This window comes from Arthrobacter sp. 001422645, from assembly GCF_059816125.1.
In genome coordinates this window covers 1-115343 of sequence record NZ_JCBANT010000007.1, presented here as the reverse complement: position 1 = coordinate 115343, position 115343 = coordinate 1, and the positions used below count along the sequence as shown (strand labels likewise).

At 67.9% G+C, this 115343-nt stretch carries 99 protein-coding genes, 3 tRNA genes, 1 pseudogene and 1 riboswitch (1 of these 104 running past the window's edge); of the genes and pseudogenes, 56 read left to right on the top strand and 47 right to left on the bottom strand.

Features of this window, described 5'->3' with window-relative positions:
• A protein-coding gene (locus AC6EUH_RS09570; RefSeq protein ID WP_499738478.1) for a RecQ family ATP-dependent DNA helicase crosses the window boundary here: on the bottom strand, positions 1–1270 show its 5' portion. Its footprint begins 920 nt before the window's first position; 1270 of the gene's 2190 nt are visible here — the first part of the coding sequence; the start codon lies at positions 1268–1270; its stop codon lies beyond the left edge, outside the window.
• Between the two features lie 150 nt (positions 1271–1420).
• On the opposite strand from AC6EUH_RS09570, the gene AC6EUH_RS09565 reads away from it, so the two are divergent.
• The 4 genes from AC6EUH_RS09565 to AC6EUH_RS09550 all read left to right on the top strand — a co-directional run bounded on the left by AC6EUH_RS09565 (position 1421) and on the right by AC6EUH_RS09550 (position 5195).
• Positions 1421–2839 (top strand): phosphomannomutase/phosphoglucomutase, encoded by a 1419-nt coding sequence (locus AC6EUH_RS09565; RefSeq protein WP_499738477.1) that lies wholly within the window; start codon positions 1421–1423, stop codon positions 2837–2839.
• A gap of 133 nt (positions 2840–2972) precedes the next feature.
• Positions 2973–3374, top strand: coding sequence for a hypothetical protein (locus AC6EUH_RS09560; RefSeq protein ID WP_156367532.1), 402 nt, complete (start codon positions 2973–2975; stop codon positions 3372–3374).
• A 20-nt stretch (positions 3375–3394) separates the two neighbouring features.
• Positions 3395–3844 carry an RrF2 family transcriptional regulator gene (locus AC6EUH_RS09555; protein WP_499738476.1) on the top strand — a complete coding sequence of 150 codons (450 nt, stop codon included), beginning with the start codon at positions 3395–3397 and terminating at the stop codon, positions 3842–3844.
• 190 nt (positions 3845–4034) lie between these two features.
• Positions 4035–5195, top strand: coding sequence for a globin domain-containing protein (locus AC6EUH_RS09550; protein WP_056427296.1), 1161 nt, complete (start codon positions 4035–4037; stop codon positions 5193–5195).
• A 117-nt stretch (positions 5196–5312) separates the two neighbouring features.
• Here AC6EUH_RS09550 and AC6EUH_RS09545 read toward each other — a convergent pair whose 3' ends face one another.
• Complete coding sequence (locus tag AC6EUH_RS09545) at positions 5313–6698, bottom strand: FAD-binding oxidoreductase (protein WP_056427299.1); 1386 nt, start codon at positions 6696–6698, stop codon at positions 5313–5315.
• A 258-nt stretch (positions 6699–6956) separates the two neighbouring features.
• Positions 6957–8789 (bottom strand): phosphoenolpyruvate carboxykinase (GTP), encoded by a 1833-nt coding sequence (locus AC6EUH_RS09540; RefSeq protein WP_499738475.1) that lies wholly within the window; start codon positions 8787–8789, stop codon positions 6957–6959.
• A gap of 275 nt (positions 8790–9064) precedes the next feature.
• On the opposite strand from AC6EUH_RS09540, the gene AC6EUH_RS09535 reads away from it, so the two are divergent.
• Positions 9065–9138 (top strand) — tRNA-Arg (locus AC6EUH_RS09535).
• A gap of 149 nt (positions 9139–9287) precedes the next feature.
• On the opposite strand, the gene AC6EUH_RS09530 is transcribed toward AC6EUH_RS09535, so the two are convergent.
• Positions 9288–10067, bottom strand: coding sequence for a FadR/GntR family transcriptional regulator (locus tag AC6EUH_RS09530; protein WP_082492600.1), 780 nt, complete (start codon positions 10065–10067; stop codon positions 9288–9290).
• Between the two features lie 108 nt (positions 10068–10175).
• Between AC6EUH_RS09530 and AC6EUH_RS09525 the strand changes: the two genes are divergently transcribed.
• From AC6EUH_RS09525 to AC6EUH_RS09510, 4 genes are all read left to right on the top strand, one after another.
• A complete protein-coding gene (locus AC6EUH_RS09525; RefSeq protein ID WP_499738474.1) occupies positions 10176–11633 on the top strand; it encodes a dihydrolipoyl dehydrogenase family protein in 1458 nt (485 codons plus the stop codon).
• Between the two features lie 103 nt (positions 11634–11736).
• Entirely contained in the window at positions 11737–12444 is a 708-nt protein-coding gene (locus AC6EUH_RS09520; RefSeq protein ID WP_499738473.1) for an ABC transporter ATP-binding protein, read from the top strand.
• Positions 12441–14489, top strand: coding sequence for a YhgE/Pip family protein (locus AC6EUH_RS09515; RefSeq protein ID WP_499738472.1), 2049 nt, complete (start codon positions 12441–12443; stop codon positions 14487–14489). The genes AC6EUH_RS09520 and AC6EUH_RS09515 overlap by 4 nt, the downstream gene beginning before the upstream one ends.
• A complete protein-coding gene (locus tag AC6EUH_RS09510) occupies positions 14486–15181 on the top strand; it encodes a TetR/AcrR family transcriptional regulator (protein WP_235500147.1) in 696 nt (231 codons plus the stop codon). Before AC6EUH_RS09515 ends, AC6EUH_RS09510 begins: the two co-directional genes overlap by 4 nt.
• A 594-nt stretch (positions 15182–15775) precedes the next feature.
• On the opposite strand, the gene AC6EUH_RS09505 is transcribed toward AC6EUH_RS09510, so the two are convergent.
• From AC6EUH_RS09505 to AC6EUH_RS09485, 5 genes are all read right to left on the bottom strand, one after another.
• Positions 15776–16828 (bottom strand): EamA family transporter, encoded by a 1053-nt coding sequence (locus AC6EUH_RS09505; protein WP_499738471.1) that lies wholly within the window; start codon positions 16826–16828, stop codon positions 15776–15778.
• Positions 16829–16907: 79 nt separating this feature from the next.
• Positions 16908–17486: a hypothetical protein gene (locus AC6EUH_RS09500; RefSeq protein ID WP_499738470.1), complete on the bottom strand. Its 579-nt coding sequence runs from the start codon at positions 17484–17486 to the stop codon at positions 16908–16910.
• A 152-nt stretch (positions 17487–17638) separates the two neighbouring features.
• The gene (locus tag AC6EUH_RS09495) at positions 17639–18166 is read right to left on the bottom strand and encodes a SixA phosphatase family protein (RefSeq protein ID WP_056427316.1); all 528 of its coding nucleotides are present in this window, start codon (positions 18164–18166) and stop codon (positions 17639–17641) included.
• Positions 18167–18221: 55 nt separating this feature from the next.
• On the bottom strand, positions 18222–18425 hold the full coding sequence (locus AC6EUH_RS09490; protein WP_024366200.1) for a dodecin family protein: 204 nt from the start codon (positions 18423–18425) through the stop codon (positions 18222–18224).
• 365 nt (positions 18426–18790) lie between these two features.
• Positions 18791–19654, bottom strand: coding sequence for a winged helix-turn-helix domain-containing protein (locus tag AC6EUH_RS09485; protein WP_056427319.1), 864 nt, complete (start codon positions 19652–19654; stop codon positions 18791–18793).
• 624 nt (positions 19655–20278) lie between these two features.
• Between AC6EUH_RS09485 and AC6EUH_RS09480 the strand changes: the two genes are divergently transcribed.
• From AC6EUH_RS09480 to AC6EUH_RS09470, 3 genes are all read left to right on the top strand, one after another.
• Entirely contained in the window at positions 20279–21019 is a 741-nt protein-coding gene (locus AC6EUH_RS09480) for a response regulator transcription factor (protein ID WP_056427321.1), read from the top strand.
• A gap of 3 nt (positions 21020–21022) precedes the next feature.
• Positions 21023–22612 (top strand): sensor histidine kinase, encoded by a 1590-nt coding sequence (locus AC6EUH_RS09475; protein WP_499738469.1) that lies wholly within the window; start codon positions 21023–21025, stop codon positions 22610–22612.
• A gap of 143 nt (positions 22613–22755) precedes the next feature.
• Positions 22756–22914: riboswitch (cyclic di-AMP (ydaO/yuaA leader) on the top strand.
• 1 nt (position 22915) lies between these two features.
• Entirely contained in the window at positions 22916–23689 is a 774-nt protein-coding gene (locus AC6EUH_RS09470) for an aggregation-promoting factor C-terminal-like domain-containing protein (protein ID WP_499738468.1), read from the top strand.
• An 18-nt stretch (positions 23690–23707) separates the two neighbouring features.
• Here AC6EUH_RS09470 and AC6EUH_RS09465 read toward each other — a convergent pair whose 3' ends face one another.
• From AC6EUH_RS09465 to AC6EUH_RS09455, 3 genes are all read right to left on the bottom strand, one after another.
• On the bottom strand, positions 23708–24085 hold the full coding sequence (locus tag AC6EUH_RS09465) for a VOC family protein (protein WP_056427329.1): 378 nt from the start codon (positions 24083–24085) through the stop codon (positions 23708–23710).
• A gap of 92 nt (positions 24086–24177) precedes the next feature.
• The gene (gene upp, locus AC6EUH_RS09460) at positions 24178–24813 is read right to left on the bottom strand and encodes a uracil phosphoribosyltransferase (protein ID WP_056427332.1); all 636 of its coding nucleotides are present in this window, start codon (positions 24811–24813) and stop codon (positions 24178–24180) included.
• Between the two features lie 12 nt (positions 24814–24825).
• Positions 24826–25668: a phosphatase PAP2 family protein gene (locus tag AC6EUH_RS09455; RefSeq protein WP_056427335.1), complete on the bottom strand. Its 843-nt coding sequence runs from the start codon at positions 25666–25668 to the stop codon at positions 24826–24828.
• An 85-nt stretch (positions 25669–25753) separates the two neighbouring features.
• Here AC6EUH_RS09455 and AC6EUH_RS09450 point away from each other — a divergent pair, with 85 nt between their 5' ends.
• On the top strand, positions 25754–26257 hold the full coding sequence (locus tag AC6EUH_RS09450; RefSeq protein WP_056427339.1) for a nucleoside deaminase: 504 nt from the start codon (positions 25754–25756) through the stop codon (positions 26255–26257).
• A 47-nt stretch (positions 26258–26304) separates the two neighbouring features.
• On the opposite strand, the gene AC6EUH_RS09445 is transcribed toward AC6EUH_RS09450, so the two are convergent.
• The 4 genes from AC6EUH_RS09445 to AC6EUH_RS09430 are packed head-to-tail and all read right to left on the bottom strand — an operon-like array spanning position 26305 to position 30294.
• Positions 26305–27561, bottom strand: a complete 1257-nt coding sequence (locus tag AC6EUH_RS09445) for a DNA glycosylase AlkZ-like family protein (protein WP_499738467.1) — start codon at positions 27559–27561, stop codon at positions 26305–26307.
• A 4-nt stretch (positions 27562–27565) separates the two neighbouring features.
• Complete coding sequence (locus AC6EUH_RS09440; protein WP_499738466.1) at positions 27566–28834, bottom strand: glycosyltransferase; 1269 nt, start codon at positions 28832–28834, stop codon at positions 27566–27568.
• 7 nt (positions 28835–28841) lie between these two features.
• A complete protein-coding gene (locus AC6EUH_RS09435; protein WP_499738465.1) occupies positions 28842–29240 on the bottom strand; it encodes a 6-pyruvoyl trahydropterin synthase family protein in 399 nt (132 codons plus the stop codon).
• A gap of 4 nt (positions 29241–29244) precedes the next feature.
• Positions 29245–30294 (bottom strand): zinc-dependent alcohol dehydrogenase, encoded by a 1050-nt coding sequence (locus tag AC6EUH_RS09430; protein ID WP_499738464.1) that lies wholly within the window; start codon positions 30292–30294, stop codon positions 29245–29247.
• Positions 30295–30489: 195 nt separating this feature from the next.
• Here AC6EUH_RS09430 and AC6EUH_RS09425 point away from each other — a divergent pair.
• Positions 30490–30579, top strand: a tRNA-Ser gene (locus tag AC6EUH_RS09425).
• A gap of 118 nt (positions 30580–30697) precedes the next feature.
• Here the strand turns inward: AC6EUH_RS09425 and AC6EUH_RS09420 are convergent.
• The 3 genes from AC6EUH_RS09420 to AC6EUH_RS09410 form a co-directional block, all read right to left on the bottom strand.
• Positions 30698–31474, bottom strand: a complete 777-nt coding sequence (locus AC6EUH_RS09420) for a type 1 glutamine amidotransferase domain-containing protein (RefSeq protein WP_499738463.1) — start codon at positions 31472–31474, stop codon at positions 30698–30700.
• Positions 31475–32189: 715 nt separating this feature from the next.
• Complete coding sequence (locus tag AC6EUH_RS09415) at positions 32190–32918, bottom strand: GmrSD restriction endonuclease domain-containing protein (protein ID WP_235500153.1); 729 nt, start codon at positions 32916–32918, stop codon at positions 32190–32192.
• Positions 32919–33160: 242 nt separating this feature from the next.
• A complete protein-coding gene (locus tag AC6EUH_RS09410; protein ID WP_056427442.1) occupies positions 33161–33364 on the bottom strand; it encodes a hypothetical protein in 204 nt (67 codons plus the stop codon).
• 95 nt (positions 33365–33459) lie between these two features.
• Between AC6EUH_RS09410 and AC6EUH_RS09405 the strand changes: the two genes are divergently transcribed.
• The 7 genes from AC6EUH_RS09405 (at position 33460) to AC6EUH_RS09375 (ending at position 45829) form a co-directional block, all read left to right on the top strand.
• Positions 33460–34278 carry a pyruvate, water dikinase regulatory protein gene (locus AC6EUH_RS09405; RefSeq protein ID WP_499738462.1) on the top strand — a complete coding sequence of 273 codons (819 nt, stop codon included), beginning with the start codon at positions 33460–33462 and terminating at the stop codon, positions 34276–34278.
• A 149-nt stretch (positions 34279–34427) separates the two neighbouring features.
• Positions 34428–36821, top strand: a complete 2394-nt coding sequence (ppsA, locus tag AC6EUH_RS09400; RefSeq protein ID WP_499738461.1) for a phosphoenolpyruvate synthase — start codon at positions 34428–34430, stop codon at positions 36819–36821.
• Positions 36822–37372: 551 nt separating this feature from the next.
• Positions 37373–38014, top strand: a complete 642-nt coding sequence (locus AC6EUH_RS09395) for a hypothetical protein (RefSeq protein WP_499738460.1) — start codon at positions 37373–37375, stop codon at positions 38012–38014.
• A gap of 139 nt (positions 38015–38153) precedes the next feature.
• Positions 38154–38939 (top strand): YcnI family copper-binding membrane protein, encoded by a 786-nt coding sequence (locus tag AC6EUH_RS09390; protein ID WP_499738459.1) that lies wholly within the window; start codon positions 38154–38156, stop codon positions 38937–38939.
• Positions 38940–39040: 101 nt separating this feature from the next.
• Positions 39041–39703: a DUF4232 domain-containing protein gene (locus AC6EUH_RS09385; protein WP_499738458.1), complete on the top strand. Its 663-nt coding sequence runs from the start codon at positions 39041–39043 to the stop codon at positions 39701–39703.
• 158 nt (positions 39704–39861) lie between these two features.
• Positions 39862–44973 carry an Lhr family helicase gene (locus tag AC6EUH_RS09380; protein WP_499738457.1) on the top strand — a complete coding sequence of 1704 codons (5112 nt, stop codon included), beginning with the start codon at positions 39862–39864 and terminating at the stop codon, positions 44971–44973.
• Complete coding sequence (locus tag AC6EUH_RS09375) at positions 44966–45829, top strand: DNA-formamidopyrimidine glycosylase family protein (RefSeq protein WP_499738456.1); 864 nt, start codon at positions 44966–44968, stop codon at positions 45827–45829. Before AC6EUH_RS09380 ends, AC6EUH_RS09375 begins: the two co-directional genes overlap by 8 nt.
• Positions 45830–45883: 54 nt before the next feature.
• On the opposite strand, the gene yczE is transcribed toward AC6EUH_RS09375, so the two are convergent.
• On the bottom strand, positions 45884–46516 hold the full coding sequence (gene yczE, locus AC6EUH_RS09370; protein WP_499738455.1) for a membrane protein YczE: 633 nt from the start codon (positions 46514–46516) through the stop codon (positions 45884–45886).
• Positions 46517–46577: 61 nt separating this feature from the next.
• Here yczE and yczR point away from each other — a divergent pair, with 61 nt between their 5' ends.
• Positions 46578–48083, top strand: a complete 1506-nt coding sequence (gene yczR, locus AC6EUH_RS09365) for a MocR-like transcription factor YczR (RefSeq protein ID WP_499738454.1) — start codon at positions 46578–46580, stop codon at positions 48081–48083.
• 243 nt (positions 48084–48326) lie between these two features.
• Here yczR and AC6EUH_RS09360 read toward each other — a convergent pair whose 3' ends face one another.
• Together AC6EUH_RS09360 and AC6EUH_RS09355 are read right to left on the bottom strand one after the other, a co-directional pair.
• Complete coding sequence (locus AC6EUH_RS09360; RefSeq protein WP_056427468.1) at positions 48327–49019, bottom strand: SRPBCC family protein; 693 nt, start codon at positions 49017–49019, stop codon at positions 48327–48329.
• Entirely contained in the window at positions 49012–49668 is a 657-nt protein-coding gene (locus tag AC6EUH_RS09355; RefSeq protein WP_499738453.1) for an ArsR/SmtB family transcription factor, read from the bottom strand. The genes AC6EUH_RS09360 and AC6EUH_RS09355 overlap by 8 nt, the downstream gene beginning before the upstream one ends.
• Before the next feature lie 162 nt (positions 49669–49830).
• Between AC6EUH_RS09355 and AC6EUH_RS09350 the strand changes: the two genes are divergently transcribed.
• Both AC6EUH_RS09350 and AC6EUH_RS09345 read left to right on the top strand, forming a co-directional pair.
• On the top strand, positions 49831–50817 hold the full coding sequence (locus AC6EUH_RS09350) for an RluA family pseudouridine synthase (protein WP_056427474.1): 987 nt from the start codon (positions 49831–49833) through the stop codon (positions 50815–50817).
• Between the two features lie 86 nt (positions 50818–50903).
• Positions 50904–51530, top strand: coding sequence for a DedA family protein (locus AC6EUH_RS09345; protein WP_499738452.1), 627 nt, complete (start codon positions 50904–50906; stop codon positions 51528–51530).
• A gap of 25 nt (positions 51531–51555) precedes the next feature.
• Here the strand turns inward: AC6EUH_RS09345 and AC6EUH_RS09340 are convergent, their stop codons facing one another.
• The 3 genes from AC6EUH_RS09340 to AC6EUH_RS09330 form a co-directional block, all read right to left on the bottom strand.
• Positions 51556–51861 carry a hypothetical protein gene (locus tag AC6EUH_RS09340; RefSeq protein ID WP_056427477.1) on the bottom strand — a complete coding sequence of 102 codons (306 nt, stop codon included), beginning with the start codon at positions 51859–51861 and terminating at the stop codon, positions 51556–51558.
• A gap of 41 nt (positions 51862–51902) precedes the next feature.
• Entirely contained in the window at positions 51903–54719 is a 2817-nt protein-coding gene (gene ppc, locus AC6EUH_RS09335) for a phosphoenolpyruvate carboxylase (RefSeq protein WP_056427480.1), read from the bottom strand.
• A 156-nt stretch (positions 54720–54875) separates the two neighbouring features.
• Positions 54876–55556, bottom strand: a complete 681-nt coding sequence (locus tag AC6EUH_RS09330) for an NADPH-dependent F420 reductase (RefSeq protein WP_499738451.1) — start codon at positions 55554–55556, stop codon at positions 54876–54878.
• Positions 55557–55734: 178 nt separating this feature from the next.
• Between AC6EUH_RS09330 and AC6EUH_RS09325 the strand changes: the two genes are divergently transcribed.
• The 5 genes from AC6EUH_RS09325 to AC6EUH_RS09305 all read left to right on the top strand — a co-directional run bounded on the left by AC6EUH_RS09325 (position 55735) and on the right by AC6EUH_RS09305 (position 60332).
• Positions 55735–56751 (top strand): aldo/keto reductase, encoded by a 1017-nt coding sequence (locus AC6EUH_RS09325; RefSeq protein WP_499738450.1) that lies wholly within the window; start codon positions 55735–55737, stop codon positions 56749–56751.
• On the top strand, positions 56748–57341 hold the full coding sequence (locus AC6EUH_RS09320; RefSeq protein ID WP_499738449.1) for a TetR/AcrR family transcriptional regulator: 594 nt from the start codon (positions 56748–56750) through the stop codon (positions 57339–57341). Before AC6EUH_RS09325 ends, AC6EUH_RS09320 begins: the two co-directional genes overlap by 4 nt.
• A 49-nt stretch (positions 57342–57390) precedes the next feature.
• Positions 57391–58014: a TetR/AcrR family transcriptional regulator gene (locus tag AC6EUH_RS09315; RefSeq protein ID WP_499738448.1), complete on the top strand. Its 624-nt coding sequence runs from the start codon at positions 57391–57393 to the stop codon at positions 58012–58014.
• Between the two features lie 188 nt (positions 58015–58202).
• Positions 58203–59402 carry an endonuclease gene (locus tag AC6EUH_RS09310; RefSeq protein WP_499738447.1) on the top strand — a complete coding sequence of 400 codons (1200 nt, stop codon included), beginning with the start codon at positions 58203–58205 and terminating at the stop codon, positions 59400–59402.
• Positions 59403–59498: 96 nt separating this feature from the next.
• Entirely contained in the window at positions 59499–60332 is an 834-nt protein-coding gene (locus tag AC6EUH_RS09305; RefSeq protein WP_499738446.1) for a DUF1684 domain-containing protein, read from the top strand.
• Between the two features lie 33 nt (positions 60333–60365).
• On the opposite strand, the gene AC6EUH_RS09300 is transcribed toward AC6EUH_RS09305, so the two are convergent.
• Positions 60366–61586: an acyl-CoA dehydrogenase family protein gene (locus AC6EUH_RS09300; RefSeq protein ID WP_499738502.1), complete on the bottom strand. Its 1221-nt coding sequence runs from the start codon at positions 61584–61586 to the stop codon at positions 60366–60368.
• Positions 61586–62419: an SDR family NAD(P)-dependent oxidoreductase gene (locus AC6EUH_RS09295; protein ID WP_499738445.1), complete on the bottom strand. Its 834-nt coding sequence runs from the start codon at positions 62417–62419 to the stop codon at positions 61586–61588. Before AC6EUH_RS09295 ends, AC6EUH_RS09300 begins: the two co-directional genes overlap by 1 nt.
• Positions 62420–62591: 172 nt before the next feature.
• Between AC6EUH_RS09295 and AC6EUH_RS09290 the strand changes: the two genes are divergently transcribed.
• The 5 genes from AC6EUH_RS09290 to AC6EUH_RS09270 all read left to right on the top strand — a co-directional run bounded on the left by AC6EUH_RS09290 (position 62592) and on the right by AC6EUH_RS09270 (position 69918).
• Complete coding sequence (locus AC6EUH_RS09290) at positions 62592–63890, top strand: glycoside hydrolase family 76 protein (RefSeq protein ID WP_499738444.1); 1299 nt, start codon at positions 62592–62594, stop codon at positions 63888–63890.
• A gap of 166 nt (positions 63891–64056) precedes the next feature.
• The gene (locus AC6EUH_RS09285) at positions 64057–65112 is read left to right on the top strand and encodes an iron ABC transporter substrate-binding protein (RefSeq protein WP_056427504.1); all 1056 of its coding nucleotides are present in this window, start codon (positions 64057–64059) and stop codon (positions 65110–65112) included.
• A gap of 4 nt (positions 65113–65116) precedes the next feature.
• Entirely contained in the window at positions 65117–66709 is a 1593-nt protein-coding gene (locus AC6EUH_RS09280) for an ABC transporter permease (protein ID WP_499738443.1), read from the top strand.
• Positions 66706–67881, top strand: a complete 1176-nt coding sequence (locus tag AC6EUH_RS09275; RefSeq protein WP_200913004.1) for an ABC transporter ATP-binding protein — start codon at positions 66706–66708, stop codon at positions 67879–67881. The genes AC6EUH_RS09280 and AC6EUH_RS09275 overlap by 4 nt, the downstream gene beginning before the upstream one ends.
• Positions 67882–68010: 129 nt before the next feature.
• The gene (locus tag AC6EUH_RS09270) at positions 68011–69918 is read left to right on the top strand and encodes a glycogen debranching N-terminal domain-containing protein (protein ID WP_499738442.1); all 1908 of its coding nucleotides are present in this window, start codon (positions 68011–68013) and stop codon (positions 69916–69918) included.
• Positions 69919–69959: 41 nt separating this feature from the next.
• Here the strand turns inward: AC6EUH_RS09270 and AC6EUH_RS09265 are convergent, their stop codons facing one another.
• The gene (locus AC6EUH_RS09265) at positions 69960–70559 is read right to left on the bottom strand and encodes a YdeI/OmpD-associated family protein (protein WP_499738441.1); all 600 of its coding nucleotides are present in this window, start codon (positions 70557–70559) and stop codon (positions 69960–69962) included.
• A gap of 93 nt (positions 70560–70652) precedes the next feature.
• Between AC6EUH_RS09265 and AC6EUH_RS09260 the strand changes: the two genes are divergently transcribed.
• Positions 70653–71444, top strand: a complete 792-nt coding sequence (locus AC6EUH_RS09260) for a VOC family protein (RefSeq protein WP_499738440.1) — start codon at positions 70653–70655, stop codon at positions 71442–71444.
• Positions 71445–71490: 46 nt separating this feature from the next.
• Here AC6EUH_RS09260 and AC6EUH_RS09255 read toward each other — a convergent pair whose 3' ends face one another.
• Genes AC6EUH_RS09255 through AC6EUH_RS09235 form a run of 5 tightly spaced genes read right to left on the bottom strand, consistent with a single transcriptional unit; the run spans position 71491 to position 78960 of the window.
• Entirely contained in the window at positions 71491–72753 is a 1263-nt protein-coding gene (locus tag AC6EUH_RS09255; protein WP_499738439.1) for a M20 family metallo-hydrolase, read from the bottom strand.
• Positions 72754–72762: 9 nt separating this feature from the next.
• Complete coding sequence (locus AC6EUH_RS09250; RefSeq protein ID WP_056427521.1) at positions 72763–74529, bottom strand: amidohydrolase; 1767 nt, start codon at positions 74527–74529, stop codon at positions 72763–72765.
• Between the two features lie 19 nt (positions 74530–74548).
• Positions 74549–75976, bottom strand: coding sequence for a gamma-aminobutyraldehyde dehydrogenase (locus AC6EUH_RS09245; RefSeq protein ID WP_056427524.1), 1428 nt, complete (start codon positions 75974–75976; stop codon positions 74549–74551).
• Between the two features lie 12 nt (positions 75977–75988).
• Positions 75989–77626, bottom strand: a complete 1638-nt coding sequence (locus tag AC6EUH_RS09240) for a thiamine pyrophosphate-dependent enzyme (RefSeq protein ID WP_499738438.1) — start codon at positions 77624–77626, stop codon at positions 75989–75991.
• Positions 77623–78960 (bottom strand): MFS transporter, encoded by a 1338-nt coding sequence (locus AC6EUH_RS09235; protein ID WP_499738437.1) that lies wholly within the window; start codon positions 78958–78960, stop codon positions 77623–77625. The genes AC6EUH_RS09240 and AC6EUH_RS09235 overlap by 4 nt, the downstream gene beginning before the upstream one ends.
• A 195-nt stretch (positions 78961–79155) precedes the next feature.
• Here AC6EUH_RS09235 and AC6EUH_RS09230 point away from each other — a divergent pair, with 195 nt between their 5' ends.
• The 10 genes from AC6EUH_RS09230 (at position 79156) to AC6EUH_RS09185 (ending at position 87599) form a co-directional block, all read left to right on the top strand.
• The gene (locus AC6EUH_RS09230; RefSeq protein WP_499738436.1) at positions 79156–80340 is read left to right on the top strand and encodes a PucR family transcriptional regulator; all 1185 of its coding nucleotides are present in this window, start codon (positions 79156–79158) and stop codon (positions 80338–80340) included.
• 132 nt (positions 80341–80472) lie between these two features.
• On the top strand, positions 80473–81834 hold the full coding sequence (locus AC6EUH_RS09225; protein WP_056427536.1) for an MFS transporter: 1362 nt from the start codon (positions 80473–80475) through the stop codon (positions 81832–81834).
• The gene (locus AC6EUH_RS09220) at positions 81831–82301 is read left to right on the top strand and encodes a RidA family protein (RefSeq protein ID WP_499738435.1); all 471 of its coding nucleotides are present in this window, start codon (positions 81831–81833) and stop codon (positions 82299–82301) included. Before AC6EUH_RS09225 ends, AC6EUH_RS09220 begins: the two co-directional genes overlap by 4 nt.
• Entirely contained in the window at positions 82298–82960 is a 663-nt protein-coding gene (locus AC6EUH_RS09215) for an RraA family protein (RefSeq protein ID WP_499738434.1), read from the top strand. The genes AC6EUH_RS09220 and AC6EUH_RS09215 overlap by 4 nt, the downstream gene beginning before the upstream one ends.
• Positions 82961–83003: 43 nt before the next feature.
• The gene (locus tag AC6EUH_RS09210) at positions 83004–83543 is read left to right on the top strand and encodes an NUDIX hydrolase family protein (protein WP_056427539.1); all 540 of its coding nucleotides are present in this window, start codon (positions 83004–83006) and stop codon (positions 83541–83543) included.
• Positions 83544–83637: 94 nt separating this feature from the next.
• Positions 83638–84705 (top strand): DUF6707 family protein, encoded by a 1068-nt coding sequence (locus AC6EUH_RS09205; RefSeq protein WP_056427542.1) that lies wholly within the window; start codon positions 83638–83640, stop codon positions 84703–84705.
• A 48-nt stretch (positions 84706–84753) separates the two neighbouring features.
• Positions 84754–85479, top strand: a complete 726-nt coding sequence (locus AC6EUH_RS09200; RefSeq protein ID WP_056427545.1) for an SRPBCC family protein — start codon at positions 84754–84756, stop codon at positions 85477–85479.
• A gap of 33 nt (positions 85480–85512) precedes the next feature.
• Entirely contained in the window at positions 85513–86811 is a 1299-nt protein-coding gene (gene tgt, locus AC6EUH_RS09195; RefSeq protein ID WP_056427549.1) for a tRNA guanosine(34) transglycosylase Tgt, read from the top strand.
• Positions 86812–86899: 88 nt separating this feature from the next.
• Positions 86900–87256, top strand: coding sequence for a hypothetical protein (locus AC6EUH_RS09190; RefSeq protein WP_499738433.1), 357 nt, complete (start codon positions 86900–86902; stop codon positions 87254–87256).
• Positions 87257–87308: 52 nt separating this feature from the next.
• Complete coding sequence (locus AC6EUH_RS09185; RefSeq protein WP_499738432.1) at positions 87309–87599, top strand: putative endonuclease domain-containing protein; 291 nt, start codon at positions 87309–87311, stop codon at positions 87597–87599.
• Between the two features lie 59 nt (positions 87600–87658).
• Here AC6EUH_RS09185 and AC6EUH_RS09180 read toward each other — a convergent pair whose 3' ends face one another.
• Positions 87659–88354, bottom strand: coding sequence for a queuosine precursor transporter (locus AC6EUH_RS09180; RefSeq protein ID WP_499738431.1), 696 nt, complete (start codon positions 88352–88354; stop codon positions 87659–87661).
• Positions 88355–88587: 233 nt separating this feature from the next.
• Here AC6EUH_RS09180 and AC6EUH_RS09175 point away from each other — a divergent pair, with 233 nt between their 5' ends.
• Both AC6EUH_RS09175 and AC6EUH_RS09170 read left to right on the top strand, forming a co-directional pair.
• Positions 88588–89436 carry an ABC transporter ATP-binding protein gene (locus AC6EUH_RS09175; RefSeq protein ID WP_056427557.1) on the top strand — a complete coding sequence of 283 codons (849 nt, stop codon included), beginning with the start codon at positions 88588–88590 and terminating at the stop codon, positions 89434–89436.
• Complete coding sequence (locus AC6EUH_RS09170; RefSeq protein ID WP_499738430.1) at positions 89436–90218, top strand: ABC transporter permease; 783 nt, start codon at positions 89436–89438, stop codon at positions 90216–90218. Before AC6EUH_RS09175 ends, AC6EUH_RS09170 begins: the two co-directional genes overlap by 1 nt.
• A 166-nt stretch (positions 90219–90384) precedes the next feature.
• Here the strand turns inward: AC6EUH_RS09170 and AC6EUH_RS09165 are convergent, their stop codons facing one another.
• On the bottom strand, positions 90385–91797 hold the full coding sequence (locus tag AC6EUH_RS09165) for an MFS transporter (RefSeq protein WP_499738429.1): 1413 nt from the start codon (positions 91795–91797) through the stop codon (positions 90385–90387).
• A 142-nt stretch (positions 91798–91939) separates the two neighbouring features.
• Between AC6EUH_RS09165 and AC6EUH_RS09160 the strand changes: the two genes are divergently transcribed.
• Positions 91940–92821 carry a hydroxymethylpyrimidine/phosphomethylpyrimidine kinase gene (locus AC6EUH_RS09160; protein ID WP_056427563.1) on the top strand — a complete coding sequence of 294 codons (882 nt, stop codon included), beginning with the start codon at positions 91940–91942 and terminating at the stop codon, positions 92819–92821.
• A gap of 157 nt (positions 92822–92978) precedes the next feature.
• Here AC6EUH_RS09160 and AC6EUH_RS09155 read toward each other — a convergent pair whose 3' ends face one another.
• From AC6EUH_RS09155 to AC6EUH_RS09145, 3 genes are all read right to left on the bottom strand, one after another.
• A complete protein-coding gene (locus AC6EUH_RS09155; protein ID WP_499738428.1) occupies positions 92979–94253 on the bottom strand; it encodes a serpin family protein in 1275 nt (424 codons plus the stop codon).
• 149 nt (positions 94254–94402) lie between these two features.
• Positions 94403–96151: a pyruvate dehydrogenase gene (locus AC6EUH_RS09150; RefSeq protein WP_499738427.1), complete on the bottom strand. Its 1749-nt coding sequence runs from the start codon at positions 96149–96151 to the stop codon at positions 94403–94405.
• Between the two features lie 695 nt (positions 96152–96846).
• Positions 96847–98358 (bottom strand): helix-turn-helix domain-containing protein, encoded by a 1512-nt coding sequence (locus AC6EUH_RS09145; RefSeq protein WP_499738426.1) that lies wholly within the window; start codon positions 98356–98358, stop codon positions 96847–96849.
• A 142-nt stretch (positions 98359–98500) separates the two neighbouring features.
• Here AC6EUH_RS09145 and aceA point away from each other — a divergent pair, with 142 nt between their 5' ends.
• Both aceA and aceB read left to right on the top strand, forming a co-directional pair.
• Positions 98501–99832: an isocitrate lyase gene (gene aceA, locus AC6EUH_RS09140; RefSeq protein ID WP_056427574.1), complete on the top strand. Its 1332-nt coding sequence runs from the start codon at positions 98501–98503 to the stop codon at positions 99830–99832.
• 105 nt (positions 99833–99937) lie between these two features.
• Entirely contained in the window at positions 99938–101602 is a 1665-nt protein-coding gene (aceB, locus tag AC6EUH_RS09135) for a malate synthase A (RefSeq protein ID WP_499738425.1), read from the top strand.
• A gap of 217 nt (positions 101603–101819) precedes the next feature.
• On the opposite strand, the gene AC6EUH_RS09130 is transcribed toward aceB, so the two are convergent.
• Entirely contained in the window at positions 101820–103013 is a 1194-nt protein-coding gene (locus AC6EUH_RS09130) for an MFS transporter (protein ID WP_056427580.1), read from the bottom strand.
• A 110-nt stretch (positions 103014–103123) separates the two neighbouring features.
• A pseudogene (locus tag AC6EUH_RS09125) lies at positions 103124–103273 on the bottom strand (sugar kinase); the annotation flags it as partial.
• A gap of 243 nt (positions 103274–103516) precedes the next feature.
• Here AC6EUH_RS09125 and AC6EUH_RS09120 point away from each other — a divergent pair.
• The 3 genes from AC6EUH_RS09120 (at position 103517) to AC6EUH_RS09110 (ending at position 105617) form a co-directional block, all read left to right on the top strand.
• Complete coding sequence (locus tag AC6EUH_RS09120; protein WP_499738424.1) at positions 103517–104053, top strand: GNAT family N-acetyltransferase; 537 nt, start codon at positions 103517–103519, stop codon at positions 104051–104053.
• Between the two features lie 55 nt (positions 104054–104108).
• Positions 104109–104840 (top strand): DsbA family oxidoreductase, encoded by a 732-nt coding sequence (locus tag AC6EUH_RS09115; protein WP_056427587.1) that lies wholly within the window; start codon positions 104109–104111, stop codon positions 104838–104840.
• Between the two features lie 138 nt (positions 104841–104978).
• Complete coding sequence (locus AC6EUH_RS09110) at positions 104979–105617, top strand: TetR/AcrR family transcriptional regulator (protein ID WP_499738423.1); 639 nt, start codon at positions 104979–104981, stop codon at positions 105615–105617.
• A 56-nt stretch (positions 105618–105673) separates the two neighbouring features.
• Here AC6EUH_RS09110 and AC6EUH_RS09105 read toward each other — a convergent pair whose 3' ends face one another.
• Both AC6EUH_RS09105 and AC6EUH_RS09100 read right to left on the bottom strand, forming a co-directional pair.
• On the bottom strand, positions 105674–106351 hold the full coding sequence (locus AC6EUH_RS09105) for a LytR C-terminal domain-containing protein (protein WP_056427593.1): 678 nt from the start codon (positions 106349–106351) through the stop codon (positions 105674–105676).
• The gene (locus tag AC6EUH_RS09100) at positions 106344–106643 is read right to left on the bottom strand and encodes a type II toxin-antitoxin system VapB family antitoxin (protein WP_120954228.1); all 300 of its coding nucleotides are present in this window, start codon (positions 106641–106643) and stop codon (positions 106344–106346) included. Before AC6EUH_RS09100 ends, AC6EUH_RS09105 begins: the two co-directional genes overlap by 8 nt.
• A 179-nt stretch (positions 106644–106822) precedes the next feature.
• On the opposite strand from AC6EUH_RS09100, the gene AC6EUH_RS09095 reads away from it, so the two are divergent.
• Together AC6EUH_RS09095 and AC6EUH_RS09090 are read left to right on the top strand one after the other, a co-directional pair.
• Positions 106823–107737: a hypothetical protein gene (locus AC6EUH_RS09095; RefSeq protein WP_056427600.1), complete on the top strand. Its 915-nt coding sequence runs from the start codon at positions 106823–106825 to the stop codon at positions 107735–107737.
• Positions 107738–107791: 54 nt separating this feature from the next.
• Positions 107792–109426, top strand: coding sequence for a stealth family protein (locus AC6EUH_RS09090; protein ID WP_056427602.1), 1635 nt, complete (start codon positions 107792–107794; stop codon positions 109424–109426).
• 23 nt (positions 109427–109449) lie between these two features.
• Here the strand turns inward: AC6EUH_RS09090 and AC6EUH_RS09085 are convergent, their stop codons facing one another.
• From AC6EUH_RS09085 to AC6EUH_RS09070, 4 genes are all read right to left on the bottom strand, one after another.
• Positions 109450–110391, bottom strand: a complete 942-nt coding sequence (locus tag AC6EUH_RS09085; protein WP_499738422.1) for a phosphodiesterase — start codon at positions 110389–110391, stop codon at positions 109450–109452.
• Between the two features lie 196 nt (positions 110392–110587).
• Positions 110588–111799, bottom strand: a complete 1212-nt coding sequence (fdhA, locus tag AC6EUH_RS09080) for a formaldehyde dehydrogenase, glutathione-independent (protein ID WP_056427608.1) — start codon at positions 111797–111799, stop codon at positions 110588–110590.
• A 224-nt stretch (positions 111800–112023) separates the two neighbouring features.
• Positions 112024–112509 (bottom strand): glutathione peroxidase, encoded by a 486-nt coding sequence (locus AC6EUH_RS09075; RefSeq protein WP_499738421.1) that lies wholly within the window; start codon positions 112507–112509, stop codon positions 112024–112026.
• Positions 112510–112620: 111 nt separating this feature from the next.
• Positions 112621–114036, bottom strand: a complete 1416-nt coding sequence (locus tag AC6EUH_RS09070) for a M23 family metallopeptidase (RefSeq protein WP_499738420.1) — start codon at positions 114034–114036, stop codon at positions 112621–112623.
• A 180-nt stretch (positions 114037–114216) separates the two neighbouring features.
• Between AC6EUH_RS09070 and AC6EUH_RS09065 the strand changes: the two genes are divergently transcribed.
• A complete protein-coding gene (locus AC6EUH_RS09065; RefSeq protein WP_499738419.1) occupies positions 114217–115200 on the top strand; it encodes an oxygenase MpaB family protein in 984 nt (327 codons plus the stop codon).
• On the opposite strand, the gene AC6EUH_RS09060 is transcribed toward AC6EUH_RS09065, so the two are convergent.
• Positions 115165–115249 (bottom strand) — tRNA-Ser (locus tag AC6EUH_RS09060). The genes AC6EUH_RS09065 and AC6EUH_RS09060 overlap by 36 nt on opposite strands.
• Positions 115250–115343 lie beyond the last annotated feature (94 nt).

Here is a 115343-nt window from a genome sequence, read left to right as displayed (position 1 = left end):
GCACCTTCAGGAGCAGCTCCAGCGGCGTCCGCCGCAAGTCCACGCGCGCCTCCAAAGCGACCGTGGACACGGCCGTTCCCGCGTCGGCGAGGGCGGTCAGCACGGCACCGGCCTTTTCCTCCGAGGGCATGGACGCGGTGGCAAAGTACTGCCAGATGTCGCGGTCCTCGGACCCGGGCAGCAGGAGCACGTCGGCGTTGGCGGCGCCACGGCCGGCACGGCCGACCTGTTGGTAGTAGGCCACCGGGGATGACGGCGCCCCGAGGTGCACCACGAACCCGAGGTCCGGCTTGTCGAAGCCCATGCCGAGGGCGGATGTGGCGACGAGGGCCTTGACCTGGTTGTCCTTGAGAAGCTGTTCCGCCCGTTCCCGGTCCGCGGGGTCGGTGCGTCCGGTGTAGGCAAGCACCTCGTGGCCAGCCTCGGCCAGGAGCCGTGCGGTGTCCTCGGCCGCGGAGACCGTAAGGGTGTAAATGATTCCGCTGCCGGGCAGATCTTTCAGGTGCGTGAGCAGCCAGCCGAGCCGGTCGCGGGAGTCCGGCAGGCTCAGCACGCCCAGCCGGAGGGACTCACGGCCCAGGGCGCCGCGGATGGTCAGCACTCCGGCGCCGAGCTGCTCCTCGATGTCGTGGACCACCCGGGAGTTGGCGGTGGCTGTGGTGGCCAGGACCGGGACGGAGTCCGGCAGCTGGGTGATGAGGTCCGCGATGCGCCGGTAGTCGGGGCGGAAATCGTGGCCCCAGTCGGAGATGCAGTGGGCCTCATCGATGACCAGCAGCCCGGTGCGGCGGATCAGCTCGGGCAGCTGGTTCTCGCGGAAGGAGGGGTTGGTGAGCCGCTCCGGCGAGACCAGCAGGACATCGACCTCGTCTGCTGCGAGCTGTTCGCGGACGGTGTCCCAGTCCAGCTGGTTGGCGGAGTTGATGGCCACCGCCCGGACCCCGGCCCGCGCCGCGGCGGCCACCTGGTCACGCATGAGGGCCAGCAGCGGGGACACGATCAGGGTGGGCCCGGCACCGCGCCGCCGCAGGAGCAGGGACGAGACAAAGTACACGGCCGACTTTCCCCAGCCGGTGCGCTGCACCACGAGGGCCCGCCGGCCGCCGTCGACCAGCGCCTCAATCGCCTCAAACTGGCCGTCGTGGAACTCCGCGGCCGGATGCCCCACCAGCTCGCGCAGGACTTCCTGGGCCTGCTCCCGGGTCCCCGGCACGCCGTCGGATGCGGCGGGGGAAGCGGACAGGACTGCAGCGTTCTGGTTATTGGCCATTGCTTCAGTATCCCAGCCCCCTCCGACAGCCACGAAGCGAAGGGCACCGCTATGTGGACCATCACAGCGGATCCGGCGGCGGTCCGGCGGCAGGAGCGCACCGTCAGCGCTCCTCGACAGCCAGATTCGGCTTCCCCGTAAGATAGACGGGTGACTATCGACCAGACCAGGACTTTTGACCTCTCCGCCTCCTTCAAGGCCTACGACGTGCGCGGCATTGTGGGCGAATCCATCACCGCGGAAATCGTCGAAGCGGTGGGCGCGGCATTCGTCGACGTCCTGCAGCTGGAGGGCAAAACGGTGCTGGTCGGCGGCGACATGCGCCCGTCCTCCCCCGAGTTCAGCAAGGCCTTCGCCAACGGTGCCGCCGGGCGTGGAGCCAACGTCCAGCTGCTCGACCTCATCTCCACCGACGAGCTCTACTACGCCTGCGGGTCGCTGAATGCAGCCGGAGCCACCTTCACCGCGAGCCACAACCCCGCCGAGTACAACGGCATCAAGATGGCCAAGGCCGGCGCCGAGCCGATCTCCTCCGAATCCGGGCTCAAGGAAATCCAGGCCCGCGCCGAGGAATACCTCAATGCCGGGTCCATCCCCGCTGCCCCCACCCGCGGCCTCATCGGCGTCCACGACGTCCTGAAGGGCTACTCCGAATACCTCCGCAGCCTCGTGGATCTCCGCGGCACCCGCCCGCTCAAGGTAGTAGTGGACGCCGGCAACGGCATGGCCGGCCTCACCACTCCGGCAGTCCTGGGTGATGCCCTGCTGCCCAAGCTTCCCCTTGAGATCATTCCGCTGTACTTCGAGCTCGACGGGTCCTTCCCGAACCACCCCGCCAACCCGCTGGAGCCGGAAAACCTGCGCGACCTGCAGGCCGCCGTCGTCGAGCACGGTGCAGATATCGGGCTGGCGTTTGACGGCGATGCCGACCGCTGCTTCGTCATCGACGAGAAGGGCGAACCCGTCTCCCCGTCCGCGATCACAGGCATGGTGGCCCGCCGCGAGATTGCCCGTGCCCAGGGCCTTGGCGAGGCGACCCCCACCGTCATCCACAACCTGCTGACCTCCCGCGCTGTCCCCGAACTGGTGGAAAGCCACGGCGGCCGGGCCGTGCGCACCCGTGTGGGCCACTCGTTCATCAAGGCGGTGATGGCCGCCGAGGGCGCTATCTTCGGCGGCGAGCACTCCGCGCACTTCTACTTCCGCGATTTCTGGAATGCTGACACGGGTATGCTCGCCGCGATGCACGTCCTGGCCGCCCTGGGCGAGCAGGACGGTCCGCTGTCCGAGCTGGGCCGCGAATACGAGCCGTACCTGTCCTCGGGTGAAATCAACTCCGAAATCGAGGACAAGGCGGCCGCCGTGGAGCGCGTCCGGCATGACTTCCACACGGAGGACGTCGAGGTGGACTACCTCGACGGCAGCACTTTCATCGCCACCGACGGCAGCTACTGGTTCAACCTGCGCCCCTCCAACACCGAGCCGTTCCTCCGCCTGAACGTCGAGGCCACGGACCTGCCCACGATGGAGCGCGTCCGCGACCGCGTCCTGGCACTGGTCCGGGGCTAGGCCCGTGTCGGAACTGCCGGCGGAGGCCGCAACCGAGAACCCTGCTAAGGCTGCTGAGACTGCAGAGACTACTGAGACTGCTGGGTCTTGGCGCAGCAGCGTCCCGGAGGCCAGCGCTACTGACCTAGAGAATCTGCTCGGCACCGGTGTCGGTGCCGCCCAGGAGCAGCTGGAGCGCAACGGCGGGTTCCTGCCGTTCGCCCTCGTCGTCGAGAATGACGGCGAGGTCCGGCTGGTGGCCGTCACCCCCGCCGACGCGGCCGAGGGCGCTGATGCGGACTTTGACGCGGATTCTATGATCAGCGACCTCACGGAACTGCTGCGCCAGCACCGGGACGAGTTCCGCGCCGCCGCCATCGTGTGTGACATCACCCTCTTGGAGGAAGCCTCCGACGCCATCCACGTGGCCGCCGAACACCGGGACGGCTCCCTGTTTGCCGCTGTCCTGCCGTACGCAGCGAACCCCGCGACCCGCGAGCTGGAATTCGGGGAGCTCTCCGCGGATACCAACGAGCCCGGCGTTTGGGTGGACTAGACCGGCCGTAAACTGGTGCCATGAAGATCAATGCCTTCGCGGACGTGAGCCTGCGCGCCATGATGGTGCTCGCAGCCGCGCCCGACGGCGGCCTCCTCACCACCCAGAGCATCGCCGACGCCGTGGCGACGCCGTACAACCACGTCAGTAAGGCGATGGCGAAGCTGCGTGAGCTGGGCATGATCGACGTCGAGCGCGGCCGGCACGGCGGCTCCCGGCTCAGCAGCGCCGGGCGGGTCGCCACCGTCGGGCAGCTCCTGCGCCAGCTGGACACCCGCACGGACCCCGCCGACTGCGTCGGCGCCGGCGGGACCTGTCCGCTCATCACCGAATGCCGCCTCCGCGGAGCCCTTGCCCGCGCCCGCGAGGCCTTCTACAGCGAACTGGACAATATCGTCGTCGCGTCCCTGCCGACCGCCCGGCAAATGGCGCCGGTGTTCCAGGCGATCGGCCTGCGCCCCGGACTCTGATCCGGAACCCTGCCGGGCCCAGGCCCGGCCGGGCGACCCGCAAAATCACCACCCGCCACGCCCGGGAAACACCTCGATTTGAAGATGTTTTCTACGCCATGTAGAACTGAGGTATAAATACTTGTATTTGAAATGCATGTATTTTCGTCGGCCCAGGTGCAGACCCCGGGCCACTATCTCAGGAGTCACTATGCTCTCGGACAAGTCCTTCCCCGTCATCGAGGCCACCCTCCCGCTGGTCGGATCTCGGATCGGTGAGATCACCCCCAAGTTCTACGCCCGCCTCTTCGCCGCGCACCCGGAACTTCTGGACGGGCTCTTCAGCCGCTCCAACCAGCGCAACGGCAACCAGCAGCAGGCACTGGCCGGAAGCATCGCCGCTTTCGCCACCCACCTGGTGAACAACCCCGGCACACTGCCGGAGACGGTGCTCGCCCGCATCGCCCACCGCCACGCCTCCCTTGGCATCACCGAACCGCAGTACCAGGTGGTCTATGAGCACCTGTTCGCCGCCATCGCGGAGGATCTGGCCGAGGTCATCACCCCGGAAATCGCCGAGGCCTGGACCGAGGTCTACTGGCTGATGGCCGACGCACTGATCAAGCTCGAAAAGGGCCTCTACGCCGCCCAGGCCAACAGCACGATGTGGAGCCCGTGGCGGGTCGCCGCCAAGACGGCCGCCGGCACCGGTTCCGTGACCTTCACCCTGGAACCGGCCGACGACACCCCCATCACCCCCGCTCTCCCGGGCCAGTACGTCAGTGTGAAGGTCACCCTTCCGGACGGACTGCGCCAGGTCCGCCAGTACTCGCTGTCCGGCGAGGCCGGCACCAGCCGCACCTTCACCACCAAGAAGGACGACGGCGGCGAAGTCTCCCCCGTCCTGCACAACAACGTCCAGGTGGGCGACATCCTTGAGATCTCCAACCCCTACGGCGAGATCACCCTCAAGGACGGCGAAGGCCCCGTTGTCCTGGCCTCCGCCGGCATCGGCTGCACGCCGACCGCGTCCATCCTGCGCTCCCTCGCGGACTCCGGCTCGGACCGCCAGGTCCTGGTCCTGCACGCTGAGAGCGATCTGGAGTCCTGGGCGCTGCGCTCCCAGATGACCGACGACGTCGAGCGCCTCGACGGCGCCGACCTCCAGCTCTGGCTCGAGCGGCCGGTCGAGGGAACCAAGGAGGGCTTTATGACCCTGCGCGAAGTGGACCTGCCGGCCAACGCCTCGCTGTACCTCTGCGGCCCGCTGCCCTTTATGAAGAGCATCCGCAACGAGGCCATCAACGCCGGCATCCCGGCCACCAAGATCCACTACGAGGTCTTCGGCCCGGACATCTGGCTCGCCAGCTAAGGTCCCGGCGCGGCCGGTGGGCAGATCAGGAAGCACAAGGCACGACGGCGGCCCCGCACCTTTCGCGAGGCGCGGGGCCGCCGTCGTGGTTAATCCGGCAAAGCGGCCCGGCACGGCTCAACTCGCGGGAGGCGCCCCGGTGATCGCGTGGCCGAAGCGCAGTAGGTTGTCCGGGTCGTAGCTGGTCTTCGCGGCCCTCATCCGCTCGTAGACAGCGGGCGACCACGCCCTCGCCCGGTCAGCCTCATCGCCAGGCTCGCCATGGAAGTTGACCAGCGTGTAACCCGTCGAGTGGGGAGCCATCTCAGCCAGGACGCCGCGGATGGATGCGGCGACTTCCTCGGCAACCGGTGGCATCTTGAACCCGAGCAGGAAGAGCATGAACGCCGAGTCCCGCCCGGACACGGCGTTCGGCAGCACCCCGGCGCGGGCCAATGCTCCACCCAGCGGCCGGATTTCTACGAGCAGCAGAGGACAGTCGGAGCCTTCGCCGGTGAGCTGCAGCAGGTCCGCGAGAGTCTCCTCGCCGAGATCCTGTAGGAGCGCCCCACCGGCCATGAAAGGCAGCGGATCCGCCGGATCCATGTGGATCTGGTCAACGTCGAGATAGTTCATGGGCCCGGCCGTATCCATCAAGGGGGTCGAGACGGCGCGCATCGGGGCCAGCAGCGCGTCGCCGGCATCCCGGTTCCCCATCAGGGCGAAGCGGAGGTGCACCACAAACTGGCCCCGCAGCGGCGCGGGGACGAACTCCATCTCCGGAAGCCGCAGCAGCGAGATCGAGGGTGAGGCGTGATCCGGCAGCGTGGGCAGCCACTCCCGGAAGGCAGCCAGGATGAGTGCCGCATCGGCGCCCGGATAGATGATGCCGCCGCCGTAGAACTCACCCAGCGGAAAGAGGCTGAACTCGAGTTCGGTGACGATCCCGAAGTTGCCCTTGCCACCGAGCATCAACGCGAACAGCTCGGCCTCGGCCTCGGCGTCGATCCGGCGCAGCGCGCCATCGGCGGTCACGACCTCCATGCTGCGGACATGGTCCGCCGCAAAGCCGTGGGCGCGCCCCAGCACCGGAAGCCCGCCGCCAACCGTGTAGCCGACGACGCCGACGTCGGTACTTGAACCGTGCAGTCCGACCAGCCCGAGCGGCACGCTGGCTTCCAGGACGCTGCGCCACTTCACGCCGGCCCCGACGCGTGCGGTGCGTTCAACCGGATCGATCTGCAGCGCCTGCAGGCGCCGCGTGTTGATGAGCAGGCCGCCGGTCACCACCGAGTCGGCGCCGTGCCCGGTGGACTGGACCGCCACCGGGAGCCTGCGTTCTGCCGCCCATTTCACCCCGGCAGCGACATCCTGTGCGTTCTGGGCCCCGAGGACGACGTCGGGCCGGTGGACTGTTGCGGCGTTGAACGCGAACGTCTCGGCCGCGAATTCGGGGCTGTCCGGCAACGCGACAGTGCCACTGACGGCAGTGGACAGGGCCTGGATGTCGTCGGTGACAAGCATGATGCGCTCCTGAGGTCTCGCGGTTTGCGAGCAGGTCGGGGGCGCGGCGGCGCACGTGTGGCTGGTCCCCAGCACCCGCTCCAGTCCGCGGACGGCCCGGCTGATGAATGCGCTTGAGCCTAGGGCGCCGACTTTGGGGTCGTCTAGGGACCTAAGTCCCCTGCGGCCGGCTCGCCAGGAAAAGTCTCGTCGGTTGCACGACGGCGGCCCCGCACCTTTCGCAAGGTGCGGGGCCGCCGTCGTGCTGTCAGCTGGCTGCTACTGGGCTGCCAGGCGTTCCTTCAGGCCGTCGAGCTCGGAGCGCAGGGCCGCCGGGAGCGAGTCGCCGAACTGGGCGTACCACTCCTCGATGGACGCCAATTCGGCCGCCCACTCCTCGCGGTCCACGCGGACGGCATCCTCCACGTGGGAGTGCGTCAGGTCCAGACCGGTGAGGTCCAGCGAGCCGGGCGCTGGCACGTAGCCGATGGGGGTCTCGACGGCGTCCGCCTTGCCCTCGATGCGCTCGATAGCCCACTTGAGGACGCGTGCGTTGTCACCGAATCCGGGCCACGCGAAGCCGCCGTCGGCGGTGCGGCGGAACCAGTTGACCAGGAAGATCTTGGGCAGGCGGTCCTGGTTGGCCTTGGCGGAGAGATTGACCCAGTGGTTCAGGTAGTCGCCCGCGTCGTAGCCGATGAACGGCAGCATGGCCATCGGGTCCCGCCGCAGCACGCCCACCTGGCCGGCTGCAGCCGCTGTGGTCTCGGAGGACAGCGTGGAGCCCATGAACACGCCGTTGGACCACGTGCGGGACTGGGTCACCAGCGGGATGGTGGTCTTCCGGCGGCCGCCGAACAGGATCGCGGAGAGCTCAACGCCGTCCGGGCTGAAGTACTCCTCGGCCAGCATGTCGATCTGGGAGATCGGTGTGCAGAACCGGGAGTTCGGGTGGGCAGCAGGCTGGTCCGAGTCGGGCGTCCAGGAGTTGCCCTGCCAGTCGGTCAGGTGCGCGGGAGTCTCTTCGGTCATGCCCTCCCACCACACACCGCCGTCGTCCGTGAGGGCCACGTTGGTGAAGATGCTGTGGCCCTTGGCAATGGCGCGCATGGCGTTGGGGTTGGTGCCCCAGCCGGTGCCCGGGGCGACACCGAACAGGCCGGCCTCCGGGTTGGTGGCACGCAGCTCGCCTTCCTTGCCGATCCGCATCCAGGTGATGTCGTCACCGAGGGTTTCGACCTTCCAGCCCTCGATGGTCGGATCCAGCAGGGCGAGGTTGGTCTTGCCGCAGGCGGAGGGGAAGGCCGCGGAGACGTAGTAGTTCTTCTTCTCCGGCGAGGTCAGCTTGAGGATGAGCATGTGCTCGGCAAGCCAGCCTTCGTCGCGGGCCATGACGGAGGCGATGCGCAGGGCGTAGCATTTCTTGCCCAGCAGGGCGTTGCCGCCGTAGCCGGAACCGAAGGACCAGATGGAGCGCTCTTCGGGGAAGTGCACGATCCACTTGTCCGGGTTGCAGGGCCAGGCGACGTCGGCCTGGCCGGGGGCCAGCGGTGCGCCGAGGGAGTGCAGGGCGGGGACGAAGAAAGCGTTCGTGGCGGTGATCTTGTCCAGGACTTCGGTGCCGATCGTGGCCATGATGCGCATGGAGGCGACCACGTAGGCGCTGTCCGTGATCTCCACGCCGAACTTGGGATCCTCGGCGTCGAGGTGGCCCATGACGAACGGGATGACGTACATGGTGCGGCCGCGCATGGAGCCGCTGAAAAGTCCGCGCAGCTTCTCCTTCATCTCCGCCGGGGCCATCCAGTTGTTGGTGAAGCCTGCATCGCGTTCGTTTTCGGAGCAGATGTAGGTCTGCTCCTCGACGCGGGCCACATCGGCGGGGTCGGAGAATGCCGCGAAAGATTTGGGGAACAGCTTCTCGTTCAGGCGGGTCAGCGTGCCCGCGGCGACGAGCTCGTCCGTGAGCCGGGTGTTCTCGTCCTCGGAGCCGTCTACCCAGTGGATCCGGTCCGGCTGGGTCAGTTCGGCTACCTCTTCAACCCATGCCAGCAGGCCGGCATGTGTGGTGGGTGCCTTTTCAAGCAACGGCAGTCGCGCCAGATCTCCCATTACGGTTCCCTTCCTCGGGTTCAGTGGTGTTTCCTAAATGTAGGGCTAGATCACCCCCCGAAATCGGGGCGAGATGTCAGACGTCCGGGCGCCGGGAAATCGAAAACCGCGGAAATCCAAGGAATACCCGCCACGAAAAGGCGACAATTTGTGACTAAGGTCACGTAGACCGGTCTAGTAGTCCAGATTACACCCGTTTCGATTTGTATCTGCGGCCCCACCTCGCGTAAAGTAATTCGAGGTTCGGGGAGCGAGAAGTTCCAAGAACTGAGAATGCGCCCATAGCTCAGCTGGATAGAGCGTCTGTCTACGGAACAGAAGGTCAGGGGTTCGAATCCCTTTGGGCGCACAGAGAAAAAGATCCGCACCGGTCCGCCGGTGCGGATCTTTTGTTTTCCGGCTCGATCCGGAAAACCGCGGCGGTTTCGGACAAGCGCGTGCCGGATCCAGGCCGCGTCGGTCGCAAACCGTAGCGAAACCCGGGCAGCGGCTCGGTGCCTACTCCCCCGCGGCAGCCGCGATCCGGCCGCGGATGCCGTCAAAGTGGCTACTGAGCCGCTGGGCCGCGAGGACCTTGTCTCCGGCCGCGACGGCCTCATAGATTCCCCGGTGGAGGGCTGCCGCCGGGAGACCGGGCCCTTCGTCTCCGGCCAGCTCCATCTGAAGCCGCCGGTAGACGCCCCGGAAGACGCCCAGCAGGCTGACGAGCAGATCGTTGTTGAGCGGCTCGAACAGCCTGCGGTGAAACTCGGCGTCAGCCTCGAGGAAGCTCTCCCCCGAACCAGCCAATGCTTCCATCCGGAGCACGGATTCCTCGACGGCCAGCAAGCCCTCCGGGGTCATCAGGTCCATGGCGCCTGCAATCAGCCCGGACTCCAGCGCCTGCCGCACCTCCACGAGCTGCAAGGCCTCCTGTCCGTGATGCCGCAGCGATAGCCGGCCACGGAAGGTAAGCCCGTCCGCCAGGGCATCAAAATTGCTGGGTGCCACGAACATGCCGAAGCCATGACGGATCTCAATCACGCCCAGGGCCTGGAGGACCTTCAAGGATTCCCTCAGGGTGTTCCGGCCGACGCCCAGCTCAGCGGATAGTTCATGCTCAGTCGGCAGCGCGTCCCCGGCTTCCAGCCCGCGCTCCAGGATGAGTTCCATGATGTCGGCCTGCAGGGCCTTCAGCCGGGCCTGCGCGCTGAACCTCGCCGGTGGCAGGGATCGGCCGACAGCCGCGCCCGCGCTGCCCGCGGCAGGTCCGCCTGCGGGCAAAATCCCTGGCGCCATCGCCTTCCCCTCCCCCAAAAGATGATCCCAACAGTAGCGGTGGTCCCACGTCCTGCAAAGGGTCGGCGCGGACGTTCACGGTCATGGCTCCGGGCGTAGGCTTTTGCCATGACGGAACAGTTTGAGCGGGAATTCGATGTCATTGTGATCGGCGCCGGCGCCGTGGGCGAGAACGTGGCGGACCGCGTAGTGCGGGGCGGACTCACCGCAGTGCTCATCGAAGCGGAACTGGTGGGCGGCGAATGCTCCTACTGGGCCTGTATGCCGTCGAAGGCGCTGCTGCGTCCCGGCACCGCACTCCACGGCGCCCAGACTGTCCCCGGCGCCGAAGAAGCTGTCACCCGCACCCTGGATGCGGCCGCCGTCCTGAAGCGCCGCGACTACTTCACGTCCAACTGGCAGGACGATAGCCAGGTCACGTGGGTCGAAGAAGCCGGGATTGAGTTGATCCGCGGCCACGGCTGGATTACGGACACCCGAATGGTTGAAGTCGCGGGACTGGATGGCAACAGCTACGTCCTCACGGCACGGCACGCCGTGGTGGTGGCCACCGGGTCCGCGCCCACAGTACCGCCGGTCGAGGGTCTGTCCGACGTGGACTACTGGACCACGAGGGAGGCGACGTCCGTCCGCGAGATCCCGGGCCGGCTGGCAGTCCTGGGCGGCGGCGTGGCCGGTACCGAACTCGCCCAGGCGTTCGCCCGGCTCGGCGCATCGGTGACGCTGGTGGCCCGCGGCCGCCTGCTGGGAGCTTTCCCGGAGGAGGCCGCCGCGCTGGTAGCGTCCGGGCTGCGTGCGGACGGCGTGGATCTGCACCTCCAGACCAGCACTAACAGCGTCCGCGAGAATGACGATAACTCCCTCACCCTCGAACTGGAGGGCGGCGCCACAGTGACGGCGGACAGAGTCCTGGTCGCCACTGGCCGGCACCCCGCCCTCGAGGGCCTGGGCCTGGAGAGCATTGGCCTCGCCGCCGCGGAGGGGAAAGAACTCCGGCTCAGCACCGATTCCACCGGCCTCGTCGCGGGCGCCGCCGGGAACGACGTCGACCCGTGGCTGTACGCCGCGGGCGACGCCGCCGGGACGGCCATGCTGACCCATCAGGGGAAGTACGGGGCGCGCGCCACAGGTGACGCCATCGCCGCCCGGGCCAAGGGCGAACTCAGGGGTGGGGCCGCCCGGTGGAGCCGTTACGCCCGGACCGCCGACGACCACGCGGTGCCCAACGTTGTGTTCACCGATCCGGAACTGGCCAATGTGGGCCGGACGGTGCGGCAGGCGGAGCGGGACGGCGTCCGGGCGTCCTCCGTCGAACTGCCCATCCAGGTGGCCGGGTCCTCATTACACGCCGAACGGTACGAGGGCTGGGCCCAGCTGGTGGTCGACGAGGACCGCAACGTGCTGCTGGGCGCCACATTCGCCGGCCCAGACGTTGCTGAGCTGCTGCATGCCGCCACCATCGCCGTCGTCGGCGAAGTGCCGCTGGACCGGCTGTGGCATGCCGTGCCCGCCTACCCCACCATCAGTGAAGTCTGGCTGAAGCTGCTCGAGGAGTACGGGCTCTAAGCAGGCCAACGGACCGGGCCGCGGTCTGATTGATCACACTATTTGAACTGACCGGTCAGTTTAGTTAGCCTTGTTGTAGACATTCATCTGCGAAAGGCTCCCCTTGCTCCTCGTCCAACAGCTCTCCGTGAACGGAAGACGGGACAAGCTGCTGCCCGCCACGTCCCTTCAGGTCCGGCGCGGGGATCTCCTGCTGGTCTCCGGCACCCGCCAGGACCAGCGCACGGCCCTGGCCCTGGCCCTCAGCGGACGCCTCAAATCCTCCGCCGGCCACGTTGAGTGGGACGGGAGGCCGGGGATCAAGACCCTGCGGCAGGCGAGCGCCGTGGTGGACTCCCCCGGTGTGAACGAACCCGAGCAGCACCTCAGCGTCCGTGACTTGGTCACCGAGGACCTGTCCCTGATCCCGCGGCGGCACCGCGGACCGCTGGCCAGCAAGCCCTGGCTCAAGGTCAACCGCTTCGAGGACATCGCCGGGCTCTGGACCGAGCAGCTGCCCGCCGACCGACGGATCCAGCTGCTCACGGCACTCGCACTGGCGAACCCGCAGACGGATCTGCTCGTGGTGGATTCCCCGGATCGCCACGGCGATCCCGGTGACTGGCTGCCGCGGCTGGAGGAGTTGGCATACGACGCCGGCCGGCCCCTCGCCGTCGTCGCCACGGTCATGAGCGTCCCGGCGGGCTGGACCGGCCGGGTGGCGGCGATTGGCAATGCAGCCTCCTGTTCCGACGGTGACCTTCCCCCCGAAGATCTTCCCGCCGGACCCCTTGAAGTATCCACGGCTCCTGTTAGTGAGGACGCCAAGTGACTGTGCTGCGGCTGGCCCGTTCCGAACTCAAACGCATGACCGGCGGCCTGTTGCCCAGGCTCACCATTCTGGCGCTGACCATGGTCCCGCTGCTCTACGGCGCCGTGTACCTCTACGCCAACTGGGATCCCTACGGAAAGCTGAACCAGATCGATGCGGCCCTCGTGGTGGAGGACACCGGCGCCACTTCCGCCGACGGCGCCCGGCTCGAGGCCGGACGGAAGGTCGCCGACAGCCTCGTGGACGGCCACGTCTTCAACTGGCAGACAGTCTCCGACACCGCGGAAGCGGATGAGGGCGTCAGCACGGGCAAGTATGCCTTCGCCTTGAAGATCCCCAAGGATTTCTCGGCAAACCTGGTCTCGCCCGGCAGCTTCGACGCCGCCAACCGGGCCATGCTCAATGTCACCACCAATGACGCGAACAACTATCTGCTGAGCACCATCGTGGACAAGCTCACCACCGCCGTGCACACCACGGTGGCCACCGAGGTCGGCGAGGAAACTGCCAACCAGCTCCTCACCGGTTTCGGGACCATCCACTCCCAGATGCTCAAAGCTTCCGACGGCGCCGGGCAGCTCGCCGACGGGGTGGCCAGTCTCCACGACGGGACGGTCACCCTCCATCAGGGCACCGGCGATCTCAAGAACGGCGCCGCTGATCTGTACAACGGCCAGCTCAAGCTCCGCGACGGCGCGAAGTCCCTCAGCAGCGGGGTCGGGCAGCTCAGCGCGGGTCTGACCCAGCTCGAAGACAAGACGGCCGCGCTGCCCGCCGACACCCGGACGCTGGCGGACGGCGCCGCGCAGGTGGCGGCCGGCAACGCCGCACTCAACACCAAGGTGCAGGGCCTGGCCGGCCAGCTGGCTGCCTCCGATCAGGCTGTCGCCCAGGCACAGCGCAGCCGGGTGGTTGCGTCCAACAGCCGGCTGGTCGCCGCCGGGACCATCACCCCGGCCCAGGCGGACGCGATCCTGGCGGACTTCGACGCAAATGCGGCTCCGCCCGCGTCCGCAGGCCCCGCAGCTGCCCTGAAGTCCGCTGCAGGTCAGATCCAGCAACTGGCGGACGGGTCCGCTGCCGTCAGCGCGGGCGCGGCCCGGCTGGCCGGAGCCACCCCCGCCCTCAGCGGCGCCATCACCCAAGCGTCCACCGGCGCGGACCAGCTGGCCGGCGGAGCCGCCACCCTGGCCGCCGGACAGCAGAGCGCACTCGACGGCGCCGGAAAACTCTCCGACGGCGCGCAAAAACTCGACGAAGGCGCGGCCCGGCTGGAAAACGGTGCGGCTACCGCCTCCGACGGCGCCGGGACGCTCGCAGCTGAACTCGCCAAGGGCGCCGGCCAGGTCCCCAACCCCAATGATGACCAGAAGGACAGCATTGCCAAGGTGATGGCGGACCCGGTGGCCGTCAGCAACGTCTCGCAGGCCAAAGCCGGCTCCTACGGCGCCGGGCTGGCACCGTTCTTCCTCACCCTGGCCCTATGGATCGGAGTCTTTATGCTGATCCAGGCGATGCGGCCCATCACCCAGCGCGCGCTGGCGTCGAACGCCCCGGCGTGGAAGATCGCCGTCGGCGGCTGGCTCCCGTTCCTGGCCGTCTCCGCCGTCCAGGCGAGCCTGCTCACGCTCGTGGTGGACGTGGGGCTGGGGCTCAACCCCGCCCACCCCTGGCTGATGTGGTTCCTTATGCTGGCCGCCGCCATGGCGTTCAGTGCGATCATCCAGGGCGTCGTCGCCCTGCTCGGATCCCCCGGCAAGCTCGTGGTGCTCATCCTCCTGGTGCTGCAGCTGGTCTCCTCCGGCGGAACCTTCCCCTGGCAGACAACGCCCCAGCCGCTCCACGTGGTGCACCAGCTCCTGCCGATGGGGTACGTGGTCAACGGCATGCGGCATCTGGTCTACGGCGCTGACCTCACCGTCATCATGCCCACCATGCTGGGGCTGTTTGGCTACACTTTGCTGGGAACGGCACTGTCCACCCTGGCCGTCCGGAAACACAAATACTGGACCCTGAAGACCCTGAAACCGGAGATCGCCGTATGAGCAGCCGCACGGACAGCACGACGGCGGGCGCCGGAGGCGTGAAGACCGGCGTGAAAACTGCCGTGGAAACTGAGGCTGAGTCGCCGGCGGAAACCGCTAAAAAGCGCCGGCCGGCCCGCACCAACGCGACCAAGCAGAAGCTGTTCGAGGCTTCGATGGAGCTCATCGGCGAGCGCGGCGTGGCAGGAGTGACGGTCGATGAGATCGCGGCGGCCGCCGGGGTCTCCAAGGGCACCGTGTACTACAACTTCGGCAGCAAATCGGACCTGATCGCCCAGCTGCTGCGCCACGGAGTGGATATCCTGCTGGGCCGCCTGCTGAGCGTCAGGGACGATTCCGCGGATCCGCTCGCTGCCATGGACGAAATGATCGGCCAGGCCATGGACTTCATGGACGAGTATCCGTCCTTTGCCCGGCTGTGGGTCAGCGAAAACTGGCGGATCCCCAGCGAGTGGCAGGATACCTTCGCCGAACTCCGCGGACGGCTGCTCGCCGTGATCGGCGCGGCGGTCGATGGTGTGGCGGCCGTCTACCCGGTGGATCCGGCGGTGTCCCGGGGCAGCCTGGAAACCGCAATCTTCGGGGCCTGCTTCGTGGTGGGCCTGGACCGGCAGACTTACAACCCGGAGCGGACCCGCGAGCAAAGTGTCACGGCAATTATGGCCTCCATGCGCGGCTACATCGTGAAGTAGCCCCCGCTCGGGGATGATGATTCACATGGGCCACATGGGTAACAGCGGCAAGATTGCCATCGCTGCGTTTCTTGCCGCTCTGGCGCTCCTGGCGCTGACCGGCATCACACTGCACGAAACCGTCTTCCTGTGGTTTCTGGCGGCCGCCGCGGCGGCTTATGTGGCCTGCGTCGCCGAGGTAGTCATCCGCGGGCGGCACCGGACCCTGGCAGCCAGCGGAATCGGAAGCATCCTGTTCATCGGTTTCGGCATTGCGTTCCTGCGGCAGTGGGGCTTGGCCTTCAACCCTGATCCGGACGCGCTGTCCACCCGTGTGGATGCGGAGCACCCGGATCTCTACTTCTACCTGGCCGCCGCCTTCGGCGCAGCCACGCTGCTCCTGCTGGTCGCCGGAACTGTCCTGCCGGGCCGGGGCAGGCGTCCGCGTACCGCCGGCCCAGCGCCGCGACGGCGCCCGACGCCGGCCGCGAAGCGCCCTGCACAGAGACGCCCAGCCCCCAGGAGCGCACCGTCCCGGACCGCCGCGCCGCGCCCGGCCCCGAGGTCCGCGGCGGGCAGGCAGGTCCAACCGGCCAGGTCCCAGACGGCCGGGTCTCAGTCGGCCCGGGTTCCCGCCCCGCGGGCGGCATCCTCGGGACTCAAGCGGCCAGCGTCCTCCGCCGGAGGGACGTCAACTGCCAAGTCCCCTCCAAAACCTGCAGCGCGGCCCTCGGAACGGACGTCGACCCGCCGCTGATCCAGCGCCCGCCGGTCCCGCCGCCGGCCGGCCATCGCTCGAACATTCCAGGGGCGCAGCACAGCCGTCGCCACCCCGGCGAGCAGCAGGAGCCCGCCGATCACCTCGGCGGGGGTCGGCACCTCGCTCAGGACAAGCCACGCCGTCGTCATCCCGACCACCGGAACCAGCAGCGTGAACGGCACCACGGCTGATGACGGGTAGAGTCCCAGCAGCCGGTTCCAGATTCCGTAGCCCACAAGGGAACCGAAGATGGCCGTGTAGAGGGCGCTCAGCAGAGTGACGGGCTGGACTTCCACCAGGGCCCGCGCCACCGCCGACGGCCCGTCAACCAGCAGGGACAGGCCCAGCAGAGGCAGCGGCACCACGGCCCCCGACCACACCACGAGCCCCAGCCCGGACGCTGCCTTCGCTTTGCGGGCCACGATGTTGCCCGCCGCCCAGGACAACGCCGCGGCGAGCACGATCATCAGCGGCAGCACGGGTGCCACCAGGCTGCGGCCGACGGCCACCACCGCGAGACCGGCCACGCCCAGCACCACGCCGGCGAACTGCCGCCGGCTCGGCCGCTCGCCAAGGAAGCCCGCCGCGAGGAGCACGGTCAGCAGCACCTGCGCCTGCAGGACCAGCGACGCCAGGCCCGCGGGCATGCCCAGTGCCATGGCCAGGTAGAGCAGGCCGAACTGTCCGGCGCTCATCAACAGCCCGACGCCGACAATCGCCTTCCAGCCCACGTCGGGCTTGCGGATGAAGAAGATGCAGGGAACGACCACCAGGATGAACCGCATGGCCACGAACAGCAGCGGCGGCATCTGCGCCCCGTCCGGGTGCAGGCCAAGGTCGATCGCGACGAAATTGACGCCCCAGAGCACGGCGACGAGCAGGGCCAGGGCGGAATGGCGAGGGTTCACACTGCCACTATGCCGGTTTTGGACCTGCTCCGCCGACCAACCGGGCCTGCGTGCCGGGGATTAGCCTGCGGATGAGCGGTCAGAGGTTGCGGGGCTGGTCGCCGCGGGGTTCATCGGTGCGGACCTGCTCGTTACGGGCTTGCTCATCGGGGACCTGGGCATCGGAGGCCGGCTCGGTGTGCGCCGGGCTGCCGGGAACCTGTTCGTCGTCGGGATGGGTGGTCTGCCCGCTGGCTGCAGGGTTCCGGTCGCTGCGGTCGCGGCGGAGCTCCCCGTTGCCTGCGGCGTCCCGGGGCATCTGCTCTCCGTGGGCGGCGCGCTCGGTGGTGACAACATCAGGGTCCAGCTCGTCAGCCTTCCGCAGCTGGTCCTGCACACCGGACCGGACCTGCTCGGCTTCCTGCTGCCGTCCGCGGGCTTCCATCCGCAGCCGCTCGGCATCGACTTCCGCCTGCTTCGCGTCGGCTTCGGCGCGGGCAGCCTGCGCCTCGCGCTCCCTCGCGCCGATCTCCTCGGCCTTGGCCTGTTCACGCATTTCGACTGCTTTGGTGCGGTCCGCTTCCACCTTGCGCTTGCGGCTGACCATGGTCACCGCCGCGATGATCGCGAGCACCACAACGACGCCGATGATGATCCCGATAAGCTGTCCTGAATCCACGATGATTCCGCCTTTTCTCTCGATCGCCATAAGTCCACGAGTAAACAGCATCAGTAAACCGCAGATTCTCCTGCATGACTATGCATCGGGAGATCGCGACGATGCATCGGGAGATCGGAAGGCGCAACCGGCCGTGCCGGAGCGCCGGAGCGCTATTTGCCCCGGGGAACCTTGAAATGCGTGAGCCTCGCGTCCTGACCGTCCAGTTCGGCCCAGGTCTTTTCCGTCTCCATGACGGTGAGTGCGCTGGTGGGGTACCGCGTGGCGGCGTCCATGTAGGCGTCGTGGTCCGAGTCCCGGGAGGCAAGGTGCATGGCGAGGTCCTGCACGCCGGGCATGTGCGAGATCACCATGAGGGTGGTCACGGTATCCGGGACGTGGTTGATGACCTTCAGCATCCGGGACGCCGAGGCCGCATAGAGCCCCTCTTCGAGCTTCGGCGTCGGCGCTTTGTCGCCGAGTTCGTTGCACACCCAAGTGCACGTCTGCCGTGTGCGCAGGGCGCTGGAGCAGAGGATGAAATCGGGGACCATGCCATGTTTCAGCAGCCATTTTCCGGCCTGCGGGGCGTCACGGTGGCCGCGCTCTTCGAGCGGCCGGTCGTGGTCCGCAACCCCGCCGGGCCAGTCCGACTTGGCATGGCGCATGATCACCAGCCGTTTGATGTGATGCGCGCTCATGGCTCAATCCTAGTGCGGCGGTTGGTCCCCGGGCGCGCATCCCGCCAGCGGTCGATCAGTCGTCAAGGACGAAGGTCACTTCCAGCACCACGTGCCAGGCAACCACCGCGCCGTCGCTGATTTCAACCTTCTGTTCCTTCACCCACGCCCCCGTGACATTGCGCAGGGTCTTGTTGGCCCTGTCGACGCCCTCCTTAATGGCGGCATCAAACGAGGTCTTGGAATTCGCGCTCAGGGTAGTAATCCGTGCAACAGACATGTCTTCCTCCCAGTAGTCGTCCCAACGATCCGAGACTACGCCGGACCCAAGGAACGCAACAGAGTCAAACCGCCACCCAACAGCCGCGGAGGCCACTACCCGTCAGCCAGCCCACGAAACCCGCCCGCACTCCAACGCGGCGGCGGTGCGTCGCAAAGGGAATCGGATGACTGCGGCAGGCGACGGACGCGCGACAGCGGCGTTTTGCGTAGTGCCGCATCGCCGACCGAGGAACGAGGGAGGTGTCTAAGGCACGGCAAAATGCCGCCGTCGCGCGCGCGGTGAGGCAGGCTCCGAGGGATCGTGCCGCGAAAGCGAAAGCGCCCGCCCCAGTTAAGGAACGGACGCTTTGCGTGGGCTAGAAGCTAGATCGAGTATTCCGGAGCGGCCCAGACGACAACTTCCGGGTGCTCGTAGAAGCGGTAGCCCTGGCCGCGCACGGTACGCACGGTGTTGGCGAGCCTGCCGAGCTTGGAACGCAGGCGGCGGATGTGGACGTCGATGGTCCGCTCGTTGGGAACCTCTTCGGCGTTCCGCCACAGGCCTTCGAGGAGCTCGTCGCGGCCCACGGTGCGGGTGCCGTTCTCCACCAGGTAGTTGAGGAGCTCAAACTCCTTGAACGTGAGGTTCAGGGATTCGCCGTCGAGCGCCACCTCGCGGCGGGCGAGGTCAATCAGCACACCGGAAGGGCGCGGGTCCTGCGGCTGCTGCAGCCGGGCCGTCTCGGACCGCTGGCGGGCTCCCACGGTGGGGTCACCGAAGGTGGAACGGACGACGTCGAGCGCGGAACCCGGGGCGCTGGCCGGGGCGACGGCGACGGCGGCGTAGCTTTCGGCGCCGGAAACCAGGGTCTGCGCGTAGGCCCGGATCTCCTGGGCCAGCTTGGCGATGGAGGTCCCGGCAGCCTGGGCGGTTTCCTCGTCGATCCCCATGTAGAGCACAAAACCCCGGGCGACATTGTCGGTCGGGACGGGACGGACGGTGGTGCCGTCACCCGGGGCAATCACGGGCGTCGGGGCCGTGGCGGGCGCCGGGGGAACGGCGCGGAGCTGCCCATAGGAGTTGGGGTTGTATCCCTGCGGCGCGTAGCCCGGGGCGGGGTAGCTGTTGCCGGATCCGGCGGGAGCGAGGGACGCCCGGCCGCCAAAGCCCTGGCGGATACCGGAGGCCTGGCCGGCTTTGCTGGCGTTTCGGACGGAGATGTGGACGTATCCGGATGCAACTGACATGGATTGCTTACCTCAATGTGAATGGCCGTCATCGCGGCTCGAATGCTACTTTTCCCCGCAATGAAACTGGGGAGGGACGCCCTACGCTGGGCTGGGGGCGAATGCCTAGAAACCTTTGGGGTGTAAAAGTTAGGCGTGCATTCGACAACAGTGCTTCTCAGTACCGGCGGGTGCGCAGGTCCAAAAAACTGCGGCTGCAGGTGCTGTTGAGTTCTTGTTCACAAATGAAGTGTGCAACGTAACAATGAAAACTTGCAAGTAACAATGGACCCGAAAGTCCACCATATGAGACGAAGCCGGGAATTGTAGCGCAGATCACAATTCTGCCCCGTCGATAAAATAACAGTTGTTTTGTATGACGGGGTCCTTTTGCGGGTCCTGGCCGAAGATTCTTCGGAAGCGATCGCCGCTTCCTCAAAATGATTCACTGTAAGCCAAAACTGCGAAACGGTTCGCCTGCTTAGTTTCGGCTCCCCGCCGTCCCACAGAGTGGTCACCTCGGATTCCGGAAAATCGGGGCCGGGCCTGCGGTTCCGGGGATGTCCAGCTCGCTAGGCTGGGATTCACAGGTGCCGCACAGTATCCCCAAAGCCGCGCCTAACCGGCAGATCGGAGAGTTGTCCCATGGCCACCTCGCACTCCATGACCAACAATCTCCCCCAGCTCTCCCATCCGGATGGCTCCCCCATCCGCGCCCTGGTCGTGGACGATGAACCCAGCCTCTCCGAGCTCATGAGCATGGGCCTGCGCATGGCGGGCTGGTCAGTGGCCGTCGCCGCCGACGGGCCCGAAGCAGTGAAGCTGGCCAAGGAATTCCGCCCCGACGTGCTAGTGCTCGACGTGATGATTCCCGGCTTCGACGGCGTTGAGCTGCTTGGCAGGATCCGCGCCTTCGCGCCGGAGGTGCCGGCCCTGTTCCTGACGGCCAAGGACGACGTCCAGGACCGTATCACCGGGCTGGCCGCGGGCGGGGACGATTACGTGACCAAACCGTTCAGCATGGAGGAAGTGCTGCTGCGGCTGCACCGTCTGGTGCAGCGTTCCGGAGTGGCCGCCATGGATACCGCCGAACTGGTGGTCGGGGACCTCGTCCTGAACATCGACACCAGGGAGGTGCGGCGCGCAGGCGACGAGCTGCACCTCACGGCCACCCAGTTCGAGCTGCTGCGCTACCTCATGGAGAACCCGAAACGCGTGGTGAGCAAAGCCCAAATCCTGGACCGGGTCTGGGACTACGATTTCGGCGGGCAGGCCAACATCGTGGAGCTCTATATCTCCTACCTCCGCAAGAAGGTCGATGCCAGCCACCCGCCTATGATCCACACCGTGCGCGGCGCAGGCTATGTCCTGAAACCGGCGGACTGATCCGTGCCTGAACGCTCCGGCACTGTCCGCCCCACCGGGCTCAACTGGCGTGATCCGTCCACGTGGCACCTGCGCACCCGGCTTGTCCTCGTCGCCATGGCCCTGCTCGTGGCGATCTGCGGAGCGATTGGCATCGTCAGCTACGCCTCGATGGACTTCTTCCTGACCAGGCAGCTCGACAACCAGCTGGCGCAGGCATCCGCCCGTGCCCGCGATTTTGGCCGCGCAGGCGGCCGCGCGGACCCCCTTGAAGCACGTATCGGCACCCTGAACGCCAGGATCGATGACGACTCGGTCCGCAGCGCCGGGTTCCTCGCGGAGGACGGCACCCGCGAGTCGCTCACCGACGACGACGACGAGGTCCTCCTTGAGCTCACCCCGCGGAGCGCGCCGGAGGACCACATGCTGTCCTCCGGCGCGTACCGGCTGGTCGCCGCGGAGGCTCCCGACGGCGACGTGATCGTGACCGGGCTGCCGCTGTCAGAAAAGCAAAACACGCTGGCCTCCCTCGTCTGGACCACGGTGATCGTGTCCGCCGGCGGCCTCGTGGTGATCGGCCTGGCCGGGACGGCGCTGATCCGCCGGACTATGAAGCCGCTCGATCAGCTATCCGAGGTTGCCACGCAAGTCTCGCGCCTCCCGCTCGACGCCGGTGAAGTGGGACTGGCCGTCCGGGTGCCGGCCTCAGCCGCCCATCCGGGAACCGAGGTGGGCAGCGTCGGTCACGCCCTGAATCTGATGCTGGACAACGTCTCGAACGCGCTGGAAGCCCGGCAGGAGACTGAGATGAAGGTCCGCCAGTTCGTGGCGGATGCATCCCACGAGTTGCGCACACCGCTGACCGCCATCCGCGGGTATACCGAGCTGATGCGGATGACCGAACATTTCACGCCCGACGGCGAAAAGTCCCTGGCCCGCGTGCAGAGCCAGTCCGAGCGGATGACCACCCTGGTGGAGGACCTGCTCCTCCTCGCCCGGCTGGATGAGGGCCAGCCGCTCAAAATCAGCGACGTAGACCTCACCCAGCTGGCCGTCGAGACGGTCAGCGACGAGAAAGTGATGGCCCCGGACCGGGTCTGGCAGTTGGAGCTTCCCGAAGAGCCTGTGGTGGTCCGCGGGGACGCGACCCAGCTCCACCAGGTGCTGGCTAATCTCCTCTCCAACGCCCGTAAGCACACGGGCCCGGGCACGACCGTGGCGACCGGGGTGCAGCGCGCGCCCGACGGAAGTGCCGTGGTGACAGTGACGGACAACGGCCCCGGGATCGCCCCCGAATTCGTGGGCCGCGTCTTTGGGCGTTTCACCCGGGCGGACGCCGCCCGCAAGAATCCGGCGGCCGTCACGACGCCGTCACGCACCCGGCAGCCCGTGCCGCACCTGCCGCTCCGCCCGCCGCGGCTGGCGGCCACTTCCTCCGCTGCGGCCGCGACTGCGACCACCGCTTCCGCCGCGTCCGCTGAGGGAACCAGCGGGCTGGGACTGTCGATTGTGCAGTCGATTATTAACGCCCACGGCGGGACTGTGGGCGTGACATCCGTCCCGGGCCGGACGGAGTTCACGGTGCGGCTCCCCGCGCCTACGGCGCAGGCCTGAGCAAGCCACGCAGCGCAAGCCGCCTCACCGCCGTCGTGATTTCCGTTACCCAAATGTGACTTCTCGGCGCAGGTCCTGTACGGTTTTTAGGGTGCGGCCATCACTGGAGCCGCATATCCGGATGCACGCCAAACTCTGCCGCCTCCCGGATACCGCTGGACGAGGCAGAGGCGGGGGACCCAGAGTTCCCGGGCATTTTCTGCATCATGCACCCTTGGGGTGAAGCCGACACGTGAGATTCCGTGCGGCCGGATGTCCTCATCCGAACCCGACAGCTAACTCCGCAGGCGTTGAGAGGCACTCATGACTGACTTCAAGGCACAAACGCGCCGTGACGGCGATGCAAGGAACACCCGCTCCGAGCCGTCGCGTCACCGCGCCGAACCGGCCAAGCCCGCTTCGGCCCTGTCCCGGTTTGCCCGAAACTTCGGCGTCACCGGCCGCCGGACGGCCGTTGTTGCCGCCGCCTGCGCGGTGCTGGTCGGGGTCGGCGCCGCCGGCCAGGCCGCCGAGACATCCGCCCGCCACGCCACCGCGAGCAGCTCCACGAAGGCACCCACCACGGCAAATCCCCTGACGCCGCTCGATTTTGAACGCGTCCGGGCCGATAACCAGGTGCCCACAACCGGCGCTGTGGCGGCCAAGTCCCCCGCGGCAAAGCCCGCCAAGGCCGCGGCACCCGCTCCGAAGGCCGCGCCGAAGCCTGCGCCAAAGCCTGTGAAGAAGCCCGCACCGAAGCCTGTGAAGAAGCCTGCCCCTGTGGCCGTCAATGATCCGGCCGGCGCGCAGGCCTACGCGGCCAGCAAGCTGGGCTCCTATGGCTGGGCCCCCAGCCAGATGCAGTGCCTGCAGAAGCTCTGGACCAAGGAATCGGACTGGAAGACAACTGCAACCAACCCGACCAGCGGAGCCTACGGTGTGGTCCAGTCCCTGCCGGCCGAAAAGATGGCCAGCGCGGGCGCTGATTACCGGACCAACTACCGGACCCAGATCAATTGGGGCCTGACGTACGTCAAGGACCGCTACGGCTCCCCGTGCGAGGCCCTGAACTTCCACTACGCCCACAACTGGTACTAAACACCCGCCCCAGCCGGCTTAGCCGTTCGGGCGGTGGGGAATGTACTGCACAGCCCATTTGTTGCCGTCGGGATCGGCGAAGTAGACAAAGTGACCCCAGTCCTGGACGTCAACGTCGCTGACATCCACGCCGTTGTCCTTGAGCTGCCGGTGGGCGGCCTGAATGTCGCTGACTACCAGCTGCAGGCTTGGGGCAGTGCCGGGCGGGGCATCGGAGAGGCCTTCACCAATCGCGATCGAACACGCGGAGCCCGGCGGGGTCAGCTGGACGAAACGGATGCCGTCCATGGGACGCTCGTCAAAGTCGGGGTTGAAGCCCACCTTGTTGACGTAGAAGTCCTTGGCGCGGTCCACATCGGACACAGGGACAAACACAAGTTCGAGTTTCCAGTCCATGGGGCACAGGCTAGTCCCGGACGGCGGTTTCCGGTAGGGCAACCCCGGGCCCGCGACACCCGCCGCGGGCCGGTTCCACGACCAGAAGCTGGTTACCCGGCCACTCCGTAGAGGCGGTCGCCGGCGTCGCCCAGGCCCGGGACGATGTAGGACTTCTCGTTGAGTTTCTCGTCGATCGAGGCGAGCACAATCGTCACGTTGGCGTCCGCGAGTTCTTCTTCCAGCTTCGCCAGGCCCTCCGGGGCGGCGAGCAGGCAGATGCAGGTGACGTCCGAGGCGCCGCGCTTAAAGAGGAACTTGATGGCCTCGCGCAGTGTGCCGCCGGTGGCGAGCATGGGGTCCAGGACGAAGATCTGACGGTCGGTGAGATCCTCGGGGAGACGCTCGGCATACGTAATGATGTCCAGGGTCTCTTCGTCGCGGGCCATGCCCAGGAAGCCGACCTCGGCGGTGGGGACCAGCTTGGTCATGCCCTCGAGCATGCCGAGCCCGGCCCGCAAAATGGGGACCACCAGCGGGGTGGGTTTGGTGAACGCGGTGCCAATGGTGGTGCTGACCGGCGTCTCGATGGTGACCGGTTCGGTGCGGACTTCGCGGGTGGCCTCGTACGCCAGGAGCGTGACGAGCTCCTCGGTGAGCTGGCGGAAGACCGGGGACGGAGTGTTCTTGTCCCGCAGAACGGTGAGCTTATGGGCGACCAGCGGGTGGTCCACAACGAAAGTGCGCATGGGTCAAAACTATCACCCGGCGGCTGGAGGCCCGCCCGTGGGACCGCGGGCGCCGACGTCGTCCTTGCGCCCCGGAGCGCTGCTGCCGGCGGCGCCGTCGCGCAGGTGGACCTCGTTGTCAAAAGTCGGTGCGGGTCCGGCCTGTTCCCGGTGCCGCAGGACGTGGAAGAGCCGGTGGGCCAGGATCACTATCCCGACCCAGGCCAGTCCCAGCACCCATCCAATGATCACATCGGTCATCCAGTGGTGGCCCAGATAGACCCGGCTCATGCCCATCGCGAAGATGAACACCGCCCCCGCCGCTATGAGGCTGACCCGGGCCAAGGTGCGCTTGATCTGCAGGCAGGCGAGGTACACCACCAGCCCGATCACCACGGTCGTGTTGAGCGTGTGGCCGCTCGGGAAGGATGGCGAGGTTTCGTAGGGGGGCACGGCGTCGGCGTGGTCCGGGCGGGTCCGGCCGATCAGTTTCTTGCCCACGGCAGTCGCTGTCACGGAGACGGCGGCAGCACCGCCGATGAGGATCAGCGGCCGCCAGGTCCGGCCGGCCCAGATGAGCCACGCCGTGAGGATACTGGCCAGGATGGGCATCCCGATCCCGCCGCCGATGTTGGTGAACCCCGTGACAAACGCATCAAGGCCGGGGCTGCGCAGCTGCTCCATCATCCCCAGGGTGGGCTTGTCCAGGTTCGCCAGGCCGGCGTCGTCCACGACGTTGTCATAGACCTCGGCGCTCACCAGCGCCAGGGCCAGCACCACTGCGCCGCCGATGAGCATCGTGATCCACAGCGCCGCGTAGGGCACCACCCATTTGCCCCAACGCTGCGTCAACCAGCTCTCTGTCCCGGTGTTCACGGTTACTCCCGAATGTCGTTGCCGGTATGGTTGCCGGGCAGCCGTGCTGCACAGCTTGCTTAGTGTTCGAAACTATCATTGAGCCATGACTTCCCCCGAGCCGCGGCATGCCGAATGGATGGGCTTGGCCCTCGCCGAGGCGCGTGCCGCGCTGGCGACGGCCGACGTGCCGATCGGCGCCGTCGTCATTGGTCCCGACGGCGCCGTGCTCGGCGCCGGGCGCAACGAGCGGGAAGCGCTCGGGGATCCGACGGCGCACGCTGAGATGGTGGCCATCCGCGCCGCTGCGGCGCGGCTGCGCGAACTCAGTGCCCAGGGCGGCAGCGCAGGTGACGGTTGGCGCCTGGAGGACTGCACCCTGGTGGTGACGCTGGAACCCTGCGCCATGTGTGCCGGGGCCGTGGTGCTGGCCCGGATTCCGCGGGTGGTGTTTGGCGCGTGGGACGAGAAGGCCGGGGCCGCGGGCTCCGTGTTCGATGTCCTCCGCGAGCGCCGGCTCAACCACTGGGTGGAAGTGTATGGCGGGATCCGGGAGCAGGAGTGCGCGACGCTCCTGCGGGATTTCTTTGCCGGGCATCGCGGCACCTGAACCCTGAACCCCTGCCATCGCGTCTTGCCGGCGGTGTTCCCGCCGAGCTATCTGCCGGTGGCGGTACCTGCTGCGGCTGCCGCCAGGCCGTCGATCCGCTTCTGCCGGGTGGCCGGTGAGTCGAGGCTGAAGGCGCGGAAGTCGCCAAGGTCCTCGCGGATCCAGTCCTCGACTTCGGCGATCCGCCTGGTCACAGCGTCAGTCGGCCCGTGGAACAGCCAGGGCACGATCCGTTCCGTGCCCGGATCGTACTGCCACAGCCCGATGATCCGTCCCCGGTCGATGATGGGGTGGTCCGGCAGATCCGCCTGGAGCGCCAGCGAGCCCAGCGCCTTGATGTGCTGGTCCTCGTCGCCCAGCAGTTCGGCGGCGTTGCGCCGCAGCAACGCGAGGGAGTCCGTTCCGGCGAGCAGTTGGATCTGCTCGCCGGCCGGTTCCTCGAACGCGGCGAGTTGTTCGACGTCGTCGGGCAGCATCCACAGCGTCTCCCCGGCGGCGGTGGGAACCTCGACCGCGCCGGCCGCGGCCAGCGCCGCCTTGCTCTGGGCCACCGTAAACGCCGTGAACCACTGCGATTGCTTGAACGTGGCGCCGCCGGTCCAGCCCAGGTAGCGGCGGATCAGCTCGGTGCGGGCTTCGTCGGCGTCGAGCGGACTCGGGGGCAGGTTCCAGAGTCCGTAGGCGTAGCGCTGCTGGTCCAGGCGCCCATTGGCCGGGACCCGGCGGATCCTGCCCTGCGACTGCAGGATGCCGAGGGCCGTGGGCAGCGTGGTGGTGGCACCCTTTTTCTTGCCTTCCTCGCCGAGGTTTCGGACTGATTCGCCGAGTTCGTCCTTGAGCTGGCGGGGGTCCAGCGGGACTGCGGCCTCGGCGAGGGTGTGCAACACCTGCTCCTCCAGCAGCGCGATTTCGCCGCGGTCCACACCGAGCCTGCCGACCACTTTGACGGCGGCCTCGGCGGCGTCCTGTCCGAGCTGCAACGCCCAGGCGAAGTCGTCCCGGCCCAGGACGTAGGTGCAGCCGCGCGCCGTCGGAATTTCCAGGATCCGGTGCGCCAAAACGTCGGCGTCCACCCGTTCGCGGCGGATGCCGGCGCGGGCGAAGAGCGTGAGGTAGGGGTTGGCACCGCCGACGGAGCGCGCCCAGCCGGCCCGGGCGAAGACCTGCTCCGGGGTGCAGCCGGCCAGGGAGCCGTCCAGGCCCTGCTTGTGCCAGGCCCAGGCGCGGAGCCGCTCCCGGGTGAGCGTCCGGGCCGGCGGCGCGTTCGCTGTCAGGGGCTGCGTGGTCAGGGGCTGGGGCGTCATTAGGTCATTGTCCACCCGTGTGGTGCGGCAGGGGAATGTTCCGCCGCCGGATTTCCTCCGGCGCGGTTGCCGGCTGGCCGGCCGGGTGGTCCGGGGTCACGGCTGCCAGCACGGTCCGGGCTGTGGCGTCCCAGCCGGGCAGCCGGTCCCGGGCATCCAGCGCGGCGGCCCGCCAGCGGGTACGGACCCCGGGGTCGGACAGCCAGCGCCGCAGCGCCTCCGCGAGGGGAGCCGGGTCTGTGCCGAGGGCGACGGCGGTGCCCGGCAGGGCTGCTGAATTGTCCGCCGGCGCGGGGGTTGGTGCGTCCGCCGCCGCGGGTGTTGGCGCTGGAGTCGATGCGGGGGTTGGACCGGGTGTGCCGGCCGCGAGGGCTTCCACGGCACCGGTGCCGGCCCGGACCACCACGGGGACACCCCGCGCAATCGACTCCGTGACCACGAGTCCGAAGGTCTCGGCCCGCGAGATGAGCAGGCTGAGGTCCGCCGCGGCCCATTCCGCCTCGAGTTCCCCGCCCCGCAGCTCCCCCGGGATCCGGATGCGGTCCCGCAGGCCCAGCCGGCCAACGGTGTCCCGGAGCCGCGCGGCATAGGCCGGGTCCGCGGCGTCGGAACCTGCCAGCGACGCCGACCACGGCAGGTCCGTCAGTGCTGCCAACGCGGCGAGGAGCAGCGCCTGGTCCTTGTTCGGCAGCAGGGCGGCGACGGCCAGGAAATGCGGCGGCTCAGATCCGGCGGCCAGTGCGGCGGCGTCAGTCCCGGGCAGGGCAACCCGGATGCCGTCCAGCCCGTGCCTGGCCCGGATCCCGGCCGCGGCCGAAGTGCTGGTGCAGATCACCCCGGCCGCCGCCCGCAGCGCCCGGCGTTCCAGCCCGGCTTCGTTCAAGCCGGAGTCGTCCAGCGGCATGTGCAGCAGGATCCAGGCCGGCCGGCCGGCGGCCGCGGCTGCTTCCATCTCGTCGGGCGCTCCGCAGGCGAGGAGCCCGTCAACAAGCGTGACGGCGTGCCCGGCGTCGGAATTCCTGGCGGCGCCAACCGCACTATCTGCGGTTCCGCCGTCGTCGCACAGCAGCGCGGCCAGCCGCTTCCGGTCCGCCGCGCTGCCGACCGGCCAGCCGCCGTCGACCGGGCAAGTCTCCACCTCCACGCCCAGTGCCGCAAGCTCCCGGGCGAGGGCGGCGTTGTAGACGTTGCCGCCGGAGTTGTGGCGCACGTTGCGGGGCACCACGAGCCGGAGCCGGAGGCCGCCGGGCTGGGCCGTCTGCCTGGCCGGCACCGGAGTCCTAGCTGGCTTCGAAGTCGAGCGAGTAGCTGGCCCAGGCGTCGGGGGTTTCGCGCAGGGTGACGTCCAGTCCGGCCAGCTCCTGGCCGTCGGCGCCGGAGCGGATCTTGGCCGCCACGGCGTCGGCCACGTACTGGGCCAGCGCTTCGGTGGTGCTGAGCCTGCCGGCGAAGTCCGGGTGCTCGTCCAGGTTCTTGTAGTTCAGGCCTTCGAGGATCGAATCCAGCACGTCACCTGCCTCGCCGATGTCCAGGACGATCGAGTCCTCGTTGAGGGTCCGGCGGCGGAAGGTCACCTCTGTGACGAAGGTGGCGCCGTGCATGCCCTGGGCGGGGCCGAACGCCGGGCGCGGGAGGCTGTGGGCGATCATGAAGTTGCGGCGGACGGTCAGGCTGAACACGTAGTTACCTCGGGCCTTCTGTTGTGGCGGATTCGGTGGCGGGGTAGTCGATGACGGGGTATTCAATGACATGGCAGAGCGCGTCCAGCGTGCCGTCGGAGAGCTGCTGGACGACGTCGGGCAGCTCGTCGAGGGCGGAGGATCCAGTGAGGAACACGTCGAACCCGGGATCGCTGAGCAGCGAGACGGCGAGCCGGAGCCGGTCGGCGTTGGTGCGGCGGTGGCGGCGGGCCCGGGCCACGACGCCCACCTGGCTGGCGCGGATTGAGAGCCGTCGGGCGTGGAAGTCCTCCCCCAGCGGCACGGTGACCCGGCGGTCGGCGTACCAGGACATTTCGATGACGTCGCCGTCGTCGCCGGCGAGCTGCAGGGCCCGCTCCAGGCCTGCCTCCGAGGCGGAGCAGTGGATGACGATGTCGCAGTCCGGCAGGGCGTCGTCGGGGTGGCTGAACTCGACGCCGAGTGCTTCGGCGAATGACCGCTTGGCGGGGTCGACGTCCACCAGCTGCAGCCGTCCGAGCGGGAAGCCGGCCAGGAGCTTGGCCACCATGCCGCCGACCAGGCCGGCACCGATCACGGCGACGCGGTCGCCCAGGCGGGGCCCGGCCTCCCAGACCCCGTTGATCGCGGTCTCCACGGTGCCGGTCAGCACGGCGCGGCGGGCGGGAACGTCCTCCGGAACCACCGTGAGCGACTCCACCGGGACGACGTAGCGGTCCTGGTGCGGGTACAGGCAGAAGACCTTTTTTCCAAGCCAGTCAGCCGGGCCGTCCTCGACGACGCCGACGGAGAGGTAGCCGAATTTCACCGGGGACGGGAACGAGCCTTCCTGGTTCGGCGCAGCCATTTCCTCCGCCACGCATTCCGGGACGCGGGCGTTGTGAACCACCAGTTCGGTGCCCTTGCTGATCCCGGAGAACAGGGTGCGGACGAGTGCTTCCCCGGGGCCGGGGGCCGGCAGGTGCTCGCGCCGGAGCTCCCCTTTCTCGGGGCCGACGGTCCAATATGCGGTGGCGGTGGTGTGCTGTGGTGGTAGCTGGCCTGAAGTACTCATCTTGCTTATGAATCTAGTCCCCCGCCGCAGGTGCGCGGAAGTGCCGGCGGCCCGGGCGCGCCGCCGGTCGCGGTTTGCTGCGGGCCGCCTGCTGTCCGCGGCGGGCTGCGTTCGCGGGCTTCGGTGGCTGCGTCCGCGGGCCGCGGGGCCGCCGTTTTGTGGATGAGCGCTTTGCTCCGGTACCCTAGTCAGGTTGGTGACGTGTCCGAGCGGCCGAAGGTGCAACACTCGAAATGTTGTTTGGTGTAAAAGCCAACGTGGGTTCAAATCCCACCGTCACCGCCAATGAGAAAGGCCCTGCTTCCCCTGTAAACAAAGGGAAGCAGGGCCTTTTGCTTTTGCCCCGAAAGGGTCCTGCGGTAACGCAGCAGGTCGGCGATGCGTTGGACGGTGTTTGTTGGTGTTAGTGCTCCGCTTCTGCGGCAGCCTTCTTGGCGTTCTTCTCCGCGTCCTTTTCGGCACGCAGAGCCTCCGTCTCGTGCTGTTCCTCAGCTTTTTCCTGGTGGATTACCTGTGCGAAGAGCTTCTCCATCTCCTTGGCCACGCCGGCGGCTGAGGCCGGGTTCTGGCCGGTCACCAGCCGCTCGTCAACCACGACTTTCTCCTCAAAGACGTCAGCGGAGACGTGGGTGGCGCCCTGTTCCTCAAGTCGGTCTGCCAAAAAGAACGGGATGACTTTGTCCTTTCCTGCGGCAACCTCCTCGTCGTTGGTGAAGGCAGCCACCTTCCGGCCCTCGACGAGGCGGAACCCGTTCTCCAATTCCACGTGTATGAGGCCGGCCGGCCCGTGGCAGACCGCGCCCACCAAGCCGCCGGCGTTGTAGACGCTGGCTACGAGGTTCTGCAGGCCCTTGCTGTCCGGGAAGTCCCACATGGTGCCGTGGCCGCCCACGAGGAAGACGGCGTCGTACTGTTCGGGATCGACGACGTCGACGCGGGCAGTGTTGTAGAGGCCGGCGCGGGTGGTCTCGTCCTCCGTGAAGGCGACCTGGATAGGATCTTCTGAGTCCACCTCGTCGCGCGGGGGCTGCCCGCCTTGGATGGACGCGAAGTCGACGATATGCCCGGAATCCTTGAAGACCTTCCACGGATGTGCAGCTTCGGCTACGTTGTAGCCGGTCTTCTCTCCGGTATCGCCGATCTCGGAAACGCTGGTCAGTACCATGAGGATTTTCTTCATGAAGTGTTCCTTTCGTCTAACGTCCACCGTACGCCCAGGCCCGCATGGGGGTTCTGCAGTTTTATTGGATCACCGGTTTCCAGCCATTCCCTCGCAGGCATTGCCACCCTAAGCTTTCAATCCGGGGCAGCTGCCTCTCATCAAAACCGGGGGAAAAATGCCAGGAGCATGGACGTGCGATCACTGCGGTGCCAACACAATCAACCGAAAAGTCGAATCCATATCGTTGGGCGATCGGGCGAAGCAATTTATAACAGTCCCGGCCAAGTGCAGCGACCCCCAGTGCCCCAACAGCACCCGGCTACAGCACGGCTTGGAATGGTGCAGTCCTGCTTAGGTGAGTCCCCTGAAAGGCCGCGCCAGGCCGGAATAGTTCCGCAAGCTGGCTCCATCGTTTTGAGACCATGGAGCCAGCCTTTGCGGAATCCGGCTCGATCGGAACACCGAAATGGTCTCTCCCCAGAAAGATGCCCGGGCCAGATCCCAACGTAAGGGTAAGTGCCCTGGCCTTGACGGGCAATAGCCTTCATTTGACTTGAAAAATTGGCCTTACTGTGGTCATTCCGGGCCGCGCCTTCGAGATTCCCTCAATCTGTGCCCGCTGCCGGGCGAACCAAACCTGAATCCATTCGCTATAAAGAACCCCGTCAGCCATTTGGGCTGACAGGGGTTCTTTGAGTATTCGTCCTTTAGGGTCAGCGTCCTGTCTCGGCCCCTAGGCCCGGGTGACGGTCAGCATGACGTTGGGGCAGGAGTTTGCGTAGCGGATGAGCGCCGCCTTCTCCGCGCTGTCCACGCGGAGGCCCCAGCGGATCTTCACCGCGACCCACTGTCCGATGTAGGCGCAGCGATTCGCCGGCGGCATCCAGGCTTCGGGACCCCTCGCCTGCTTGGACGAGTTCAGTGCAGAGGTCTGGGCACTGAGGGTGCGGGCGTCGCCCATGTCGTTGTAGAAGGCCACGCGCCGCGCCTGGGTCCAGTACCTTGCTCCGGAGCCCCACGCCTCATGGACCGGAACGGTGTGGTCGATCTGGAGCGTCGACGCGGACGTGTGGATTCGGTTGTCCCACGAGGTCACCCAGCGTCCCCTGCTCACCGTGCACCGGCGGCTGGTGGTGTAGGACAGGGCGGCGCGGGCTTCCTGGATCAGGACCTCGTGCCGCGTGTTCTGGCAGTCACGGTTGGTGTCCTTCCAATCGCCGAATTGACGGTCCCGGTCGAACCCCGTGTTGACCTCAGCGGAGACCGCAAGCGCGCGAACGGCGGTGCGCAGGGGCGCCTTGTACACAGTCGCCGCCTCGGCCGGAACCGAAAGACTTGTGAGCAGAAGCCCTGCGACCACACCGGTTACACCGGCCGTCCGCGCCAGGCTAACGAACGGTTTTGCTGACTTCAGTGCCAGCAGCGCCTTGACGCGGACATAGTTGATCTGACGGACCTTCATGATTCCCCCATAAAACTCAAAGAAAGTGGCGCCTCATCCAGGCGCGAAGGTAATAGTGCCACAGCAAAACCAAATCGCCGCGCAATTGAGAGGAAACCCGCTAATTACCGCCTGCGCCGCGCCCCTGGGCGGCATACGGTATTGAAGCGGCAGGAATTCTGCGTGAACTCCGCTGCTTTAAAAAGGGGCTTCTACAGGGCCCCTGCCTGACTTCCGTAATTTGTGGCTGTTTCAGAGGAGCCTCACCCCGCCGGACTCACCACATCCTCCAGCACCGAGCGGTCGAAGAAGCGCACCTCGCCGGTTTCCTGGAAATACACGGGCACCACGGATGTGCTGGGGTCCTTCGAGGTCTCGTAAATTTCGGCCGGGCTCCCATGCTTGCGGGCAATGGTTCCGACCAGGTCCGTGCCGCGAACCTTGACGGTTCGAAATTTGTAGCTCATTGGGGCTCCCTTGGTGACGTGAGACACACCCTACTCCCCGGCGCCCGGAGCGTCATTCAACAACACCGCGGCCCGCTCTGGGGCACAATGCGTTCATGACCAATGACGCTCCCCGCCCGGTTTACTTCCTTTCGGACAGTACGGGCATCACCGCAGAAACGCTCGGCAACACCCTGCTGACGCAGTTCCCCGCGAACGAGTTCGACCGCATCACGGTACCCTTCATCACCACCGTCGAACAGGCCCGGGCTGTCGTTAAGGTGATCGACGACACGGCTTCCACCGGCTTGCAGCCGATCGTGTTCTCCACGGCCGTCGGCGCGGACATCCGCCAGACCCTGGGAACCTGCCAGGGGATCATCGTGGACCTCATCGGGCCCCACGTCGGGCAGCTGGAGCGCGCCCTGGGCACCCAGTCCAGCGGGGAACCGGGCCGTGCGCACGGACTGGGCAACGCCGCCCGCTACCAGTCCCGGATGGCCGCCGTCGAATACGCCATGGAGCACGACGACGGCCAGAGCCTCCGCGCGCTCGAAAAGGCCCAGGTCATCCTGGTGGCCCCGTCCCGCTGCGGCAAAACGCCCACCACGATGTACCTGGCGCTGCAGCACGGCATCTTCGCCGCGAACTTCCCGCTGGTGGACGAGGACTTTGAACGCGAGGGTCTCCCCAAACCGTTGCGGCCGTTCATCTCAAAGTGTTTCGGCCTCACCACCAATCCCCTGCGCCTCAGCCAGGTGCGCACCGAACGCCGCCGCGGCTCGCCCTACGCGTCCCTCCGACAGTGCGGCTTCGAGCTGCGCAGCGCCGAGCGGCTGTACGTGTCCCACGGGATTCCGTACCTCAATTCGGCCAGCGTCTCCGTGGAGGAAATGGCCGCCACCATCCTCCAGAAGATGAACCTGAAGCATTAGGTGCCGCTTCACAAGTGTTGCGTGGACCACATCAGGTGGAAACACCGGCGGAGACCTGTCACTGTGGACAGGAATTGCGCCCTCAACCGGCGAACGCCCCGCGCGGGGCGGCGATACCGCATGCCATCATCTGCAAAGGAGCAGTAACCATGACGACAGACATCCTGTGGTTCTCAGAACTCGGCCTCAAGGACCTGGACCGGGTGGGCGGAAAGAACGCCTCCCTCGGCGAGATGGTGCAGAACCTGACGTCTGCCGGCGTCCAGGTTCCGGACGGCTTCGCCACAACAGCCGACGCCTACCGCAGCTTCCTGGCCGACTCGGGCCTGGACCAGAAGATCGCCGACCGGCTGGTCGGACTGGATACCGACGACGTGACCGCCCTGGCGGCAGCCGGCCAGGAAATCCGGGCGCTGATGCGCGAGACACCTTTCCTGCCGGACTTTGAAGCGCAGATCCGTTCCTCCTACCAGACACTGGTGGACAAGCACGGCGGCTCCGAGGACCTCTCCTGGGCCGTCCGCTCCAGCGCGACGGCAGAAGACCTCCCGGATGCCTCCTTCGCCGGACAGCAGGAAACCTTCCTGAATGTCCGCGGCATCGAGAACATCCTGCAGGCCATCAAGGATGTCTTCGCGTCCCTTTATAACGACCGGGCCATCGCCTACCGGGTGCACCACAAGTTCGAGCACGCCGAAGTGGCCCTCTCGGCGGGCGTCCAGCGCATGGTGCGTTCCGACGTCGGCGCGTCCGGTGTGATGTTCACGATGGACACCGAATCCGGGTTCCAGGACGCCGTCTTCGTCACCTCCTCCTACGGACTCGGGGAGGCCGTGGTCCAGGGCGCCGTCAACCCGGACGAGTTCTACGTCTACAAGCCGGCCCTGGAGGCAGGCCGCCCGGCGATCCTCAAGCGCGGGCTGGGCGAGAAGGCGCTCCAGATGACGTACACAAGCAACCGCGAAGTGGGCCACACCATTGACTTCGTCCCGGTCGAGGCCTCGCTGCGGAACCGCTTCAGCCTCACGGACGACGACGTCGAGCAGCTCGCCCGCCACGCCGTCGCCATCGAAAACCACTACGGCCGCCCGATGGACATCGAGTGGGGCAAGGACGGCGTCGACGGCGGCCTGTACATCCTGCAGGCACGCCCGGAAACCGTGCAGTCCCGCCGGGCCTCCGGCAGCCTGAGCCGCTTCCGCCTGAACGGGACCGGCCGGGTCCTGGTCGAGGGCCGCGCGATCGGCCAGCGCATCGGCGCCGGCAGCGTCCGCATCCTCACGTCGATCGACCAGATGGCCGCCTTCAAGACCGGCGATGTCCTGGTCGCCGACATGACCGACCCCGACTGGGAACCGATCATGAAGCGCGCCTCCGCCATTGTGACCAACCGCGGCGGACGCACCTGCCACGCGGCGATCATCGCCCGGGAACTGGGCATCCCCGCCGTCGTCGGCACCGGCGCCGCCACCGACGTGCTGTCCGACGGCCTCGATGTGACCGTCTCCTGTGCCGACGGCGAGACCGGCGTGATTTACGAGGGACTCCTGGACTTCGTGGTCGAGGAAACCGAGATCACACAGCTGCCCGAGGCCCCGGTCAAGGTCATGATGAACGTCGGCACCCCCGAGCAGGCTTTTACGTTCGCGCAGCTGCCCAACCACGGCGTGGGCCTGGCCCGGCTGGAATTCATCATCAACCGCCAGATCGGCATCCACCCCAAGGCGCTGCTGAACCTGGACGAGCAGCCGGCGGACGTCATCGCGGAAGTCCGGGAGCGGATCGCCGCCTACGACAGCCCGCGCGACTACTACATCAAGCGCCTGGCCGAAGGGGTGGCGACCATCGCCGCGGCGTTCGCGCCGGAGCCGGTCATTGTGCGGATGTCCGACTTCAAGTCCAACGAATACGCCAACCTCATCGGCGGACCCGCCTACGAACCGCACGAAGAGAACCCCATGATCGGCTTCCGCGGCGCCTCACGGTACCTCGAGCCGTCCTTCCGGGACTGCTTCGACCTGGAATGTGAGGCGCTGTCCTTCGTCCGCAACGAGATGGGCCTGACCAACGTCAAGCTGATGATCCCGTTCGTGCGCACCCTGGACGAGGCCAGCGGCGTCATCGACCTCCTCGCCGAGAACGGCCTGCGCCGCGGCGAAAACGGCCTTGAGGTCATCATGATGTGCGAACTGCCGTCCAACGCGCTGCTGGCCGACGAGTTCCTGGACCACTTCGACGGCTTCTCGATCGGCTCCAACGACATGACCCAGCTGACCCTGGGCCTGGACCGGGATTCCGCCATCGTCGCGGGCAGCTTCGATGAACGGAACCCCGCCGTCAAGAAGCTCCTGAGCATGGCCATCAAGGCCTGCAAGGCGCGCGGCAAGTACGTGGGCATCTGCGGCCAGGGACCCAGCGACCACGCGGACTTCGCCGAGTGGCTGGTGGACGAAGGCATCGACTCCGTCTCGCTGAACCCCGACACGGTGGTGGACACCTGGCTGCGCCTCGCCGGCGCGGCTGCCGCCGCCCCGGTGAACTGACACGGTGAACTGACACCGTGATCTAACACAGTGAACTGAGACCGTGAGCTGAACTCACGTCGAGAGGGAACCCCGGTCCACGGACCGGGGTTCCCTCTCTGCCGTTGAGCCTGGCCCCCCGACATTCCGTGGACGTCTGGCCACGTTGGACGCCTGCCTACGTTGGACGCCTGCACAACGGCGAGCAGTTGCTGCCGTCCGTTGTTCCATTGAGGGGCGGCCCGCGCACAGGGTTAGCTAAGTTCCATCAGCGTTCCGCACCAATGACGTTCAGGACACCACGTGACTTTGCAGCAGGACCGGGCCAACGGCGCCTCCGGACTTTGGACAGACAGACATATCGGCGACCCACTTGAGGAGCTGACCGTGGAGGAACTGTGCGCGGACGACTGCCATTTTTGCCGGGGACCCGAAACTGACTGACGTCATCCGCGCACCGGCCACACCCGCCCGAGGTTTTTCGAAGCCCGGCCGGTAGAATCGGGGGACAGCCCGCAGGCGCTACTGCCCGCGGGAGCGACCATGGCAGCCGCCGGTGAAGGGAGGGTTCTGTGCGCACAGCCGCCAGAGCACCATTCCACGCCCTGCGCTCGGCCATGGTGGCACTTACCGTGCTGTCCCTCGCCGCCGGAGCGCACACCCTCGCCGGCGGCCGGCTCCCCTCCCCCGGCATCCTGCTGGCCCTGCTGGCGCTGACCGCGCTGGCGTCCACCACGGCCACCCGGCTGAAGCTGAACTTCCCGGCGATGGCGGGGCTGCTGGGCGCAGGGCAACTGGTCCTGCACAACGCCCTCACTGTTTTCAGCGGCCCGGCGCCTGGAGCCGCGTCGGAACCGGCGGCAAGTCCGGCGCCGCACCACCTGGAACCGGCTTCCCTGCCGGTCGGCGGCGCCGGCGAGTTCGCGGTGTCCGGCCTGGATTCACAACTTTCGTCGCTGTCCCTGCTGATGCTTGCCGGCCACGTCCTGGCAACGCTTCTCTGCGCCCTTCTCCTCGCCAGGGGCGAGGCGGCCCTGTGGGCCCTCGCGGCCTGGCTCCGTCCGCTGCTCAGGCTCCCGGTCCCGGCAGCACCTGTTGCCGTGGCGGCACCGGCGGCGGTCATCGGCTGGCCGGCAGACTCCGTTCCGCTGCCCTGGCGGAACCTCCGGCGCGATTGCCGCCGCGGGCCGCCCGCCGTCGTCGTATCTTCCTGACCCTATTACCGGCCACGGCCGCGTCTTTGCCTAGACATCCGGGCCACAACATCGGCCCCGGATCATCAGCATCCCCGCCGCGCCGGCCTCCCATTTCCTTGCGCTGCCTCTAGGCAGCGCGCGCCTGAAAGGCACCCCCATGAAGACTTCGTCCATTCCCGTTCTGCGCCGTACCCTCACTGCCACAGCCGTGGCCGGTGGAACCGCGGCTCTGATGCTCGCTGGTATGTCGGGCGCCTCGGCGCACGTCGGCGTCACCCCGGACAAGACCACGGCGAACTCCTACGCACTGCTGACCTTCGGGATCCCGCACGGCTGCGAGGAGTCCGGCACCACGAAGGTGACCATCACGCTGCCCGCCGAGCTCAACGATGCCCAGCCCACGGTCAACCCGAACTGGACGGCCCAGAAGGTCACCGAACAACTGGCCGCACCCAAGAAACTCGCGGACGGCACTTCCATCACCAAGCGGACCAGCAAGATCGTGTACACCGCCAAGGCGCCACTGGAACCGGCCCTCCGCGACGCCCTGGTGCTTTCGGTGAAGTTGCCGGACGTTGCGGGGAAGATTCTGTATTTCCCCACGCTGCAGAACTGCGAAGTCGGGCAGACTGACTGGTCGCAGCTGCCTGCCGAAGGGCAGGATCCGCACTCGCTGAAGGCGCCGGCGCCGTCCGTGACGGTCACCGCGGCGGACACGGAGGCGGACGGCCACGGAGCCCATGCCGCCAGCGCGTCGGACTCCACACCGGAGACGGTCCAGGCCGCCGCGGTGAGTAACGACGGCGCCGAGGCCCGGAGCTGGGCGGGGCTGGTGGCCGGCGTCGGCGGCCTTGCCCTCGGCGGCCTCGCCCTGGCCCGCAGCCGGAGCAACAAGCCCGTTCCGGTCCGCGCCCCGGCACCAGGCTCGGCACCCAAGGAGTAGCTGACCTCGGTTGATGCCCGGAAATCACAATCCGGGCATCAATCGGGTACGGCCGTCGTGGCGTCGTTGACTCAGGCCGCGCCGGGCATGAAGGTGGTGCCATGATGGCTCAGCGATTCAACACCAGACTGGCATTTACGACGGCGGCAGCCGCGGCAGCGCTCTTCCTCGCCGGGTGCGGGGCCGGCACTGCGCAGTCCCAGACATCCAGCACCCCGGAGTCCTCCCCCGCCAGCTCCAGCAGCGCCCCCGGCGCCAGCGCGCCCGCTGCCTCCGCCGCAGCCACGGGCACCGCCACCCCCGGATCCTCGTCCGCCGCACCGGCGACGTCCGTGCCTGCCGGCCCCGCCCTGTGCAAGGCCGCCGGGCTGACGCCCACCGTCGATTCCACCGGCGGCGGCGCGGCCGGCAGCGTCTACATGAAGCTGATCCTGACGAACTCCGGCACCGGACCCTGCCTGCTGAAGGGCTTTGCCGGCGTCTCCCTCACCGCGAACGCCAACGGCGCCCCGATCGGCGCCGCGGCGGCCCGCGACGAGTCCACACCCGCCGCCGCCGTCGTGCTCGCGCCGGGCCAGGCCGGCGCCGCCACGCTGCGCTACACCCAGGCCGCCAACTACCCGGACTGCAACGTGACTCCGGCCGCCGGCCTGCGTATCTACCCGCCGGAGGACACCGCGTCGCTCTTCGTCGCCCAGCCGCGGAGCGCCTGCAGCAACGCCGGCCCGACGCTGCTGACCATCAGCGCTTTCGAAGCCAAGTAGCTTTTCTCTCGCCGAGGTGAGACTTTGCGCCCATGCCCGTCCGGGTCATGGGCGTAAAGTCTCACCTCGCGGTGATCCCAGCCGCGGATGCCACGTGGTGATACCGCCCGGGCTGCGGCCGGGCATTTCCTGTCGGTGCGTTAGGGCATGATGGAGGAATGAAGGGGCAGGAGCTCGCCGGGGGCACACTCGCGGCAGACGCCATTGACCGGTTCAGCCGGCCCACCAGGGATTGGTTCCTGGGCGCATTCAGCGCGCCCACCCCGGCCCAGAACGGCGCCTGGAACGCGATCTCCTCCGGCGCGCACGCACTGGTAGTGGCGCCCACCGGTTCCGGAAAGACGCTGGCGGCCTTTCTGTGGGCCCTCGACCGGCTGCTCGTCTCGGCGCCCGCCGAGCCCGAGTCGCTGCCCGGCTTGGAGACCGGGAAAGGCCCCCGGCGGAAGGCGCCCAAACGCAACACCCGGGTGCTCTACATTTCACCGCTCAAGGCGCTGGGCGTCGACGTCGAACGCAACCTGCGCGCCCCGCTGATCGGGATCACCCAGACCGCCAAACGCCTCGGCCTGCCCGCGCCGCTGATCACCGTGGGCGTCCGCTCCGGCGACACCCCGGCCTCGGACCGCCGCGCGCTGCTGAGCAACCCGCCGGACATCCTGATCACCACGCCCGAATCGCTCTTCCTTATGCTGACGTCGAAGGCGCGGGAGACGCTGAGCGAAGTGGACACCATCATCGTCGACGAGGTCCACGCCGTCGCGGGCACCAAACGCGGCGCCCATCTGGCCGTGTCCCTGGAACGACTCGACGCCCTGCTGCCGAAGCCCGCCCAGCGGATCGGGCTCTCGGCCACCGTGGAACCCAAGGAGCTTGTGGCGCAGTTCCTCGCCGGTTCCGCACCCGTGGAGATCGTGGCCCCGCCGTCGAAGAAAACCTGGGACCTGACAGTCTCCGTCCCAGTGGAGGACATGTCAGATTTGCAGGGCGCGGCGGGCGCATTCGACTCCGGACCGGCGTCCGGGCTGCAGCCGCAGGCGTCCATCTGGCCGCACGTGGAAGAGAAGATCGTGGACCTGGTCCTGGCCAACCAGTCCACCATTGTGTTCGCCAATTCCCGCCGCCTCGCCGAACGCCTCACCGCCCGGCTCAACGAGATCTACGCCGAGCGGCAGCTCATGGCGGCCGGCGGCGGCTGGGCGGAGTTTGGCGCCGGGGCACCCGATTTCGAATCCGTCCCGGCGGGTGCCCCGGCAGGCACGGCCGCCGCGCTGCCAAGTTCTACCGCGACACCTGCCCACATGATGGCGCAGGCCGGCAGCACCGCCGGCGCGGATCCGGTCCTGGCACGGGCGCATCACGGGTCGGTCTCCAAGGACCAGCGGGCCCTGATCGAGGACGACCTGAAATCAGGCCGGCTGCGCTGCGTCGTGGCCACATCCTCCCTGGAACTCGGCATCGACATGGGCGCCGTGGACCTCGTGGTGCAGGTGGAATCCCCGCCGTCCGTGGCAAGCGGGCTGCAGCGGGTGGGCCGCGCCGGCCACCAGGTCGGCGAGGTCTCGCAGGGTGTGCTGTTCCCCAAACACCGCGCGGATCTGGTGCACACCACCATCACGGTGGAACGGATGCTCGCCGGCAAGATCGAACGGCTCTTCGTTCCTGCGAACCCGCTGGACATCCTGGCCCAGCAGACCGTCGCGGCCACGGCACTGGGCGCCATCGATGTGGAGGACTGGTTTGCCACCGTGCGGCGGTCGGCACCGTTTGCCTCGCTCCCCCGCTCCGCCTTCGAGGCCACCCTGGACCTGCTCGCCGGCCGCTACCCCTCGGACGAGTTCGCGGAACTGCGTCCCCGGATCATCTGGGACCGGAACGCCGGCACCATTGAGGGACGCCCCGGAGCGCAGCGGCTGGCCGTCACCTCGGGCGGCACCATCCCGGACCGCGGGCTCTTCGGCGTCTACATCATCGGCACCGAGACGGAAGGGACCGGTTCCGCCGGGGGCGACGGCAGGGCGGCCAGCCCGTCCGCCGCCGCAGCCAAGGGCGGCCGTCGGGTGGGGGAACTCGACGAGGAAATGGTCTACGAATCGCGCGTCGGCGACGTGTTCGCCTTGGGAGCCACCAGCTGGAAAATCGAGGACATCACCCACGACCGGGTCCTCGTCTCCCCCGCCTTCGGCCAGCCGGGCAAACTCCCGTTCTGGAAGGGCGACTCCCTCGGCCGCCCGGTGGACCTGGGCCGTGCCCTGGGGGCGTTCGTGCGCGAACTGTCCGCGTCCGACGTCGGGCCGGCCACCGAACGCTGCAAGGCCAGCGGCCTGGACGATTTCGCCGCCAACAACCTGATCCAGTACCTCTACGAGCAAAAACAGGCCACCGAGGTGGTCCCCAGCGACACCACGCTGGTGGTGGAGCGCTTCCACGACGAACTCGGCGATTGGCGGGTGGTGCTGCACAGCCCGTTCGGCATGCCGGTGCACGCGCCGTGGGCCCTCGCCGTTGGGCAGCGGCTGCACCAGCGGTACGGCATGGACGGCTCCGCGATGGCCGCCGACGACGGCATTGTGCTGCGCGTGCCCATGATGGAGGACGAGCCGCCCGGCGCCGAGCTGTTCCTGTTCGACCCGGAGGAACTGGAACAGATCGTGACGGCGGAGGTCGGCGGCAGCGCCCTCTTCGCCTCCCGCTTCCGCGAGTGCGCCGCCCGCGCCCTGCTGCTGCCCCGGCAGAACCCGGGCAAACGGCAGCCCCTGTGGCAGCAGCGCCAGCGCTCCGCCCAGCTGCTGGATGTCGCCCGGAAGTACCCCACCTTCCCGATCGTCCTCGAAACCGTCCGGGAATGCCTGCAGGATGTCTACGATCTTCCGGCGCTGAAGGACATCGCGGCGTCGATCGAGCGCCGTGAGCTGCGGATCCTGCAGACCACCACGCAGCAGCCCTCGCCCTTCGCCAAGTCCCTGCTGTTCGGCTACGTCGCGCAGTTCCTCTACGAGGGTGATTCCCCGCTGGCCGAGCGCCGGGCCGCCGCCCTGGCGCTGGACTCGACCCTGCTTAACGAGCTCCTCGGCCGGGTGGAGCTGCGCGAACTGCTCGATGCCAAGGTTATTGACGCCACCGAGCGGGAGCTGCAGCGCCTCGCGCCGGACCGGAAGGTCCGCGGGCTCGAAGGGGTCGCGGACCTGCTCCGGCTGCTGGGCCCGCTGACCCCGGTGGAAGTCGCCGCCCGGCTCGAACCGGCCGCAGCGCCTGGCCAGAAGGCCGGGTCTGGCGAGGCGGCCGGGCCAGTTGCGGCGGCCGGGCCTATCGAGGTGTCAGTGGCCGAGCCGGACGAGGCTCCGGAGGCCGAGGCATCGGAGGTTGAGGCCCCCGTCGCCGACGCCGCCGCGCACCTCGCGGCGCTCCAGCGCGCCAACCGCGCCATCAAGGTCAATATCGGCGGCGCCGAGCGCTACGCCGCCGTGGAGGACGCCGCCCGGCTGCGCGACGCCCTCGGTGTCCCGCTGCCGATGGGCGTGCCGCTGGCCTTCATCGAGCCGGTCGCTGATCCGTTGGGCGACCTCGTCTCGCGCTACGCCCGCACCCACGGGCCCTTCACCTCCGCCGAGGCTGCCGCCCGGCTGGGACTCGGCGTCGCCGTCGTCGGGACCGCGCTGAAGCGGCTCGCCGCCGACGGCCGCGTGGTGGAAGGCGAGTTCCGCCCCCACGCCGCACCCCCGCCTGCGCCCGAGGCATCTCCCGATGCCCGGACCGACGACGACGGCGATGCGGTTCCCGGCGCCGCCGCGGCAGCCACCGCCGCCCCCGCGGCCCCGTCGCTGGCCGGCATCAGCGAATGGTGTGACGCCGAGGTCCTGCGCAAGCTCCGCCGCCGCTCGCTCGCCGCATTGCGTGCCGAGGTGGAGCCCGTGGACGCCGCCGCGTACGGCCGCTTCCTGCCGGCCTGGCAGAACGTCCGCGTTCCGGGCCGGCGCGGGCAGTCGGCGCTACGCGGACTGGACGGGATCATCACCGCCGTCGACCAGCTGTCCGGCGTGCCCATTCCGGCCTCAGCCTGGGAACCGCTGATCCTCGCCGGCCGGGTATCCGACTACCAGCCCGCCATGCTCGACGAGCTCATGGCCGCCGGCGAAGTGCTCTGGTCCGGCGCGGGCGCGCTGCCCGGCAATGACGGCTGGGTGAGCCTGCACCTGGCCGATTCGGCCGAGCTGACCCTCAATCCCGCCCTCGACTTCGAACCCGGCGACGCGCAGCAGCGGCTGCTGGACCACCTGCGCAATAACGGCGGCGGCTACTTCTTCCGGCAACTCACGGAGGTGGCCGGCGGCATGGATGCGGTGCTCAGCGACCAGGACGTGGTCTCGGCGCTCTGGGACCTCGCCTGGGCGGGCCGGATCACGGGCGACACCTTCGCCCCGGTCCGGGCGATGATTGCCGGCGGCCACACCGCGCACCGTCAGGTTGCCCGCGCGCCGCGGGCCCGGGCGCCCAGGTTGAGCCGGCTGGGACGCGCCCACGGCACCGGGTTGCTGGGGTCCCCCGGGCTGACCGGCGGGCGGTACGGCTCCGTCACCGGGGCGGCTCCCACTCCCCCGCTGGCCGCGGGCCGCTGGTCCGCCCTCCCCGCACCGGAGCTGGACGCCACCATCCACGCCCGGGCCACCGCGGAACTCCTGCTGGACCGGTACGGCGTGGTGACCCGCGGTTCGGTCATGGCCGAGAACATCCTGGGCGGTTTCGGACTCATGTACAAGGTCCTGGCCCGGCTGGAGGAAGCCGGCCGGTGCCGCCGCGGCTACTTCATCGAGCACCTTGGCGCCGCACAGTTTGCCGTGCCCGCGACGGTGGACCGGCTGCGCTCGTATGCCGAGGACACCGCGCTCCATAAGCCCGACCCCGTCGCCTTGGCCCTCGCCGCGACGGACCCCGCCAACCCGTACGGCGCTGCCCTGCCGTGGCCCGCCCTCAACGTCGACGCAGGAACCGGCCACCGTCCCGGCCGGAAGGCCGGCGCCCTGGTGGTCCTGGTCGACGGCGCCCTGGTCCTGTACGTGGAACGCGGCGGCAAGACCCTGCTGGCCTTCAGCGAGGATACGGATGTCCTGGCGGCGGCCGGCGCGGCCCTGGTGGGTGTGGTCACCCGGGGCGCGGTGGACAAACTGATCATGGAAAAGGTCAACGGCCACGGCATCCTGGACACCCCCATCGCTGCCGCCCTGGCCCACGCGGGCGCCTACTCCACGCCCAAAGGACTGAGGATCCGTGCCTGAGGGCGATTCGGTGTTCCGCGCGGCCGCCCAGCTTCATGCCGCGCTGGCAGGCCGGCAGCTGATCTCTTCCGATTTCCGCGTGCCGCGTTTTGCCACGCTGAAACTCGACGGCTGGACTGTCACCGAGGTGGTGCCGCGCGGCAAGCACCTGCTCATGCGGGTGGAGGGCCCGGCAAAGCCGGACGGCGCCAGCCCGGCGGGACCGGACCGGCTGACCATCCATTCCCACCTCAAGATGGAAGGCACCTGGCAGGTCTACCCTCCGGGCGGCCGCTGGCGGAAGCCGGGCTTCACCGCCCGGTGTGTGCTGCGCACCGCCGCGGCAGACGCCGTCGGATTCTCGCTGGGCATCCTGGAGGTGGTCCGCACGTCCGAGGAAGACTCCGTCGTGGGCCATCTTGGCCCGGATCTTCTGGGTCCCGACTGGGACCCGGCCGAGGCGGAGCGGCGGATCCGCGCCGCGCCGGACGTCCCGATCGGCGTCGCACTGCTGGACCAGCGGAACCTTGCGGGGATCGGCAACATCTACCGTTGCGAGGCCTGCTTCCTCTCGGGGGTGCATCCCGCGGCGCCGGTCTCGGCTGTCCCCGACGTGGCGGCCATGATCACCGATGCCAAGCTCCTGCTGGAGGCAAACCTGGGCCCCGGGCGCCGGACCACAGTCCTGAACCCTCGCGGCGTTGCGGTGGGCCGGACCTCCGGACTGCCCGGCTACTGGGTCTACCGGCGCGAACACCAGCCCTGCCTGAAGTGCAGGACCCCGGTGCGGCGTGGTGTCCTCGCCACGGCCGCCGGAACGGAAGAACGGGACATCTACTACTGCCCCACGTGCCAGCCGGCGCAGGGACCGGCCTAGTCACAATCAGCGGGGCCTACCGCACGGCTCAGGGCTCACTTCTCAAGGCTCTTCTCACGGCGCCGCGACCGCCGGATCGGCAGCGACTGCCGGCAGCGCGGCCGCTTTCGTCTCCGGCACGGTGAACCGCGGCAGCAGGAGCTGCACCAGCGGGCCGATCGCCAGGGCGTACAGCACGGTCCCGACGCCGACCGAGCCGCCCAGGAGCCAGCCGGCGGCGAGCACCACCACCTCAATGCCGGTGCGGGACGTCCGCACGGACCAGCCGGTACGCCGCGCGAGTCCGGTCATGAGCCCGTCCCGCGCCCCCGGTCCCAGCCGCGCACCGATGTAGCAGGCGGACGCGATGCCGTTGAGCAGGATGGCGCCCGCGAGCATCCCCGCCTGCCCGCCGAGGTGCGAGAACTCGGGGATCAGCGCCAGTCCGACGTCGGCGAAGACGCCCACCAGCACGGCATTGCACAGCGTGCCGATGCCGGGCCACTGCCGCAGCGGAATCCACAGGAGCAGCACGAGGAAGCTGACGATCACCACCACCGTACCAATGCTCAGCCCGGTCTTGACCGCGAGTCCCTGATGGAACACGTCCCAGGGGTCCAGGCCGAGGCCAGCGCGGATGAACATGGCCAGCGATATGCCGTACATGGCGAGGCCGATCAGGAGCTGGAGGAGTCTGCGGGTCATCATGGACTCCATACTCCTCGAAAACTGGCCTTGCAATCCATAGCCAGTTTGAAATACTGGCCCTATGTCCGGATCCCTGAACCCCAGTTCCCTGGCCCGACTGCTCGGCGAATGGAACCTCGGCGCAGCACCCGCCTACCGGGAGCTCGCCGACGTCGTCCGCCTCCTGGTCCTGGACGGCCGCGTGCCGCTCGACGTCGCGCTGCCCAGCGAACGGGCCCTCGCCACGACCCTCGGCATCAGCCGGACCACCGTCACCGCCGCCTACTCCCTGCTCCGCGAACAGGGCTTACTCAGCAGCGGCCAGGGCAGCCGCGGGCGGACGTGCATCCCGCAGGCCGGTCCGGGTGGCGGCAGGGGAAGCGGGGCGAACCTCAGCGGCGCTCCGGGCTTGGCCGTTCCGGATGGCATCTTGGATCTCGCCTATGCCTCGTTGCCGGCCAGCGGCGAAGTGGTGCACCGTGCGTTCGCTTCCGCGCTGACCGAACTGCCCGCGCTGCTGCCGGGATTCGGCTACGACGCCCTCGGAGTGCAGCCGTTGAGGGAAGCCATCGCCGGGCACTATTCGGCGGCCGGTGTACCCACCACCGCGCAGCAGATTCTGGTGACGTCCGGTGCACAGCACGCGCTGAACATCGTGCTCCGCACCCTGGCCGGCCGGTCCGACAAAGTCCTGGTCGAGCACCCCAGCTACCCCAATGCCATCGATGCCATCCGGGCCGCGGGCTGCCGGCTGGTGCCGGCGGCCATGCCCGCCACCCACTCCGGCGCGGCGGGGGCGGGTTCCAGCGCACGTACCGGCTGGGACGTGGGCGCCCTCGAGACCGCGTTGATGCAGCAGCGGCCCGCCATGGCCTACGTGGTCCCGGACTTCCACAACCCCACCGGCCGCCTGATGTGCGATGCCCAGCGGCGACGCCTGGTCCGCGCCGCCGCCGCAGCCGGCACCGTGCTCGTGGTGGACGAGACACTGCGGGAACTGAACCTCGACGGCGTCGCCTCGACGCCGCTGGCCGCCTTCAGTTCCGCCGTCGTCTCCATCGGTTCCCTCAGCAAGTCACACTGGGCAGGGCTGCGGACCGGCTGGATCCGGGCTGACGAATCCCTCATCCAGCGCTTTACCGCCGCCCGCACCACCATGGACCTTGGCGGCCCGGTGGTGGAACAGCTTGCGGCGGCGCATCTGGTGAACGCTCTCTCCGAGCCGCTCCCCGCCCGGCTGGCCACCTTGCGGGACAACCGGGACGCCCTGCTGGACCTCATCGCCGGATACCTGCCGGGCTGGCAAGGCGAACGGCCCGACGGCGGCCTGTCCGTGTGGTGCCGCCTTCCCGCCCCGATCAGCACCGCACTGGCCGTGGTAGCCCCGGACTTCGGCATCCGGCTCGCGGCCGGTCCCCGCTTCGGCACGGGCGGCGCCTTCGAGCACTATCTTCGGGTGCCCTTCACACTGCCCCCGGACCAATTGGAAACCGCCGTGCTGGCGCTGCGTGCCGCCCAGGACAAGCTGTCGGCCTCCCCGCAGCTGCGCCGCAACCTCGGCGCCCCGCCCGCCGCGGCCATCGCCTGACGTCAGGCCGGGCGGCTGTAGCGCTGCCTGTGGCATTGCCCGGCACGGCACGCGACGCGGGCGCTTCTCCACGACGCGCAGAATTCCGGGCGCCGCGTTATTCCGGTATCGCTAGGTATGTGGAGTGTCATCAGACATTTCCTGCGTCGCACGGCAGCTGGGCGTTGCCGGCGCGCCGCCGCGAGTGACGGCGACGCGGCCAGTCGCCACCGACACCGCCACCGCCACCGCCACCGCCACCGCTCAGGCGTAGACCCTCTCGAGGAACCCGCCCCAGGCCTTCGCCGTGGCTTCGGAGTCCCCCCTGCCGCTGAAGTCGTGGACCGTCATGCCCACCGTGGCGCCGAAGGCATTGCGGCCGAAGAACCGGTACAGCGTGTCCGCGGTGCGCAGGCCAAGGAAGTTCTCGTTGGCGAAGTCCACCTCTCCGGAGAGCCGTCCGACGCCGTCGAGCTCCAGTTCCACGGTGGTGCCGGCCGGCACCCCCTCAATACCCATAGCCTTCTTGAGCCGTACAAACCCATCGGGCGTTGCCGAGGCGGGACGGGCCTGGACGTCGGTAAAGACGACCGGCTTGCCGTCGAAATACTGAAGGTACTGGCCGAGCGTGTGCAGGTAGAACTCGGTGTGCTTGCTGGCGCCGTCGTACTGCTGGTCCCAGTTCTCGGCGAAGATGCCGCTGTGGACGTAGTGCAGCCGGGCGCGGCCGCCGTCGAGCGGTTCCAGGACGTGCTCCAGCTGGTTGAACCAGCCATCCGGGCCATCCATGCGGGAGACGAGATGGGCGGGGTATTCGTCCACGGTCCGCACGGCCGGCCACTCATCCGTGGGGAACATCCAGGCGGGGGTGTCCTTGGTGACCGCCTCCCAGACCCGTTCCGGCGTGGCGGGCAGTTCCGTGTCCACGATGATTTCAAAATTCCGCTTGTCAGTCATTGTCCTGCTCCTTAGCTGATGGGTCTGTGGGTGATGCCGTGACTGGTGTCTTGAGTGAAGGGTGAAGCGCGACGACGAGGCGGTGCTTGCGTCCGCCGCCCGCTGAGGCGCTCACCCGGGCCGCCGGGCCGCCGTCGTGGTATTTGTCCACGAGCCGGGTCACGGCGACGCCCAGTTCCTCGGCGAAGGCGGCCCGGTCCGCGGCCGTGCGGAAGGTGATCTCGCCGTCGATGGCGAAGGTGGCGAGCGGCTGCCTGGCCGCCGCGGCGCCGGCAATCAAGCGGCCCGTTTCCTGGACCATGCGGCTGGCGAGCGCCAGCAGCCAGAAAGCCGAAAAGCGGTCCGTGAACCGCTGGGGGTCCGGGGCCACCGACGCCAGTGCGGCCGGGGAGATCAGGTAGGAGGCGGCGCTCGCCCGCAGGATACGCTCCGTGACGTTGCCCTTGCGGCGCTCCTCCACCAGCTCCACCAGCCTGTGCCGCTCCAAGGCCTTGAGGTGGTAGTTCACCTTCTGCCGCGGCAGGCCCACCTTTGCGGCGAGCTGCGTGGCCGAGCCTGGTTGGGCGAGTTCCATCAGGATGCGGGTCCGGATGGGGTCCAGGGACGCCTCCGCCGCGGCCGGGTCCTCAATCACTTCGATGTCCAACATGCTTCCAGTTTCGCTACCGACAGTTTTATTTGTCAAGAACTTTTTTACCGTCGGTCCGTCTCGACGGTTCCCCGCCGAATCGAGGCGCGGAAACGTCGTGTGGGCTCGGAACTGTCGAAACGGCGGAGGGGCGCAACCCCGGCAAAGTAGAATGGACCGGTGATGCAATCCCCCCTGCCCGTGCGCGACGGCGTCAACGCGACCCGTCTCCGCCTCCCGGACGAGGGGCCGTGGGACACCGCGATGGACTACATGATGCACCGCTGGGGCCACATCGACCCCCAGGGCATCGAGGACCGCTTCGACGCCGGCGAGATCGTGGGCGAGGCCGGGGTCCCCCTGGACCGGACCACCCCGCTGCGGAACCACACCTTCATCTGGTACTACCGCACCCTGCCGCCGGAACTCCGGATCCCGGTGGAACTGAACATCCTGCACCAGGACGAGCACCTCCTCGTGGTGGACAAACCGCATTTCCTGCCCACCACCCCCGGCGGCACCTACATCCAGGAATCGGCCCTCGTCCGGCTCCGGAACCAGCTGGACCTGCCGGACCTTATCCCCATGCACCGGCTGGACCGCATGACTGCCGGGATCCTGCTGCTCTCCACGAACCCGCAAACCCGGGGCAAGTACCAGGTGCTCTTCGAAAAACGCCAGGTCCAGAAGGAATACGAGTGCGTGTCCGCAGCCGTGCCCGCGCACGGGCACCCCGCCGTCGACTTCCCCGTGGTGGTCCGCAACCGGATGACGAAGTCCCGCAGCTACCTGCTAGCCGAGGTGATCGACGGCGAGCCCAACGCCGAGACCCGGATTGAGCGGCTGCGGACCTTTGCCGGCCCCGTCCCGGGGACTCCCGCCCCGGCGACGCCCGCCGCCGGAATTCCCGGCAACGACGGCACCGCCGGCCGCCGCGCGCTGTACCGGCTCGAGCCGCACTCGGGCAAGACCCACCAGCTTCGGGTGCACATGGCCTCGCTGGGGTTGGGGATCGTGAACGACGCCTTCTACCCGGAGCTGCTGGACAAGGCGCCCGACGACTACTCGAAGCCGCTCCAGCTCCTCGCCCGCGGAATCCGGTTTGTGGACCCCATCACCGGCAAGCCGGTGGAGTACCGCAGCGGGCTGGAGCTCAGCGAAGCACTCTGACCCCTAAGGACCTCCAGCGCACCCGCGCCCGCACCCGCACGCTGCAACGGGCGTGCGTCCGGACGGAAGTGCGGTACCTTGTGGCCATGGACTTCGGCAGCGCGGACACCTGGCGGGACGCGATCTATTTCTGGATCGTCCCGGTGGTTATGGGCGACGCCATTTTCCCGCCCGTCCCGTCCGAAATGGTGGTGATCACCGGCGGCGCGCTGGCCGCCGTCGGGCGAGCCAACGTGTTCCTGGTGGTGCTCCTCGCCGCGGCAGCGTCTTGGCTCGGCGACATCCTGGTGTTCCAGCTGTTCAAACGGCGCCTGAGCCATACCCTTGACCGCTGGCGGTGGGGCCGGACGTTCCATCTGGCCGTGCACACAGCGATCGGGAGGGCCGGCCGCTCCACCACGTACGGGGCCATCATCGGCATCCGCTTTATCCCCGGCGGACGGCTGGCGACGACTGCCGCCGCCGGCATCGCCAACGTCTCCACCCGTGGCTTCAGCCTGTGCGCAGCCCTCGGCGGCCTGCTCTGGGCCGTCTGGTCCGTCAGCCTCGGCTATGTCACCGGCGCGGCAACCGGGCTGCCGTTCTGGACGAGCTCCCTGATCGGCGTCGGGGTCGGGGTCGCGATCGGCGCCGTGGTGGGGGTAATTGTCACGCGGAGGCGCGGCAACTCCTCGCCGGTCGTCGACGGCCCCGACGAGGAACTGGACTTCTGAGCTCGGTCTCTGAGCCGGTCCCCGGCTAAACGGGCGCCCAGCGGCCGCGGTTGCGGCGGAGCACCATGAGGTTGCCGGTCACCGCAACGCGTTCGACGGCGTCACGCATCATCGCTGCCGACTCGAGGGCCTGGCTGTTCTCGCCGCTGTAGGAGGTGGGCTCGACGAGGAACCGCAGGTTCAGCTGCGGAACCCCGCCGGCCAGATCGAGCTGGTTCGCCTCGACGTGGTGCCGGGTCTCCAGCGCTTCGACGGCGGCAGCCATCACGGCCTCGGGCGCGTTGCCCGGCTTGAGCCCGGTGATCTTCAGTCTGGTCTGGAACGACGGCATGCTTCAACCCTATCGGGACTGCCGGCCGGACCGCGGCGGGACTAGCCGGTGTTGCGCAGGCCCGCCGCCACACCGTTGACCGTGATGAGCATGGCACGCTGAAGGCGTTCGTCGATCTCGGCGTTGGGCATGCCCTCCCCCGCGGCCTCGGAACGCACCCGGCGCAGCAGTTCCACCTGGAGGTAGCTGATCGGGTCGAGGTACTGGTCCCGGATCTCCAGTGAGCGCTTCAGGGTGGGCTGCGCGTCGAGCAGCAGGTCCTCGCCGGTCAGGTTCTGGATCTCGGTGACGGTCAGCTGGTATTCGGCCCTGATGGCGCGGAACAGGTGGTGCAGCTCCTCCGGGACCAGGGTGGAGACGTAGTAGCCCGCGATGTCCATGTCCGTCTTCGCCAGCGTCATTTCCACGTTGGAGAGCACCGAGCGGAAGAAGTGCCAGCCGTCCATCATCTCCACGAGCTGGGCCGAGTGGCCGGCTTCGCGGGCGGCCTTGAGCCCGGAGCCGACGCCGAACCAGCCCGGGACGATCTGGCGGGACTGCGTCCAGCCGAACACCCAGGGGATGGCCCGCAGGCCCTCGAGCCCGGCCCCGGAATCGGGCCGCTTGGAGGGACGGGAGCCGATGTTGAGGGACCCCAGCTGTTCCACGGGGGTGGACGCCATGAAGTAGGCGGGCAGGTCGGGGTCGTCGATCAGCGTCCGGTAGCGGGCGAACGCGGCGTCGGAAATGGTCTCCATCACGTGGCCGTAGCGCTCGCGCTGGTCCTCCGAGGTGCGCGGCGTGCGGTGCAGGGCGGAGCCCTGCATGACCGCCGCGAGCGAGAGCTCAAGGTTCTCGCGGGCGAGCTCGGGCAGCGAGTACTTGTCCGAAATGACCTCGCCCTGTTCGGTGAACTTGATTTCGCCTTCCAGCACACCGTTCGGCTGCGCCATGATGGCGTCGTAGGTCGGCCCGCCGCCGCGGCCCACGGAACCGCCGCGGCCATGGAAGAGACGCACCCGGACGCCGTGTTTGGCCGCGACGTCGCGCAGCTTGCGTTGCGTTTTGTGGATTTCCCACTGGCTGGTCATCACACCGGATTCCTTGTTGGAGTCCGAGTAGCCGAGCATGATTTCCTGCACGTCGCCGCGCAGCCGGACCAGCTCGCGGTAGGACGAATCGGAGAGCAGGGCGTCCACGATCTCGGCCGAGGCGCGCAGCTCCTCCACGGTCTCCAGCAGCGGTGCGAAGCCGATCCTGGCATAAGGGGCCTCGCCGAAAAGGTTGACCAGCCCGGCTTCGCGGGCCAGCACCGCCGCGGCCAGGACGTCGTCGGCGCCGCGGGTCATCGAGATGATGTACGTCTCGATCACGTCCGGGCCGTACGTCCGCAGGGCCCGCCGGATTTCGCGGAAAACGTCATAGGTGCCGTCGGCGACGCCGTCGAGCTTGATCGGGTGGCCGGACAGCGGGCGGCGCGAGGCCAGCTCAGAACCCAGCACCTCAAGGCGTTCGGAACGGCTGAGTTCGGCGTACCGGACGCCGGGTCCGCCGAGGCGGTCCATCAGCTGCCCGACGGCGTCGTGGTGGTGGTCCGCGTGTTCGCGGATGTCCAGGGTGGCCAGGTGCAGGCCGAAGGAGGCGATGGCGCGGCGGACCCGGGCCAGAGCGCCGTCGGCGGCGAGCGCGGCGTGGTGGTTGCGGAGCGAGCGCTCCAGCAGGCCAAGCTCGGCGAGGAGATCCGCGGTGGCGGTGTAGTCGCGGCCGGGCTCGTGCGCCGATCCCGCCGAGACGCGCCGCGCGGTGTTGAGCAGCTTGGCCTTGATGCAGGTGAGTTTGAGCCGGTAGGGCTCCTGGGCGTTCAGTTCGAGGACCCGCCGGTCCAGGCCGGGCAGGTTCTTGAGGTCGACGTCGATCGAGTCCAGCAGCTCCGGGTCCGCCCCGGCGAGCGCTGTTGAGTTGGACAGGATGGAGATCAGACCGTCGATCAGGCCGATGCTGATCCGGACGGCGTGCTGGTTCTGGATCTGCAGGATCTCCCGGGTGACCGCTGCGGTGACGTTGGGGTTGCCGTCCCGGTCGCCGCCGATCCAGGAGCCGAAGCGGAGGGGAGCCTTTTCCACGGGGAGTGTCACGCCGTGTTCGGCGAGAAGTTCGGAGAGGTCGGCGAGCATTTCCGGCATGGCGTCGCCCAGGATGCCGGTGAGGTAGTAGATCGCGTTCCGGGCCTCGTCCACGGGCGTGGGCCGGACCTGGCGGAGCTCGTCCGTCTGCCACATCTGGTCGATCACTTCGGCGAGCTGCCGGTCCTGGCGGCGCCGCGCCGAGGTGCCCTCCGCCGTGGCCACGGCCAGGATGTCGGAGAGCCGGCGGACCTTGTCCAGCACCGAGCGGCGGGAGGCCTCGGTGGGGTGGGCGGTGAAGATGGGACGGACATCGAGTTCGTTCACCACATCCTGCAGCACTGACGGGCCGGCCTGGCTGGCGACGTCGGCGACAGCCTTGGCCAGCCAGCCGTCCTTTTCCTGCCGCGTGCGCAGGCCGCGGACCCGGTGCACCTGCTCGGCGGCGTTGGCCAGGTGGAAGTAGAACGCGAAGGCGCGGACCAGGTCGGTCGCCTGCTCGAGGGGCAGGGAGCCGAGCAGCTCGCGGACCTGGGCCACGACGTCGTACGAGCTCCACGGCCCGGTGGCGTCCGCACCGCCGCGGGCGGCTTCCTTGGATTCCTTGGTCAGCAGGCGCACCTGCTCCACCAGGTCCAGGAGCTCGGGGCCGTGCTGGCGGACGAGTGATTCGCCAAGCAGCGTGGACACCCGGCGGACGTCGGCCCGGAGTTCGGCCGCAAGATCGGTGCCGGAGTGCATTGCAGTGTCAGCCATGGAAAATATCTTTCGAGAGGACTTGGCTCGTACACTGCGCTGGATACTGTGAGCCGGGTTACTTTCTTCCCTAAGGATGCTACCCGCAGCCGCGCCCGGCTGGGAATCCGTCTCAGATAGTGTCAGCCGCGCCGGCCCCTGACCCGGCCGGTGGGGCTAGCGGGCCACTTTGAAGTTGAACACTCCGGTTCCGAGCGCGCCCCAGACCCGCAGCCAGATCGGCAGGATCATTTCGGCGCCCCGGGCGGTGGTGATGTCGCCCAGATCGATGATGTCCCGGTGCCCAAGGTCCGTGAGCAAACCGGCCACGGCCTCTTTGGCGTCCGCGTCGTTGCCGGAGACGAAGACCGAATGGTCTCCCCCGGCCACACTCGCCGGATCCACCATCACGCTGGCGGTCATCGTGTTGAGCGTCTTGACCACACGGGCTTCCGGGAAGGCACGCTGGATCTGCTCACCGAGGCTGTCCGTATTCACCGGGCTCAACGACGGCGGGAACCCGTGGGAGAAGTCCAACGGGTTCGCGATGTCCATCAGCACCTTGCCGCCCAGGTTCTCTGCGCCCGCTGCGGTCAGTGCCGCAAGGGAGCCTGCGCCGTTGGTGGCATTGACGACGACGTCGGCGCGGGCGGCGGCGTCCGCGAACGTGCCGATCCCGATTTCGCCGTGCGCCGCGTGCCACTGGGCGAAAGGCGCGGTTCCCATGGCGTCAGGCTCGGTCCGCGCCAGCGTCGCCTGCGGGTCGCGGGTTCCAATGACTACGTCGTGGCCCAGGTGCGCGAGCGCACCGGCGACCGAGCGCCCTACAGTTCCGGTTCCCAGTACGGCAATCTTCATGGCGTCCTCATTCTGAAAGGGGTGGGGTAGACAGGTTGGTCTACTGATGCGCAAGACGCTATCAGACAGATCTGTCTACAGCAAGCATGCGGTGGGCGTCTGATTCCTGCAGAGGTCCGGCGCGCATGCCAACTGACAAACATTGAAATCTGTCAGCTGATTGTTGTACCGTTGAGCCATGACAACTTCGCTGCTCGGCACCAGCCGAACCCTTGGTTCCACCGGCCCGTCCACGGCTCCGATCGGGCTCGGACTGATGGGCATGTCCGATCTCTACGGCCCCGCGGATGACGCCGAGAGCGTCGCCACCATCCAGGCCGCCCTCGACGCCGGGGTCACCTTGCTCGACACGGGCGACTTCTACGGCATGGGCCACAACGAACTCCTGCTCCGCGACGCCATCCGCGGCCGCCGCCGCGAGGACGCGCAGATCAGCGTCAAGTTCGGCGTGCTGCGGGACGCACGCGGCGGCTGGAACGGCGTCGACGCCCGGCCCGCAGCCATCAAGAACTTCCTCGCCTACACCCTGCGCCGCCTCGGTACCGACTATGTCGATATCTACCGGCCCGCCCGCCTCGACCCGACCATCCCCGTCGAGGAAACCATCGGCACTCTGGCCGAGCTGGTGCAGCAAGGCCTCGTCCGCCACATCGGCCTCTCCGAGGTAGGCGCCGACACCCTGCGCCGCGCGCATGCCGTCCACCCGGTCTCGGACCTGCAGATCGAATACTCGCTGATCTCCCGGGGCATCGAAACCGATATCCTGCCGGCGGCACGGGAACTGGGCGTCGGGATCACCGCCTACGGCGTCCTGTCCCGCGGCCTGGTCTCCGGCCACTGGCCCGCCCAGGGCGGCGGCAACCGCCGGGACTTCCGCGCCCACCTCCCCCGCTTTTCCGGCGAGAACCTGCAACGGAACCTCGAACTGGTGGAGCGGCTGCGCCTGATTGCCGACACCAAGGACGCCACCGTGGCCCAGGTGGCCATTGCCTGGGTTCTGTCCCGCGGGGAGGACATCGTCCCGTTGGTCGGCGCCCGACGCCGCGACCGGCTGTCAGAGTCCCTCGGGGCCACTTCGCTGGTCCTTTCCAGCCAGGATCTGGCCGACATCGAGGCCGCCGTGCCCACTGACGCCGCCGCCGGCACGCGCTACGACGCCGCCCAGATGGCCATGCTCGACAGTGAGCGCCGGTGAGCCCCGCCGTCGCCGTCCTGACGGAAGCCCGCATCCTCGACGCCGCCGAGGACGTCCTCCGCCGGTTCGGCCCGACCAAGGCCACCGTGGTGGACGTGGCCAAGGCGCTGGGCGTAAGCCACGGCAGCGTCTACCGGCACTTCCCCACCAAGGTGGCCCTGCGCGACGCCGTGGCCAGGCGGTGGCTTGCCCGGATCGCGGAGCCTCTGGAACCGGCGGGCGACACCGCCGGCCCGGCAGGCGAGCGGCTGCTCCGCTGGCTGCAGCGACTGGCGGCCATCAAGCAGGGCATGGCCTTGCAGGATCCCGAGCTGTTCGCGACCTTCAGCCAGCTCACCACCGAGGCACGGGAGGTGGTGGCCGCCCACGTGGCCCACCTTGCCGCCCAGCTCACCGAGATCGTTGCCGACGGTGTCCGCAGCGGCGAGTTTTCCGTGATCGACCCTGAACCGGCCGGCTGGGCCGTCCTGCACGCCACGGCCAGGTTTCACCACCCGCTCCATGCCCCGGAATGGGCCGATCCGGCAGTCCACGACGAGCTCATCGAAGTATGGAAGCTGCTGGTCCACGGCTTGGCGGCCCGGCCCTGACGGCCGCCCGGGCCGCGCGCAGACAGACTTGTCTGTGTACGATTGAGCCATGACGCCGACAGCAGCCCCAGGAAAGCAGGCCGCCCGGACGCCCGCCGGGCAGGCCCGGGAAAAGATCCTTGCCACGGCCTTCCGGCTCTTCTACGCCCAGGGACTCCGGGCCGCGGGCATCGATGCCATCATTGCCGAATCGGGCGTCGCGAAAGCCACGTTCTACAAGTACTTCCCGGCCAAGGACGACCTGATCCTGGCCTACCTGGAAAAGGTCGACGGCGTTTGGACCGGACAGCTCCACGCCGCGGCGGACGCCGCCGGCTCCGACCCGGCGGACCGGCTCGTCGGACTGTTTGATGCGCTGACCAGCGCCTGCCGCCGCGACGGCTACCGCGGCTGCGCCTTCATCAACGCTGCCGCCGAGTCCGCCTCCGGAACGCGCGTCCACGAACGCACGGTGGCGCACAAGGAGAATGTCCGGACCTGGATCCGCGGCCTGGCCGAGGAGGCCGGCGCCCCGGATCCGGACCAGCTGGCCCGCAGCCTGACCCTGGTGCTCGACGGCGGGCTGGCCAGCGGCGTGCTCGACGCCGATCCGGCGGCGGCCATCGCCGCCCGCGACACCGCAGCACAACTTGTGGCCGCAAGCCTGGGGCACACGGCAGCCCCCGGGAAGTGACCTCCCACCGGGCGCCCGCCGGGCATCCGCGGTGAAGAGCCGGCGAATTCTGGCCAAATCCCGGCGGCCGCGAGGCGCAAACCCTTCCCGCCCGGCGCGTGATGACATATCTTGAAGTGTCTTGACAAAACCTGTCAATTCTCTGTGTGCGACCGTTCCGGCGATCGCCCCGCGTCGAGGAGCACGTCATGACCCCAGCCCCCATCCCGGCCGCCGCTACCACAAGACCGGAGGCCGCCGTGTCCCAGCGGAATCCGCTGATCGCCGCCGTCGTGATCCTCGGCATGCTGTTCGCCGGCCTCGTGGGACAGTCCGCCGCGGCGCCCGGCTCGCAGGCCGCCGCCCCGCTCACGGTGGCCCAGGCCGTCGCGACCCAAAACGGCTCCACGGCCGCGGTGACCGGCTACATCGTGGGCCAGCCGACGTCCGCAACGTCGGTGCTCCGCAGCGGCTTCACGTCCGACACCGCCCTTGCAATTGCCGATTCGGCCGCGGAAACGAACACGGCCAAGATGCTCTACGTCCAGGTCACCGCGGAGTACCGGTCCGGATTTGGCCTGCAGACCACACCGTCCCTGCTGGGCAAGAAGGTGGACGTCACCGGACAGCTGACGGCCTACTTCTCGCACGCCGGCCTGAAGAGTCCCAGCAACATGGCCCTGTCGGCAGCGCCCACGCCAACACCGACCCCCACGCCGACCTCCGGCGACTACTACGCTCCCGCCGCCGGCAAGACCGGCGCAGCGCTGGAGAGCAGCCTGCACCAGATCATCTCCGCACAGCGGAAGCTCAGCTATGACCAGGTCTGGGATGCCCTGAAGGACACGGACCAGGACCCGGCCAACAGCAACAACGTGATCCTGCTGTATACGGGACGCTCCCAGTCCAAGGCGACCAACGGCGGCAGTGTGGATGATTGGAACCGGGAACACGTCTGGGCCAAGTCGCACGGGGATTTCGGCACGGCCACCGGCCCTGGAACGGATGTGCACCACCTGAGGCCCACCGATGTGACCGTCAACTCCGCCCGCGGCAACAAGGACTTTGACCTTGGCGGCTCACAGTCCGCCGAGGCGCCGGGCAATTACACCGACGCGGATTCCTGGGAGCCGCGCAACGCGGTCAAGGGGGACGTCGCCCGGATGGTCATGTACATGGCGGTCCGCTACGAAGGCGGTGACGGCTTCGCCGACCTGGAAATGAACAACCTCGTCAACAACGGCACCGCCCCCTACATGGGCAAGATGAGTGTCCTGCTGGAGTGGAACCGGATCGATCCGCCGGATGCCTTCGAACAGCGCCGCAACCAGCGCATCTACGAGCTGTGGCAGGGCAACCGCAACCCGTTCGTGGACCATCCGGAGTACGCCGACGCCATCTGGAACTGACGGTGGTCCCCGCCCCGGCCGGGTAGCGGCGAGCCGGGGCGGGGCCTAGGGTGGTAGCGAACGCCGTTCACTGCCTGGAAGGAACCCGCGAGCACCATGCATCCCGTTTCTGACGCCCTCCTCGCCCGTTGGCAGCGCTTCCGGAACAGCCGCAACACAGCCCTGGCCAGCGACTACGGCTGGCTGACCCTGACGTCCTTCCAGTGGCTGGAAGACCAGCCGGCCGCCGTCGAACTCGTCCCCGGCCGCTGGTCCTCGGACGGCACGACGGCGTACCTCACCGCTGCGGCGGCCGACGGGCTCACCCTCGTGGAGACCGGCGAACCCGTGGACGGCACCATCAGCGCAACCCTGTCTAACGAGGAGTCCCTGCTGTGGGTGCAGTACGGCGGCGAGGACGGCCGGCAGGTGGTGGTGGAACTGGCCATGCGCGCCAGCAGGTACGCCCTGCGCACCCGGGATTCAACGTCGCCCGTGTTCACCGGGTTCGACGGCGTCCCCACCTTCGACTACCGGCCGGACCTGGTGGTCGAGGCCAGCTTCCGGCCCTATCCGGAGCCCGTGGACGTCCCGGTCGGCACGGCCAACCCGCTGGTGGACGGGGTCCACCGCTCGGTGGGCGAACTGGTGTTCCGGCTCCCCGGCAAGGACCACGAGTTCCACCTGCAGGCCGAGGAGGAAAAGCTCGGCGCGTTAACGGTGACGTTCCACGACGAGACCAACGGAGAACTAACGGATGAGTGGCGGAAGGTCTCCACCGCCCGGCCCCGCGTCGACTCCCTGGGAAACCGCACGGTCAGCCTGGACTTCAACCGGGCCATCAACTACCCCAGCGCCTTCACCCCGTACGGCACGTGCCCCATGCCGGTGAAAAACAACAGCCTGGACTACCGGATCGAGGCCGGGGAGAAAGAGCCCGGCCTGTTCTAGGCGCCCGGGTAAGGCGCCCGGGGAAGGCCCCGGTCAGACGATCGCGGAAACCCCCGTCACGGCGCGGCCCACGATGAGCGTGTTGATCTCGAACGAGCCCTCGTAGGTGTAGATCGCCTCGGCGTCGGCGAAGATCTTGGCCATCCGGTAGTCGGTGACAATCCCGTTGCCGCCCAGCAGAGACCGGCCCATCGCCACGGTTTCCCGCATCCGGGCGCTCACATAGGACTTCGCCAAGGCCACCTGCGGCATGTCCGCTGCGCCCTGGTCCTGAAGCTGCGCGATCCGGACCATCATGCCCATGCTCGCCACCGCGTTGCCAAGCATCGTCACCAGCTGCTGCTGGACCAGCTGGAATTTCGCCAGCGGCCGGCCGAACTGCTGGCGTTCGACGGCGTACTGCCGGGCGACGTCGAACGCCGCCAGCTGCTGGCCGACGCCCTGCCAGGCGACCATGATCCGCGAGCCGCGCAGCAGTTCGTTCGTGTCCTCGAAGCTGTTGATCCCGGCGAAGCGGTCTGACTCTGCCACCTGAACGTCCTTGAGGACAATGTCAGCGTTCTGCACCGTGCGCAGCGCGATCTTGTTCTCGATCCTGCTCCGGGTCACACCGGGCAGGGTCGCGTCCACGATGAAGCCGCGGATGGCGCCGCCGGCCTCGTCACGCGCCCACACGAGCATGTAGTCGCAGAACGTCCCGTTGCCGATCCAGCGTTTGGCGCCGTTGAGCACCCAGGTGTCGCCGCCGTCGGGCGCCCCGCCGGGCACACGCCGGGCGACCGTCTCCATGCCGCCGGCCACGTCGGAGCCATGCTCCGGTTCGGTCAGCGCGAACGCGCCGGTGGTCCGGAGGTTCGCGGCGTCGTCGAGCAGGCGTGCCTTCTGCTCCTCGGAGCCGAAACCGTACAAGGACTCGACAAAGAGATCGTGGTGGACCAGGAAGAAGGTTGCCAGCGAGGTGTCCACCCGGGTCATCTCGGCGATGACCAGCCCGGCGAACAGATTGCTGTAGCCGCGCTGGGCCGGTGCGCTCAGTTCGAGGGCCGCCAGCTTGGGCAGGATCTGTGCGGGGAACTCGGCCTTGTTCCACCATTCGCCAGCGAAGGGCGCCACCTCGCGGGCCAGAAACTCCCGCAGTTCGGCGAGCTTCGCCTGTTCCGCAGCGTCGAGCATCGACTCGAAGTCGAAGAAATCGGCCGTCGGCAGCCCCTCGACGGAGGCAGCAGCCGGGGACTGGGCGAGACCGGCCCGCATCACCTCGGCCCCATCCGGATGGCCCCATCGAGGCGGATGGTCTCGCCGTTGAGCATGGCGTTCTCCACGATGTGCGCCGCGAGGTTCGCGTACTCCGCCGGCCTGCCCAGCCGGGACGGGTGCGGCACCTGCTGCCCGAGGGAATCCTGGGCCTCCTGCGGCAGCCCGGCCATCATCGGTGTTTCGAAGATGCCCGGCGCAATGGTGACCACCCGGATCAGCGAGCGCGCCAGTTCGCGGGCGATCGGCAGCGTCATGGCGTGCACCGCCCCCTTGGAGGCGGCGTAGGCCGGCTGGCCGATCTGGCCGTCAAATGCGGCGACGGAGGCGGTGTTGATGATGACACCGCGCTCCGGTCCGCCGAGTTCGGTCACGGCCGGCTCCGTGGCCGCCATGGCGGCCGCGGCAAGCCGGATGACGTTGAAGGTGCCCACGAGGTTGATCTGGATGACGCGGTTGAAGCTCTCCAGCGGCAGCACGCCGTCGCGGCCCAGGACCTTGCCGGGGGTGGCGATTCCGGCGCAGTTGACCACGATCCGCAGCGGGCCGAGGGCGACGGCGGCGTCGACGGCGGCCTGCACCTGCTCCTCGCTGGTGACGTCTGCGGGAACGAAGACCGCCTTGTGGGCAGGCGTCTTCCGGTTCCCGGCGGCGGGGGCGTCCGCGTGGACCTCCCCCCAAGCATTCAGCTCGGCGGCGAAGGCGTCACCCGCGGAGCTTGGCAGGTCCACCAGGACCACGGAGGCACCGGCGTCGAACAGGCGCCGGGCCGTCGCGGCGCCCAGGCCCGAGGCCCCGCCCGTAATCAGCGCGACTGTACCTTTGATGTCCATGCATCCTCCTTGATGTGGAACCGGAACCCGCCGCGGCGCTGTGTGCAGCGTCACGAATCTGCAGGGAACATTAGTTAGTGAATGTTAACTGGAATGCGGACTTTCTGCACCTTCACCCCGCGATGCCGCGACGATCCCGGCCCGGACGCCGTGCCGCCAGTAGGCTGGAGCCATGACCCCAGCAGAGATTTCCACCGCCCCCAACTGGTCGTTCCGGGCAGACGAGGCGGCCCGCTCGGTGACCAGGCTGTTCGGGCAGCGGCTCTTCTTCCTGCCGGGGACGCACATCGCCGCGGTGGTGCGGCCCTCGGGCCGGGTCAAGAACCTCGCCCGGCCCTGGCATTACTGGTGGCAGGCGCACTACGTGGACTGCCTCGTGGACACCGGCCGCCGGGAACTCGGCACCGAGGGCCGTCCCGGCACGCGGTTCGACGGCGAGAACCGCCCCAGCGCCGGCCGGCTCGCGTCCCAGCTGGTCACCGGGATCCGGCTGCGGAATTTCCTGACTTTCGTCAATAACTACTACGACGACATGGCCTGGCTGGCGCTCTCCACGCTGCGGCTGGAGACGCTCGCAGAGGACAGCCGCAAGGCGGCGGGACGCCGCCGCAATGCCAAGGTCCTGCAGAGCCTCACCCTGCAGTTTGATTCCGCCTCCACGGATGACCTCGGCGGGGGCACCTTCTGGAGCAAGAAGCGGGATTTCAAGAACACCCCGGCCACGGCGCCCGTGGCGCTCTACTTCGCCCGCACCGGCAAGGCGGCCAGGGCGCAGGCCCTGCTGGATTGGCTCGATGCCCGGCTTTTCGATCCCGAACAGGGGATGTACCAGGACGGACTGCGGATCGCCCCGGGCGGCGACGTGGTGCTGGAGAGCGCCATCTACACCTACAACCAGGGGCCGGTCCTCGGCGCGCTGCTGGAACTCGGCGGCGACACCAACCTGGCCCGCGCGTCCGCCCTCGTGGCCGCCGTGGCCCGCAACCTCACCCTCCCGGCGCCGCTGATGGGGCGCAGCGCCACGGTGCTGCGCTGCGAGGGTACCGGCGACGGCGGGCTCTTCACCGGCATCCTCGTCCGGTACCTGGCCCTGGCCGCCGTCGACGAGCGGCTTCCGCAGGAGGTCCGGACGACTGCCGCGACGCTCGTGAACGACACCGCCGAGGCCTTCTGGGAGGGCCGCCGCATCGTGTCCTCCAAGGAACCCCTGGCGCGCAAGGGCGGCAGGATCCTGTTCTCTGCCCGCCCTGAGCTGCCGGCACGGCGCAGCTACCCGACGGGCGCCGCCGTCGAGCTTTCCACCCAGCTGCAGGCCTGGATGGTGCTGGAAGCGGCCGCGTCAATTACCGGAAGATCCGGCTCGGCAGAGCCGGAAGGTACAGAGCGGGAGGACGCGGCGCGGGAACAGGTTGAGCCGGGCGAGGCGGGTCCGGCGGCGGAATCACCCGCGGAGTCCCAGTCAGGGAATTAAGTCACGCAATAGTTTCGTAATCCATGTGATCCTCGTCACTTAAGGCGCTCTCGGCTTGGTTGCTTAGGTTTGGCTAACCTACAGTTTTTCGTAGTGAGCACGCCCTAACTTCCCCCGCTCACAGGGGGCTAGGGTCCCTACGAACTTCCTTGCAGAAAGTAGCCCCATGAAGATCCGCAACAATGCGCTGGCCGGTATCGCGCTGGCCGCGACCGCCGCGCTCGGCCTGGCCGCCTGTGGCTCCGGCGCCTCGACTTCCCCCAGCAGCAGCGCCGCCGCTGACGGCAAGATCTCCGGCGAGATCACGGTCTACAACGCCCAGCATGAATCCCTGACGCAGGAATGGGTGGACGCGTTCACCGCGGAAACCGGCGTCAAGGTCACCCTGCGCCAGGGCTCGGACACCGAGATGTCCAACCAGATCATTCAGGAGGGCCAGGCGTCCCCGGCCGACGTTTTCCTCACCGAAAATTCCCCGGCGATGGCCCAGGTGGAAAACGCCGGCCTCTTCGCCGACGTCGACAAGGCCACCATCGACCAGGTGCCCGCTGAATTCCGGCCCTCCACCAACAAGTGGACCGGCATCGCGGCCCGCTCCACGGTGCTGGTCTACGACAAGACCAAGCTCACCGAGGACCTGCTGCCCAAGTCCATGCTGGACCTGGCCAAGCCGGAGTGGAAGGGCAAGTGGGCGGCCTCGCCGTCCGGCGCCGACTTCCAGGCGATCGTCTCCGCCCTGCTCGAACTCAAGGGCGAAGCTGCCACTGAGGAATGGCTCAAGGGCATGAAGGAGAACTCCAAGGCCTACAAGGGCAACAGCACGGCCATGAAGGCAGTCAACGCCGGCGAGGTCGATGCCGCCCTGATCTACCACTACTACTACTACGGCGACCAGGCCAAGACCGGCGAGAACTCCAAGAACGTCGCCCCGTACTACTTCAAGAACCAGGACCCGGGCGCGTTTGTGTCCGTTTCCGGCGGCGGGGTGCTGCAGTCCTCGAAGAACGCGGCGGCGGCCCAGGCCTTCGTCAAGTTCATCACCGGCAAGAAGGGCCAGGAGATCCTCCAGAAGGGCACGTCCTTCGAGTACGCCATCGCCTCCGATGTCCCGGCGAACGAGAAGCTGGTCCCGCTGGCGGAACTGGAAGCCCCTACGGTGGATCCGGCCAAGCTCAACTCCGCAAAGGTCACCGAGCTGATGACCAAGGCAGGACTGCTGTAACCAGGTGACAACCAAGGTGGCGGCTCCCCGGACTTCCGGGAGCACGGCGACGGCGGGCAGGGGCAAACGCCCCCGCCCGCCTTTCGGCGTATCCGCAGTGTCCGTCCTGGCCGTCCTCATTGCCCTGTTCTCCCTGATCCCGCTGGGCTACGTCATCGTGATGACGGCCGCCACGGGGTGGGAGACCGCTGTTGCCCTGATTTTCCGGGAGCGGGTGGGTGAGCTCCTGCTCAACACGGTGCTGCTGATGGCGATCACCGTGCCGCTCTGCCTGGCCCTGGGCGTGGGCGGGGCCTGGCTGGTGGAACGGACCACGCTCCGGGGGCACAAGTGGTGGGCCGTCCTGCTCGCCGCACCGTTGGCCATCCCGGCGTTCGTCAACAGCTACGCCTGGGTCTCCGCGGTCCCGTCACTCGAGGGCTTGTGGTCCGGTGTGCTGATCGCCACGCTCTCCTATTTCCCGCTCGTGTACATCCCGGCCGCGGCCACGCTCAGCCGGCTGGACCCGGCCATTGAGCAGTCCGCCGCCGCCTTGGGGCTCGGCGCCTGGCGCACGTTCTTCCGGGTGGTGCTGCCGCAGCTGCGCATCGCGATGACGGGCGGCGCGCTGCTCGTGTCCCTGCACCTGCTGGCCGAGTATGGCGCCTTCGCGATGATCCGCTTCGACACGTTCACTACCGCGATCATGGTGCAGTACCAGTCCACGTTCAACGGCACCGCCGGGAACATGCTGGCCAGTGTCCTCGTGTTCCTCTGCCTGATCCTGCTCCTGATCGAAGTCCGCAGCCGCGGCAGTGCCCGGTACGCCAGGATCGGCTCGGGCGCCCAGGCCAGCGCCCTGCGTCTTCCGCTGCACGTCTACCAGCTACCGGCCCAGCTTTTCCTGGCGGCGCTCACGGCGCTGGCCTTCGGGCTGCCACTGACCTTCGTGCTGCGCTGGATCGTGGCCGGCGGCCCGGAGATCTGGGCCGCGGACGAGTTCCTGCCGGCCCTGCTGCAGACCCTCATGTACGGCCTCGCCGGCGCCCTGGCCACCACCGTCGTCGCCTTCCCGATGGCATACCTGGCCGTGCGTCACCCCAGCTGGTTCAGCAAGGCCCTGGAGCTGTCCAACTACATCACCAGTTCCCTGCCGGGGATCGTTGTGGGCCTGGCCTTCGTGACGGTCAGCATCAAGGCGGCCCCGGACCTGTACCAGACGACGGCGCTGCTGATCGCGGCCTACGTGTTGCTTTTCCTCCCGCGCGCGCTGGTCAATATCCGCTCCGGCCTGGCCCAGGCGCCCAAGGAACTCGACGAGGCCGCGCAGGCGCTCGGCAAGCCGCCACTGATGGCGTTCCTCCGGGTCACGCTGCGGCTCACCGCCCCGGCCGCCGCGGGCGGCGCCGCCCTGGTTTTCCTGGCGATCGTGAACGAACTCACCGCGACACTGCTGCTCTCCCCCAACGGCACCCGGACGCTCGCCACCGAGTTCTGGAGCAAGAGCAGCGAAATCGACTACGCCGGCGCCGCGCCGTACGCCCTGCTGATGATCCTGATTTCGGCACCGATGACCTACCTTCTCTTCCAGCAGTCCAAGAAAGCAGCGGGACAGTGACCGACTACAGCCCCTCCCGACTCCCGGAACCGCGGATCGCCGCGTCCGTGGCCACCAGCACCAACAGCCATCTGGAAATCGACTCCGTCACCAAGAACTTCGGCTCCCAGGCCGTCCTCCAGGGAGTCAACCTTTCGGTGGCCAAGGGCGGCACGACAGCGATCGTGGGTCCCTCCGGCTCCGGCAAGACCACGTTGCTGCGCCTGATCGCCGGATTTGAGCACCCGGACAGCGGCAGCATTTCGCTCAGCGGCAGCAAAGTGGCCGGCGGAGGCGTCTGGGTCCCGGCGCACAAACGCCACGTGGGCTACGTGGCGCAGGACGGTGCACTCTTTCCGCACCTGAACGTCGGGCAGAACATCTCCTTCGGCCTCGACGCCGCCAAGCTCCCCGGCGGGCACCGCGGCGTGAAGTCCCGCGTGGCTGAACTCCTCGAGATGGTCTCGCTGGACCCTGCCATGGCCAAGCGCCGCCCGCACGAACTCTCCGGCGGGCAGCAGCAGCGGGTGGCCTTGGCCCGCGCCCTCGCCCGCGAACCGGAACTGATGCTGCTGGACGAACCGTTCTCCGCGCTGGACGCCGGACTGCGCGTGGCCACGCGCCGGGCGGTGGGCAAGGTGCTCCACGACGCCGGTGTCACCACCATCCTGGTCACCCATGACCAGGGCGAGGCGCTGTCGTTCGCGGACCAGGTGGCGGTGATGCGCGGCGGTCGGCTGGCGCAGATCGGCAACCCGTTCATCGTCTACACGCGCCCGGCGGACCGCGCCACCGCTGAATTCCTGGGCGACGCCGTCATCCTCGACGCGTGGATGGAAGGCTCCCTGGCCACGTGCTCCCTGGGCGGCATCCCCGTGCGCCGGCCCCCGGCGCAGGGCCGGGTCCAGCTCATGCTCCGCCCGGAGCAGATCCGGATCGCCGAGGACGGCCCCATCCGCGGCGTCGTCGTGGACACGGATTACTTCGGGCCGGAAACCACCGTGCGGCTCAAGCTCGCCGTCCCGCCCGTCCTCGCGGCCGGCGCCGTGGCCGACCACCGCTATCCCGGCGGCGGCGAAATCATCACCATCCGGCACTGGAACGCCTCGATCGCCCGCCCCGGAACGGAGCTGTGCCTCCGCGTCGTCGGCGAGGCAGTGGCTTTCCCGGTGGAGGACCTGCCGCCGGCCTAGCGGCTGCCCGAACGGCCGCCCGTTCACCGGCTGGCCTTAGCCGGCCTTGGCGGGCCTTTGCAATAACAGGGCGGTTGTTCCCCGCGGGGCCCGTTGAGCCGGTCCTGCTCCCGGCATAGGGTGGGGCGCATGACAGTTCAGCCAGCGCTCCACCGCCAGCACTGCTCCGTGGCCGCCCCCACCCAGTTGTGGCTCGACGCCGACGGTCGGCTGGCCAGCGTCCCCGGCGGCCCGGGCTCCTCGAGCGCAGCGGGCGGCGGCTGGTTCACAGGCCTGCTGCACGGGGACACCCGGATGCTATGCCGGGCGGAGGTCCGGGTGAACGGCATGGAGCCGGAGCCCGCCACGGTCGAGGCAGAGGCCGGCGGTGTGCTGCGCGTGCGTGGACTGGTCCGCGGCATCCCGGGGCCGACGGAGGATCCCGCCGTCGAACTGCTTCAGATCTGGACGGTCACGCCCGGCGTCGTCCGGCACTCCCTTCACCTGGCCACCTCCCTCGAGTCACTGGACGTGGAAATCGAAATCCAGCTCGCCGCGGACTTCACCGACATGGCCGCCATCCGTCTCAGCCGCTTCCGCGATCCCGCCGAGCCGTTCTCGGCGGACGATTCGACGCTGCGCTGGCGCGACGGCGGACGGACCCTGACGGTAGCGGCCCCCGGCAGTGTCGCCGCCGGCGAAAGGCTCGTCTGGCGCGGCACGGCAGGGCGGGGACGCCCGTTCGAAGCGGAATGGCAGGCCGTGCTGGCCGACAGCGACGATGCCGTCGTGGCGGCCCGGCCGCCAGCCGCACGCCGGGTCCGAGCCGAGCCGTCGGGCGCCTTGGGCCTGCTGCTGGACAACGCCCTGGACGATCTCGCGGGTCTCCGCCTGGCAGCCCGGAAGCTGCCCGACGCGCCGTTCCTCGCCGCGGGGGCGCCCTGGTATTTCACCTTGTTCGGACGCGACTCGCTCTGGGCCGCCCGGATGCTCCTGCCGCTGGACGCCGGGCTCGCCGCCGGAACGTTGCGCACCCTGGCCGCGTTCCAGGGCACCCGGCATGACCTGGGCGCCGCCGAGGAACCCGGCAAGATCCTGCATGAGCTCCGGTCCAAGGAGCTCATTCTGGAGAGCCAGGGCCTGCGCCTGCCGCCCGTGTACTACGGCGCAGTGGATTCCACCCCGCTGTGGCTGTGCCTGCTGGCCGAACTGGGCCAGGCCGGACTGGACGACGCCACGGTCCGTTCGCTGCTGCCCAGCGCAGCGCATGCGGTGGAGTGGCTGCTGGCCGCCGGGGGTGCGCCGGGCAGCCCGAACGGCGGGTTCCTCAGCTATCAGGACGCTACGGGCCACGGCCTCAGCAACCAGGGCTGGAAGGATTCCGGGGACGCCATGCAGTTCCGCGACGGCCGCCAGGCGGACGGCCCGATCGCGCTGGCCGAGGTCCAAGGCTACGCCTACCAGGCCGCCGTCGACACGGCCGATCTCTTCGATGCCTACGGCGAACCAGGCGGCCAGGCGCTGCGGGACTTTGCCGAAGCGCTACAGCAGAATTTCCGCGAGCGCTTCTGGGTCGAGGACGACGGCGGCCCCTTCCCTGCCATGGCCCTCGACGGGCACGGCGAGCCGCTGGACATCCCGGGCTCCAACATGGGGCATCTGCTGGGCACCGGCATCCTGGATGCTTCCGAAGCCCGCCTCGTGGCGGACCGGCTGCTGAGCCCCGAACTGTTCTCCGGTTACGGGGTGCACACGATTTCCCGTCGGGCCGCCGGCTTCTGGCCCTTCAGCTACCACTGCGGTTCGGTCTGGAGCCACGACACCGCGATCGCGGTCCGGGGGTTGCTCGCCGAGGGTTTCCTGGCCGAAGCCCGGACCATCGCCGAGGGGCTGCTTTCCGCGTCCGGCGCTTTCGGCCACCGCCTGCCGGAACTGTTCGCGGGCATCACGGCGGAGGAGGCGGGGCACGCGGTGCCGTATCCGGCGTCGTGCCACCCGCAGGCGTGGTCCTCGGCGTCCGCCGTCGTGATCGCACAGGCCATGGGCGTCGGGTTCTAGGGTCCGCGGACCACGGTCCGGGTGCAGGCCGCGGGCCGCCGTCAGGGCGCCGGCGGACGTTTTTTCTGCGGGTAGGGCGTTTCGTGCCGGGCGAGCATCTCGACGAAACCCGCGATCTTCTTCTCCCGGGTGGCGGCCTGCTTGACGCCGTTGGTCCGGTAGATCAGGGCGAACCTGTTCACCGAGGTCAGGACGTCGAACATCGCCTGCGCCCGCGGTACGTCCGCGATGGCAGCGGCGAGATCCGCCGGCACTTCGGCCTCCGCCGCTCCGGAGTAGGCGGCTTCCCAGCGGCCGTCCGCCTTTGCGCTGTCGACGGCGGCGCGTCCCGCGGGAGCCATCCGCCCGGCGGCCTCGAGGCGCCCGATCCGCTCCACGTTCCGGGCGGACCACACACTTTTGGGTCCCCGGCGGGTCATCCGCTGGAACGAGCTCTCCTCATCGCGGCGCCGTCCCTGCCCGTCGATCCAGCCGAAACACAGGGCTTCCTGCAGGGCGGCCTCGTAGTCCAGTTCCGTCACGGCGCCGCCCTTCCTATGCAGCACCAGCCAGACGCCGGGACTGTCCGCGTGGTGTTCCTCCAGCCAGGCGCGCCACTGCACCGCGTCCTTCACCAGCAGTTCCTCGAGTTCAGCAGCCATGGCACCATTGTGCTCCGCACTGGCCCGTTCCGGCCGCTTTGGTGGGACGATATCCCTGAGAGCCGGAATCCGTTCCAACCTTGAGGAGCAACGATGCTGCGTGTCCGCCCGATCCACTTCACCTCCCGTCTTGATGAATGGGAGCGGCTACTCACGGGCCTGGGCCTGGTCAAGACAGTTGACGAGCCCACCTGGCGGGAGTTCGACGCCGGTTCCGGCCGCCTCGCCCTCCACGTCGCCGAACAGGGCTCGCCCGAGGACGGCAGCACCTCCCTGGGCGTCGAGGTGGGAGACCTGAAGGAGTTCGCCCGCCGGACCAAGGAGGCAGGGGCCGCCGAGTCCACCACGTCCGGCGGCACCACCGCCGAGCTCATCGAGGCGGACCATGGTCCGTCCTGCCGCATCACGGCCGCGGACGGTTTCAGTTTCCTGGCCGATCCGGCCGCCCGCGCCGGCGATGGCAGCTGGGGCGGGTCACCGGAGGCGGACCCGGGCGTCGCCGTCGTCGGCGTCTGGTTCGCAGAAGACGCCGTCGCCGCGGCCCAAACCCTGCGCAACATCGGCGCGCGGCCCCGCCCGGTCCCGGGCAGCGGCGGTTCCGCCGGCGGCGATGCCGACGCGGACACGGCCGAGTCGGAAGCGTTCACGGCGAAAAACGGCGGGGTCCTGATGGTCGGTGCCGGAACCGGGGCCGGCAGCGCCGGCCTGGGCTTCGAATACGCCGGTGACCTTGGCGCCCTGCGTCAGCGCCTGGAGGAGGCCGGACACGAGGCGGCGGTCATCGAGGAGGCTGCCGTCCCCACCCTTCACGTGGCCAACCCCGATGCGGGCGGCACCGCCGCCCGGCCGCCGCTCTGGATATCCGCGGCGCCCGCTGCCGGGTGATGATGCGGCACAGGGTGCCGGCTGCCGGTTGAGGACGCGGCCGGAGTCAGTCCTCGAGCGCCCCGTTGCACAGGCGGTTGACGACTTCGGTGAGCATCGTCAGCCCGGCTACGATGTCCTCGTCTGTGGTGTATTCGTGCTCGTTGTGGGAGATCCCGTCCACGCTGGGCACAAAGAGCATCACGGTCGGCACAAGGTCCTTCATGTTGGTCGAATCGTGGCCGGCCAGGGTCATAACCTGCTTGTTCGACAGGCCCAGGTCCGCCGCGACCTTGGCAGCCAGTTCCACGCCCTCGGGCTGGTAGGGCGTCACGGGCCAGGAGTGGCCGTGGTTGCGTTCGACGGTAACGTTCGCCAGCCGCTCGATCTCGGGGATTCGCGCGTGCAGCAGCGCGTCCGCCTCAGCAAGGACCGCTTCATCGGCGCTGCGCAGGTCCAGAAGCAGGTTGACCCGGGACGGCACCACGACGGGCGAGTTCGGGTACACGGTCAGCTGCCCCACGGAGGTGTGCAGCACGCCGGGGAAGGCGTCGGCGAGTTCCCGGGCGGCGACCACCATCATGGAGGCGCCCAGCAACGCGTCTTTCCGGTCCGCGATCACGGTGGAGCCCGTATGGGCCTGCTCGCCGTGGACCACGAACTCGTATTTGTTGGCCGCCCAGTTGGAGCTCACCAGGCCGATCGTGATCCCTTCGCGCTCCATGCTCCGGCCCTGCTCGATGTGGATTTCAGCGCAGTAGGCGGCTTCGGGGCCCTCATAACTGCCACGGCAGCCGATCGCGTCCAGGGCATCGCGGACCGAGACTCCCGCCGCGTCCGTGGTGGCCAGCGCGGTTTCGAGTTCGAGTTTGCCGGTGTAGACGGACGAGCCCATCATGGACGGTTTGAAGCGGGAGCCCTCCTCGTTGAACCAGTTGACCACCGCGATGTTGAACCGGGGCTGCCCGGCGGGTCCGGCCGCTGCCCACTGCTCCACGAGCCGGAACGCTGCGTGGGCCGCGGCGAGCACGCCGTACGCGCCGTCGTAGCGTCCCGCCGTCGGCTGGGAATCCATGTGCGAACCCACCACCACGAACGGGGCCCCCGGCACGGCCTCGTACAGGCCCCACTGGTTGCCGGCCCGGTCGAACTCGACGGTGAACCCCCGGGCCTCCAGCAGGCCCGTGAGCCATTGCCGCTGCTCGCCGTCCGGCACGCTGGCGGCCTGCCGTTCGACGCCGCCGTTCGCGGTAGCGCCGAACGCGCTCATGATGTGGAAGTCCCGCACAAATGCGGCGTCGCGGGTGCTGAAGCTGGTCTGAGTGGTCACGGTGTTCCCCTATGAACGGTTGGAGGCTGGGCTGAGGCTGGGAGTGGTTACGGCGGAGTCGTCCGCCGGCCGGGGCTGCAGGCCGGGCGTCCGGAACGTGAACCTACCCCCGACGGCGGTGGCCAGGACCTCGAGCTCCGCGATGCTGCCGGCGGAAAGCGGGGACCCGGAGAGGACGGTAAAGTCGGCGAGTTTTCCGGGGATCAACGAGCCTTTGAGGTGCGATGCGCCGGTGGCCGCCGCGGCTTCCGTGGTGTATGCCGCCAGGGCCTGGAACGGGCTCAGCCGTTCGTCCGGGTTGCCGAACACGTTGCCGGAGGCGGTGCGCCGGTCCACGAAGGCTTGCATGCCCCGGAGCACGTTTCCGTCCGCCACGGGCCGGTCGGAGCTGCCGGCGAGCGTCACCCCCGCGGCAAGGAACGACGCCGCACGGTAAGCCCAGCCCAGCCGTTCCGGACCGAGCGAGGCGGTCATGCCGTCCCCGCCGTCGAAGAAGAAGCTGGCCTGCGGGGTGACGGCGATGTCCGCGGCGGCCAGCCGGTGCAGCTGCTCCGGCCGGGTCATCGAGGCGTGTTCGATCCGGTTGGGCACGGCCCGCCGGCCGTACTTCGCGGCGCAGTCCGTGATGATGTCGATCGCGAGATCGACGGCGCGGTCACCGATGGCGTGGGCAGCGATGGACCAGCCCGCCGCGTAGGCGGCCTCGATTTTCGTCCGGAGCTCCTCCGGTTCGGCCTGGAAATATCCGGTGTTGCCGGTGTTGTCCGTTCCGCCGTGGCTGCAGTAGTCCTGGCTGACCGCAGCCGTTTCGCCCAGCAGGGAGCCGTCCAGGAACACCTTCGCCGGGCCCAGCGACAGGAATTCGCCGCCGAAGCCGCTGGTGATGCCCAGGTCCAGGCCGGCCGTTGCCGCGTCCGGCGGGTTCTGGCCGCCCAGGGGGTGCAGCACGTCCAGGACCGGCATCACCTGCGCCCGGGCGTGGAGCCGGCCCGCCGACGCTGCCCGTTGGTAGGCGGCCAACTCCACCGGGCTGTGGCCGATCCAGCCGCCGCCGATCCCCGCCTCGGTAAAGCTGGTGATGCCCTCCGCGGCGTAGTAGCTGGTGGCCCGGTCCAGCGCGGCTTCGATGGCCTCGCTGGAATACGGCAGGATCAGCTGCTGGATCAGCTGCTGGGCCGTTTCCTGGACCAGCCCCGTGGGCCGGCCGGCGGCGTCGCGGACTATCACGCCGCCGTCGGGGTCCGGGAACGACGCCTGGTCGGCGCCGGCCAGGCGGAGCGCGGCGGTGTTGACGATGGCCATGTGGCCGGAGTTGTGCCGCATGAACAGCGGCCGGTTCCCCGTGATCCGGTCCAGGACGGTAATGTCCGGGAATTCGCCGCCGTGCTGCTGCTGGCTGAAGCCGGTGGCGAGAAGCCAGTCCGGTGCCGGCGCTGTGGCACGGGGCTCTGTCCCTTGTCCTGCGGAACTGACCGCGGCGCCGTCCGCGGCCATGCCGGCCTCCAGAAGGGCGTAGAGCTGGTTCAGCCCGCGCGCGGCGGAGACGTCCAGTTCGCCGAGGCCAAGACCGAACCACGTGGTGTGGCAGTGCGCGTCAATGAAGCCGGGGGTCACGGTGGCGCCGGCGAGGTCCAGGACCTCGGCCGCTTCCAGCCCGTCCAGGTCATCATCGAGGCCCACAATCCGGCCCTGCCAGATCCCCAGCGAGGTGGCATGCGGGCGGCGCTCGTCCATGGTGATGATGTCCGCGTTGCGCAGCAACAGATCGAGTTTCATGGGATACCTAGCGTGGTTCTCAGCGGTGGGAGGTGGTGACTGACTTGATGCGGGTGTAGTCCTCCAGGCCAAAGACGGAGAGGTCCTTGCCGGTGCCGGAGTGCTTGAAACCGCCGTGCGGGGCCTCGGCGGGGATCACCTGGTGGCAGTTGATCCAGACGGCGCCGAAGTCCAGCTCGTTGGATACCCGGGTGACGACGCCGTGGTTGTTCGACCAAACGCTGGAGGCGAGCGCGTACTTCGTCCCGTTGGCGAGTTCGATGGCTTCCGCCTCCGTGGCGAACGGCTGCACTGTGACAACGGGTCCGAAGATCTCCTCGCAGACCACCTCGTCGGACTGGAAGACCCCGTCGATCACGGTCGGTTCGAAGTGGAACCCGGCGCCGGTGCGCTTGCCCCCGGCGAGGACCCTGGCGTTTGCGGGGAGCCGGGACATAAAGCCCTCCACCCGGTCCAGCTGCGCGGCGCTGTTCAGCGGTCCCAGATCCGCGGCGTCGCCGCCGACCTGCAGCGCGGCGGCCGCGTCGGCGAGCGCTGTGCCGAACTCGTGGTGGATGGATTCCTCCACAAGCACACGGGTGACGGCGGTGCAGTCCTGTCCGGCGTTGAAGAACGCGCCGAGCGCAATCTCCCGGGCCGCCAGGTCAATGTCGGTGTCGGCGAAGACGATCGCGGGTGCCTTGCCGCCGAGTTCCAGGTGAACGTCTTTGAGGGTCTTCGACGCCGCGGACATCACCTGCGCCCCGGCCCGGGTGGAGCCGGTGATGGATACCATTTCCGGGATCTCGTGCTCCACCATGGCGGCCCCGGTCCCCCGGCCGCCGCAGATCACATTCACGACGCCGGCCGGGTAGGCTTCCTGCGCCAGCTCGCCCAGGATGAGGGTGGACCAGGGGGTGGTGTCCGCCGGTTTCAGCACCAGGGTGTTGCCGGCGGCGAGCGCCGGTCCGATCTTCCAGATGGCCATCATGAACGGGTAGTTCCACGGGGTGATCTGGGCGACCACGCCGAGGGGTTCCCGCCGGACGGTGGAGGAGAAGCCGCGGACGTATTCGGTCTGCGCGGTTCCGGACACCACGCGGCAGGCGCCGGCAAAGAAGCGCAGCTGGTCTGCTCCGCGGAGGATCTCGAGCTCGCGGGTGACCGGGCGGGGTTTGCCGGTGCAGGCTACCTCGGCGTCCAGGAGCCGGTCGGCGTTGGCTTCGATGAGGTCGGCGAGCCTGAGCATCATGGCCTGGCGTTCGGCCGGGGTGGTCCGCTTGTAGCTCTGGAAGGCGGTGTGGGCGGCCTGGAAGGCACGGTCCACGGTGGCGGCGTCGCTGTCCGGGGCGGTGCCGAGCTGGACTCCGGAGGCGGGGTCGAAGAACGGCAGGGTGGACCCGGCCGAACCGTCGGCGGCACTGCCTGGGACGATCTCACCGTTGATGATGTTGTGCAGGGTGATCATGGCGGGCTCCGGTCAGTTGCTGGCAGTTTTGGGTGAGCGGGTGGCGGGGTCCTGCGGGAGGTGCAGGACCGCCGGCAGCCCGGATTCGACGGCGCGGCGGAAGGCGGCGCCGAAGTCCTCAGTCTTCTCCACGCGTTCGCCGTAGCCGCCGTAGGACCGGGCCAGCGCGGCGAAGTCCGGGTTGGTCATGTGGGTGCCCGAGGGGCGGCCCGGGTAGTGGCCTTCCTGGTGCTCCCGGATGGTGGCGAAGATGCCGTTGTCCACCACCAGGGCGATGAACTTCCCGCCATGGCCCATGGCCGTGGCCATCTCCTGGCCGTTCATCAGGAAGCACCCGTCGCCGGCCACGGAGATCACCTGGCGGCCGGGGTAGGCCAGGGAGGCGGCCACCGCCGCCGGGATCCCCATGCCCATGGCGCCGTTCCGGGGCGCGGCGAGCGAGTTCGCCGTGTTGTGCTTCAGGTAGCGGGCCGGCCACAGCGAGTGGTTCCCGGCGCCGTAGGTGATGACGGCGTCGTCATCCATTTCCTGCTTGAGGATTTCCATCACGACGGCGAGGTCCACATGGGTGCCCCCGTCCGGCTGTGCCGTGGAGAATTTCTCATAGTCGGCGCGGGCGCCGGCCAGCCAGCCGGGCTCGGGTTCCACGGCGGATTCCGTCGCGGCGAGGGCCGTGGCGAAGGACGTCACGTGGGCGGGAATGTGCTGGTCCAGCCGGCCGAAGTGGCCCAGCAGATCGGCGCCGGGGTGGACGACGACCGTGACGGCGTCCAGTCCGCGCTTGTAGCCGTCGGAGAGCACGTCGGCGCGGACGCAGCCGACGAAGACGAGCAGGTCGGCATCGTCGAGGCGGCGGGCGTTGGCGTCGCTGCGGGCGTAGCCGAGGTAGCCGGCGTAGGAGTCGCTGCCGTGCGGGACGGCATCATAGGCGCGGAAATCCGCGAGCACGGGGACGCCGTGGCGGGAGGCCCAGCCGGCCAGCGCGTCCGAGGAAGCCTGGTCCCAGCCTTCGCCGCCCACCACGATCAGGGGTTTCCTGGCCGCGGCCAGCTTCGTCTCCAGACCGGCCAGGTCCGCCATGGCGGGTTCGGTCCGGGCCACGGTGCGGGGCTCGACGGTTCCGGACTCGATGGCGTGGACCAGCACGTCTTCGGGCAGGCCGATCACCACGGGCCCGGGACGGCCGCTGAGCGCCGTGAAGATGGCGTCGTCCACCACGCGGGCGGCGGAAGCGGCGTCGTCGAGCGTCACCACTTTTTTCGCTGTGCTGCCGAACCAGGCGTTGATATCGAATTCCTGGAACGACTCCCGGCCGCGGTCCGCGACCGGGATGAGGCCGACGAACAGGATCATGGGGGTGGCGTCCTGGTGCGCGGTGTGGATGGCGATGAAGGCGTTGGCGGCGCCGGGGCCCCGGGTCACCATGGCCACGCCCGGCAGCTCCGTGAGCCGGCCTTCGGCGAGCGCCATGAAGCCGGCGCCGCCTTCATGGCGCGTCACCACGGTTTCTATCGAGGAACCGTGCAGGCCGTCCAGCACGTCCAGGAAGCTTTCGCCGGGGACGCCGTAGACGCGCTGGATGCCGGCCCGTTCGAGCTGGGCAACAATCAGGTGCCCGGCGGTGGTCGATGTTGTTTGTGGCGTGCTCAATGCTTCATGCCCTCTTCTTCGATGCTGAGCGCGGGGAGGAAGATCCCGGACAGGGCTGTCATCACGGAGACGACCAGCAGGATGATGGCGCCGGGCCAGAACGAGTTGCCGTTGGCGGCCACCAGGGCCGTCGCGATCAGCGGCACAAAGCCGGAGATGACGCCGGCGCTGTTGGAGGTGATGGCGACGCCGGTGTACCGGACCTTCGTGGCGAAGAGAGCGGTGAGGGCCGTGCCGGACACCGCGTACGGGACGGACAGGGTGCACACACCGATGATCATGGCGGTGATGACCAGGGCCGGGATGGCGGTGTCGATGGCCAGGAAGACCGGGACGGCCACCAGCGCGGAGGCAACGCCGCCCCAGAGGATCACCTTGCTGGCGCCGTACTTCTCGCCCATGCGGCCGGCCCAGATGAGGACGAAGATCTCGAAGACCGCGGCGAGGAGCGAACCCAGCAGCAGGGTTTCATAAGGCATTTTGAGGACCTTGGTGCCGTAGAAAACCACGAAGCTGGTGATGAGGTAGAAACCGCCGATGCCGAGCAGCGCGGAGCACATGCCCACCAGGATCTGGCGCCAGCTCTTCGTCAGCACGCCGCGGATGGGGGCGTGCTCGGTCTCGCCGGACTCCATCAGCGCTTCGAATTCCGGGGACTCGCTGAGCTTGCTGCGGATCCACATCGAGATGGCCAGCAACGGGATTGCGGCGATGAACGGGATTCGCCAGCCCCAGGCGTCGAAGTCGGCCTGGCCCACCAGGTAGAGCATGCCGAAGAACCCGCCGGAGGACAGGATGGTGCCAATCGGTGAACCGATCTGCGGCAAGGCGGCGTAACGTGCACGCTTGGCGACCGGGGCGTTTTCGACGGCGATGATCACCGCGCCGCTCCACTCGCCGCCGACGGCCAGGCCCTGCAGGATCCGCAGCGCCACCAGGATGATGGGGGCTGCGACGCCGATGGTCATGTAGTTCGGCAGGAGGCCGATCAGGCCGGTCACGACGCCGATGCCCACGATGGTGACCATCAGGATCTTCTTGCGCCCCACCTTGTCCCCGAGGGCGCCGAAGATGAAGCCGCCGATCGGGCGGGCCACGAAGCCCACGGCCAGTGTGGCGAAGGAGCTCATCGCCGAGACGAAGGGGTCCTGGGACACGAAGTACTGCGCGTTGAACACCAGGGCCGCGGCGGTGGTGAACAGGAAGAAGTCGTACCATTCCAGCGCCGTTCCGACGAGGGCCGCGAGGGCGACTTTCTTGGCCACGCTCTCATCGACGGGCCCTGGCGACTGCGGGCTGGCGATGGTGGTGGCGTTGCTTGCGCTACTTGCCATGATTACTCCAAAGAAATGTGACTGGTCTTTGCGGTTGCCGGTGCGGCCTCCCCCATCCGGGGCTAAATCCGGCTCCGGGAGGATGCTTCCGTGGGGTGTGATTGGGCTCACCCGGGTGCTTCGTTCCATTCTGCCAGTAGCTTTTTCCAAAATAACTAGCAGTGTGTCACGCATACCGGCGCCTAGAATGTGAGAATGCACAATTTTGAATCACCAGGCGCCGAGGTCCGCTGGAGTGAGCTGGTGGACCAGCTCGAGGGACGGCTGGACATCCTGGCCCAGACCTTCACCGCCCGGGTGCGGCAAATCCCGGAGTATGGCGAGAGCCAGGTGACAGTCCCGGAAATCCGGGACACGGCGCGGGAAACGTTCCGCCGGCTCATCCACGGGCTGCGGAGCGGCCCGGAGGACACGGCACGGGACGGGCTACTCGCCTTTGCCTCGGACCTCGGGTCCAAGCGGGCCCGGGCCGGGATTCCGCCGGAGTCCTTGACCTCGGCCGTGCGACTGGATTTCAGCATCCTGTGGGCGGACCTGCTGGAGATCGCCGCGCCGGAGGACGCCGGCCTGCTCGCTTCCCGGGTGGATCTGGTCTGGCGGGTCGTCGACGAATTCGCCACCCGGACACACATGAGCTACCTGACCGAGCGGGTGGGCATGGCCCAGGAAGAGTCCAGCATCCAACGCGAATTCATCGCGCGGCTCTTCAACCAAAGCACACCCTCGGCGGAAACGTCCGCCCAGGTCGGTTCGGCCCTCGGTATCGGTCCTGATGTGCGATGCGGCCTCGTCGCTGCCAGCGGCGAAGCCGGTGCGCGCCTCCGTGCCGCGGCCACGCAGTTCGGCTCCGCCCAGCGCCGCCACAAGATCTTCCTCCACGAATCCGGCGGAAACACCTACCTGTTCTGGCCGCTGCCCCCGCGCGCGGCCCGGGCGACGCGGAGCATGGCGCTGCAGTTGCCCCCGGCCCTGGCGGACATCCCCTGCGGCTACGTGCCGGAGGTGTACGGGCTGCGGGGTCTCCCCGCCGCCGCCCGGACGGCAGAAAGCCTGGCCGCCCTGCTTCGCCCGGCCGATTCCGGGCCCCTCTCCGCGGATGCCGCGTGGACCCGGCTGGCGCAGCAGAACCTCCAGGATGCCGGCCTCGACCTCGCCGCCCAACTGGATGAGGCACTGGAGGAATGCCGCGGCGGGGAACGCGAACGCCTCACGGAGACGGTGCAGCACTATCTGTCGACCGGCAACATCACGGCAACGGCCGAACAGCTGTTCTGCCACCGGAACACCATCCTCAACCGGATTAACCGCTTCGAGGAACTGACCGGAATCGACCTCACGATCCCTGCCCAGGCGGCCCGGCTGGTGGTGGCCTGGGCCTAGCCATTGTGTGAACGCACACTTCGGGGCGGTTTTTGGTGGGATTTTCGCCATTGAGCTGTGATCCCCAACACAGGAGAGTTGGCTACTACCTTGCATCGGACACTAGTCCCCGCACCCCATCTGGAGATACTGATGGCCCAACTGGTAGAAACCACCTCCCCCGCCGCTGCCCGGCTAGACCTGGTCAAAATGCGCAAGATCGCCCTCGCGAGTGTCATCGGCACCACCGTCGAGTGGTACGACCTCTTTGTGTTCGGCACAGCCTCCGCGCTGGTGTTCAACAAGATCTTCTTCCCCAGCTTTGACCCGATCGTCGGCACCATGCTCGCCTTCGGAACGTTCGCCTCCGCCTATGTGGCCCGCATGGTGGGCGCCATCATCTTCGGCCACTTCGGGGACCGGCTGGGCCGGAAGTCCATGCTGCTCATTTCGCTGCTGACCATGGGCGCCGCCACCTTCGCGATCGGCCTGCTGCCGGACTACAACAGCATCGGCATCATGGCGCCGCTGCTCCTGCTCTTCCTGCGCGTCATCCAGGGCCTGGCCCTGGGCGGCGAATGGGGCGGCGCCGTCCTGATGACGGTGGAGCATGCTCCCCCGTCCCGGCGCGGGTTCTACGGCTCGCTGGTCCAGGTGGGCGTCCCGGCCGGAACCCTGATCGCCAACGTCGCGTTCCTCATCGTCGCCTCAAGTGTGAGCACCGAAGACCTCCTCGCCTGGGGCTGGCGCATCCCGTTCCTGGCCTCCGCGCTGCTCGTGGCGGTGGGCATCTACATCCGGCTGCACATCGAGGAAACCCCGTCGTTCCAGGCGGTCAAGGAAGCCGGCGCCAAAGCAAAGCTGCCCTTCGCGGCCCTCATGGCCAAGTACTGGAAGCAGGTCATCCTCGGCGGTGTCGCCACCCTGTCCACCGGCAGCACCTTCACGTTGCTCGTCGCCTCGGGTGTGGCGTACGGCAAGAAGGAACTGGGCCACTCCGAGGCCCTCATGCTGTGGGTGGTGCTGGCGGCCTGCGCCCTGTGCTTTGTCCTGATCCCCTTCTTCGGCCAGCTTTCTGACAAGTACGGCCGCAAGCCGATCATCTACGCCGGTGTTGCCGCCGAAGCCTTGTTCGCCTTCCCGATGTTCTGGCTCATGGACACGAAGTCGGTGCCGCTGCTCTTCGTCGCCTACCTGGCCATGATGACGGCCTTCGCCGCCAACTACGGCCCGATCGCCACCTTCCTCGCCGAACTGTTCGGTTCCAAGGTCCGCTACTCCGGACTGTCCGTCGCCTACATGCTGTCCGGGCTCCTCGGCAGCGCCGCGACGCCGTTCATCACCACGTGGCTGCTCGGTGTGACCCACCAGAGTTCCTCCATCGCGTGGTACATCATGGCTGCCTCCCTCGTCTCACTGGGCGCCTTGTTCGTCCTGACGGAAACCCGGCACGGCAACATCGACGCCGTCGACATGGCCCCCGCCGACGCCGTCGAAGCGGAGGCCGCCAAATGACCGGTGGCCCCGGAGTCCTTCCCGCAGGTCTTCCCGCCGGTCATTCCGTTGCCCCTCCCGTAAACGGAACTGTCCGCCGGATCGCGCAGATCCCGGGGGGAGCGGCCGCCGTCGGCCCGTTCTCCCAGGCGGTCGTCGCCAACGGTTTCGTCTTCACCGCCGGCCAGATTCCCGCGATCAGCGGGCTGGATGACCAGCCGGACACGTTCGAGGACCAGGTTCGCCAGACCATCCTCAACCTCCAGTCAGTACTTGAGGCCGCAGGGTCGGGCCTGGAGCACGTGGTCAAGGTCAACGCCTACCTCACCGATCCCGGACGTCTCGAAGACTACAACCGGGTCTACTCGGAGTTCTTTGGAACGGCCAGGCCTGCGCGGACCACGGTCTGCGTGAGCCTGTGGGGGGTGGCGCTGGAAATCGACTGCGTCGCCGTGGTTGCCGGCGCGACCGCCCCGGTGAACCAGTGAGCGGCGGGAACGCCGTGCGCGCCCGGCTCACCGAGCGGCTCGGCGAGGGGCCGGATGGGGGCCTCAGGGAAGGCCTCGCCGCCGTCAGCTACCCCACGATCGGGCACTTCCTGGAGGACGGGTTCGTGGATCCGGCCATCCGGTCGCTGCTCGACGGCGTCAAGGTGGCGGGCCCGGCGGTCACGGTGCGCATCGCGGACTGTGACGCGTACGCCATGAACCGGGCCCTGCTGGAGCTGTACCCGGGGGCGGTGCTGGTGGTGGACATGTCCGGTGACCACCGGCACGCCCCCGTGGGCGCGGTCACCGCGGCAGCGGCCACAGCGCAAGGCGCCGCCGGCGTCGTCGTCGAAGGCGTGGCCACCGACATCCTGGAACTTCGGGCCACCGGCCTGCCGGTTTTCGCCCGCGGTACCTCGTGCCTGACCACCAAACGGGTCCGCAGCGGCGGCTCCGCCGTGAACGTGCCGGTGCAGTGCGGAGGCATCCGCGTCCGGCCCGGCGACTGGGTGCTGGGGGACGACAACGGCGTGATGGTCCTGTCCCCGGAGGCGGCGGCCGAGGTCCTGGGGCGGGCCCTGGCTTCCGACGCCGCCGAACCGGCGCTGCTGGCACGGATCGCCGCCGGGGAACCCCTGGAATCGGTGCTCGCCACCTAACGACGGCGCAGGGTTCGGGTCAGGGATGGGGTAGAACTTAACCATGAACGTTCGCACTCCTGACCCGAACCCCGGCTGGCTCTCCGACGATGACTTGTTCGAGGCCCGCGGCCGGTTGCCCATGGTCTACGTCGAGGCCGTCCCGGTCCGGCTGGATCCGCTCGGGTTTGTGAACGAGGTCGGCACGCTCCTGCAGGCCGACGAGGACGGCAACATGATCCGCTCGCTGGTTTCCGGCCGGGTGCTGTACCGGGAGACCATCCGCGCCGCCCTGTTGCGCCACATGGAGAAGGACCTGGGCCCGCTCGCGTTCCCGCAGCTGCCCATCAGCCCGGTGCCGTTCACGGTGGCCGAGTACTTCCCGTCCCCGTCCCACACGGGCTTCACCGACGACCGCCAGCACGCGGTCGCGCTGGCGTACATCATCCCGGTCACCGGCGAATGCTCCCCGCGCCAGGACGCGCTGGAACTGACGTGGATGACGCCGCAGGAAGTTATGAGCTCGGACGTCCAGCTCGAATTCAGCGGTGGCCGCGGCGCCTTGATCCGGCAGGCCCTGGCCTTCGCCGGCGTCGGGAACTGACCGCAGCCGGCTGCGGCAACTGCCCCTCCGCTGGCAGCCCGCGGGTGCCTTTGTAGACTGTTGGGCGGACCGCAAAAGAATTTAAGGACTCCAGATGACCCACCCCCCGGCCGCCCCGAACTACATCGAACAGCAGGCTGGATCTCTGCAGAGCGGCGATCATCTGCTCCTGCCCGACGGCAACCGCTCCGCCGAAATTCAGCGCGTGGACGTCGAAACCGACGATTTCGGTACCCCCGCCATGGTCCTGGCGACCCTCACCGGCGGCGGCGGTCTCAGGATTGCGGCAGCGTCCACCGTCCTGATTCTGGAGGCGGCTGCCGAGGTCGTGGAAACCCCGTCCGACGACGATGGCTCGCCGTTGCAGCTCGTCGAACCGGCCCCGGAGGATGACAGCGTCGACGTCGATAGCGTCCACGCCGTCGCCGGCGCTCAGGACAAGAGTGGCGCTCAGGACAAGGGCGGGGAGAACGACGGCGACGCTGCCGCCGTCGTCGTTCCTCCCCTGCCGCCCGCTCCGCCCGTGGTGAGCGGCCCCAGCGACGAGGACCTGGCCCTGATCCCTGCCCCGGCGGGCACACCCGAGGCCGTGGTGGAGGCGGCGGCCGGGGCGCACCCGAAGTCGGTGGGGGTGCTGCTGCTCAGCGAGCGCCTGGCGAAGGGCATCAACACGAAGTCCGGCAGCTGCCTCAAGGACCTCAGCGACCTCGCGCAGGAGCTGTTCATCATCCTCAAGGACCCCGAAAACGCCCTCGCCGTCGCCGATCTGCTCAATGTGCTGCCCTTCGACGGCAACCGCGGCCGCTGGTCGTCGGTGGAGGCCTCCCTGGCACTGTCCAGCTACATCTGCCGCCAGCTTGGCCAGGAAGAACGCGCCGCCGTCTACGAGAAGTTCCTCCGCGCCCCGGAAGCCATGGAGACGGACCCGTTCAAAGCCCGGATTAACGCCAAGGTCCGCCAGCGCTCTCTCAACGAACCGAACCTGTACGACAAGGAAATCTTCCGCTCGATGGACAACTCGAATCCGGATGCGGAACGAGAGTGGCGGCTCCTGCGGCTCGAGGCACTCCTGTTCCTGCGCGCCCACGGCGGATCGGAGACCATCGGCGCCCCGGAGCTGGACCGCCGGATCGGCAACGAACTCGAGTCTGTCCGCTCCTAAGGCGTTTGGCCCCTACCCCCTCACGGGCGGCCGTTGTAGATTCACCCCGTGACGAACAATCTGAGCGTTGTGATCAACTCCGACGCGCAGCAGGTTTGGACAATGCTGCGCGAACCCGCCAAGGTAGCCCAGTGGCACGGCTGGGAGGCCGACGACCAGGCGGCCGAGATCAATGAAATCTACTTCAGCCCCAATGTCATCGAAGGCGCCGACCACACCTCCCTGGTGGTCGACGGCGGGGACGTGTTCACCCTGAAACCGGTTCCGACCGGCACGGAAGTCAGCGTCACGCGGGCCGCCGTGGACCACAATTCAGAGTGGGCCGCCTGGGACGAGGACATCACCCAGGGCTGGCTGACGTTCATCCAGCAGCTCCGTTTTGCCCTCGAACGGCATCCGCACGGCAAACGCCGGACCTTCTTCTTCTCGGTCCCCGGGAATGAGGGGTCCGCCATCGAAAAGCTGGGACTGTCGGATGTTCCCAAGCCCGGCGAACCGTATTCGCTCACCCTGGCGACGGGCGAGGAAGTCTCCGGCAGGGTCTGGTTCCGCAGCAACCACCAGGTGGGGCTCACGGTCCACCACTACGCCGAGCACGGCGAGGGCCTGGTGATCGTGGCGGACCAGCCGGCCATCAAGGACATCCGGCCCGAGGGCGGGTCCTTGGTCATCGTCTCCACCTATGACCTCGGGGCGCACCAGCTGGAGTCCGTCCGCAGCTACTGGGACAAGTGGCGGGCTGAGAACTACCCCACATCCGAACCGCTGCACTAAGGGTTGGCTGCTGTTAGCTGGCACACTTGAACGGTGCCAGCCAATCCTGAATCACCCGTGTCGCCGCTCCTGCCGGCCCAGCAGTCCGAGTTTTCCTTCCGCGTGGGCAAACGCCTGAGCGAAAGTTGCTCACCGTCGGAGGCGCAAATTTCGGCCAACGGCGGGGAATTCCTCGGCCGCACCGGCACCATCACCACCCCTCACGGCGAGATCCAGACCCCGGCGTTCATCGCCGTCGGCACCAAGGCAACCGTCAAGTCGGTGCTCCCGGAGTCCGTGGCCGAGCTGGGCGCCCAGGCCGTGCTGGCCAACGCCTACCACCTGTACCTGCAGCCCGGCGCCGACATCCTGGATGAGGCCGGCGGGCTGGGCGCGTTCATGAACTGGCGCGGGCCCACGTTCACCGACTCCGGCGGGTTCCAGGTGATGAGCCTCGGCTCGGGGTTCAAGAAGGTCATCGACATGAAGTCGGTGGACAATTCAGGGCCCGATGACGCCGTCGCCCCCGGCAAGGAGCGGCTGGCCCATGTGGATGAGGAAGGCGTGTGGTTCAAGAGCCACCTCAACGGCGACCGGCACCGCTTCAGCCCCGAAATCTCCATGAACGTCCAGCACCAGATCGGCGCGGACATCATGTTCGCCTTCGATGAGCTCACCACGCTGCAAAATTCCCGCGGCTACCAGGAGGAGTCCCTGGAGCGGACCCGCCGCTGGGCCGAGCGTTGCATCACCGAACATTTCCGGCTCACTGCCGAGCGGACGGGCAAGCCCTACCAGGCCCTGTTCGGGGTCATCCAGGGCGCGCAGTACGAGGACCTGCGCCGGAAGGCCTGCCGGGACCTGGGCGCGATGAACTTTGACGGCTTCGGCATCGGCGGCGCCCTGGAGAAGGAGAACCTCGGCACGATCGTGCGCTGGTGCAACGAGGAACTGCCGGAGAACAAACCCCGGCACCTGCTCGGCATCTCCGAACCGGACGATATTTTCACCGCGATCGAGAACGGCGCGGACACCTTCGACTGCGTCTCCCCCACCCGGGTGGCCCGGAACTCGGCGTTCTACCACCCCACCGGCCGGTACAACCTCTCCGGTGCCATGTACAAGCGGGACTTCGGCCCGTTGCAGGAAGGCTGCGACTGCTACGCCTGCCTGAACTATTCGCGGGCCTACATCCACCACCTGTTCAAGGCCAAGGAAATGGTTTCCGCCACGCTGATCTCGATCCACAACGAGCGCTTTGTGGTGAAAATGGTCGACGACGCCCGTCTCGCCATCGAGGCCGGCAACTTCTTCGAGTTCAAGGCCGAGACCCTGCGGAACTACTACTCCTAGGCTCCGGGTCGCCGCCGATTCGACGGTTCCCTGCGCCCACGACGTCGGGAAACGTCGAGCAGGCGGGCACCCGTCGGAGCTCGTCCGCTTGCGCCGCGGCACTTACGCCCGCGCAGAATGGTGGCGGGGGCTGAACTCCACCGTCCGACGGCGGCAACTGGTCTTCGCCCATGCGCTCGGGACGCTAAGGACGTCGCCGGGGCGCTTTGTCTACAGCCACGTCTCGGGCGCCAGCCTGCATGACCTCCAGCTGTGGAAAGTCGATGACCGCGTGCACCTGACCCAGGAAACATCCCCCTCCGGGATCTCGCCGCCCGGATGGGCGCTGACCTTGGCCTCGTCCGGGCCCGGTGCGCCGATCTCGCAGGCCGCAATGGAGTGGTCGCCTTGCGGCGGGCCCTCGAACTGGCTGACCCCCGCTCCGAGTCTGCTGGCGAAAGCCTGACAAGGGAACTGCTGCACAGGCTCAGGATGACGCCTACCCAGAGGTGCAGTACGTGGTCCGGACTCCGCTCGGGGAGCATCGGCTGGACTTTGCCTGGCCGGAGCGAAAAGTTGCCCTTGAATTCGACGGGAACACCAAGTACTTCGACTACCGTCCCACCGGCGACGTACTGTTCGCCGAGCGGCGCCGCGAGAAAGCCCTGATGGAACAGGGCTGGACTTTCATCCGGATCGAGTGGAGGGACTTGTTCAACGAAGTGGAGTTCAAGTACCGGGTGTTACGGGCGTTGAGCCGCGGCACGGCCGCCGACAGCCCGCCGTTTCGACGGTTCCGCAGCGGCTAGACGGTTCGCGGCGTCGTGTGGGCACCGAACCGTCGAAACGGTGGAGGAACGAGGAACCCTTACGCCCCGTAGCTCGGTTCGCGCTTCTTGATCCAGCCGATCGCGCCCGCCGTGACCGGGACGAAGAGGAACTCCACAAGGGTCTTGTAGAGGAAGCCCACGGCGACGTAGTTCACGAAAGTGCCGACGTCGGTAATCCCGATAACGGAAGCCGCGATGCTGCAGAAAATCAGGGTGTCCACGAACTCCCCGGCCACCGAGGAGCCCATGATGCGCGCCCACAGGGACTTCTCCCCCGTGCGCGCTTTCATCTTCACGAGGATCCAGGCGTTGATGGTCTGTCCGGCCAGGAACGCCAGCAGCGAGGCGAGCACGATCTGCGGGACCGGGCCCAAGGCGCCTTCCAGCGCGGCCTGCTTGGCGGTGCCGAAATCGTCGTCGAAGCCCGGCAGCGCGATGATGACCCAGTAGCAGAGCGACGCGAAGACGGAGAGCGCGAAGGTGGTGAAAATGGCCTTGCGCGCCACCTTGAAGCCATAGACCTCGCTGATGACGTCGCCCAGGATGTAGGCCAGCGGGAAGAGGAAGAAGCCGCCGTCGGTGATGATCGGGCCGATCGCGACGCCCTTCGATGCCCCGATGTTGGACAGGATCAGCACCACGGCCATAACGGCGAGCATGATGCCGAAGTACGGGGAGCCGATGGAAGCGAACTTCGGCGGGGCTGCTGCCGGGATGGTCTTGGCGGAAGTCATGGGTGTTCCATTCGTAGTGGTTCGCTCGGCGCCCGGATCCTCATGGAGGACAACACGGCGGCCGGCTGTATTAGCACTGGATGGCTCCTGGCGGGCTGGCCGCGGGAACCGCCTTCCATTCTCTCACCCCGCGCCAGCATACGAACCGGCCGCCGCAAGAACCGGAACCTGTGCTGGGCCCGCTGTGAATACTTGCACTGTGAACGCTCCGGACGTGGTGGCAGGATGGGGCCATGGAGGAGACCCATCCTGCCACCGCAGTTTCCACGCGCGCCCTCGTCAAGCGGTACCGCGACGTCACCGCCGTCGACTCGCTCAACCTCGATGTCCGCCGCGGCGAAATTTACGGATTCCTTGGCAGGAACGGGGCGGGAAAGACAACCACTATCCGCATGCTGCTCGGCCTGATCCGACCGAGCGGCGGGGAAGTAACCGTACTCGGCCGGCGCATCATCCCAGGGGAGACGAGCGTGTTCTCGCGCGTCGGATTCCTTGTCGAGACGGCCACCGCCTACCCCAATCTCACCGTGCGCGAAAACCTCGACATTCAGCGCCGCCTCACCGGCTCACCGCCGGGGTCGGTCGAGGACTCAATCACGCTGCTCCGCCTCGGCCCGTGCGCCGGGCGGCGCGCCGGGCAGCTCTCGCTCGGCAACAAGCAACGCCTCTCGCTCGCCCGCGCGCTGCTGCACTCCCCCGAACTGCTGGTGCTCGACGAGCCCGCCAACGGCCTCGACCCGGCCGGCATCGTCGAGATCCGCGAACTCCTCCGCTCACTCGCCGACAAACGCGGCGTCACCGTCTTTATGTCGAGCCACATCCTTGCCGAGGTCGCCCATCTTGCCGACCGTATCGGCATCATCCACAACGGGCGTCTCATCGAGGAGTCGTCGCGCGACGACCTCGCCGCGAAGGCACGCTCCTTCGCGGCCGACGCCTACACCCCGGAGGAACGCGAGCAGGCGCTGCTGACGCTGGACCTGGAGCGTTACTTCCTCGCGCGCACTGGCGATGCAGCCACGGGCGAGGCAGCCGCGGGCGCTGCAGCCACGGGCACTGCAGCCAAGGGTTCCGTGGCCTGATGTTCGGTCAGGTTCTCGCCACCGAGTTCACGAAGCTCCACCGCGCCAAGGCGACCTGGGCCACCCTGGCCGTGCTCGCGATGATGCCGCTCGGCATAGCGCTGTTCATGTGGATCGTGCGCGAGCCAGGGCGGGCGGCCCAGCTGGGGCTTGTGGGCACCAAAGCGAGCCTCGCTGGCCTCGAGGCGACGTGGCCCGAATACTTCTACATGCTCACCCTGGTCTTTGGCATTGGTGGGATGCTCCTGCTGGCGTTCATCGTGGCCTACTTGTTCGGCCGGGAGTACGGTGATGCCACCGCCAAGAACATGCTCGCGCTGCCCGTGGCCCGTCACTGGTTCGCCGTCGCCAAGCTGGGGGTCGCGGCTGTGTGGTGGATGGCACTCATTGTCCTCGTCCTCCTCGAGGCGATGGCGATCGGATTTGCGATGGGGCTGCCGGGGTTCTCTGCGGAGCTGGCCGCTGCCGGCCTGGCCAACGTGCTGCTCGCTGCGTCGATATCCTTCCTGCTCGCTCCCGTGGTTGCCTGGATTGCCGTGTTGAGCCGCGGTGAGGTGGCCCCCATCGCCTTCTCCCTCGTGATGCTCGCCTTGGGGAACCTGTTCGGCAGAACCGGCTGGGCGGAGTGGTTCCCCTACTCGATCGTCCCGCTGCTGATCGGAATGGTGGCGGACCCGGTCGATACGCTCACGGCGGGCAGCTACGTGGTGCTGGCGGGGACGTTCACGGCAGGCACCATCGCGACGATCCTGCAGCTGCGGTTCGCGGACAACGCCCAGTAGGCCCGGCCGGACGGCTGCAAACCCGGCCGAACGGCCGCCAGCGGCAGCGCCCGCGTCACCAGCGCCCGCCTCAACAACGACGGCGGGCCGCCAGCTCCCGGAACGTACGTTCCGTAGCCGGCAACCCGCCGTCGTAAGCGTGCCCTTTAGCGAGCGGCCGGTGGCCCTACCGGCGCGAGGCGTCGACGAGGTCCTTGTCGTCGTCCAGGCGACCGTCGCCCGGGGAAACCGGGGCAGCCGCGTGCTCCCAGGCGTGGCCCTGTTCGTGGTCCAGGTGCGTGGACTTCTTGTTTTTCAGCGCGAAGATGTAGACCAGCAGCGAGAGGCCGATGGCCACGGTGACGTAGGTGAAGAACAGGTCCACCTGGCCGGCTTTCTGCAGCGCGGCGCCAATCAGCGGAACCGTGCCGCCGAACAGCGAGTTGGCAATGGCGTACCCCAGGCCCACGCCGAGCGCCCGGATGGAGGCCGGGAACAGCTCGGCCTTCACGAGGGCGTTGATCGAGGTGTAGCCACCGACGATCAGCAGGCCGCCCAACATCAGCAGGAACGCCGTGAACGGGTCCTTGGTCCCGGCCAGGGTGGACAGCAGCGGCCACGTGAACAGCAGGCCGGTGATACCGAACCAGAGCAGCAGCGGCTTCCGGCCAACCTTGTCGGAGATGAGCCCGTAGACCGGCTGGAGCAGCATAAAGATGAACAGTGCCCAGAAGTTGATCACCGACGTGTCTGTCTTGGCGATGCCGGACGTATCGTTCATGAACTTCAGGATGAAGTTGGTGTACGTGTAGAACGCCACGGTGCCGCCGAGGGTCACGCCGATGCAGATCAGCAGGGGCTTCCAGTACTGGGTGAAGAGCAGCTTCATGGTGCCCGGCTGGGCAACGCCTGCAACGGCAGGAACCTTCGCGGCCTCGACTTGCTCCTCGGACACGGTTTCTTCCATCGAGCGCCGCAGCCACAGGACAACGAGCGCCGCAACGCCGCCGATTGCGAACGGGATGCGCCACCCCCACTCGGTCAGCGCTGATTTGTCCATGGTGTTCTGCAGGATGACCAGCACCAGCAGCGCCATCATCTGTCCGCCAATGAGCGTGACGTACTGGAAACTGGAGAAGAATCCGCGGCGCTTGGAGGTAGCGGCCTCGGACATGTAGGTGGCGCTGGTGCCGTATTCGCCGCCGACGGAGAAGCCCTGGATCAGGCGCACAAAGATCAGCAGGATCAGCGCCCAGACGCCGACCTGCTGGGTGGTCGGCAGGATCGCGATGGCGAAGGAACCGGCCGACATCAGCGTCACGCTGAGCGTCAGTGCGGCTTTGCGGCCCTTGCGGTCGGCGTAGCGGCCGAAGAACCAGGCGCCGATCGGGCGCATGAGGAACGACGTCGAGAAGACGGCCATCGCCTCAAGGCCCGCCTGGAGCTCGTCCTCGGAATTGAAGAAGTGCGACTGGAAATACGCCGCGAAGACTGTGTAGACGTAGAGGTCGTACCACTCCACGAGGTTGCCGGCAGAGCCTTTGAGAATATTGCTTACGGCTCGTCTCGTCTGCGCCGATTCGGACAGCTGGGTGCTCATCAATGAACCTTCCTGGATCCGGCGCCGCAAGAAAGCAACACCGTCCGCCACCTTATTAGCGGTGATCCGGAACACTTGGGTTTTGTTCATATTGGTCATGCGCACAATGCGGGCGGTTTTCCGGTGATGGCAGGATGGGACCATGACTTCCACCGCCTTCGACTCCGCCGCCCTGGCGGCCCCCGCCCACGACGACGCCGCGGCCGCTCCCGCCGTCGCCCTGACCATCGCCGGCTCCGAAGCGACCGGCGGCGCCGGCGCGCAGGCCGATCTGAAGACCTTCCAGGAACTTGGCGTGTTCGGCATTGCCAACCTGACCTGCATCGTGTCCTTCGATCCGCAGGACAACTGGAACCACCGTTTCGTCCCGGTCGACCAGCAGGTCATCGCCCACCAGTTGGAGGCGACGACGGCGGCCTACGGTGCCGCGTCCGGCGCTCCGTCGGTTCTGGACACCGTGAAGATCGGCATGCTTGGCAGTCCGGCAACGATTTCCACGGTCGCCGAGGCGCTGGCCGGCTCCGCCTTCAAGAACGTGGTCCTGGATCCGGTCCTGATCTGCAAAGGCCAGGAGCCCGGCCACGCGCTGGACACGGACCAGGCCCTCAAAGCGCAGATCCTGCCGCTGGCCACGTTCGTTACACCGAACCATTTCGAGGCAGAGTCCCTCTCCGGACTTGAAATCACCGACCTCGAATCGCTCAAGGCCGCCGCGATCCGGATCCACGAGCTCAGCGGCGCCGCGGTGCTCGCCAAGGGCGGCGTGCGCCTGGCCGGGCCGGACGCCGTCGACGTCTACTACGACGGCGACACGCTGGAAGTGCTGTCCGCCCCGAAGGTGGGCGACGTGGCGGTGTCGGGCGCCGGCTGCTCGCTGGCGGCCGCGGTGACGGCCGAGCTGGCCAAGGGTGCGACGCCGCTTGAGGCCGCCCGGACGGCCAAGGCGTTTGTGACCGCGGGAATCCGCAACCGGGTGGCTTCAGGAGCGCCGTTCGACGCACTGTGGCAGGGCGGCCCGCGCTAAACCCGCCAGATTCGACGCTCCCTCAGGTCTGGCAGCTTCTGTCCGGACGCTCCCTCAGTTCTGGAAGCTACTGTCCGGACGCTTCCTCAGTTCTGGAAGCTACTGTCCGGACGCTTCCTCACGTGCTGCGGCAGCCTGCAGAATCCGCGGGAGCGTCTCAAGATGAGCGGGGATCGGACACCCTGCCCATAAAAAGGGGCAGCCCGGTCTCGGCATGGACGATCTCGTAGTGGAACGGCCGGTCGAAATGGATCACCGTCGTCGCCGCTGCGCCGCTGACGGCCCGCGCGTTGATCTGGGTCACGGCAGCGGCAACCGTGCCTTTCTCCGCCACGGTGATCGTGGCGGACTGCCCTGCCGCTTGGATCTTGAGGCCGCGCTGGATGGCGTTGAAGTCGGTCTTGGTGTGGAGCATTTTCTGCAGGCCCAGGTCAGTGAAGACTTTGCGCAGTTCAAAGTCGGTCTTGTGGTCCCACCGTGGCAAGAAGATCTGCACGGGAGCCGGGGCTGCGGATTCAAGGGCCAGGGCAGCGTCGGCGGCTTCCTGCGGTCCGGGCATGGCGGCCCCGGCATCCGGCAGAACGAGCCGCATCACAAATCCCTCGGCATAGGGCAAGTTCACCGCCTGCCAGCCTGCACCCTGGGCGAAGGCAAGGTCCTGAACGCCCGACATGGTGGAGGCGGAAACCTGCCCGCCGTCGGGCGTGGTGAAGGGCAGATCGGCAGTGTCGGCCGGGTCGAAGGGGACCCTCCACGCCGAGGCGAAGTACACGGCGTTGAGCACGCTGAACGTGTCTCTACGGTCATACTTCGCGGGCCCCGTCTTGATCCGTCCGCCGGTGTTCTGGTTCACCCAGGCGTCGATCGCCGGCTTGGTGGCCGCCTCATCCTGGAAGTCCACCGGGTACACACCGGTTCCGTAATACCGGGCCAGGGACTGCAGATAGCCCTCGCCCGTGGGCTCGCCCTTGTCTATGAACAAGCCGTTTGCCGTGTGCAGGACCGGCCGGCGCGGAGGGTCCTTTTCGTCCACCGAGGCGGGGTCTCCGTCGAAGGCTTCCAAGGATGCCAACAGCGCGTTCAGGGCGGCGTCGCGATGCTCCGCGGGGAGGCCCAGCACGCCGTCCATCTCGGCAGCGGTCCCCCCGGATGCGCCCACCCGCAGCATGGCCAGGGCAATCAGCATGCTGCCCGGGGACGAAACCACGTTTCCGTTTCCGGCGTTCCCGCCGTCTGCCAGAAGCGCGGCGCCCAGCTTCCGTGCCGACGCCCTAAGCTGGGCGAACTCGGCCGGATAGGCGGCCCCTTCCGCCGAAGCGCGTTCGACGCCGTCGGCCTTCACCATCGCCGGCGGCGAGGAGGAACAAGCTGTCAAGGCCAATGCCATGGCCGCACCCGCGGCAACCAATCGCGCCGAAATCTTCTGTTTCATCGCGCCCCCAAGGAATGGCGGGGATCCGCCTACGGCCAGTCAACCAGCCCGCCCGGAAAAGAGCGACCACGCCCGGGTCACGATTTGACGCCGGTCGGGCCACCCGATTCGCCGGAAACGTGCGGGTTTCCGGCCTCAGGAAAGGGCTGTCAGCGGCGCGGGATGTTGCGCAGGTTGCTCCGTGCCATGCTGACGGCCTCGCCGGCGCCCCGGTTGAGGACCACCTTGGACATCGCTGTGGCGAAGCCCAGGACCTGGGCGCCCTTGATCTTGGGCGGGAGGGACAGCGCCTTAGGGTCCGTGATGAGCTCCACGAGCGACGGTCCGGGGTGGGCGAAGGCTTCCCGGTACGCGGCCTCGATGCGGGACGGGTCGGTGACGCGGACGGCGTGGAACCCCAGGGCGCGGGCCACCGCGGCGTAGTTGGCGTCGGGCACGTCCACGCCGAAGTCCGGGAGCCCGTCCACCAGCATCTCCAGCTTGACCATGCCCAGGGTGGAGTTGTTGAACACCACGACGTTGATCGGGAGCCGGTGCGCGGCAACGGTGACCAGCTCCCCCAGCAGCATCGACAGGCCGCCGTCGCCCGATACCGACACCACTTGGCGCCCGGGGTAGGCCAGCTGGGCACCGATCGCATGGGGAAGCGCGTTCGCCATGGATCCATGCAGGTAGGACCCGATCAGCCGGCGGGTTCCCAGCGGATTGATGTACCGGGCGGTCCAGACATTGCACATGCCCGTATCCGCGGTGAAGACCGCGTCTTTCGCTGCCACCTGGTCAAGCACCGACGCCGCGTATTCGGGGTGGATCGGCTCTTTGGTTTCCACTTTGCGCGTGTAGGCGCCGACGGCCTTGTTCATCAGCCGGTCGTGCTTTTTGAGCATCGCATCGAGGAAGCGGCGGCTCTTCTTCGGTTGGATCAAAGGCATCAGGGCCGCAAGGGTGGGCAGCACGTCGCCGTGGACCGCGACGTCGACGTCGGTCCTGCGGCCCAGATTCTGCGCGGCCCGGTCCACCTGCGCCGTGCGGGTTGCGGGCAGGAACTGGTCATAGGGGAAGTCTGTGCCGAGCAGGATGAGCAGATCCGCGTCCTCGATCCCCTCGGCCGCGGCGCCGTAGCCTAGCAGCCCCGTCATGCCGATGTCATAGGGGTTGTCGTACTGCATGAAGTCTTTGCCGCGGAGCGAGTGCCCGATCGGGGCGTTCACGGCTTCCGCGAGGGCGATGACCTCGCCGTGCGCGCCCTCGACGCCGGCACCGGCGAAGATGGCGACCTTCCCGGCAGCGTTGATGGCATCCGCCAGCTCCCGCACGCTGGCGGGGTCCGGCACCAGCGCCGCCGGGCGGAACGCGGCGGGGGCAGGGGTGGGAGCTGCCGCCTCCAGATCCGCGATGTCACCGGGAAGCGTGACGACGGCGACGCCCCGGAGGGCGACAGCGTGCTGGATGGCACTGTGCATGACCCTCGGCGCTTGTTCGGCGGTGCTGATCAGCTCGGAGTACACCGAACACTCGTTGAAGAGCCGGTCCGGGTGGGTTTCCTGAAAGAAGCTGCTGCCGATTTGTTTGCTCGGAATGTGCGAGGCGATGGCCAGCACCGGGGCTCCGGAGCGGTTGGCGTCATACAGTCCGTTGATCAGGTGGAGGTTTCCCGGCCCGCAGGAGCCAGCGCACACCGCGAGACGGCCGGTCAGCTGCGCCTCCGCCGCGGCTGCGAAGGCCGCGGCCTCCTCATGCCGCACGTGAATCCAGTCGATCCCGCCCTTGGCGGCACCACCCGTCTTCCGGACCGCGTCGACGATCGGGTTGAGGCTGTCGCCGACAATTCCATAGATTCGCTGCACGCCGGCGGCTTGAAGTTGTTCGATGAGCTGGGTCGCAAGTTCCTTGGCCATGGGTGCACGCTCCCGCGAGGTGGGTCGATGAGCTGACACTGGCCAATATAGTCCGCCCGCCTTGGCGCGGCTCCCAGGTCGACAGGTAGCGGCGTTCTGCAGGCGGGCTGGAAGGACCACTTTTCCACATACGGCTAGCCACCGTTGAAGTCCTTTGTTGCCCACTCATAGCGTGGTGGAAGGCAGTCCGCCTCTTGCCTCATCCACCGTAAGGATCGATTGTGGCCAAAAAATCCCGGCGTCGGTCGGCACGTCGAAGCACTGGGGGGCACCAGGCCGGGAAACCGGCCGGTCGGCCAGGTTCGCGTGCGTCGCGCCACGACCAAGCACTGGGGTCGCTGATCGCATTTGTTGGTTGGCATCGCGAGCACGGGATCTTGCCAGAACTTCCCGTCCTGGCACAGTTGACAGCATTCCTCCCGATTTATACCGAAACCACCGGCGGACAAGTAACCGCAATGGACCCCGTACGCATAGCCAGGTTCGTCGAGGCGCTCGATAAGCGTGATGACAGTCTTGCACCGTTTTTCTGCGCCGCCCTTCATGAATACCTGCGTTTCCTCACGGACACGGGTCGCTGGTCCGGGAGCGAAGTACGCTATCGGGATTTGCACCGCGTCGTGTGTCGGGGGGCACTCGGGAAAAATAGTCCGCCGTAGAGCAGCGAGCCTGCAACGGGCGAAACGCGAGTCAGGTCAGGTCCCGGAGTGCGCCTGCAGGAAGGAGTAGACCTCGGTCTCGTCCACGCCGGGGAAGGCACCCGGGGGCATCGCGGCCAGCAGATGGGAGTGCGCCCGCGCCGAGGGCCAGGCGTTTCCGGCCCACTCGGAGGTCAGCGACGCCGGGGGCCGCCGGCAGCAGCTCTCGTCCGGGCAGGTGGACTTGGACCGCTCCGTGGTGTCGCGGCCGCGGAACCACTTCACCTGCGCATACGGCACTCCAACGGACAGGGAAAACTCACCGTTGGCGGAGCGCTCGGTCCGCGCCGTGCACCAGTAGGTCCCCGCCGGCGTGTCCGTGTACTGGTTGTAGGCGCTGAACTTGTCCGGCACATCGAACACCACCCGGGACGTCCAGTTCTTGCAGGACGGCTGGCCCTCAATGGCGCCGGTGTGGTCCTGCGGGAACGTCACGCCGTCGTTCTCGTAGGCCTTGTAGATGATGCCGCTCTTGTGCGTCTTCTGGAAGTGGGTGCGGATGTCCAGGTGCTGGGTGGCGAGGTTGGTGAAGCGGTGCGCGGCCGTCTCATAGGACACGGCGAAGGCGTCCCGGATGTCCTCCACCGCGATTTCCTTCGCCTGTTTGGCCCTCTGTAGGAATTCCACCGTGGCCTGCTCCGGCAGCAGGAGCGCGGCGGCGAAGTAGTTCGTGGCCACGCGCTGCATCAGGAAATCGCCGTAGTTGGTGGGCGTCTGGTGGCCCAGGACGTAGTGGCCCAGCGCCTGCAGCAGCACCGAACGGGGGTCGTGATCGCTGCGCGCGTTCTGCGTGAGGTAAATCCGGCGGTTCTTCAGGTCGGTCACGGAGCGGGTGGAGTGCGGCAGGTCGCCCACGTGGTGGAGGCTGAAGCCGAGGTGCCCGGCGATGTCCGCGATTACATGGTGGGACAGCGGGCCGCTCGTGTGCCCCACGGAGGCCAGGACCTTCTGTGCCTCGGCCTCGTACTCCGGGAAATAGTTGTTCCGCTCGCGCATCATGGCGCGCAGCTTCCCGTTCGCGCGGCGGGCCTCTTCCGGCGTCGCGACCTGCTCGTTGAGCCGGCGTTCCAGCTCGTGCTGCAGCCCCACCATGGACTCGAGCACGTCCATCGGAAGCCGCGAGCTGACGCGGATCTTGGGCAGCTTGAGTGACTCGTAGATGGGGCTGCGCTGGTAGCGTTCCAGCTCGATCTCCAGGGCGGCGCGCCGGTTGGGCGGCTCCGCGCCCAGCAGCTCGTCGATGCTCACGCCGAGTGCCGCCGCGAGCTGCTGGAGCAGGCCCAGTTTGGGCTCGCGTTTGCCATTCTCGATCAGGCTCAGCTGGCTGGGGGCCGTTCCCACCGTGGCGCTGAGGTCATCGAGCGTGAGTCCGGCGGCTTTCCGCAGATGCCGGACGCGCCGGCCCATGCTGATGACGTCCACCTCCGGCACGGCAGGCGAGGCGGCTGACGAGACGGGGCGGTTCCAGCTGGTGGGATGCATTTCTTGAGAATACGCGAAGAAGTGCATTTCTTTCCATACTTTTGGTCTAGCAAGCCACTTGAAAGTAAAGAAAAGTAGATCTCACGGAAAGATTCACCATCCGGGAACAACCAGCCAGGCTCTGCAGAGACGCAGACTGGCCGGCCCGGACCCCACCAAGGAGACAACAATGACTGCAGCATTTGAGCCCACCCAGCAGACGCCCGAAGAGCAGGCCGCCGCCCTGGAGCTCGAGTGGGCTGCCAACCCGCGCTGGGAAGGTGTCACTCGGGACTACAAGGCTTCCGACGTAGTCCGGCTCCGCGGCCGCGTCTCCGAGGAACACACCCTGGCCCGCCGCGGCTCCGAGAAACTGTGGAAGCAGCTCACCGGGGAGCACAAGGAAGGCAAGTACACCAACGCCCTCGGCGCACTCACCGGCAACCAGGCCGTCCAGCAGGTCAAGGCCGGCCTCCGCGCCATCTACCTTTCCGGCTGGCAGGTCGCCGCCGATGCCAACAACTCCGGCCACACCTACCCGGACCAGTCCCTGTACCCGGCCAACTCGGTGCCCACCGTGGTCCGCCGCATCAACAACGCCCTGCTCCGCGCCGACCAGATCGAGTTCTCCGAGGGCATTCAGACGGTCGAGGACTGGATGGTCCCGATCGTCGCCGACGCCGAGGCCGGTTTCGGCGGCCCGCTCAACGCGTACGAGCTGATGAAGTCCATGATCCAGGCCGGCGCCTCGGGTGTGCACTGGGAAGACCAGCTCGCCTCGGAGAAGAAGTGCGGCCACCTCGGCGGCAAGGTCCTGATCCCCAGCCAGCAGCACGTCCGCACCCTGAACGCCGCCCGCCTGGCAGCGGACGTCGCCGGCACGCCGTCGGTCATCATTGCGCGCACCGACGCCGAGGCAGCCACGCTGATCACGTCCGACGTCGACGAGCGCGACCAGGAATTCATCCTCCGCGAAGGCGGACAGCCAGTGCGCACGGCGGAAGGCTTCTACAAGGTCCGCAACGGGATCGAACCCTGCATTGCCCGCGCCAAGGCCTACGCCCCGTACTCCGACCTCATCTGGATGGAGACGGGCACTCCGGACCTGGAACTGGCCCGCAAGTTCGCCGAAGCCGTCAAGGCCGACTTCCCGGACCAGATGCTCTCCTACAACTGCTCCCCGTCGTTCAACTGGAAGAAGCACCTCGACGACGCCACGATCGCCAAGTTCCAGCGCGAACTCGGCGCCATGGGCTTCACCTTCCAGTTCATCACCCTGGCCGGCTTCCACGCCCTGAACTACTCGATGTTCGACCTCGCCCACGGCTACGCCCGTGAAGGGATGAGCGCCTACGTCGAGCTGCAGGAAAAGGAATTCGCCTCCGAGTCCCGCGGCTACACCGCCACCAAGCACCAGCGCGAAGTCGGCACCGGCTACTTCGACGACATCGCCACCGCGCTCAACCCGAACGCATCCACCCTGGCCCTGGTGGGATCCACCGAAGAAGGCCAGTTCCACTAACTTCCCAAACTTCCCGCCCGTTGCCCTGTCACTTTTGGTTCCCATCGACGTCCTTTGGCGACCAAAAGTGATAGGGCAACGGCGGACATTCAAGGAGCAACTCCCATGAACAGCTTCACTGACAACTTCACCATCAACGGGGTTACGTTGACTGCCCAGCCGATCTGCCGGCAGAGCGAAGTCCTGACTCCCGATGCCTTAGCATTCGTTGCCAAGCTGCACAAGGCAACCGCGGGACGGCGGCTGGAGCTGTTGCAGGCCCGCCGGGACCGACGCCAGCAGATCGGCAAGGGCCAGGACCCTCGGTTCCTCCGCGAGACCGAGTCCGTCCGCAACGATCCGAACTGGCGCGTCGCTCCCCCGGCCCCGGGCCTGACGGACCGCCGCGTCGAAATCACCGGCCCGGTGGACAAGAAAATGACCATCAACGCGCTGAACTCCGGCGCCAAGGTGTGGCTCGCGGACATGGAGGACTCGTCCACCCCGTCATGGCGCAACGTCATCCAGGGCCAGCTCAACCTCACGGATGCGCTGGAACGCCGCATCGACTTCACCTCCCCCGAGGGCAAGGAGTACAAACTCCGCTCCGCCGAGGAGCTCCCCACCATCGTGGTCCGGCCCCGCGGCTGGCACCTGCCGGAAAAGCACATGCTCATTGACGGGACGCCGGTCGCCGGCGGAATCGTGGACTTCGGCCTGTACTTCTTCCACAATGCCCGCCGCCTCATCGCCCAGGGCAAGGGTCCGTACTTCTACCTGCCGAAGATCGAAAACCACCTCGAGGCCCGGCTGTGGAACGACATCTTCGTCCTCGCCCAGGACCTGCTGGGCATTCCGCAGGGCACCATCCGCGCCACCGTGCTGATCGAAACCATCACCGCAGCATTTGAGATGGAGGAGATCCTCTACGAACTGCGCGACCACGCCGCGGGCCTGAACGCCGGCCGCTGGGACTACATCTTCTCCCTGATCAAGAACTTCCGCACCCGCGGACCGCGCTTCGTCCTGCCGGACCGCAGCCAGGTGACCATGACGCAGCCGTTTATGCGCGCCTACACCGAACAGCTGGTCCGGGCCTGCCACAAACGCGGCGCCATGGCGATCGGCGGCATGGCCGCGGCCGTCCCCAACCGCAAGGACCCGGAGGCCAACGCGATCGCCATCGAGAAGGTCCGCGCGGACAAAACCCGTGAGGCCGGCGACGGCTTCGACGGATCGTGGGTTGCGCACCCGGACCTGGTGCCGGTCTGCCGCGAGGTGTTCGACGCCGTGCTCGGTGACCGCCCGAACCAGCTGGACCGCCTCCGCGAGGACGTCACCCCGGACGACCGCGCACTGCTCGACATCGCCTCCACCACCGGCACCATCACCGAACAAGGCGTCCGAAACAACATCGAGGTAGGCATCCGCTACATCGAGTCCTGGCTCCGCGGCAACGGCGCCGTCGCCATCCACAACCTCATGGAGGACGCCGCCACCGCGGAGATCTCCCGCTCGCAGCTGTGGCAGTGGATCTTCTCCCGGGCCATCACGGACCAGGGCGACGTCATCACCCGCGACTGGGTCGAGGACATGCTGGATGAGGAGTTCGCCAAGCTCGAACGCTTCGAAGGTGACCGTTTCGCCGATGCGCGGGACATCTTCGAGGAAGTCACGCTCACTCCGGCGTTCCCGGCGTTCCTGACACTTCCGGCCTACGACCGGTTCCTGCATGAAGCGCGCGACGGCGGCGACGTCCCCAGCGAGGACCCGGCGCTCGTCCCGGCCTGACGGCAGGGCGCCGCACCCGCCCAACAGGCCGGGGCGGCGCAGAATTCCGTTCGCTGGGCTGCCATGCCCTTCGCAACAGGCACCCCGAGATCCGGGGCGGCGGCCCGGCGACGGAAAACCCACTGAATCGACAACGGCGTCGAGGTGACAGTTAAAGCCCATGTTCCCCGTGAACATGGGCTTTAACTGTCACCTCGCGGTCGGACCCCGACGCCGGTCAGTGCGCCTTGGGGACGTGGCGCAGTGAAAACCCCGTCCCGACAATGAACAGCGCCACCGATCCGAGCACCATCAGCAGCGGCCCGGTCCAGGAACCGGTGACGCCGTTGACGTAGCCCAGCAGGGTCGGCGCCAGCGCGCCGAAGGAGTAGCCCACACCCTGCACGACGGCGGACATCCGGCCTGCCGAGGCCTGGTCCCGGGCCAGCCGGATGATGGCGATGAAGATCAGCGTGATGCCGCCGCCCTGGGCCACGCCGCCAAACGAGGACCACAGCCACCACAGCTCCGGTGCCAGCAACAGGCCCGCGGGAACGGTCAACCAGAACAGCCCGAGGGTGAGACCGACCGCCGTCGTACTGGCAAAACGGGCCGCGAGCGGAACGCCCAGCCCGCCCACGATGGCCAGGATCTGGAACAGGGAGGACCCGGCCCCGGCCTGTGCGGCTGTCATGCCGAGTTCGTCCGCAAGGATGCTGGGCAGCCAGGCGGTCACACCGTAGTAGGAAAATGCCTGCCCGGCGAAGCCCGCGGTGAGCCCCACCGTGATCCAGCGCGAGGCCCGCCTAACCCCGGGGCGGGCGGGATCCGGTCCCGGGACCGGTTCGGGGCGGAACGCCCGGGGGCCGAAGGCGAGGACCCAGACAACCAGCGCCGCGACGGCGAAAAGTCCGCAGGCGGCCAGGGCCAGCCGCCAGCCGAACAACTCGGCCAGCGGCGCCATCACCATGGCGGTGATGAACGAGCCGATGTTCAGGGCGGCGGTGTAGATGCCCATCGCCGTGCCCTGCCGGGCAGGCGCGAAGTCGCGCCGGATGATCAGCGGTACGGCGATGTTCCCGATCGTGATGGCGACGCCCAGAATCACCGTGCCGAGCATCACGACGGCGCCGTTTCCCGCCGAACGCACCATCACGCCCAGCAGCACGCCCAGCAGCGTGAGCGTTATGGCGACTTCCGCGCCGAGTTTGCGGCCTGCCAGCGAGGCGAGCGGGGAAGCGAGGGCGAAGCAGAGCACCGGGATGCCGGTCAGGAGTCCCAGTTCCACCGGGGAGAACCCAAGTTCCTGCTGCATCAGGCCGACCACCGGCGCCACGGCCACGAACGGGCCGCGCATGTTCAGGGCAATGAGTCCGATGGCGGCCAGCAGGATCCAGCTGCGCGGCACCTTGGCCAGGACGCTGGTGCTCACGGGTGCCGCGGCTCGGCCGGCGGGCAGAAATATGCTTTCATCAGTCCCATTGCTATCACGCGCCCCCGCCGGACCCGCCGATTATGACACCCGCGGGGTTCCCGCCGGCGTCAGCCCGTGGCCTGTAGCGTCTCCTCGATCACCGCGGGCGACAGCACATACTGCGTCACCATCTGGCCGGCGCCCCGAATGGCGGTCTGGTCCCCCGCCATGGACAGGCCGATCCGCAGATGGGTGGTGGCCAGCGGCAGTGAGCGCCGCTAGACCACCGCCTCCGGTGTCGACGCTCCAGCCCAGTTACCCAGCGCCGGACCCGGCATCCACCACAAAGTACCGCGCCATTCCGCAGGGTCGGTGCGGCGCGGCCGGCAGTATCTGGGCGGGTGCCTCGCGACGCCGTCGGGAGGCCACCGGTTTCGGCGCGTGGCACGCGGTTCTTGAAAGCAGCCGCAACAACGCTTCACGAAGCGAGGACGGCCTAGCTGCCGGACTAAGGTTTTGGCATGACCCACGCAATCCGGACGGCAACCGCGGACGACGCCGGCGGGCTGGCTGCGCTGGCGGCCGTCACCTTTCCGCTGGCCTGCCCGCCCAGTTCGACGGCTGCGGACATCGCGGCCCATGTGGCGGCCACCCTCAGCGAGGACAACTTCCGTGCCTACCTGTCGGATCCGCAGATCACCGTCCTGGTGATCGACGTCGACGGCGACCTCCGCGGCTACAGCCTCTTGGTGGCCCGGCCCGCCCGGGACCCGGACGTGGCCTCCGCCCTGACCATCCTGCCATCGACCGAACTCAGCAAGTGCTACGTCCATCCGGACCATCACGGGCTCGGCGCCGCGGCCGAACTGATGCACGCCAGTGTCGCCGCGGCCGCAGCGGCCGGCGCCCGCGGGCTGTGGCTCGGTGTGAACGAACAGAACGCCCGTGCCATCCGCTTCTACGAAAAGTCCGGATTCCGGAGGGTCGGAACCAAATCCTTCACGCTCGGCAGCTCGGTGGAACACGACTTCGTGATGGAGCGCCCGGTCACGCCGTGACCAAGCCGACAGTCCCGCCGGGAATGCGGCCGGCCGCCGCAGGGTTGTGGCGAGCATGAAGATTGAGATCTGGTCCGACGTGGCCTGCCCCTGGTGCTACATCGGCAAACGCCGCTTTGAGACCGCCCTCGCGGCCTTCCCGCACCGGGAGTCCGTGGAGGTGCAGTGGCGCAGCTACCAGCTGGACCCGTCGCTGCCGGAGCACTACGACGGCACGGAACTGGACTACCTGAGCACGCGCAAGGGGATGGCCCCGGCCCAGGTCGCCGGAATGTTCGCGCACGTGGCGGAGCAGGCCAAGGGCGAGGGCCTCAACTACCGCTTCGACGACGTTGTGGTGGCCAACAGCTTCACCGCCCACCGGCTGATCCACCTTGCCGCCGCACACGGACGGCAGGACGACGCAAAGGAACGCCTGCTCAGCGACCACTTCGAGCACGGCCGGGACATCGGCAGCCGGGAGTACCTGACGTCGCTGGGTACGGACCTTGGGATTGGCACCGTCGAACTGGACGAACTTTTCACCACCGACAAGTACGCCGACGACGTCCGGCTGGACTTTGAGGAGGGCCGCGCCCTCGGGATCAGCGGCGTCCCGTTCTTCGTGATTGACCGTAAGTTCGGGCTCTCCGGCGCCCAGCCGGCCGAGACATTTGCCGCGGCCCTCGAGCAGGCCTGGCAGGAAAGCCAGCCGCTGGTCATGGTGGGAGCGGCAGACAGCGGCGAAGCCGTTTCAACATCTGCCGCCACCGGCGAGGCCTGCGGTCCGGACGGCTGCGCCAGCTGAGTCCCGCCGGCGTCGAAGTCGCCGGACTCGTCCGGGGTCGCCGGAAGTTCCCGGCGACTGGGCAGGTTTCCGGCGACCCCGGACCCCATGCCGCCGCCAGAAGCCGCTTTTGCTGACAGATAGCGCTAAAGTGTCTGTATGCCCAGGATTTCGGCCGCGAGCAACGCCGCCCAACGCGCCGAGACCCAGCACCGCATCCTGACTGCGTTCGGCGAACTCCTCTTCACCCATGGTCTTCCCGGGCTGACCATGACCGACGTCGCACGCCACGCCCGGATCGGACGGACCGCCGTGTACAACTACTACGCGGACATCGAAGAGCTCCTGATCGCCTACGCGCTGGACGAGACCGAGCGGTTCCTGGTGGACCTGCGCGAATCCCTGGATTCGCTGGACAACCCGGTGGACCGGCTGGCCCTCTACGTCCGCGCCCAGGTCGAGGACCTCAGCAGGCGGCACCTGCCACCGGGTCCCGCGATGGGCGCTGTGCTCTCACCGGCGTCGTTCGCGAAACTGGCGGACCACGTCGGGGAGCTCAGCGTGCTCCTGCAGGGCATTCTGCGCGACGGCATCGCGCAGGGCTACCTGCCGGAGGCGGATATCACCCAGCTCGCGCAACTCATCCACGGCACACTGTCCTCCAGCGCGGCCCGCGGCGACGGTGCCGGCCAGGACTCCGGGGCAGAGGCCCGGCTGGGCCGCACCGTGCGGTTCGTCCAGCTCGGCGCCGGGGCGCGTTTCGACGACGCCGGCCGTCCCGTCCGCGTGAACCCCTAGGCTCCCGCTACGTCCGCACTGCCCGCCGGGCGCGGCGTCCGCGCTAAGCGTCCGTACTAGCGCGCTGTCGGCGCCACCGTCGGAGTCACCGGCCACGCCGATTCATCCACGATCCGCCGTTCCTCGCGCGGGCAGCTGAGTTGCCCCGGCGTCTGGTCGACCAGCTCCGGTTTCGCGAGTCCCTGGAAGTCTCCGGTGAGGACGACGTCCACGCTCGGGTCCGTCCGGCCGTCCTGGAAATAGTCCGAGCCGGGCAGATTGCGCTGCACACTGAACGCCGCAGACTGTCCCGCGGCGCCCGAAACGATCAGCGCCACGCCGCGGTAGCCCGACGTCGTATTGGCCACGGCCCCGACCTTGAATTTGCGGGCGGCGAACTCGCCGGCCACGGACCGGGCGAGGCCGGGCCGGGAGGTGGAGTTGAAAACGTTGAGATTGATTTTCTCCGGCGGCGTGTAGTCGTAGATTGCCTCCGGGCAGACGGACGCGGCTGCCTGGCTGCGCCCCGCCGTCGGGATCTTGATCTGGCCGTTCATGATGGCCAGTGCAACCACAATCGCCGCGGCGACCAGTCCCACGAGCAGCACCAGGACGACGCCATGCAGGATGCGACGTCGCGTCCTGCCGGGATGTTCCGGCAGTCCGTCATCGTCGACGAAGGTGGCGCGCAAATCCGAGCCGGAGATGACGTGGTGCCCATGCAGGACGGTGACGTCCTTCGGCCCTCTAGCCATTTATCACCAGGACGCGCGCGTGAATCGCCGTGCGCTGATGCAACGCCGTCCGGACGGCACGGTGCAGGCCGTCCTCCAGGTACAGGACACCCCGGTACTCCACAACGTGCGGGAACAGGTCGCCGAAGAACGTTGAGTCCTCCGCCAGCAAAGCCTCGAGGTCCAGCGTGCGCTTGGTGGTCACCAGCTCGTCCAGCCGGACCGGCCGCGGCGGCAAGGCCGCCCAGTCCTTGGGCGTGTTGTAACCATGGTCGGGGTACGGGCGTCCCTCGCCCACGGCTTTGAATATCACCATGCCAGCCTAAGGAACTTGGACTGCCAAGGGAATCCAGACTCCCCGGCGGCGGGAGGTTGTAGCCAAACGGTAACCATTTGTCACAGGGTGCGCCCCGGGTTGTCATGGCCAAGACCGCGCCTGCGGCGCAGTCCACAGCGCATGCAAAGATGCCCGCCGGCTGGGAGAATGGTGCCATGACAACTCCCGAGACCCCAGCTTCCCTCTCGCCGTCGGCTCCCCCGCTGGCACTGCTGCTCGACGTCGACGGTCCCGTGGCGAGTCCGGTCACCCGCGCGGTCCAGCCGGAGATCATTGCGGACCTGCTGGCACTGGCCGCGGCGGGGATCCCGGTCATCTTCAACACAGGCCGTTCGGCTGCCTTCATCCGCGAACAGGTCATGGAGCCGATGATCGCCGCCGGGATGCCCGCCAGCATCCTCATCCACGCCATCTGCGAGAAAGGCGCCGTCTGGTTCAGCTACACCTCCACCGGGCCCGGAGCCGTCCACGTCGATCACGATCTGGCCATCCCGAGCGCCTTCGGCGACGACGTCCGCCGGCTGGTCGCCGAGGACTACGCCAGCCACATGTTTTTCGACGAAACCAAACTGGCGATGGTCTCCGTGGAGCAGCACATCTCGGTCGAGAACTCCGACTACCGGGCCGAACAGCAGCTGTTCGACGCCGATGCCATGGACCTGATGGGCCGGCACGGCCTCGGGGTGGTGCGGCTGGACCACCATGCCCCCGATTCCGATGACCGGATCGACTACCGGGTGGATCCCACCATCATCTCCACCGACATCGAGTCGGTCCGGCTCGGCAAGGACCTCGGCGCGAGCCGCGCCGTGGAGCTCCTGGCGGCCCAAGGCATCACCCCGCAGGCCTGGCGCACGGTGGGTGATTCCCGCACCGACTACGCCATGGCCGACTGGCTGCACCACAACGACCACCCGGTGAAACACGTCGACGTCCGGCCCGCCGACGGCGTCCCCGTAAAGCCGTACGAGGTACTCACCGCGGCGGACCTGGGGCTGGGTGATGATGTCATCCACGACGACGCAGGCGCCGCCTTCCTGCGCAGCTGGCGCAAGGCCCTGCTGGGCTGAACCAACGGCGTGGAATCCGCGGAAATTTCGGGCGATTTTGGGGCGGGCGTTATTATGCAGGTAGGCACACATTCGCGCAAACATTCACGGAGAACCGACATTACAGAATCATTGGTCCAGGACGAGATCTATTACGGCAGCCAGGCATCGGTCGACGCCCACGAAGAGGTCACCTCAGCGGCGGCCGTCGCGAGGTTCCGGACCCGCGAGGACGTTGTGCGCCGGCGGGGCCGGTACGGGCTGGTCAATGAGAACCGTACGCCGTACCAGGCCATGGTCGAGGACCTGATGTTCATCCGCTCGGTGCTGGACGGCGCCGGCCTCGACTACCTCTTGGTCCGTGGCAACAACCACCGTCCGGTCATTGCCGTGGACTGGAAGGACCGCAAGGAACTCCGTGACGCCCTGGTGGCGGCCTGCCACGACGAGCCGTTCTACTCCATGAGCGTCGACGCCAAGAAAAAGTCCGCAGTGCTCGTGGCCGACGGGGAGCTCTCTCCCAACCGGCAGGCGCGGATCTTCCGTCTCTACCGTCCGCGGGTGGAGCCGGAGGGCGGCTTCGAATTCGGTGCCTCGGCCGGGGTGCAGCTGGAACTGTGGAGTTTCGACGGCGACCAGCTGATCCTCCCGATCGAAAACTCGCTGACCCGCCGGACGCTGCTGGCCCAAGACGCCGTCCGCGGCACGGTGGAGCGGTACGGCCACACCTGGCCCACCATTGAGAACATGTTCGCCGACCACGCCAGCGACATCAGCTTCGACGTGGATCTTGTGTTCTCCTGGGTGGACGGCAGCTCCCCGGAATACATCGCGGCCCGGCGGGCACGGATGGCCGGCGTCGTGGTGGGTGAGGGCGACGACCACGAAGCCCGTTTCCGCCAGATCGACGAACTCAAGTACGCGCTGCGCTCGGTGTACATGTTCGCGCCCTGGATCCGCCGGATCTTCATTGCCACGGACTCTCCCGCACCCGCCTGGCTGGCGGATCATCCGGGAGTGACGATTGTCCGCAGCGAGGAATTCTTCGCCGACCCCTCCGTGCTGCCCACCCACAACTCGCAGGCCGTGGAGTGCCAGCTCCACCACATCGAGGGCTTGTCCGAGCACTTCCTGTATTCGAACGACGACATGTTCTTCGGCCGCGCCGTTGGACCGGACATGTTCTTTACGCCTGGCGGCATCACGAAGTTCATCGAGGCGGAGACCCGCATTGGCCTCGGGGACAACGACGCGGAGCGCAGCGGTTTCGAGAATGCCGCCCGGGTGAACCGGAAACTGCTCTGGGACCGTTTCGGCCGGATCACCACCCGGCACCTGGAACACACGGCTGCGCCGCTGCGCCGCAGTGTCGTGGCCACGATGGAGCAAGAGTTCCCGGCGGAGTTCGCCAAGACAGCAGCCAGCACCTTCCGCGCGGCCGACAACATCTCGGTGACCAATTCCTTCTACCACTACTACGCGCTGCTGACGGGCCGGGCCGTCACCCAGACGGCGGCCAAGGTACGGTATGTGGACACCACGGCGAGGGCAGGGCTCAACTACCTGCCCAAGCTGCTCGCCAAGCGGAACATGGACTTCTTCTGCCTCAATGACGGCAGTTTCCCCGAGGTCGCGGCCGAAGAACGGGCCGAGCTGGTGACGGACTTCCTGGAGAAGTACTACCCGATCAAGGCGCCCTGGGAAAAGTAGACAGTTCTGCCGGCGGCGGGCCGCTAGTTGCTGGCGGTCAGCCGGCGGTGACCTGGGGTCTTGGCCGGGTCCTCAAGCTTGGCTTTGCTGGGGATGCGGATCCCTGCCGCTGAGATCCGCCGCTGGGCTTCTGCGGCGGAGACGAGCTCGCCGACTGCGGGGGTGTCGCCCAGCAGAACCACAGAGTGCACGATCGTGTGCTCGTAGACATGCACAAGGTTGAACGCCTGGCCGCCGTCGCGTCCGCGGGTCCCGCCCACCGGGACATTGAGGTCCTGCGTGTAGCACGTGGCTGACGCTACGGAGACCGGGATCCCGGCGAAAGTCGCCGTGGTGGAGTAGTGCAGATGGCCGCCCAAAATGGCCCGGACGTCGGAATTGCGCAGCACCCCGGCCAGTGCCGTCTGGTCCCGCAGCTCCACCAGGACGGCGAGGTCCAGGACCGAAGGTACCGGCGGGTGATGCAGTGCCAGAATGGTTCCGTCCGGGGCGGGGGTAGCGAGTTCAGCCGCGAGCCACTCCAGCTGGTCAGGGCTCAGCTCACCGTGGTGGAAACCCGGGACCGAGGTGTCGAGAGTGATGATCCGCAGCCCGTTGATGAAATACGTATGGTCCACGGGGGCGTCGTCGGCGGGCAGGTCGAGGAGTCCGGTGCGGAAATTAGCGCGGTTGTCGTGGTTGCCCATGGCCCAAATGACTTTCGCGCCCAGGGCCTTGCAGGCAGGCTCGACGATGGCCCGCAGTTTCGCGTAGGCCTCGGGTTCACCCCGGTCAGCGAGGTCGCCGGTGAAAATCACGGCTTCGGGACGCGCACCGGACGCCCGCACTTCGTCGAAAAGCTGCTGGAGCAGGGCATCGCTGTCGACTTTGCCGAGCAGCGGTGCGGAACCTCCCAACAGGTGGGGGTCACTCAGATGGAGTAGAAAATGACGTGGCCGGGGGTGCTCGGCCTCCATGAGCTCCATTGCTACCTTCCTGGTTGGGTGAAGGCTGTAGCCTCCAACTTCCCTCTCAGTAATGTCTATCCAACCAGACATCCGGCGAACAATGTGCAAACTCCAGTAGGCATGTTTGAAAAAAGGGCAACAACGGGTAATCCGGCGGACACATACTTGCTCCGGTATGTGTCCGCCGGAACCCACTTACTCAGGTACCCGGCGGCTAGCTCAGGTAGCCGTTCGGGTTCAGCACGTACTTCGTTGCGGCGCCGGCGTCGAACTCCGCGTAGCCCTTGGGCGCGTCCTCCAGCGTGATTGCCTTCGCGTTGACGTTCTTGGCGATGTGGACCTTGTCATGCAGGATCGCCATCATCAGCTGGCGGTTGTATTTCATCACCGGACACTGGCCGGTGGTGAAGCTCAGCGATTTGGCCCAGCCGGTGCCGAGGCTGAGGCTGAGGGCACCCTTCTTGGCGGCCTCGTCCACGCCGCCCGGATCCCCCGTGACGTAGAGTCCCGGGATGCCCAAGGCACCGCCGGCGGCTGTGATCTCCATCAGCGAGTTGAGCACGGTTGCCGGCGCTTCCTTCGCATCGTGGCCGTGACCCCTTGCTTCGAAGCCGACCGCATCGACGCCGCAGTCGACTTCGGGGACACCCAGGAGCTGTTCGATCTGCTCGGCCGGGCCACCCTGGGTCAGGTCCACGGTTTCACAGCCGAAGCTTCGGGCCTGCGCCAGCCGGTCCGCGTTCAAGTCCCCGACAATCACGACGGCGGCCCCCAGCAACTGCGCGCTGGTCGCTGCGGCGAGTCCGACCGGGCCGGCTCCTGCGACGTAGACCGTGGAGCCTACTCCCACCCCGGCAGAGACGGCACCATGGAAGCCGGTGGGGAAGATATCTGACAGCATTGTCAGATCCATCATCTTCTCGAGGGCCTGGTCCTTGTCCGGGAACTTCAGGAGATTCCAGTCCGCGTAAGGCACGAGGACGTAGTTCGCCTGGCCGCCGACCCAGCCACCCATGTCGACGTAGCCATAGGCGCTGCCCGGGCGGTCAGGGTTGACGTTGAGGCAGATGCCGGTTTTGCGTTCCTTGCAGTTGCGGCAGCGGCCGCAGGCGATGTTGAAGGGGACCGAGCAGATGTCCCCCACCTTGATGAATTCCACGTCCGGCCCGACTTCCACCACTTCGCCCGTGATTTCGTGGCCGAGCACCAGGTCCGAGGGTGCTGTAGTGCGGCCGCGGACCATGTGCTGGTCGGACCCGCAAATGTTCGTGGCAACGGTTTTGAGGATTACGCCATGGCGCACCGAACGGCCCACGTTGGCGGGGTTGACCCCCGGACCGTCTTTGAGTTCGAAGGTGGGGTAGTCAATGTCGATAAGTTCGACCTTGCCCGGGCCCTTGTAGGCAACGGCTTTGTTCCCTGTCATCACTTTCCTCCTGCTTTCACGGACCCTCGCTAGGAGCGTCCAGTTGTGATTCACGAAGCGTGCTGATGTACCGTCCCCAGGCACCCGGCGGCAGATCCGCCAGCGCGCTGACGCACGTCGGCGCCATGGAAGTACCCGGATTTTTGGAAGGTCCGGCCAGTCTAGGCGGTAAGCATGCTTAGGGATAGGGGCCGTTGTCCCCTTGTGGTCTTGGGAGCCGGCTCTCAGCTGAGAGCCGACTGCACCGCTTCAATGACCTCCGGTGAGTCCGGCTCCACCGTAGGGGCGAAACGGGCAACTACCTCGCCGTCGCGGTTCACCAGGAACTTCTCGAAGTTCCATTTCACGAGTCCGGGCAAGACACCGTTCTTGAACTTCGTGAGCTCGGCGTAGAGCGGATGCTGCTTCTTGCCGCGGACATGGGATTTGGCGGTGAGCGGGAAGGTCACGCCGAAGTTCCGCTCGCAGAATTCGACAATCTCGGAGTCGGCAGCCGGCTCCTGGCCCGCGAACTGGTTGCAGGGGACGCCGAGGACCTGGAAGCCCTGATCGCGGAACTTGTCGTGCAGGGCCTGGAGGCCTGGATACTGCGGCGTGAAACCGCACTGCGACGCCACGTTCACCACCAGTACCACCTCCCCCTTAAAGCGGCCGAAGCTGGTGTCCGTGCCGTCGATCAGGGTGATCGGAATGTTATGGAGAGCTGTCATGGGTGCGTTCCTCGCGAAGTCGGTGGTGAAGGTCGTGTCCGGCGTGCGCTCCGGAATAGGTCACAACAGTCATTCGATACCACAACGCGCGGGTATGGGTTTGTATGCCTGCTACGGTCCGGGCGACAACGACGGAGCCGCCGTTGAGTCGCTGGTCGCCGTTGGTTCACCGGTCGTCGACGCTTCACTGGTCGGTGTGGCCGCGGGCGTGGCCGGTGCCGAAGTAAGCTCCGGGGCCGGCACGGGCGCCGGATCCCCGGTGGGCTCCAACGAGGTCGGCGCCGGTTCCACGATCGTGGGGAGCGCCGGCGCGGTCGGCACCGTCGGGGTCGGCGTCGGGGTCGGAGTAGGAGTCGGCGTCGGGGTCGGCGTCGGCGTCGGCGTCGGGGTCGGCGTCGGGGTCGGCGGCGGGGTCGGCGTCGGGGTTGGCGTGGCGGAGCCGGGCTCCGAGGGAGACGGGGTGCCGCTCGGCGGCTGGGAGCCCCCCGGGGTGGCGGTTCCGCCAGGCGTCGAAGTGCCCGGCCGCGGCTTCGTCGGCGACGGCTCCTCCGGAGTCGGGGTGGCCGTGGCGGAGGGCAGTTTCGGCAGCGCGGATATGGGCAACTCCTGGGCGCCGCCGGTGACTTCATGCGTCTTGTCGTCGGACACCGGGACGGCCCAGCCGAGTGCCGCGTTGGAGGGCTTGTCGGCGTCGGGCGCGTAGCTGGTCATGGCGATGGTGCCCAGGCGGTCCGTCTGCTTGATCGGAAGAAGCGTCCAGTCATGAGGGTTCTTGTGGGAGCCGTTAAGGATGGTCTCAAAATGCAGGTGGCAACCGGTGGAGGATCCGGTGGTTCCCACCCGGGCAATGACCTCGCCGACCCGCACCGAGTCGCCCTTCTTGACGGCGATCGCCTCAAGATGGTTGTAGGTGGTGATCAGCCCGTTGCCGTGGTCTATTTCCACGCGGTTGCCGCCGCCCCAGGGGTGCCAACCGACTGCCCGCACCACACCGGCGTCGGCCGCATAGACACGGGTGCCGCAGGCCGCGGCGTAGTCCTGCCCCCAATGGAATTCGCCCGCCGACCCGGTGATGGGGCTGGTCCGCAGCCCGAAGGGAGAGGACTCCCGAAGGGATTCGAGGGGCGCCATCAGGAAGCCTTCCGCCGGCCGCTTCAGCCCGGAAGATGCCACATTGAGCTCACCCGGGACTCCGCTCTTGGACGCCGTCTCGACCTGGGAGCGCGTGTACGCCACCAGCGCCAGGGCGTCCGCGGTGACAGCTGACGACGCCGGGGCCTCACCGCCATTACCGGAAGCAGCGCTGGCGGCTGCGCCGGCGGTGCCTGGGTCCAAAACGCCGGGCCCCACAACACCGGAGGCCAGAGACGGAGATGGCGTCACAGCTGAGCCCGCGCCGGACAGCCCCTGGACCCCGAAGGTCAGGACCGCCAGGGACAGGCAGAAGCCGCCGGATATACAGCGCACGGCGGTGATCCGTGCCCTGACTGCCTGCTCACTCGATGAGTTTCCCCAATGTTTTCCCACGATGTGACTCCTGCATCCTGTCCGCCAGTCCCCGATTTCACGGACTCAACGTTCTTATGGGACCACAATCGGGTGGCACTGGGAACCGTAAAAGCTACCCCTTTCAAACTCAAGTGGCAGCCCAGTAGTACTGGGACGCGGGGCAAGTACTGTGACTTCAGCGATGAGCGAGAATGGACTATGCGCAACCTCCTCAGGGAATGGCAGGCCGAACTCAAACAGACGTTTACCGGAACCCGGGACGCCGTGCCGGAGTGGGTGCCGCGGCTGGCAGAGGGGGACGATCCCGGCTACCACCTGCCCGGCTCCGCGGTCTGGGCAGTCCATGGGGACATGCCGACAATAGTCGCGGGAATCCGGGCCCTGCTGATGCAGGCGCTCCATCCCGGTGCGCTGGCCGGGGTCCACGACCACTCCCGGTTCCGCGAGGATCCCCTGGGCCGGCTGGCGGGAACCATCCGCTGGATTTTCACTGTTTCTTACGGTTCAACTGCCGCGGCCCGCGCAGCCTCCGACTGGGTGTTGCGGCTGCACGAATCGGTGCGCGGGGACTATGTGGACGGGCACGGTGTCGCCCAGACCTATGCGGCGAATGACCCGGAGCTGCTCCGCTGGGTGCACATCGCCTTCACCGACGCGTTTCTCTCCGCTCACAAGATCTGGGGCAGGCCCATCCCTGGCGGTCCCGACGCCTACGTCCGCGAATGGGCGCAGGCAGGCGAACTGATGGGGGTGGTATCCCCGCCGCTCAGCGAGGAGGAAATGCGCCGGCAGCTGGACCACTGGTACGACGCCGGCGAGCTGCGTTCCGACGAAAAGGTCGCCGAGACGGTCGCATTCATCCGCGATCCGCCGCTCCATCCCGTGCTCAGACCGGGCTACCGGATTTTGTTCGCGGCGGCCGTAACCAGCCTCGAACCCAAATACCGCGAACTGCTGGGCCTCCGAACAGCGCGGCTCGGCCCGATCCCCCTGCCCGTGCGGCTGGCCACCAGGGTGACACTCGGCGTCGTCCATCTTACCTTGGGCCGGATGGGGCCCAGCGAGCAGGCCGCCCGGGCCCGGCTTCGCAGGCTCGGCTACCCCGGGACGCAAAAAGGCCCCGGTCCAAAGGACCGGGGCCAACCGCGGAGAATGGGGGATTTGAACCCCCGAGGGCGTTAACCCAACACGCGTTCCAGGCGTGCGCCATAGGCCGCTAGGCGAATTCTCCAGTAGCTTCTGAATCAAAAGCAGATACTAGAATACCTGAACTTCCCGGCATCGCCCAATTGGCCCCTCCGGCCCCCGCCCCACGGGACATGCCC

Coding starts and splice junctions, on each gene's coding strand:
- AC6EUH_RS09555 (WP_499738476.1), top strand. CDS start 3,395: ATGAAGATCAATGCCTTCGCGGACGTGAGCCTGCGCGCCATGATGGTG.
- AC6EUH_RS09550 (WP_056427296.1), top strand. CDS start 4,035: ATGCTCTCGGACAAGTCCTTCCCCGTCATCGAGGCCACCCTCCCGCTG.
- AC6EUH_RS09545 (WP_056427299.1), bottom strand. CDS start 6,698: ATGCTTGTCACCGACGACATCCAGGCCCTGTCCACTGCCGTCAGTGGC.
- AC6EUH_RS09540 (WP_499738475.1), bottom strand. CDS start 8,789: ATGGGAGATCTGGCGCGACTGCCGTTGCTTGAAAAGGCACCCACCACA.
- AC6EUH_RS09530 (WP_082492600.1), bottom strand. CDS start 10,067: ATGGCGCCAGGGATTTTGCCCGCAGGCGGACCTGCCGCGGGCAGCGCG.
- AC6EUH_RS09525 (WP_499738474.1), top strand. CDS start 10,176: ATGACGGAACAGTTTGAGCGGGAATTCGATGTCATTGTGATCGGCGCC.
- AC6EUH_RS09510 (WP_235500147.1), top strand. CDS start 14,486: ATGAGCAGCCGCACGGACAGCACGACGGCGGGCGCCGGAGGCGTGAAG.
- AC6EUH_RS09495 (WP_056427316.1), bottom strand. CDS start 18,166: ATGAGCGCGCATCACATCAAACGGCTGGTGATCATGCGCCATGCCAAG.
- AC6EUH_RS09490 (WP_024366200.1), bottom strand. CDS start 18,425: ATGTCTGTTGCACGGATTACTACCCTGAGCGCGAATTCCAAGACCTCG.
- AC6EUH_RS09485 (WP_056427319.1), bottom strand. CDS start 19,654: ATGTCAGTTGCATCCGGATACGTCCACATCTCCGTCCGAAACGCCAGC.
- AC6EUH_RS09480 (WP_056427321.1), top strand. CDS start 20,279: ATGGCCACCTCGCACTCCATGACCAACAATCTCCCCCAGCTCTCCCAT.
- AC6EUH_RS09470 (WP_499738468.1), top strand. CDS start 22,916: ATGACTGACTTCAAGGCACAAACGCGCCGTGACGGCGATGCAAGGAAC.
- AC6EUH_RS09465 (WP_056427329.1), bottom strand. CDS start 24,085: ATGGACTGGAAACTCGAACTTGTGTTTGTCCCTGTGTCCGATGTGGAC.
- upp (WP_056427332.1), bottom strand. CDS start 24,813: ATGCGCACTTTCGTTGTGGACCACCCGCTGGTCGCCCATAAGCTCACC.
- AC6EUH_RS09450 (WP_056427339.1), top strand. CDS start 25,754: ATGACTTCCCCCGAGCCGCGGCATGCCGAATGGATGGGCTTGGCCCTC.
- AC6EUH_RS09445 (WP_499738467.1), bottom strand. CDS start 27,561: ATGACGCCCCAGCCCCTGACCACGCAGCCCCTGACAGCGAACGCGCCG.
- AC6EUH_RS09430 (WP_499738464.1), bottom strand. CDS start 30,294: ATGAGTACTTCAGGCCAGCTACCACCACAGCACACCACCGCCACCGCA.
- AC6EUH_RS09420 (WP_499738463.1), bottom strand. CDS start 31,474: ATGAAGAAAATCCTCATGGTACTGACCAGCGTTTCCGAGATCGGCGAT.
- AC6EUH_RS09415 (WP_235500153.1), bottom strand. CDS start 32,918: ATGAAGGTCCGTCAGATCAACTATGTCCGCGTCAAGGCGCTGCTGGCA.
- AC6EUH_RS09410 (WP_056427442.1), bottom strand. CDS start 33,364: ATGAGCTACAAATTTCGAACCGTCAAGGTTCGCGGCACGGACCTGGTC.
- AC6EUH_RS09405 (WP_499738462.1), top strand. CDS start 33,460: ATGACCAATGACGCTCCCCGCCCGGTTTACTTCCTTTCGGACAGTACG.
- ppsA (WP_499738461.1), top strand. CDS start 34,428: ATGACGACAGACATCCTGTGGTTCTCAGAACTCGGCCTCAAGGACCTG.
- AC6EUH_RS09390 (WP_499738459.1), top strand. CDS start 38,154: ATGAAGACTTCGTCCATTCCCGTTCTGCGCCGTACCCTCACTGCCACA.
- AC6EUH_RS09385 (WP_499738458.1), top strand. CDS start 39,041: ATGATGGCTCAGCGATTCAACACCAGACTGGCATTTACGACGGCGGCA.
- AC6EUH_RS09380 (WP_499738457.1), top strand. CDS start 39,862: ATGAAGGGGCAGGAGCTCGCCGGGGGCACACTCGCGGCAGACGCCATT.
- yczE (WP_499738455.1), bottom strand. CDS start 46,516: ATGATGACCCGCAGACTCCTCCAGCTCCTGATCGGCCTCGCCATGTAC.
- yczR (WP_499738454.1), top strand. CDS start 46,578: ATGTCCGGATCCCTGAACCCCAGTTCCCTGGCCCGACTGCTCGGCGAA.
- AC6EUH_RS09360 (WP_056427468.1), bottom strand. CDS start 49,019: ATGACTGACAAGCGGAATTTTGAAATCATCGTGGACACGGAACTGCCC.
- AC6EUH_RS09355 (WP_499738453.1), bottom strand. CDS start 49,668: ATGTTGGACATCGAAGTGATTGAGGACCCGGCCGCGGCGGAGGCGTCC.
- AC6EUH_RS09350 (WP_056427474.1), top strand. CDS start 49,831: ATGCAATCCCCCCTGCCCGTGCGCGACGGCGTCAACGCGACCCGTCTC.
- AC6EUH_RS09345 (WP_499738452.1), top strand. CDS start 50,904: ATGGACTTCGGCAGCGCGGACACCTGGCGGGACGCGATCTATTTCTGG.
- AC6EUH_RS09340 (WP_056427477.1), bottom strand. CDS start 51,861: ATGCCGTCGTTCCAGACCAGACTGAAGATCACCGGGCTCAAGCCGGGC.
- ppc (WP_056427480.1), bottom strand. CDS start 54,719: ATGGCTGACACTGCAATGCACTCCGGCACCGATCTTGCGGCCGAACTC.
- AC6EUH_RS09330 (WP_499738451.1), bottom strand. CDS start 55,556: ATGAAGATTGCCGTACTGGGAACCGGAACTGTAGGGCGCTCGGTCGCC.
- AC6EUH_RS09325 (WP_499738450.1), top strand. CDS start 55,735: ATGACAACTTCGCTGCTCGGCACCAGCCGAACCCTTGGTTCCACCGGC.
- AC6EUH_RS09315 (WP_499738448.1), top strand. CDS start 57,391: ATGACGCCGACAGCAGCCCCAGGAAAGCAGGCCGCCCGGACGCCCGCC.
- AC6EUH_RS09310 (WP_499738447.1), top strand. CDS start 58,203: ATGACCCCAGCCCCCATCCCGGCCGCCGCTACCACAAGACCGGAGGCC.
- AC6EUH_RS09305 (WP_499738446.1), top strand. CDS start 59,499: ATGCATCCCGTTTCTGACGCCCTCCTCGCCCGTTGGCAGCGCTTCCGG.
- AC6EUH_RS09300 (WP_499738502.1), bottom strand. CDS start 61,586: ATGCGGGCCGGTCTCGCCCAGTCCCCGGCTGCTGCCTCCGTCGAGGGG.
- AC6EUH_RS09295 (WP_499738445.1), bottom strand. CDS start 62,419: ATGGACATCAAAGGTACAGTCGCGCTGATTACGGGCGGGGCCTCGGGC.
- AC6EUH_RS09290 (WP_499738444.1), top strand. CDS start 62,592: ATGACCCCAGCAGAGATTTCCACCGCCCCCAACTGGTCGTTCCGGGCA.
- AC6EUH_RS09285 (WP_056427504.1), top strand. CDS start 64,057: ATGAAGATCCGCAACAATGCGCTGGCCGGTATCGCGCTGGCCGCGACC.
- AC6EUH_RS09270 (WP_499738442.1), top strand. CDS start 68,011: ATGACAGTTCAGCCAGCGCTCCACCGCCAGCACTGCTCCGTGGCCGCC.
- AC6EUH_RS09265 (WP_499738441.1), bottom strand. CDS start 70,559: ATGGCTGCTGAACTCGAGGAACTGCTGGTGAAGGACGCGGTGCAGTGG.
- AC6EUH_RS09260 (WP_499738440.1), top strand. CDS start 70,653: ATGCTGCGTGTCCGCCCGATCCACTTCACCTCCCGTCTTGATGAATGG.
- AC6EUH_RS09250 (WP_056427521.1), bottom strand. CDS start 74,529: ATGAAACTCGATCTGTTGCTGCGCAACGCGGACATCATCACCATGGAC.
- AC6EUH_RS09245 (WP_056427524.1), bottom strand. CDS start 75,976: ATGATCACCCTGCACAACATCATCAACGGTGAGATCGTCCCAGGCAGT.
- AC6EUH_RS09235 (WP_499738437.1), bottom strand. CDS start 78,960: ATGGCAAGTAGCGCAAGCAACGCCACCACCATCGCCAGCCCGCAGTCG.
- AC6EUH_RS09230 (WP_499738436.1), top strand. CDS start 79,156: ATGCACAATTTTGAATCACCAGGCGCCGAGGTCCGCTGGAGTGAGCTG.
- AC6EUH_RS09225 (WP_056427536.1), top strand. CDS start 80,473: ATGGCCCAACTGGTAGAAACCACCTCCCCCGCCGCTGCCCGGCTAGAC.
- AC6EUH_RS09220 (WP_499738435.1), top strand. CDS start 81,831: ATGACCGGTGGCCCCGGAGTCCTTCCCGCAGGTCTTCCCGCCGGTCAT.
- AC6EUH_RS09210 (WP_056427539.1), top strand. CDS start 83,004: ATGAACGTTCGCACTCCTGACCCGAACCCCGGCTGGCTCTCCGACGAT.
- AC6EUH_RS09205 (WP_056427542.1), top strand. CDS start 83,638: ATGACCCACCCCCCGGCCGCCCCGAACTACATCGAACAGCAGGCTGGA.
- AC6EUH_RS09180 (WP_499738431.1), bottom strand. CDS start 88,354: ATGACTTCCGCCAAGACCATCCCGGCAGCAGCCCCGCCGAAGTTCGCT.
- AC6EUH_RS09175 (WP_056427557.1), top strand. CDS start 88,588: ATGGAGGAGACCCATCCTGCCACCGCAGTTTCCACGCGCGCCCTCGTC.
- AC6EUH_RS09170 (WP_499738430.1), top strand. CDS start 89,436: ATGTTCGGTCAGGTTCTCGCCACCGAGTTCACGAAGCTCCACCGCGCC.
- AC6EUH_RS09165 (WP_499738429.1), bottom strand. CDS start 91,797: ATGAGCACCCAGCTGTCCGAATCGGCGCAGACGAGACGAGCCGTAAGC.
- AC6EUH_RS09160 (WP_056427563.1), top strand. CDS start 91,940: ATGACTTCCACCGCCTTCGACTCCGCCGCCCTGGCGGCCCCCGCCCAC.
- AC6EUH_RS09155 (WP_499738428.1), bottom strand. CDS start 94,253: ATGAAACAGAAGATTTCGGCGCGATTGGTTGCCGCGGGTGCGGCCATG.
- AC6EUH_RS09150 (WP_499738427.1), bottom strand. CDS start 96,151: ATGGCCAAGGAACTTGCGACCCAGCTCATCGAACAACTTCAAGCCGCC.
- AC6EUH_RS09145 (WP_499738426.1), bottom strand. CDS start 98,358: ATGCACTTCTTCGCGTATTCTCAAGAAATGCATCCCACCAGCTGGAAC.
- aceA (WP_056427574.1), top strand. CDS start 98,501: ATGACTGCAGCATTTGAGCCCACCCAGCAGACGCCCGAAGAGCAGGCC.
- aceB (WP_499738425.1), top strand. CDS start 99,938: ATGAACAGCTTCACTGACAACTTCACCATCAACGGGGTTACGTTGACT.
- AC6EUH_RS09120 (WP_499738424.1), top strand. CDS start 103,517: ATGACCCACGCAATCCGGACGGCAACCGCGGACGACGCCGGCGGGCTG.
- AC6EUH_RS09115 (WP_056427587.1), top strand. CDS start 104,109: ATGAAGATTGAGATCTGGTCCGACGTGGCCTGCCCCTGGTGCTACATC.
- AC6EUH_RS09110 (WP_499738423.1), top strand. CDS start 104,979: ATGCCCAGGATTTCGGCCGCGAGCAACGCCGCCCAACGCGCCGAGACC.
- AC6EUH_RS09105 (WP_056427593.1), bottom strand. CDS start 106,351: ATGGCTAGAGGGCCGAAGGACGTCACCGTCCTGCATGGGCACCACGTC.
- AC6EUH_RS09095 (WP_056427600.1), top strand. CDS start 106,823: ATGACAACTCCCGAGACCCCAGCTTCCCTCTCGCCGTCGGCTCCCCCG.
- AC6EUH_RS09090 (WP_056427602.1), top strand. CDS start 107,792: ATGCAGGTAGGCACACATTCGCGCAAACATTCACGGAGAACCGACATT.
- AC6EUH_RS09085 (WP_499738422.1), bottom strand. CDS start 110,391: ATGGAGCTCATGGAGGCCGAGCACCCCCGGCCACGTCATTTTCTACTC.
- fdhA (WP_056427608.1), bottom strand. CDS start 111,799: ATGACAGGGAACAAAGCCGTTGCCTACAAGGGCCCGGGCAAGGTCGAA.
- AC6EUH_RS09075 (WP_499738421.1), bottom strand. CDS start 112,509: ATGACAGCTCTCCATAACATTCCGATCACCCTGATCGACGGCACGGAC.
- AC6EUH_RS09065 (WP_499738419.1), top strand. CDS start 114,217: ATGCGCAACCTCCTCAGGGAATGGCAGGCCGAACTCAAACAGACGTTT.